This is a genomic window from Streptomyces buecherae, assembly GCF_014295035.1.
Taxonomy (GTDB): domain Bacteria; phylum Actinomycetota; class Actinomycetes; order Streptomycetales; family Streptomycetaceae; genus Streptomyces; species Streptomyces youssoufiensis.
In genome coordinates, this window is record NZ_CP060404.1 from 6,084,953 (window position 1) to 6,200,295 (window position 115,343).

Genomic DNA, 115,343 nt, shown 5'->3' on the forward strand with positions numbered 1-115,343 from the left:
CGGGGACAAGGTTCTCATCGACGACCTGTCCTTCACCCTGCCGCGCAACGGCATCGTCGGCGTCATCGGCCCGAACGGCGCGGGCAAGACCACCCTGTTCAAGATGATCCAGGGGCTGGAGACCGCGGACTCCGGCACGATCAAGGTCGGCGACACCGTCAAGATCTCCTACGTCGACCAGAACCGCTCCAACATCGACCCGAAGAAGACGCTGTGGGCCGTCGTCTCCGACGAGCTGGACTACATCAACGTCGGTCAGGTCGAGATGCCCTCGCGGGCGTACGTCAGCGCCTTCGGCTTCAAGGGCCCGGACCAGCAGAAGCCCGCCGGCGTGCTCTCCGGTGGTGAGCGCAACCGCCTCAACCTGGCGCTCACCCTCAAGCAGGGCGGCAACCTGCTCCTCCTCGACGAGCCGACCAACGACCTCGACGTCGAGACGCTGTCCTCGCTGGAGAACGCGCTCCTCGAGTTCCCCGGTTGCGCCGTGGTCGTCTCCCACGACCGCTGGTTCCTCGACCGCGTCGCCACCCACATCCTGGCGTACGAGGGCGAGTCGAAGTGGTTCTGGTTCGAGGGCAACTTCGAGTCGTACGAGAAGAACAAGGTCGAGCGGCTCGGCGCGGACGCGGCCCGGCCCCATCGCGCCACGTACAAGAAGCTGACCAGGGGCTGAGCTGCGATGGCACGGCACAAGTACGCGTGCGCGCTGCGCTGGTCGGACATGGACGCCTTCGGGCACGTCAACAACGTGGTCTTCCTCCGCTATCTGGAGGAGGCGCGCGTTGACCTGATGTGGCGGCTGGCGGCCGAGGCCGAGGGTGACGCGTTCTCGGGTGGCTCCGTGGTGGCCCGACACGAGATCGACTACCGCAGGCCACTCGTGCACCGGCACGAGCCGGTGCTCGTCGAGACCTGGGTGACGAAGATCGGCGCCGCGTCGCTGACCCTCTCGTACGAGGTCAAGGACGAGGAAACCGTGTACGTGCGAGCCTCCACCGTCGTCGTTCCGTACGACCTGGACGCCGGTCGCCCCCGGCGGCTCACGCCGGTGGAGGAGCGGTTCCTCACGGCGTACCTGGAGGAGGCGCCGGCCAAGGGCAGGCGCAAGCGCGACGACGAGTCGGAGGAGGCCGTCGCCGCATGACGGCGCCAGCGCTGCACTTCGCCGACGCCAGGGAGGCGGCCGACCTCGCCGCCTTCCTGGCCCGGTTGATCCACTACGACCGGGCCGCGGCCGTGCGGCTCCAGGCGAGCGTGCACAGTGCCGGCCCGCGGCCGGGCGGGGTGCTCGCGGTCTTCGGCCGCCCGGCCTCGTTCGAAGTGCTGGCCATCCGTACGGCGCTGCTGGCACCGCCCCCGCCAGCGGCTCAGCCCGTGCCAGCGGCGGCGGCGGACACCTCCGCAGAGGACGCCGGCGCCGCCGAGGCGAGCGCCGGAGACGGCGTGGCCGGTGTGCCGTGGGAGTTGGACGTCACGGTCTCGGCCGGGCAGTTCGCCGACGCGGTGGACGCGGCCCGACAGAGCGCCGGGCCCGTCATGGACGAGGCCGGCTCGGGCCGGGCCGCGCCCGGTGCGGGCGGGCCGCGCGGGCTGACCGTCGTGGTGCCGCAGCCGGTCACCGGTCCGCCGTGGGCCGGTGTGCTGCCGCCGCGTGGCGGCTGGCAGCGCGTGGCCGGGTTGCCCGACGCGCGGGCGGTGCGCGGGGCGGTGGCGGCGGCGGTCGCGGAGTTCCGGGCCCGGGACGAGGCGCTGGCACCCGAGCTACGCACACGCGCGGAGCGCGACCGGATCGGCCGTGAGATCTGGTCCCGCACCCTGGGCGAGACGGAACTGCCGTTGCGGGCCGCGCACGCGGCGCAGGCCCTGGGCTTCCTGCGTCCCACCCACCCCAGCGGTGGCGCGGCGACGGCCGCGCACCCGGGGTCGCCCACACCGCCCACCGCCGCGCTCGGCACCGGAACGGCCCGGCCGCCCGAGCCCGAGGTGGCAACGGTCGGCTCGCCGACCACGGCGGTAGCCGAAAGCCCGGCATCCGCGCTGGGCGCGGCGACCGCGCCGGTACCCCCGGCCGCGACGCCGGTGGCGCCCTCCGCCGCGCACGGCGCGGGGCAGGCCGGGGTGGCGCCGGGGGCGACGGAGCCACCGCTGGTGCTGTTCGCCGCCCGCGGGTGGTTGCGGCTGCGGACGCCGTACGGGTCCATAGCCGTGCGCACGGCGGGTCCTCCCGGCCTCTCGGTCACCCCGGCGTAACGGGCTCGCCCCCGCCGCACGGCCGCTGACCGCGCGCGATGGTGGGGGAGCGGTGCCAGGCCGGGGGCCGAGCACGCACGGCTGGGGTGCGCCCGCGTGGAGAGTGGTCGGGGTGCCGTGACACCGGTGGCCCGAGGGGGCCGGGGCGCCGTCGTGTGCCGGGGGTAGGAGTGCGCCGTGTGAGCGGCGATGCCGTGCGACAGCGGTGGGACGAACGAGAGGGCGGGTGTGGTGGACGGCGACCGGGTGACGGAGTTCGACCTGGAGTTGGGCGGGGGCCGCAGGCTGCGGGTGTATGACACGGGTGGCCCGGGTGACGATGACCGGCTCGCGCTGTTCTGGCACCACGGCACGCCGAACATCGGCGCCCCGCCCCGTCCCCTCCTGCCGGCCGCGGCCCGACTCGGGCTGCGCTGGGTGTCGTACGACCGCCCCGGGTACGGCGGCTCGACGCCGCGGCCGGGCCGGAACGTGGCGTCCGCGGCCGACGATGCCGCTGCCGTGGCCGACGCGTTGGGCATCGACCGGTTCGCGGTGCTGGGCCACTCCGGCGGTGGCCCGCATGCCCTGGCCTGTGGCGCGCGGCTGCCGGAGCGGGTGGTGGGCGTCGTCAGCGTGGCGGGGTTGGCGCCGCTCGACGCCGCGGGGCTCGACTGGTTCGCCGGCATGACGGAGTCGGGCGCGGCGTCGCTGCGCGCGGCCGTCGCGGGCCGGGCGGCGAAGGAGCGGTACGAGGCGAGCGCCGCGTACGACCCGGAGATGTTCGTTCCGGCCGATCACGCCGCCCTGGCCGGAGAGTGGGCGTGGTTCGAGGACATCGTGGGCCCGGCGGTGGCGGCGGGGCCGGGCGGGCTCATAGCCGACGACCTGGCCTACGTCGCCCCCTGGGGCTTCGACCCCGCGCGGGTCGTCGCGCCGACGCTGGTCCTGCACGGCGGCCTCGACCGCATCGTGCCCAGCTCACACGCCAGGTGGCTGGCCCACCAGATCCCCGCGGCCGAGCTGCGCCTGCGGGAAGGCGACGGGCACATCTCGGTTCTGAGCGGTGCCGAGGCCGCGTTGCGCTGGCTCGCGGAGCGCGCTACCTCCCGCTGACCCGAGCCCGTACGGCGTCTGGCGACCCGCAGCCCGTACGCCCCGGTTGACCCCGCTGCCCCGGTTGACCCGCGCCCGTACCACCGTGGGCCGACCCGCAGCCCGTACGCCTCGGTTGCCCCTGCACCCCGGCTGTCCCTGCTGCCCCGCCCGTACCACCGTCGGCCGACCCGCTGTCCGTACGGTCGCACCCGGTCAGGCGGCAATGGGCGGGCCGGGCGGGGCGGGGGCTTCCCGGCCGCGCCCCACCACGGGTGCCGCCGGGGCAGGTGGCTACGGCTGTGCGCCGCCCGCCTTGCCCGGGCCGCTCTGGTGGTCCTGGTCGCCCTGGCTGCTCTCGCCGTCCTCGCTGCCCTCGGCAGCCCCGCCGTTCTGGGGGGCGTCGGGGGGCGGGGAGTGGTCGGGCCAGACGGCTATGTGGTCGGGTTCGAGTTCGAGGAGGACGCGGTGTTCCATGCCGAGCGACTGCGTGTAGTCGGCCGGGAGTTGCAGCCGGCCGGCGCGGTCGAGCATCGCGTACTCGCGTGCCACCAGGGACTCCTGGCCCGTCTCGGCGTCCACCTCGGTGCGGCGCAGCACCTCCGAGGAAGTGCGGCCGTCGCGGATGGCGACCGTTCGGCGGACCTCGCTGGCCACGGTCTGGTCGTGCGTCACGATCACGATGGTGGTGCCGAGTTCGGCGTTGGCCGTGCGGAAGGCGGCGAAGATCTCCTCGCCGGTGGCCGAGTCCAGCTCGCCGGTCGGCTCGTCGGCCAGGAGTACGGAGGGGGTGTTGGCGAGCGCCACGGCGATGGCGGCGCGCTGCTGCTCGCCGCCGGACATCTGCTGCGGGCGCTTGTCCCGGCAGTGGTCGATCCGCAGCATCCGGAGCAGGTCGTCGGCGTGCTTCAGGCGCGCCGCGCGCTGCCGGCCGCGGCCCCGCAACTGCATGGGGAGGAGCACGTTCTGGATGGTGGTCAGGTACGGGAGCAGGTTGCGGGCCGTCTGCTGCCAGACGAAGCCGACGATGTCGCGGCGGTAGCGCAGCCGGGCCTTCGCGTCCATGTTCAGCAGGTCGCTGCCGGCCACCGAGGCCGCGCCGGCCGTGGGCACGTCCAGGCCGGCCAGGATGTTCATCAGCGTGGACTTGCCGCTACCGGACGCGCCCACCAGGGCCATCAACTCACCCTCGGAAACCAGCAGGTCGAGCCCCTGGAGCGCCTGCACCTCGACGCCGTCGGTGGAGAAGACGCGGACCAGCCGGTCGCAGGTGATCAGCGCGTCGTGGCCGAAGGCGGGGCGGTCGCGGTGCGAGGTGGCCCGGCGTTCCAGCTCGGCCAGCGACGGCACGGCCGGCCGGCGCCCGGCGCCTCCACCCGCAGCGCCGCCGCCCGCAGCGCCTCCAGCCGCCGCACCCCCGCCCGTGGCGGGCCCGTCCGCGACCGCCGTGTCTCCGGCCGCCCGGTCTGCCGCCGTGGCGGCGTCCGCCGCGGCCCTCCGCGTACCGCGCCCGCGCGTGCCGCCGTCGCCGTCGTGTCCGCCCGTGCCTGCCGCCGTCTTCGTCATCGGCTCTCTCCCGCCCTCAGCTCGGTGTTCTCCTTGCGGCGCCCGCTCCACCACGCCTGCGCCAGCACCACCACCAGCGTCAGCAGCACCACGCCCACCGCGGGAACCACCAGCGACAGTGCGTCGGCGTGCAGGCGTACGGTGCCGAGTTCGTCGAAGCCGGCGCGGGCGGACAGCGCCAGCCGCGTCAGATCGAGGCCGGGCGCCAGTAGCCGGATCGTGCCGTATCCGACGAGCACGCCGCCGCACGCGGCGAGCAGGGCCTGCGGCAGCGCCTCCAGGACGAGCAGCCGCCGGCCCTGGCGCCGGGTGAGCCCCATCGTGCGGAGCCGGGCCAGCAGCGCCGTGCGCTCCGGCGTGGCCTGGAGCAGCGAGAGGAGCACGGCCAGCGCCGCGTACCCGGCGCCCGCCGCCACCGCCGCCGCGTACAACCGCTCCGTACCGTCCTGGAGCGGTGAGTCGGCCAGCGCCGCGTACTCCTCGGCCCGCGCCTTCACGCGGACCGAGCCCTCGCCCCGCGCGGACGCCTTCCCGGCGTCGTCACCCTGCTGCGGCGTGAGGCCGGCCGCGCGGGCCGCGGCGTCCGCGCCCCGGTCGGCGCCCGACGCGCCGGTGCCCACCGCCGCGCGCACCGCGGCCATGTCGATGCCCGAGCCGTGCGAGCCGGAACCGGCCATGAGCATGGCGGTCGGGTACGGGCGGGCCAGCCGGTCCGCGTCGATCAGCAGGTACTCGCTGGTCTGCGTCGCCGGAGTGCCCTCGTGCACGGCGGCCACCTCGACCGTGATGTCGCCGCCGAGCGGGCGCAGCTTCTGCGGCCCGGTGCCCAGCCGCTTGGCGACCCCGGGCGAGGCGATGGCCGGCACCACGGCGCCCCGGTCCTCGCGCAGTGCCTTCGCCGGCACCTGTTCCATGCCCGCGTGGCGGGCCAGCCTGTTGTACGCGGCCGGGTCGATGGCCACCAGGGCGACCTGGTCGCCGTCGTCGTTGAGCCACAGGTCGTACTCGATGTGCGCGGGCACCACCTGTCGCACGCCCGACACCTCGCGCAACGCGGCGGCCAGGTTCTTCGGCAGCCCCTTGCTGTCGTCCACCCGCGCGTCGGCCCCGACCGCCAGGATCGAGGCGCGCTCGCGCGCGTCGTCGACGCCGGCGAGTACCGAGCCGCCGAACGACGCGGTGGACAGCGCGATGATCAGCGCCAGGAGCGGCAGCGCCCCGGTCGCCTGCGCGCGGCCGGCCCTGGCCAGCGCCAGGAAGCCGAGCACACCACGGCGCCGGGTCGCCGGGCGGGCGGCGAGCCGCAGCGGCAGCGGGTACAGCCGCACGAGCAGCAGCGCGGCGATCGCCCCGACGAGCACGGGCGCCGCGCTGACCAGCGCGTCCACATCGCCACCCGCCGTGCCGCGCTGGCGCAGGGCCGCCACCGCGCCCACCGCCAGGACCAGCGCGGTGAGTTCGGCGACCACGCGGCGGCGCGACGGCTTGGCCCGTACCACGTCGGTGCGCTCCATGCTGGTCAGCGTCCGGCGGTGGGCCGCGACCGCCCGCGCGGGCAGCGCGCAGCAGGCCAGCGCGGCCACCGCGGCGGCGGCCAGCAGCGCCGGCACCAGCCGCGCCTCCCGTACGAGCACGACGGCCAGGGTGAACCCGAGAGCCGCCGCGGGAAGCGCGACCACCGAGGTCTCGGCCAGCAGCCGGCGGCCGACGCCGACGAGCGAGCCGCCACGGGAGCGCAGCAGGGTCAGTTCGGCGCGGCGCCTGGCGGCGGCCAGGCCGCCGGCCATCAGCAACACGATCGCGGCGACGGTGCCCACGCCGAACGCGGCGACGGCCACCACCGGCGCCACCGCCTTCCGCATGTCGCCGAACTCGCCGACGATGGTGTCCACTTCGGTGCTGATCGCGGCGGTGGGCCCGATCGCCTCGCGCATCGCGACCAGCGTCGGCCCGTTCTCGAGCGCGGCGACCTGCTCGCGCAGGCGGGTCACGTCGCGTCCGGTGAGGTGGCTCGGGTCGTTGGCCAGCCGCCAGAAGGTCTGCGGGGTGCCGGTCGCGGAGAGCAGGGAAGGCCCGGCGTCGGGGGCCAGGAGCAGCGCCCCCACCCAGAAGCGCTTGGGCGTGTCGCCCGCCACCTTCTCCGTCGCGAGGCCGGGGGAGCGCAGCAGCGGCTCGATGGACCAGTACGTCTTCTGTGGGGCGCGCGGGTCGAGGACGCCCACGATCCGCGCGGAGAGCGCGGTGGTGCCCACCGCGTCGAGGTGGACGCGCGAACCGATCCGCAGGCCCAGCGCCTTCGCGGTCTCCCGGGTGACCGCCGCCTCGACCTCCAGCCGGTCGGCCACTCCGGCGCCCTCCGAGCCGCCGTCGTCGGTGGCGGGGCCCGTGCCGCGCGGCAGCCGACCCTCGCGCACGCGGCTGTGCTCGGCCAGGCCCGACTGGGCCGTCAGCGTCAGCTTGGGCGGCAGGCCGTCCGGGCGCGGCAGCCACGCGTCGCTGGCCACCAGCGCCTCGGGGGTGCGCACCCCGTACGCGGACTGCGCGGGGTCGTACCGCACCAGGTCGGGCAGGCGCTCACGCACCTCGCGGTACTGCTCGCCGAGCGGCCCCGGGGCCAGCGCGGCGGCCCGCTCGCGCTGCGGTCGCTGGGCGCCCGGCGGACCCGAGGTGACCTGGTAGGCGCTGCGGTCCGGCGAGGCCGCGCTGATCTGGTCGCGGATGGCGTGCGACTCGTACGCGTCGACCCCGCGCGGGAACGCGGCGGCCAGGAACGAGGTCAGCAGCACCAGTACGCCCAGCGCGAGGGCGGCGCCGGGCGCGGCGCGCAGCCGCAGCCTGACCCAGTTGGTCACGACCGGGGCGCGGCGGCCGGTGGTCGAACCGTCGCGGGCCGTTGACCGGTCGGGCCGGTCGGACCGGTCTTGCGCCGCCTCGTCGGCGGTCGGCCCGTCCTGTGTGGGCCGCTCGGGCCCCTCGTGGTCTGCTGTGGACGCGGGCATGGCCTACTCACCTCCCCGGTGGCGGAGTGTGGCGACCGGGTCGCCGCGTCGTAGCGCCACCGCCGCGACGATCAGTACGGGCACGGCGGCGACCGCCGCGAGCACCCCGCCGACCTGCCACAACGGCAGTTCGACCAGGACCTCGGGCACCGGCTGCGCCGCCTCGCCGGTCAACACGATGAGCGGCACCACCGCCCGGGTCAGCACCGTGCCGAGGGCGAGGCCCACGGCCAGCGCCAGGCTGATGAGCAGCGCCTGTTCCGCCGCGACCATGCGGGCGAGCTGGCGCCGTGGGGCGCCGAGGGCGCGCAGGACGCCGAACTCGGCGCCGCGTTCGCGTAGCGAGCCGGCCATGCTGACGGCGAAGCCGACCGCGGCGAGCGCCGCCGCGACCAGGGCCGCGGCGGCGAGCCCGGCCTGCGGGCCCGCGCCGAACGGGTCGTCGTGCAGTTCGTCCGCGATCTCCGAGCGGGCGATGACCTGCGCCGGGTCGGTGTCGGGCCGCTGCCGCAGCGCGGCCACGACCTGCTCGCCCTTGCCCGGCGCCGGCCGCAGCCACCACTCGCTGGGCGGCAGGGCGGCCGAGTCGCGGGCGGCGAGCGCCTGGTTGACGGCCCGGAAGTCGACGAGCAGCGCGCCACCGTCCGAAGTGGAACCGCCGGTGGCCGCCGCGTCGGCCGCCCCCTGGTCGCCGCCCGCCGCCGTGGCCACGCCGCTGGTGCGCTCGGCCGCGGCGCCCGTGGTGGGCAGCGCGCGCACGGCGGCGACGACGCGCACCGGCAACGTCTCGCCGGCGACGGGCACGCTGACCGTCGAACCCACCTTGGCGCCGCTGGAGTCAAGGAAGCGGTCGGTGGCCACGGCCGTCAACGGGCCGGGCTGCCGAGGCCAGGGGGCGGCGAAGGCGAAGGTGCTGGTGGGGCGCGAGGGGATGAGGTCGTCGCCGATGTGGTGGCCCGTGTCGTAGCCGGCGGTCAGCGGCCGGTCCGCCGTGTGCCGGGGGCGCTCCGCCCGCGGCCTGGCCCGGACGTTGCCCGGCACTTCCTCCGCGAACGTGGCCGTCGCCCGCCAGTTGAAGCCGTCCGGCACCGGCACCGCCTGGGCCGCGCCGTCGGCGCCGACCGCCCGCAGGCCGCTCACCTCGAAGGCGTGCCGCTCCGCGCGGGCCGACTGGAGCAGTTCCAGCTTGATCGACGTCAGCCGCAGCGGCCCGGCGGGCTTGCCACCCGGCGCGCCCGCGGTCCGCGCGATGTCGGCGACCAGGGTGCGGGCCTTGTTGTCGACGGGCAGTTGGCCGATCCGCAGCGGATACGGGACGCCGAAGCGGTCCTCGATGGTCACGGTGACGGCGGCCGAAGCCCTGCTGGGCGAGACGCCGCCCGGTGCGCCGGGCGCGCCGAGCCGGGCCGTCAGGCGCAGTTCGTCGGGCGTGCCGGGCAGCGCGATCCCGGGGCGTTCGACGGCCTCGCGCGGCGCGACGGTGTCCAACACGGCCCGCGCGTCCCGGTCGGCCAGGTCGTCGCGCATCAACAGCGAACCCCTGGCGTGCCGCGCGTCGAGCGCGAGCAGCGAGGCGCCGCGCCCGCCGGAGAGCCCGAACCGCACGCGGGCGGCGGGCGCCGCGGCATCCACCCCCGGCACCGACGCGTACGCGCCGCCCTGCCCGAGCTGGGGGATGCGGCTGGACAGGACGCGCACGTCGGTGCCGGCCGCGAAGTCCGCCTGGTCGTCCTGCGAGCGCTCCCAGGAGGCGCCCTGGCCGACCGCGAACATGCCCATGGCCACGGCCAGTACGAGCAGCAACACCGGCCCCGCGCCGCGCAGCGGGCGGCGGGCGAGCTGCCAACCGGCGAGCGCGGTGGGCAGGCCGCGCCCGCGCGCCGCGCGCCGCTCGGCGATCCTGGCGACCGGCGGCAGCAGCCGCAGCGTGAGCACCGTGCCGGCGAGCAGCGCCAGCGCGGGAGCCGCGACCAGCACCGGGTCCACGCCGAGCGCGCCGCCGTCACCGCTGAGCACGCCACCGCCGTCGCCGGACTGCTGGTCGAGCTGCCAGTACGCGACGCCCGCGATGACCAGCAGGCCCACGTCCGCGCCGGCGCGCAGCGGCGCCGGCAGCGCGTTGGCCCGCGCGCGCACCACGGACGGGCCGCTGCGCGCCCGGGCCCCGAGCAGCGCGGGCGCCACCACGGCCGCGGCGCACCCCAGCGCCACGGCGCCGCCGATGACGCAGGTCTGCCAGGTCAGCCCGGTGTCCAGGTCGAGGCCGATGCGCGCCAACGGGCCGTAGGCGGCGATGAGTTCCATCAGCGGCCCGGCGAGCAGCGGTGCCGCCACCGCCGCGGGCCCGGCCAGCAGCAGCGCCTCGACGGCCGCGAGCCGCGCGATCCGGGGCCCGGAGGCGCCACGGGCCAGCAGCAACTCCGTCTCGCCGGCCCGCTCCGTGCTGAGCAGCCGGGCCACGAGCAGCAGCGCGTACCCGGCGAGCAACACCAGTTGCAGCGTCACGATCAGCAGCGTCGAACGGGCTCCGAGCAGCGAGCGGTCGGCCTGGTCGAGCACGGTCGGCAAACCCGTGCTCACCTCCGCGCCGCCGAGCGCCGGGTCCTTCGCGAGCGCGGCCCGCCCCCGCTCGGCCGCCGACCGCAGCCCGTCCACGTCGTCCGCGCTCACCCCGGAGAAGTCCGCCGCCGCCAGCCAGGCCATCCCGGCCTGGGCGACGCGCCCGTCCCGGAAAGCCGCGTCGTCGGTCAGCAGCGGTCCGTACGTGGTGAACGCCAGCGTCCGCACGCCGCTGCCGCCCAGGTCGTCCAACTGCCAGTACGGGTCGGTGCGGTCCTTGGGCCGGTACAGGCCGGTGACCCGGATTTGCACGGGCGGCCCCGACAGCCGGTCGGTGAGGGTCAGCCGAGCGCCGACGCGCAGCCCGAGGCGGGCCGCCGCGGTCTCCGGGAGCGCGATGGGCAGCGCCGCCGCGCCCTTGCCGTGCTTGTCGCCCTCGCCGTCCTTGTCGTGCGCACCGCTCTTGCCGCTCCTGCCGGGTTCCTGGGGCGCGCCGCTCGGCCAGGCGCCGGTGGTCAGCGTGACGCGGGTGCGGTCGATCGCGGCGAACAGCGTCAGGTCCGGTTCGCCCTGCCGGGCCGCGGCGGACTGGAGTTCGCGGGGCAGCGCGTACGGGCCCGAGTGGGCCATCGAACGCAGCGTTACCGGCAGCCCGTCGAAGGTCCGCTCGGCACCGCGCCGCACGGCTCGCTCGGCCGCCGCACGCTCCGACTCCGGCAGGTCCGTGGCCACCCGCAGCGCGGCCGGCGCGGCGCTGCGCTCGCGCAGCGCGTGCCGCAACCCCGCGTCGCCGATGGCCGCGCTGAACGCGCCGAGCGTGGCCAGCACCGCGGTGGTCAGCAGCACCGTCAACAGGGCCGCCGACAACAGCAATCGGTGCGCACGGACACGCAGGAACACAAAGCCCGCCACTGACCCCCCCGCGCTGCTCCCCGCCCACCGGACCCGTCGCCAGCCAGCGACGGCGCGCGGTCACGGAGGTGACGGCGGCGTGTCGACTCGGCGGCGTGCCTGGATGTTGTCAGAGAAAGATGCGGTCTGAAAGCGGTTGCGGTCTGGGCTTGATCCGATTGTGACCGACATGCGATACCCAGTGTCCGCTATGCGATACGCAGGGTATGCGGGTCATCGCCGCCGTCGTCCGGAATGGCTGGTTCCTGGGTCGTCGAGGCCCGGCCGCCGGCCGCCGTCGGGCCCGCCGCCGGTTCGGGGCGCCGGGGGCTGCGCGTACCGGCGGCCCGGCCGTGCGTACTGGCCGCTCAGCCCGGGGTGTTGACCATCGAAGCGGCGGCGTACGTCAGGTACTTCCACAACTGCTGCTCGTGCTCGGGCGCGAGGTCCAGCTCGTCGACGGCGTCCCGCATGTGCCGCAGCCAGGCGTCGTGCGCGGCCTGGTCCACCGTGAACGGCGCGTGCCGCATCCGCAGCCGGGGGTGGCCGCGCTGGTCGCTGTACGTACGGGGGCCGCCCCAGTACTGCATCAGGAAGAGCACCAGGCGCTCCTCGGCCGGGCCGAGGTCCTCCTCCGGGTACATCGGCCGCAGCAACGGGTCCTCCGCGACGCCCTGGTAGAAGCGGTGCACCAGGCGCCGGAAGGTCTCCTCGCCGCCGACCTGCTCGTAGAAGGTCTGCTCCTGCAGCGTGCCGCGCGGAATCTCATTCACTCCTCCATGGTCGCAGATGCCGCGACGGAGGCCGGAAGTCGTAGGACCACCCCGGGCCGCCCCGGGCCACCATGCCGCCCGCCGCCGCGCGACCCGCCACGGGGCGGCCGGCGGGCCACGGGGCAACGGGGGTTGGCGACGCGAACGGGCCCGCCCCGGGATGGGGCGGGCCCGTCAGCGACCGGATGTCGCCGAGGCGGGGCCGGTCAGCCCCTGCGAAGGGTGATCGTCGTCCACGCGCCGACGTGCACCCGGTCGCCCTCCTGGAGGGGGACCGGCACGTACGGCTGGATCGGCTCGTCACCGCCGTTGATCGTCGTGCCGTTGGTCGAGTCCTGGTCCACGACCGCCCAGCCGCCGTGCGGCTGCGGCACCAGCACCGCGTGCTGGTGCGAGACGCCCGGGTCCTCCGGCGGGCGCGACAGGTCGATGTCGGGCGCCTCGCCCGTGCTGTGCCTGCGGCGACCGATGGTGATCTGGTTACCGGAGAGCGGCAACTGCTGCTCGGGCGAGTACGCGGGCAGGTTGAGCCCGGCGGCCTCGGGGCCGCTGCGCGTCATCATCGCCATGAAGTACTCGCGGTCCGGCGCGACGACGGCGACCCAGTTGTCCGACCCGGCCTGCCCGCCACCGGGAGGACCCTGCTGGTACGCGCCGTCGGGCCGGTAGCCACCGTCCTGCTGCTGCCCGTGCTGCGGCTGGCCCTGCTGCTGCGGCGGCTGGCCGTGCTGCTGCTGGCCGTGCTGCGCCTGCCCGTGCTGCGGCTGCCCCTGGTGGGGCGGCGCGGACGGCGGCTGGCCGGGGAACGCCGACTGCCCGTGCTGCGGCGGGGCCGCGCCCGGGAACCCGTCGTCACCCGGGAAGGGCGACCGGCCACCGGGGCCCTGGCCGGGCGCGTCCGGGAACGGACGGGGCGCGGCGGGCGCCGGAGCGCCGTGCGGCGGCGCGGCGGCCGACGCCTCCGGGGCGCTCGGCGGCGGGAGCATCCAGTCGTCGTCGCCCCCGAAGCCCTGACCGCTCGGCGGGCCCCCGGGCCGCTGCTCGCCCTGGCCGCCACCCTGCGGGCCACCGGCGTGCGGCGGCAGCGGGGACGGGTGCGACGGCTCCGGCGGCCGGTTCTGCTGCTGGTGGCCGCCCCGGTAGTCCTGGCCCGGCTGCGGCGGACCCTGCGGACCAGGCGGCTGGGAGGCGTCCGACCCGTGCGGGTGCGCGGGCTGGCCGTGCGGCGGGCCCTGGGGCGGCTGTCCCTGCGACGGGGGCGGCGGGAAGCCGCCCTGGCCGGACGCCGGGGCCGGGCTGTAGGGCGTGTACGAGGTGGCCGACTGGGTGATGAAGTTGTAGCGGCACTCCTCGCAGAACGGCGCCTGCGCCTCGCGCGGCGTACGGCACTGCGGGCACAGCTCCGACGGGAAGCCGGACTCGGGCTGCCCACCGGGGTAGCCGTACCCACCGGGAGCACCGTGACCACCCGGCCCACCGTGACCACCCGGCGCGCCAGGGCCACCGGGGCCACCAGGGCCGCCGGGCGGGCTGAACGGGCCACCGGAGCCCCCGGGGCCACCAGGTCCACCGGGGCCGTCGAACCCACCGGGTCCGCCGGGCCGACCGGGGCCGTCGAAGCCGCGCGGGCCGCCGGGGCCGCCCTGACCGTCGTAGCCACCGGGACCACCGGGACCGCCAGGCCCGTCGGGGCCGGGGCCGAAGCCGCCGGGTCCACCGGGGCCGGCCGGGCCGCCGGGGCCGAAGCCACCGGGGCCGCCCTGGTTGTCGAAACCGCCGGGGCCCGGGCCGTGGCCGGGAGGCCCGGGAGGTCCGGGCGGGCCAGCAGGGCCACCGGGACCGGGGGGACCGCCCTGGCCGTCGAAGCCGCGGCCCTGCCCCGGACCGCCGGGACCGTCGTACCCGCCCGGGCCGCCGGGCCCTGGCGGACCCTGGTGGCCGGGCGGCGGTGGCGGGTTGGGCGGGCCCATCATCCCGGGCGGCGGCGGAGGCGGGGGAACGGCGCCGGCGGGTGCTGCCGACATGCGGTGCCCGCACACCTCGCAGTAGTCCTCGGCCGACGACTGATGGCCGTTTGGGCAAGTCGGCATGTCGGTGATTCCCCCTCGTGTGCCGTTTCTTGGCGTTGGTGCTGTTTGCTGCTATTTGATGCTGTTCGCTACGGGTGTTGCTGGTGCTGCTGTGCACTACGGGTACTGCTGGTGTCGCTGGTGGAGCTGGTGGTCGGACGGGGCCGTGGCGGCCCGTCGTGACCCGCTGTGTGGCGGGCGACCCGGCCGGTCGCCCGGCCGCGCACCCGCGTTATTTCTTTACGCGAACGGTCTTCGTGGAGCGCGTTTCGAGGGTCATCTCATCCGCGTCCGCGACCTTCGCTTTCAGTCGCACAGTACCTGTCACCGCGTCCACGACGTCCACCACCTTCGAAAGCAGTTTCGCCGTTTCGGCGTTCCCCGAGGCGGCGGCGAGCTGCACCGCGCGGCCCAGTTTCGCGGTCGCTCCGTCCCAGTCGCCCGACTTGCGCGCGTCGAGCCCCTGCTGGATCACCTGGGCCAGCTCCGCCTGCCCCGTGTAGTGCGCGACCTGCGGGTTCATGGAGGTCGACGCCGCCAGATCGGCCGTCCACACGGCGCGTACGAGCCCTTGCGCCAGCGGTCGTGGCGGGGTGCCGTCCGGGCTCGGCAGCACCAGCGTCACCCGCGCGGCCAGCATTTCCCGACCCACCTCGGCCGCCGGCACCCGCACCGCCACGTGGTAGTCGCGCGACTCGTCGCCCCAGGAGCCGGTGGGGTAGTCGCCGAAGCGCGGCCCGGCGTCGGCGCGGCGGTGGGTGAGGTCCTCGACGGTGGGGGCGACCTGTTTCACGAATGTGACGTCCGTGCCCTGGGGAGTCCAGATACGCAGCGCGACATACGCGACTTCCTTCCCCATAGCGGACTCCATCACGCGCTGGAAGTCCTCGGCCAGTTCGGACGGGTTCGCCACGATATCGGCGGTGCCGAGGAGGGCCGAGGCGATCGCTGTGACCTCTTTCACCTCCCAGTCGGTGCCGACGCCGCGCGCGTCACAGGTGAAGCGCCCCGCGCAGGCGTCCAGGCTCGCGCGCAACGCCTCGGGGCTCTCGTGCTCGTTGCGGCCGTCGGTGAGCAGGATGCCGTGCCGTATCGCCGCGTCCTGGGTACGCAGCAACCGGTCCGCGAGCCGCAGCCACTCGCCGATCGCGGTGCCGCCACCCGCGCGCAGCGCGCGCAGGGCGTCCTTGGCCGCCGCGCGGGTGGCCGCGTCGGCGCGGGCGAGCCTGCCGCCGCCGGGGTAGACCTCGGCCGCCTTGTGGGTGCCGGCGATCACGGTGAAGGCCACGCCGTCGCGCAGCGTGTCGATCGCCGCGGCCGTCGCCTCCCGCGCGTGCCGCAACTTGGTGGGCGGGTAGTCCATCGAGCCGGAGCAGTCGACCATGACGGCCACGGCGGCGCTCGGCCCCCGCTGCCGCGCCGCGGCGTCGCGCGGGCCGACGGAGACGAGCGGCAGACGGCCGGTGGTGCCGCCGCCGGTGGCGGTGACGGTGACGATCGCGCTGACGTCGCGTCCGCCCTCGGGGAGGAACTCGTTCTGGTACACCTCGACCGAGAACCGTGGCACGTTCGACTTGGAGAAGTTGGCCATCTGTTCCGCTCCTTGACGTCCCTCAACGCTCCGCGTGGACTCATCGGCACATGGGCGGACGGGGGACGCGCTCGCCGACGGCTCCCTGACGGCCCGCCCGTACCCCGGTGATCCCCCGTGGCGCCACGGGAGCCCCCTCGCCCCCGTGACCTCGTGCTCTTCGGCGGCGGCCCGCTCGACCCGGCCGCCGCCTCTCCTCGCACCCCGCCGCCGCCCCGTGGAGCGTCGGCGGGCCCCGCTCTCCTCCCGCCGCCGGCGCCCCCGGCGCCGCCCCGTCGTCAGGCCGATCCTGCCCCTTCCGGCGGGAGCGGGAACGGGACCACCGCCACCGTTACGTTGTCGTGGCCCCCGCCCTCCAGCGCGTGACCGACCAACTTCCGCGCGCTGTCCATCGGTCGGACCCGGGCGTCCGGTGGCACGGCCGCCGCCATCTCGGGCGCGGACTCGGCGTAGTTCCACAGCCCGTCCGTGCAGACCACCACCACGCCCGGCCGGTCGGGTTTGAACGCGGCGGTGTGCGGCTCGATCTCGTACGCGTCCGCCCCCAGCCAGCCCGTGATGGCGTGCGCCCGCTCGTCCGCGTACGCCTCCTGCTCCGACAACAGGCCGGCCGCGACCATCTGCGCGGCCCACGAGTCGTCCTCGGTGAGCCGGGCGGCGGGCGTGGCGCGGTCGTCCGGAACCCAGTACGCGCGGCTGTCGCCGATCCAGCCGACGGTCAGGATGCCCGAGGCGACGACGGCGCTGACGATCGTGCAGGCCGGCGCGTTCTCGTGGCGATGCGGGTCGCGGTGGGCCGGGCGGGCCTCCTCGGCCAGCGCGTTGACCGCCTCGGCCGCGGCGATGATCGCCTCGTGCATGGCCTGTTGCGGATGCGTTCCCCGTGGCAGCGCGGTCAGCAGCCGCTCGCCGGCCACCCGGGCCGCGGCGGCCGACGCGTCGTCAGGGCGGGTGGCGGAGGAGACGCCGTCGCAGACGACGGCGACCACGGCGGGCGAACCATCCGGCAACTCCGCCTCCGAGAGGGCGAAGGCGTCCTCGTTGCGGTGGTGTCGCAGCCCGCGGTCGCTTGCCGCGGCGACGAACGCCAACTCCTCTTCCATGTGATCCCGTTCCCGAGGCTGAGCGTGCCCGCAGTTCTCGCAGTATCCGTCGTCATCGATGGCGCCGGCCCGACACTCGGCGCACCGGCGCGGCTCCGGCCGCGGCGCCCCGCCCCCCGGCGCGCCCCCCGCGGGCGCCGCCCCGCCGCCGGGCTGTGTTGGTTGCGCCGGTTGTACCGGTTCGGCCGGTGTGGCGTCGGGGGCCGGGGGCTGGCCGGCCGGCGCCCGGTCGGGGCGCGGCTCGTGGTCGTCGGCCGGGCCGGCGCCGGAGCAGATCACCAGGGTGGGCTCGTCGATGTCGGCCAGCGGGTCGAGGGCGGCCGACTCCCGTGGGTCGGGCGGCGCCGCCCCCGCGTCCGCCGTGGCCCAGGGCGCCGGGGCGGCGCTCCCGTACGCCGGGGCGGCGGCTCGCGGTGCCGCCGCCTGGCCCGGGGCGGGTTCGGCGCCCGCGATGGGCCGCACCGTCGGGGTCAGCGCGGGGAACGCGGGCCCGACCGTCCCGTCTCCGCCCGCCACCCCGGCGCCCGCGTCCGCCGGGCCGGCCTGCGGCACCGGCCACGGCGCGGCCCCGCCCGACTGCTGCGGGATCGGCGCCCCGGCCGTGGGGGCGCCCGCCGCGTCCCGGCGCGCCGCGCCGGCCTCCGCCGCGCCCGGCTGCGGTCCGACATCGGACTGCGGCGCGGAACCCGGCTCCGGTACGAAGTCGGACTGTGGTGCGAAACCGGGCTGCGGCGCGGACCCGGGCCGCGGCGCGAAGTCGGGCTGGGGCATGCCGCCCGCCGCGCGGGGTGCCGGCGGTACGGCGGTGTCGGCGTACGGGAAGCGGGCGGCGGCCCGCGCGTCCCACGCTCCGGGAACGGCGCCCGGCGCACCCGCGACGGGCGCCGCCGGGCCGACGTGTGGCGCGTAGCCGGGGGCGAAGCCGAGCGCGGGCTCGGCGGCGGGACCGGCGGCGCCCGCGTCCGCGCCGCGCGCGGGGGCGTCGGCGGGGCCGTGGCCCCGGCCGTCGCCCGCGCCGGCCGGCGCTGGGTGAGCCCCGCGCGCGCCAGGCGCCGCCGCTCTCGCGGCGTTGACACTGGTGCCACACGCGCCGCAGAAGTTGTCCTCCGCGTCAAGCGGCTCCGCACAGCTCGGGCAGGTTGACAGCCGAGGCTTCTGCGACATCGATCACACCCACGTCCTGGGGCGGAGCCGGTTGGCCCGCTCCACCCATTCGATCCTTTCCTCGCCCCGCTGCGCGAGCCGGGCGAGTACCCGATACGAGCGTTCCAGACCGAAGCGCAGCCCGCGCTCGTCCAGGCGGCTGCCGAGCAACACGGGTCGGGCTCCCGTCGCCGCTTCGGGTCCGGCGGCCTGGGGGATTCCGCTGCCGCTGGAGAGTACCCAGTCCAACGCGCTGCCGAGCACCTCGGTGTGCAGTCGCTCGCGCCTTACCGGGTCAAGTCCGAACTCCGCAAGGCGTTCCACCTGATCGGCCGCGGCCGTCAGTTCGGCGAGTCGCTCGGCGGGGGTGGCCCCGCCCGCCGCCTGCGCGCCCGGCCGCAGCCGCGCCCGTACGGCCGCCACGCGGGCCGCCGTGTAGTGGATGGACGCCTCGGGCACGGACTCCAGGGCCGCCACGGCGCCGGCCCGGTCGCCCGTCGTGAACCGCACCCGGGTCAGCCCGAACGCGGCACTCACGAAGCTCGGGTCGGTCGCCCACACGAGGTGGTAGTAGGCGGCGGCGTTGTCGAGCTGGCCGAGCGCCTCGGCGCACACGCCGAGCGCCAGCTTGGGCACGGTCTCGCCGGGGAAGGCGTCGTAGACCGCGTCGAAGGAGACCGCGGCCGTCACCCGGTCGCCGCTGGCCAGCGCGTGCAACCCGCGATACCAGACGACGCGCCAGTCGTCCGGGCGCACCGCCTCCAACGCTTCGATGAGCTGCCCGGCCGCCTGGTCGTCGCCGAGCGCCAACTCGGCCCGCACGCGGCGCAGCCGCAGCTCCGTCGAGTCCGCGGGGGCGGCGGCCAGGGCGGCGCTCAGCTCGGCCGGTGCCGCGGCGAGCAGCCCGGCCAGGAAGCCCGCGTTGGGATCGTCCGGATCGACGCGCGGCACCGGCAGCGCCAGCGCGGCGGCCCGTACGTCCAACGGCCGGACGGCTCCGCCGCCGGAGGCGGCCACAGCGGCGACCGCGTTCGGCTCGCCGCCGCCCGGCGCCTCGCCCGACCCGGTCGCGCTGGTCGCGCCGGCCGCCACGCCGCTCGCGGGTCCCGCCACCGCGCCCGCCGCACCCGACTCGGCCGTCCCCGAAAGCGGTACCCGTCCCCGGAGGTGCGTGGGTTGACTCGGCACGCCGGGCAGGCTGGGCAGGCCGCCCGGCTCCGGCGCGCCGCCGCCCGCCGGCGCGCCCGCGACGGCGGCCGGCCCACCCGCGACGGCGGGCGAGGCGGCGGCGGAACCAGCGGCGGCGGGGCCGGCGGTGGTCGGGCCCGGTGGCGCGAGGGGCGTGCGCGAGGCCGCCGCGACCAGCCGCGCACGCCGCCCGCGCCCGGCGCCGAGCCGCGCGCCGAGCCCGTCGGGCTCCGTGCCGTCGGCGAACACCTGGGTGTCCACGACCCGCGTCTCCGCCCCGAACAGCGTGGACAGCGCCGGCCGAGGCCGGCCCGACCGGAGGGCGACGACCTCCCGCAGCACGCCCGTGAGCTGGTCGGCCATCTCCTGCGCGGAGGCGAACCGGCGCTCCGGGTCCGGGTCGGTGGCCCGCGTCAGGAGCCGGTAGAAGGACTCGTAGCGGCGGAAGACCTCGATGTGCCCGGGGTCGGGGAAGCTGTCCGCGAAGACCGTGGTGTAGCCCTGGAAGTCGAAGGTGAGCACGGCCAGCGTGCGGGCCACCGTGTACAGGTCGGAGGCGACCGACGGGCCGCGCTCGGCGACCTCGGGCGCCTGGTAGCCGACGGTGCCGTAGATGGCGCTGTCCTCGTCGCCCATCCGCCGCACCGCGCCCATGTCGATCAGCTTGAGCTGGTCCCCCTGCTGGATCGCGTTGTCGATCTTGAAGTCGCAGTACAGCAGGTTGCGGCTGTGCAGGTGCCCGAGCGCCTCCAGCGCCTCGATGCCGTACGCGCACGCCCGCTCCACCGGCAGCGGATCGCGCCGCCCGTCGGGCCCCCGCCGCTCGTTGGCCAGTTGCTTGAGCGACTTGCCGCCCACGTACTCCATGACGATGTAGCCGTCGAGGCTGCCGGTCCGCTGGTCGAGGTGCTCGACGAAGTTGTAGATCCGCACGATGTTGGCGTGCTCGATCTCGGCGAGGAACCGCCGCTCGGCCAGCGCCACCGCGAGCGCGTCCTCGTCGCCGGTGTCCAGGAGGCCCTTGAGCACCACCCAGCGGTCGGCCACCGCCCGGTCCACGGCCAGGTAGATCCAGCCCAGTCCGCCGTGCGCGAGGCAGCCCACCACCTCGTACTGCCCGTGCACCACGTCGCCGCGGCGCAACTTGGGCACGAAGGAGTACGGGTGTCCGCACTTGGTGCAGAAGCCCTCGGTACGGCCCCGCCGCGCGCCGCGCGCCCGCCCCACCGGGGCGCCGCACTCCGAGCGGCTGCAGAACCGCTTCCGCTCGGGCACCTCGGGGTGGGCCAGCACGGCCGTGTGCGGGTCGGGGCGCGGCACCTGTGGCACGCTCACCAGGCCCGCGCCCAGCCGGCCGCGGCCCGAGGAGGACGCCGGCCCCGAGGACGCCGCACCCGAGGACGTCACCACCGAGACCGAGCGGCCCGACGCGTGCCCCGTCGTCCGGGACAGCCGGCCCGAGACCGAGCGGCGCGAACCCGTGGACCCTCCCGAGGCCGAGCGCGCGGAGTGCGTGGGCACCGAGGAGCCCGTCGCGGAGCCCGCGCTGCTCGAGCGGCCCGAACCGCCCGCCCGCCCCTCGGCGGCCACGCCCGTCGGCGGCGCGGTCAACAGTCCGCTGGGGGAGACCACCGGGGCCAGGCCGCACGTGTCGCAGTACAGCTCACCGCCGCCCATGTCCTCGTAGGCGCCCGAGCAGTCCGGGCGCTGGCAGTCGTCGGCGCTCACCCGCGCCCCCCAGGACCCGCTCGCCCCGGCCCACCGACCTCCGACTCCGGGGCGAGCCCGGCCGGCGGGTGGGGCGGCAGCGTCTCGGCCACCGCCCGCTGGTAGCGCAGCACGGCCTGCTCCGCGGCGCGCAGGTCACACGGCGCGCTCCACAGCAGCCGCCTGGCCGCGTCGTACCGCTCGACCAGCAGCGGGTCCTCGGCCAGGCCGTGCCGGACGACCTTCGCCCGGTACGCGTCGAGCCGGCCGCGCAGCTCCGCGCGGACCGCCAGCGGCGCGGTCACGGCCGTCAACGACTCGCGGGCCCGCAGCAGTTCGTCGTCCGCCCGCTGCTCCAGGCTCTCCAGGAGCGGCGAGAGGCGGTGCCACTGGGAGCGCCTGCGGTACTCGGCGGCCAGCGCCAACTGCTCGTGCAGCGCCGTGGACGGCCCGCTGACGGCGGGCACGTCGGACGCGGCGATCTTCGCCAGCACCTCACCGCGCGCCTGCCGGGCCTCGGTCAGCGTACGGTCCGCGCGCGAGAGCAGGTCGCGCAGCAGCATCAGCCGCCGCTCCGCGTCCTGCCGCACGGTCAGCACCGCCTCGATCTCGCGCCGCACGTCCTCCAGGGCGCGCGCCGCCCGGTCGTAGCGCTCGGTGTCGGGCCGGCCGCCGCCGGGCGCCGAACTCGGCGAGGCGCCGGACCAGAAGGCCAGCGGGTCGCGGATGACCTCCGCGCGCAGCGCGGTCAGCTCGGCGGTGATCTCCTCCAGGTCGTCCCCCGACGGGTGCTCGCCCGGCCGCACGCCCACCGAGTGCGCCAGCGAACGCGTGCGCTGTAACTCGGCGGCCAGCATGTCGATCCGGGCGGGCAGCGCCGACCAGACGGCGTCCGCGGTGACCACCACGTCCAACGCCCGCGCGTACCCGCTGTTCATGCGCTCGACCAGGGCCTCCAGGGAGAACCGCTCGCTGAGCCGGGGCGAGGGCGCCAACGCGTCGCCGGGCACGGTGACGTGCTCGCCGCGCAGCAGGTCGGTCAGCTCCGCGAGCTCGGCCTGACCCGGCCAGCGGCGCCGGGCCCGCACCTCGCGGGCCTTGGCGCAGGCCGCGGCGTACGCGTCGTAGTACGTCCACAGCTGGGAGATCGTCTGCTCGGCGGCGGCCCAGCGCACCTTGGTGGTGCCGGCGAGGTCGGCGCCCTCCAGGAGCCTGCGTCCGGCGTGGTCCTGCAACGCCAGCAGCGACGTCTCGATCGCCTCGTGCTCGGCGCCGAGGCGCGCGAGCGCGCGGTCCACCTCCTCCCGGTCCATGACCGGGAGCTGGGGCATCCCCGACGAGCTGGGAGCGGGTCCCGAGGCCGCCATCGATCACCTCTCCTGTGCGTGCGGTCAGTCCTTGTAGGCGGGCTTGGGCGGCGCCTTGATCCCCGGCAGGTCGTCCTGGAGCCATGCGCGGTACGCCCGCATCCAGGGGCTGTCCGCCCCGCCCCTGCGGTAATCCTCCAGCACCTTGTTCACCCGGCGCACCAGGTCGGTGTCGTCGCTGTGCATCGCCACACCGTACGGCTCCCGCGTGACCGGCTCGCCGACCAGCTTCACCGACGGGTCCTGCGCCGCCTGACCGGCGGCGAGCGCGCTGTCCGTGAACACCGCGTCGACCTCGCCGAGTTGGAGCCTCACCAGGCAGTCGAGCTGGTTGGGCACGGTGACCTTGGCGGCGCCGAGCGACCGCACGCCCCGCCGCTCGTCGTCGAGCCGCTGCTCGCCCGTCGAACCCTTGGCCGTGCACACCCGCTTGCCGCGCAACGTCGGCCCGTAGGAGGTGATGGGCGAGTCGCGGGGCACCAGGAGCTGCTGCCCGGCCTGGAAGTACGCGGTGGAGAACGCGACCTTGTCCTCGCCCGTGATGCGGTCACAGTTGATCGTCATGGTCCGTACGACGATGTCCACCTTGCGCTCGTGCAGCGCCGGGACGCGCTGGTTGGTGGGGATGGTACGGAAGATCACCGCGTCGCGGTCACCGAATATCTCCTCCGCGATGGCCCGCACCAGTTCGATGTCGAAGCCGGTGAGGTCGCCGGTGGCGGGGTCGCGGTACCCCCAGCGGTAGCTGTTCTGGTCCACGCCGGCGATCAGCTTCCCGGACGCGCGGGCCTTGATCCGGCGCACCGCGGGCCCGGAGTCGGGGGAGGGGCGCAGGCTGGCCTCCGGCCGCTCGCAGCTCTCGTGCGTGGCGCCCTCCGCGTCCCGCGCCGGGGCCGCGGCCCGCCGCTCGGGGGCCGGCCGGCTCCGCTCGCCCGGGCCGTCGAGGGCGGCCGGTGCCAGCAGCGCGGCCACCGCCGCCAGGGCGCAGCCCACCGCCGACAGCGCCACCGCGCGCCGCCGCCCCGGCGGGCATCGGCCCGCCGCGCCCTTCCCGCGTGTCGCCGTCCTCATCCTCGCGTCCCCTTCACCGGTACTCCGAGAGCCTGCGTCCCACGCCGAGCACCGTGCTCACGGCACCGACCAGCGCCAGCACCCCGGCGCCGACGGGCAGCTCGGCCACCAGGTCGCGCCCGTCGTCCGCGGCCCGCTCGAACTCCCGCTGCTCGTGCGCTATCGCCCGGGTCAGCGCGGCGTCCACCTGCTCGAAGGACTCACCGGTGCTGCCGCGCGGGCCGGTGACCATCTCCAACGCCGCGTCGTACGCACCCTCCTCGTTGGCCCGCCTGGCCCTCTCGTGTCGGTGCTGCCACTCGCGCGCCGCGCGGATCGCCTCGCCGACCGGCCCGCGCCCCGACGCGTCGTTGGCCAGCCGCTGGGCCCGGCCCAGCAGCCCGCCGGCCTCGGCGTCGGGGGCGTCCGTGGCCGGCGCCGTGCCGAGCAGCGCCCGCATGCGCTCGTCGTAGCCGACCTCGTAGGCGTCCTGGCCCTTCTCCGGGGGCGACTCGCGGACCACCGCGCCCCGCGCCACCAGCACCAGGTTCTCGTTGCCCCGCGCCTGGAGCACGGCTATGCGCGCCTCGCCCAGCACCCGCAGCGACCGCGCGCCGTGCCGGTCGGACTCGCCGAGCCCGGAGCGGACCACCGCGTGTCCCACCGCCAGCCACACCAGCGCCGCCGCGGTCGCAACCGTCGCCGCCAACAGGCCCAGGTTGAAGACCCGGTTGGTCCGCCGGTACGTGCGGTGCTGCGCCCAGGCCAGGGCGGCCAGCGCCAGCACGCCCGCGCCGAACGCCACCCAGGGCCAGGCCCGCGCCTCCGCGTAGTCGGCCGTGAGCTGGTCGCTCTGCGTGCGGTACAACTCGGCGGCCGCTGGCAGGAGTTGGGTGCTCATGAGCGTGTTCGCGTGCCGCAGGTAGGCGCCGCCGAGCGGCAGGCCCTGCCGGTTGTTGGCGCGCGCGGACTCCACCAGGCCGGTGTAGCGGGGAAGATCGCGCACGAGGCGGTCGATCTGCGCGCGGGCCGCGCCCGAACCCCCGCTGGACGCGGCGGCCTTGACCAGCAGCTTGGAAGCGTGCGCGAGGTCCCGGTCGAAGTCCTCGCGCAGGGCGGGCGGCTCGGACCCCTCGACGAGGAAGGCGCTGGCGGCGGTGGCGTCGGCGGCGGCCAGCGAGCGGTAGATCTCGGCGGCGTCGGAACTCAGCGGCTGGCTGCGCCCGGTGACGGCGTCGGCCGCGTCGCCGCGCTCGTCGACCTGCCAGGCGGCGAGCGCGCCGAACAGCACCACGAGGGCGGCCAGCACGGCCCCGATCGCCCGCAGTCGGCCTGGCTCGGTCACCGCCGCCGCGCGCAGGGTGTCCAGGCCCTCGCGCCAGGCCGGGCGGCGGGCGGCGGGCTCGGCGGGCGGCGCCGGTGTGGGCGGCGTCGGTCGGGCGGGGGAGGCGGTCGGCCGCTCGGGAGCGGTCGTTGGCGCGATACCGCCGGTCGGCGGGTGTGACACGAGACCTCCCCCTGGTTCGCTGGCGGTGGGCCCGAGCCCGGTGGACCGGGACGGTCGGCACCTGTCGGAAGCAGTATGGCGGCAAGCACTGACAACCACACCGGACATGGGCGAATCGTGCGCCGGGGGCCCGGACTGGCCGCCGCGGCCCGGCCGTTCCCCCCTCGCGCTCCCGCCTCCCAACACGCCCGTCGGCGCCGTTCGGTTCCCGCGCGGGCCCGGCCACCTGGTCCGCGCCGGCGCCTTTCGGGGAGGGGCTGGTCGCGGCGCCGGCAGCGCGGCATGGCACCCTGGGCGGCTCATGCTGCGGCACCCGGACCACGGCATGGTGAACGGCACCCCCGCGGGGCCGGAACGCGAGAGAGCGAGAGAAAAGCCGAAAGGAACGCGTATGCGCGTTTTCCAGCCACCTTCCGACTTCGGGCCCGGCACCCTTTTTGTCCGAGAACGGGTTCCGCCGGACACGGCCTCCTGGCTCCGCCTCCTCGCCCACTTCGGCCTGCCGCTGATCATCGCGGGCGCCATCGCGGAGCAGGTCGGACCCTGGGTCGCGCTGCCCGGCCTCGTCGTCCTCGGCCTGCTCTCCTTCCCGCCCGGACTGCGGGTGCTGCGGGAGGTACGCGACGACTACCTGGCGCCGGACGCCGTCGGCCTCGACGAGCGCGGCGTCATCGCCCGCTCCGCGGGCCGCACCACCTTCCGGGTGCCGTGGAGCCGCGTGCGGCGGCTGGACGCCGGCGCCGGGCGGGAGGCGGGCTGGCTGCGCCTGTGGGTCATCGACGACGCGATCGAGGGGGTCGACCGGCTGCCGAGGCGGCGGCACACCAGCGAGGGCGCGGCCCTGCTCGCCCGCTTCGGCCCCGGCATGGACCGGGAAGCCCTGCTGGTCGCCGTGGAGCGGCACGCCCCGGAGGGCATCCGGGTCCGCCTCTGAGCCGGTCGCCGGTCGCGGGTCGCGGGTCCGGCTCTGGGCGCGGCGCGCCACGGCGCCCGGCGGGCGCCCGCCCGCCGGGGCCCGCTCACCAGTGGCCGCCCATCCGGCCGGGCCGGCCCGCCAGGTGGATCCGAGCCCGGGCGTGCGAAGGCCCGGGCTCGCGGCGCGCGCCGGAGGTCCGGCGTGCCGTGGCCCGGGCCGATGGGTGGCTAGCGGCGGGGCGCCCCGTGCTGGCCGGGGACGAAGCGCCGGGGCGGCCTGGTCAACGTGATCTGGCGGACCAGTTGGTGGAAGCAGGTCAGCGCGGCGATCGCGGGCAGCGCGGCGACGGCGACGCCGCCCACCGTCCGTGGCGCGTGCGCCACGGCCAGCGCCACCGAGAACGCGCTGAACAGCACCACGATCAGCCACGCGTGCGGGGCCCGCTGGTAGTGCACCGCGTGTCGGATGATCGACAGCGAGGCGGCCAGCCAGGGCCCGTAGATGAGCACCGGCCACCAGGTCGTCAGGTGGTGCGCCACGTTCGGCGCCACCACCTGGCGCAGCGGCTCGTGCGCGCACATCCCGCCGAGCACGCTGACCAGCGCCACGATGACCGCGACGAGCACCGCGATCAGGCAGCTCAGCACCTCGGCCCGGGTCACCGTCCGCTCGGGCCGGGTACGCAGCGCCTTGCGCAGCCGGCGGAAGCGGCGGCGGCGGTGCGTGGTCGGCGGCTGGGGCAGCCGCGGCGCGGGGATGGCCCCGGTCGTCGTGAGCGGATCGAGGTGCTCGGTCTGGGCCGACTCCCGCAGGAGCTGGGTCAGTTCGGCCTCGGAGTCCCAGTGCCCGCCGAGCACGGCGAGGTCGGGGGCGGTGAGCGTTTCGGGCGTGGCCGTGAAGGTGTCGTAGGTGGTGAACCCGGTGGCCGGCTCGCGCCCGACGGGCGTCGAGTCGTACGCCGAGAGGCCGGTGCCGAAGGTCGACGTGAAGCCGAGCCCGGACTCGTGGCCCGGGCCGAAGTCGGGGTGCGGGAAGGTTTCGGGGCCACGCCCGCCGTAGCCGCCGTAGTCGTAGCGCTCATGCATGGCGGTCCAGGGGCAGCGGCGGGCGCTGGTCCGCGAACGGGGTCTCAAAGCGGCTGGCCGGCGCGCGGGCCGACTCGGCTCCGCCGGACGCGCGCAGCGCGTCACAGCGCCGGGCGAAGTCCGTCTCGATGCCCTTGATGGTCGCGGCCAGGTCGGTCAACTCGGCTTGGCAGTAGCGGAGTTGAACGCATTCGGCGCCGCGTTGCAGATGGGCGTGCGTGAAGCCTCGGGGGCTGCCTGGTGGCGTGGCCGTGAGAACCCAGTCCCCCATGCGATGAGACTCCGTGAGGGGCGCGGCCGGGACTGTCGGACCGGGAAGCGCGGTGGATGAAGTCACGTCCGGTTAACGACGGGATGGCCTGCTGGGGGGTGCTCCAAATGAGGGACAATAGATGGGAAGTTACTACTCGCGGCCTCTTGTTATGCAAAACGGACTAGCCGGATAAGCCGGGTGGCGAGCGGGTTCGCCGACCCGTCACGGCCGGCCCGCCACGGCCGGGCGCGCGGGCCCGCGCGGAGGCCGAGGCACGCGCCCGCGGGCGTGCGCCACCCGCGACCGCGTCGCCCACCGGGTGGTGCGACGAGCGGGGCGCTCCGGGCATCTGCCCCGAGCGCCCCACCCGACCCGTTCCGCACCGCTCCACCACGGCCCCGGCACGGCACGACCCGCCAAGGCCGCCCCGCACCACCGCGCGGGGCCCGCCACGGCGGGCCACGCCGCCTACCCCGGGTACTCCGCGCGCAGCCGCTCGTACAGCGCGGGCGCCGCCGCGATGTGATCCAGACCCAGCAGCGCGGCGCCCAGCACCGGCGGCGCCTGCACCACGCGGGCCAGGGCCTTCGGCGCGCGCTCGGCCAGCAGCTCGCGCACGCCGTCGTCCAGCAGCCGGTGCCGGGCCGCCAACACCCCGCCGCCGAGCACCACCGGCGCCTCCTCGCCCAGCAGATCGAGCTTGGACAGCGCGACCGTGGCCATGGTGACCACCTCGTCCGCCTGCCGGTCCACGATCGCCCGCGCGACCGCGTCCCCCGCGTCGGCCACCGCGAACAGCACCGGCGTCAGCTCGTAACGTCGACCGCGCTCCACGTCCCCCAGGTGTAGCGCGCTGATCAGCTCCAGCATGTCGGTGAGCCCGAAGTGCGCGGGCAGCGCGTCGGCGAGCGCCGTGCGCTCCCCCCGCCCGTCCCACGACCGCGCCGCCCACCACAGGGCCTCGTCCGCGAGGTGGCCACCGCCGCCCCAGTCGCCGGAGATCCGGCCGATCGCGGGGAAACGCGCGGTGCGCCCGCCGGGGGCCAGCCCCGCGCAGTTGATGCCCGCGCCGCACACGACGGCCACGCCGGCCGGCTCCCCCCCGTCCGGCAGCCCGGAGCGCAACAGCGCGAAGGTGTCGTTGGTGACCGTGACGGTACGCCCCCAACCCCGCGCCGCTATGGCCTCGGTCAGCCGCTCCTCCTCGATCGGCAGGTCGCAGTTGGCCAGGCACGCCGAGACGTGCTCGGCCAGCACGCCCGGCGCCTCGCCGAGCCCCGCGTCGGCCGCCGCCCGCGCGACGATGCCGGCCAGGCCCGCGATGGCACGCTCGATGCCCACCATCGGCGGCTGGAAACCCCCGCCACGGGCCGAGCCGAGCACCGATCCGTCCGCGCCGAGCAGCGCCACGTCGGTCTTGCTGTTGCCCGCGTCGACGGCGAGCACAGAACCCGTCAGGCCCACGCCAGGTGCTCCCGGTTGTGTGCGATGAGCGCGTCCGTGAGCTGGTCCGCGTACTCGATCTGGCCGATCAACGGGTGCGCGAGCAGCGCCTCGAACACCGCGCGCCGCCCCGCCTTCTCGCCCGCGTCGGCGCCCAGCAGCGCGGCCCGCAACGCGAGGTCCTCGTACGCCGTGACGTGCGAGGTCAGCCCCGCGTACAGCGGCTCAAGCGGCGCCACCGGCAGCGGCGTGGCACCGCCGGCGCCCACCGCGGCCGGCACCTCGATCACCGCGTCGTCCGGCAGGAACGGCAGCGTCCCCTTATTGAAGGTGTTCACGACCTGCACGTCGCCGGTGTCGCCGAGCAGCGAGGAGGTCAGCGACACGGCCGCCTCCGAGTAGAAGGCGCCACCACGCTTGCTGAGCAGCTCCGGCTTCTCGTCGAGCGCCGGGTCCCCGTACAGGCCCAGCAGCTCCTTCTCGATGGCCGCGACCTCGGCCGCCCGCGACGGCTTCGACTTCAGTTCGCGCACCACCGCGTCGTGCTCGTAGAAGTAGCGCAGGTAGTACGAGGGGACCACGCCGAGCCGGTCCACGAGGGTGCGCGGCATGTGCAGGTCGGCCGCGATCGCCTCGCCGTGCTCGGCGATCAGCCGGGGCAGCACGTTCTCACCCTCCGGGCCGCCGATGCGCACGCCCCGCTCCCAGGTGAGGTGGTTGAGGCCCACGTGGTCCAGGTAGACCTGCTCGGGGGCGACGTCGAGGAGCTTGGCGAACTTGCGCTGGAAGCCGATCGCCACGTTGCACAGGCCCACCGCGCGGTGGCCCGCCGTCAGCAGGGCGCGCGTGACGATGCCCACCGGGTTGGTGAAGTCCACGATCCACGCGTCCGGGTTGCGCCGGCGTACGCGCTCCGCGATGTCCAGCACCACCGGCACCGTACGCAGCGCCTTGGCCAGGCCACCGGCGCCGGTCGTCTCCTGCCCGACGCAACCGCACTCCAGCGGCCACGTCTCGTCCTGGTTGCGGGCGGCCTGGCCGCCGACGCGCAGTTGCAGCAGCACCGCGGACGCGCCGTCCACGCCCGCGTCCAGGTCCGAGGTCCACGAGACCCTGCCGGGGTGACCCTGCTTCGCGAAGATCCGCTGCGCCAGGCCGCCGATCAACTCCAACCGGTCGGCCGCCGGGTCGATGAGAACCAGTTCCTCCAGCGGCAGCGCGTCGCGCAACCGGGCAAATCCGTCGATGAGTTCGGGGGTGTAGGTCGAACCCCCGCCGACCACTGCGAGCTTCATAGCCAATTAGCCCTTTACTCCGGTGAGAGTGACGCCTTCGACGAAGGCCTTCTGTGCGAAGAAGAAAACGATGATGACCGGCGCCATGACGAGCAGCGTCGCTGCCATGGTCAGGTTCCAGTTGACGCTGTGCGCGCTCTTGAACGACTCAAGACCGTAACTCAGCGTCCAGGCTCCGGGATTCTGTGCCGCATAGATCTGCGGGCCGAAATAGTCGTTCCAGCAGTAGAAGAACTGGAACAGGGCGATCGCCGCGATGCCCGGCTTGGCCATCGGCACGACGATCGTCAGCAGCGTACGGATCTCCCCACAGCCGTCCACGCGGGCCGACTCCAGGTATTCCTTCGGGATCGTCAACAGGAACTGACGCAACAGGAAGATCGAGTACGCGTCGCCGAACGCCATCGGGATGATCAGCGGCCACAGCGAACCGGAGAGCCCGAACTGCTGCGCCCACACCAGGTACATCGGGATCACGATGACCTGCGGCGGCAGCATCATCGTGGAGATGACCAGGATCATGGCGCCGCGCCGACCACGGAAGCGGAACTTCGCCAGCGCGTACGCCACCGGAATGGACGAACAGACCGTGAACAGCGTGCCCAGACCCGCGTACAGCAGCGAATTGCGCCACCAGGTCAGAAAGCCCGGCGTGTTGAACACGTCCGCGTAGTTCGACCAGCGCCACTCGTGCGGCCACAGGTCACCGCTCATCGCCTGGCTGTCGCTCATCACCGAGGTGAGGAAGACGAAGACGAACGGCAACACGAAGAACAGCGCGGCGGCCAGCGCACCGGTGTGCACGGCTATCCAGTGCAGTACGGACTTGCGGCGCGCGCGGGCCGCCGCCTGCGCGGGCGTCGGCGTGGGCCGGGAGGCGCGCGTGGCGCGCGGGGGAAGTGCGGTGGTGGTCATGGATCAGTCCTCCGCCGTCAGCAGCCCGGCGCGCTTGCGCATCAGCAGGGTGGTCACGGCCATGGCGATGGCGAACAACACGAGGGAGAGCACGCATGCCGCGCCGGTGTTGAAGTTCTGGAAGCCCAGCGAATAGACGAGCTGCGGCACGGTGAGCGTGGAATGGTCCGGATAACCCGGCTGAATCGTCGTGCCGGGACCGACACTCACACCCGACGCGAGCTTTCCGGCCACCAGGGCCTGCGTGTAGTACTGCATGGTCTGCACGGTCCCGGTGACCACCGCGAACATCACGATGGGCAGAATCGAGGGCCAGGTGATGTAGCGGAACTTCGCGAAGGAACCCGCGCCGTCCAACTCCGCCGCCTCGTACTGTTCCTTGGGCACGTCCAGCAGCGCGGCCATGAAGATGACCATCAGGTCACCGATGCCCCACAGTGAGAGCATCACCAGCGACGGCTTGGCCCAGTTCGCGTCGTTGAACCAGTTCGGCGCGTCGATGCCCACCGCGCCGAGCATCTCGTTCACCGGCCCGGTGCCCGGGTTGAGCAGGAAGACGAACGCCACGGTCGCGGCCACCGGCGGCGCGAGGTACGGCAGGTAGAACGCCGTCCGGAAGAAGCCGACACCCGTCTTCAACTTCGTGATCAGCAACCCGATGCCGATACCGAAGACGACGCGCAGCGCCACCATCACCACGACCAGCCACAGCGTGTTCCACAGCGCGGGGCCGAACAGCGGCATCTGATCGAACACGTACTTCCAGTTCCGCCAGCCCACGAACGTGGCCGGCTCGATCTGGTTGTAGTGCATGAACGAGAAGTAGACGGTGGCGACCAGCGGATAACCGAAGAAGACGGTGAAGCCGATCAGCCACGGAGAGAGGAACCCGAGGGTGCGCAACCGGTCCCGCTGGTGCTTGCGGCGCAACGCCGCGGCGTTGTCCGACCCGCCGGACGGGACGGCCTCCACTGCTTTACGTGTTCTTGCCATGGTGGGCCCCGTCAATTCTGCGCTTGGAGAGTGTCGGCGTCTATCTGGTCATCGAGTTTTCGCAGCCCCTTGTCGAAATCGTCGATCTTTCCCGACTCCGCGTCGTAGGCGAAGTCCTGGAGCGCGAGCACGTACTGCCCACCGTTGATGGACGGCGGCAGCGCGACGCTGTCCGGGTGCTGGGCTATGCCGAGGAACGTGCGGAACGTCGGATCGGCGTCGAGCTTCGGCGAGGCGAGCGCCGCCTTCGTGGACGGCACGTTGTGGATCGCGTTGGCGAACGCCACCACCTGATCGGTGTCCGCGGTCAGGAAACGCACCAACTCCCACGCGGCGTTCTGGTGCTTGCTGCTGTGCGCGATCCCCGCGACGGTCCCCGTCAGATAGCCGCGACCGTACGTGTCGGCCTGGTCATCGGGGACCGGCATCGGCGCGGTGCCCCACTCGAAGTCGGCCTTCGCGTCGTTCAACATCAGGCCGCGCCATTCGCCGTCCATGTGCATGGCGAGCTTCCCGGTGAGGAACGCGTTCTGGGACGACATCTCGTCACCGAACGTCGTACGGAACTTCTCCAGCGCCCCGTACCCGCCCAGCGCCTTGATCAGGTCCCGCTGCGTGGTGAAGAAGTCCTTCGCGGCCGGCTCGTCCGCCAACCGGGCCTTACCGTCCTCGTCGAAGTAACGCGGACCCCACTGCGCGAACATCCGGTCCGGGCTGTTCTGGTAGAGCCGGAAATTGGGCATGAAACCGAGCTGCTGATAACCGTCGCCCTTGCGCTGCGTCAGCTTCACCGCGGTGCGCTTCAGCTCCGACATCGTGCGCGGCGGGCGCTCGATGCCCGCCTTCTTGAAGGCGTCCTTGTTGTAGTACATGCCGAACGCGTCGGCCAACAGCGGCAACGCGCACTGCTCGCCCTCGAACTGCGTGTAGTCCAACAACGTCTTCGGGAAGACCTTGTTCTTGTTCAGCCCCGTCTTCTTCATGAACGGGTCGAGATCGACCCACATCCCCGACGAGCAGTACTGGCCCACGTTGTTGGTGGTGAACGAGGACACCACATCGGGGGCATTGCCACCGCCGGCGCGCAGCGCCTGGTTCATGGTGACGTCGGTGACGTTGCCGGTGGCCTTCACCTTGATGTTCGGATGCAGTTCCTCGAACCGGTCAATGCTGTCATTGATGGCCTTGACTTCGTTCTTCTCGGCCCAGCCGTGCCAGAACTTCAGGGTCACGGGCTTGGTCGGGTCGTCGTTCGCGCTACCGGTGCTGGGATTGGCACACCCCGCCAGCAGTAGCCCGGTGGTGGCGAGCACGGCGGCGAGGACGGCCGGAGCGCGGTGCGTACGCGTTCGCGGCATGGCGGACTTCCTTAGCGGCGGGGAAAGGGATACGGGTGGTACGGGCGGTGCGGAGGGGCGAGCGGAGCGGCAGGGAATCGCGGGACTCGGCGGAGCCGGGGACTTCAGGAGCCAGAAGAGCTACGAGAACTGTTCGGAGCCACGGGAGCGAGGAACCGAGCGAGCTTCGGGAGGCCGGGGAACCGGCGGGGTCACGGGGCTAAGAGTCGTACGAGAGACATGGCGGCACACCGGGGTTGTGAGACGGCGCTGGGAAAGCGGCGCGGTGGGCAGACGGGGGAGGTCAGGAGACGAGGAGCGGGGGAGGGCGGTGGCGGAAGGGGCGGCGGTGCTGGTCGCGAGGGTGGCGGTGTGGTCAGCCGGTATCGAAGACGGTGTCACGGGCGTCGGCCAGCGCGGTGCGCAGCGCGCCGATCAGGATGGGGCTGCCGTCGAGCGCGCTCAGCCGCAACTGCGGCCGGGGCAGGGCGAGTCCGGTCAACTCCTCCTGGACCAGGGAGAGCAACCGCTCCCCGCCCGCCTGCGCGACCTCGCCGGAGAGCACGACCAACTCCGGGTCCACGACGGCGATCACCGAGGCGATGCCGGTGGCGAGCCGGTGGGCCAACTCGGCGAGAACCGCGTCGCCCGCGCCCGGGGTCGCCAGCGCCTCGGCCAGCGCCGCCGGCGCGTCCCGGGCCGAGATGCCGTGCGCCTCGGCCAGTGCGAGGACGGCGGGCGACGAGGCCAGGCGCTGGAACCCGCCGCCGGCGTCCGGTCGGGCGAAGGTCTCGGCCTCGCGGGCGAGCGGGGCGCCGGGCAACGGCATGTAGCCGATCTCGCCCGCGCCGCCGGTGGCGCCGCGCAGCAGCGCCCCGTCCAGCACGATCGCGGCGCCCACGCCCTCGTCGGCCCAGACCAGCACGAAGTTGTCGAAGTCCTGCGCGGTACCCCGGTCGTGCTCGGCCAGCGCGACCAGGTTCACGTCGTTCTCGATGACCACCGGGGTGCCCAGCGCGGCGGTGAGGTCCTCCCGCACCGTACGGGACTGCCACCCGGGCAGATGCGGCGCGTACCGCAGGGCGCCGGTGCGCGGGTCGAGCGCGCCGGGGGTGCCGATGACCGTACGGTGCAGCGCGTCGCGACCGAGCCCGGCCGCCCGCAGCGCGCCGTCCACGGCCTCGACGACCACGGTGGCCGTGCGGTCGCGCACGCCGTCAGCCATCGCGTCGGCCGGCAGGCGGTGTTCGCCGACGACCGTACCGGCCAGGTCGGCGACGACCGCGGTGACGCCGAGCGGGTCGACCGACAGCGCCGCGACGTGGGCGATGGTCGCGTTGATCTCGTAGAGCTGGGCGTTGGGGCCGGGGCGTCCGGTGGCGGTGCCGGTGGCGCGCACCAGGCCCGCCGCCGCGAGCCGGCTGAGCAACTGCGACGCGGTGGGCTTCGACAGGCCGGTCAGCTCGCCGAGCTGGGTGCGGGTGAGCGGCCCGTGCGCCACCAGGAGGTCCAGGGCCGCCCGGTCGTTCATGGCCCGCAACACGCGTGGCGTTCCTGGCGTACCGACCATGGCTGACCACCGCCCTTCGCTGCTCAGATGACGGGCCCCGTTGCCGCGCCATCTATTAGGAAAGTTTCCTAACGGTGAACAGGAAGGTAGGCGCCCATCCGCGCCTCGTCAATGGTTCGATCCGAACGTCCGTCCACGCCTGCCCAAAGCGTTATCGACGGCCCGCCCCCGAAGCACCTCGCGCAACGCCGAACCGCGCCGCGCCCGGACAGGCGCGGTGCGGCTCGGTGTGGGGGGAGTGGGTGGGGCGAGGTGAGTGAGGTGGGGTGAGTTGGGGTGGCCTTGGGGCGGGCGTGACGGTGTGGGTCTGGGGCGCGGGGGGCGAGTGGTGGTGGGTGGGTGGCGTTGGGTGGGCGCGGCCAGGGTGCGGAGGTGGGGCGGGCCGTGGGCGTGCCGAAGCTGGGGGGTACGGGGCGGGGGTGGCGGGGGAGGGGCTGGTTACTTCTGGAGGTTCGGGGGCGGTGGCGGTATCGGCGACGCCGCGAGGGACTGCGGCGAGGTCGGGCTGGCCAGGGCGGAGGGCGCGGAGACGCCGGCCGTCGGGTCGGGGGCCGGCGCGGCGCCCTCGCCGACCGGCGGCGGGCCGCCCACGATGCGTATGCCCTCCGCGTCCAGCGCCCGCTTGATCCGCCAACGCAACTCCCGCTCCACGCTCAGCGCCTTGCCCGGCATGGTCTTCGCGGAGACCCGGATCACCATCGAGTCCAGGTACACCGCGTCCAGGCCGAGCACCGCCACCGGCTCCCACAGCGCCTCGTCCCACGGCTGCGAGGTCCCCATCTCCTCGCCCGCGCGGAGGATGACCTTCTTCGCCTTCTCCAGGTCCTCGTCGTACCGAACCTGCACATCGACGCCCGCCGTGGACCAACCCTGACTGAGGTTGCCGATCCGCTTGACCTCGCCGTTGCGTACGTACCAGATCTCGCCGTCATCGCCGCGCAGCTTCGTCACGCGCAACCCGACCTCGATCACCTCGCCGGAGGCCACTCCCGCGTCAATCGAGTCGCCCACGCCGTACTGGTCCTCAAGGATCATGAAGACGCCGGAGAGGAAGTCGGTGACCAGGTTCCGGGCGCCGAAGCCGATGGCCACGCCCGCGACGCCCGCACTCGCGAGCAGCGGCGCGAGGTTGATCTCCAGGGCGGAGAGGATCATCAGCGCCGCCGTACCGAGGATCATGAACGAGGCGACGCTGCGCAACACCGAGCCGATCGCCTCGGACCGCTGCCTGCGCCGCTCCGCGTTGACCAGCAACCCGCCGAGCGCCGTGCCGTCCACGGCCTGCGCCGTGCGGTTCATCCGGGAGATCAACCGCGTGATCGACCGGCGAATCACCGAGCGCAGCACGAACGCGATGATCACGATCAGCAGGATGCGCAGGCCCAGACCCAGCCAGTCGGACCAGTTGTCCCCGAGCCAGCTCGCGGCGCTCTCCGCGGCCTCTTGCGTCTCGTCGAGCGCCGTGGCGCGTGGCGTGGCGTCAGCGGACGGAGCGGCGGACCGGAGCACGGCAAGTAACCCTTCTGTGGGGATATGCCTGGCAAAAGCGCCTCGGCAGACCCTCCACACTAACGGGGCACGCCAGGTGTCTCGTTGTGATGTTCGAACGACAACCGACGACAACTACGAGCAGCGCGGGGATGAACAAGAAGATGAACAGGCTGTGGTTGAAAACACTCTTGGTCCGTTACCTGGTGGTGGTGGCGCTCTCACCAGGGCTGCGTAGACACTAAGGGGAGATCGTCCCGGCGCGAGCCACGCGCCGCCGGCGTACAGGGAGGCACCCGTGCCGCATGTTCTGGTCCTCAACGCGTCGTACGAGCCACTCGGCGTCGTACCGCTCCGCCGCGCGCTCGTACTCATCCTCAATGACAAGGCTGTCAGCCTTGAGGAGTCAGGCGCCCTGATGCACAGCGCGACCCGCGTGATACCCGCACCGAGCGTCGTCCGCTTGAAGCGGTTCGTGCGGGTCCCCTTTCGGGCCCCCGTTCCGCTGACCCGCCGCGCCCTGTTCGCCAGGGACGGCGGTCGCTGCGCCTACTGCGGTGGCGTCGCAACCAGCGTCGACCACGTCATCCCGCGCAGTCGGGGCGGCCAGCACGCCTGGGAGAACGTGGTCGCGGCGTGTCGCCGCTGCAATCACGTCAAGGCCGACCGCCACGTGGCGGAACTCGGCTGGCGCCTGCGCCACCAACCCGCCCCACCGTCCGGCCTGGCCTGGCGCATCATCGGCACCGGGCATAGGGACCCGCGTTGGCTGCCATACCTGCAGCCGTACGGCGCGGAAGACGCGATGGCTCGGATCGACGGCGTATCCGCCTGAGAACCGGGCCATCGTCGTGTGTACGCGGCGCCGCGCACCACGTGCGCGGCGCGCCTCACGCCTCCGGCCGGGTGTGTTCGGGGCGGGTGTGGGTTCGGCCGGGTGCGGTTCGGGCTAGGTGCGGCTCTGGGCGGGTGCGGTTTCGGTAGGGGGCGTGGGTTCGGTCGGGTGCGGTTCGGGGCGGGTGTGGGTTCGGCCGGGTGTGGTTCGGGGTGGGTGTGTCTCTGGGCGGGTGCGGTTTCGGTAGGGGGCGTGGTTTCGGTCGGGTGCGGTTCGGGGCGGGTGTGGGTTCGGCCGGGTGCGGCTCGGGTTCCGGGGCGGTTTCGGCCGGGTGCGGTCCGCCGGTGGGGGGTGGGCCGCCGGGAGAAGTGGCCTTCCTGGGGGGCTCCCCCCCGCCCCCACCCCTCCCCCCTCCACCCCGCCCCCGGCACCCCCGCAATCGCCCACCACTTGGCCGGCGCCGTGCCTCGCGTGGTTACGGCGTGACCGCGTGGGCCCGTACCGACCACAGCGAGTACCCGAAGCGGGTCGCGCGCTCGTCGCCCTGGACCCGTACGAAGCGGGTGTTGGGCGCGTCCAGGTGGATCGTCTCCCGGCCGCCCGCACCGTCCTGGACCGTCGCCGCCGTGCGCCAGGTGCGGCCGTCGGACGAGACCTGTATCCGGTACCGGGCCGCGTGCGCGTCCTGCCAGTGCAGGTCGACGCGGCCGAGCCGGGTCGGGCGGTCCAGCTCCAGTTGAAGCCAGGCGTGCTCGGTGGCGGGCGATGACCAGCGCGTGGTCGGGTCGCCGTCGATCACGGCCGAGGCCGGGAACTCCGCCGTCTCGTTGGCCGACGAGGTGGCGCGCGCCGTCCGGGCCAGGTCCGGACCGGCGGTGCGCCGGTGGGCTCGTACGGTCAGCGTGACCTCCTCCGAACCGAAGCGGATCGGCAGCCGGTAGGCCCCGGGCTTGGTGCCCGCCGGCACGGCTATCTCGACCTCGGCGGTCGCCGTGCCGCCCCTCGGGGCCGTGACCTGGGACGGTGCCGTGACACGCAGCCCGTGACCGGCGCGCACCGTGAGGTTGCCACTGACGTCGCCGGGGCGACGACCCACCACCGAGACCTTCACCCGCGTCGGCCGGCCGCCTATCTCCGCGTCCGTCTCCGCCTGGGACAGGCGCAACTCGGCCGCCGGGGCGTCGGCGAACCAGGGCGTGACCTCCTGCACGGCCGGCGGTCGCACGCCCGCGTCCCAGCGCAGCCGCACCGCGTCGGCCCGCACTCCCTTGCCCGCCGCCTGGGTCCACCCGCTGGCCGACAGTTCGCCGATTCGCCGCCAGCCGTGCCCGGGCACGCGGGCCTCCACCTGGCCTATCGAGCGGGCGGTCCGGCCCGAGTCCCCGGGGGCGGGCCCCTCGGTGAGCACCGTCACGGCGCTGAGCGGGCGCCGCTCACCGAAGGTGATGGTGAGGGGTTCCGCTCGCTGGGCCTCGCCCGCGGGGTCGCCGGGGGCCCCGGCTGCGGGCGGCGCCGGGGGCCGGAACGCCGTCGTCGGGTCGCCGTCGGCGGCTCGCTCCGCGCCCGCGTCGGGCGACAGCTTCCGCGCCCGCTCCTTGCCGCCCACGGCGTCGAGCCCCCACCAGGCGTCCGATTCGGTGACCGCACGGGTGAGGAACTCCGGCAGGACGCCCTTGCCGACCGTGACCGGGCTGGCCGCGATCCGGGCCCGCCACGTGCGCAGTTCGCGCTGGGCCCGCCAGGCCGCCGCGCCGTCGCCGCCGGCCTGCGCGGTGAGGGCCGCGACGGCCTGCTCGCCGGCCGCACCGAACCGGCCCAGCTGCTCCAACCACGGCGCGGCCTCGCCGTCGAACGTGCCGGCCAGGAGCTTGGGCGCCGTGCGCAGCGTGTGGAACTCGGCGCGCAGCCGCTCGGCCGCCCGCGCGAACCGCTCCTCAGCGGCCCGGTCCGATGTCTCGGCGGCCCGCGCGGCGCGCGGGTGACCGCCGCCTTGGGCGGCTTCCCGCGCCGCCCAGAACTCGTCGAGCAGCGGGCGCAGGTACGCCGATTCGGGCACGGTCCGCGAGCGGTCGCGCCCCCAGCCGCCGAGGCGCGAGGAGGCGTCGTTGCCGGCGAAGGCGTTCAGGGCGGCGCGGGTGCGCGGATCGCCGCCCGCGAGGTCGTCGATCGCCGCCCGCCACGAGTCGCTTGGCCGGTACCCCTGTGGGTTCCAGGCGAAGTCGGCGGTGGTGAACAGGGGGATGCGGGAGGCAGTCGGCTGCTTCATCGCGTTGGCGAGCAGCGCCGACGAGCCGCTGGCCACGGCCGGGTCGCGGCCGGAGTAGGGGCCGAGGAAGAGGCGGTCCTGCGCGTAGTCGTTGATCGGGTAGTTGTCCATCGTGACCAGCGGATGGTCGAAGGCGGTGCGGGCCTCGGCCATCTCCTGGCCCGTGATCGTCCTGGGCACCACGCCCACCCCCGTCCAGGCCACCTCCACCTGCGGGGCCAGGGCGTCGGCGAGCGCCTCGCGGAACTCGGTCGCGCCCTTCTGGTAGTACTCGGTCGGCAGCAGCGACAGGGCCTCGGCGCCCGGGTGCCGACTGGCGAGGTGCGCGGCCAGCACGTTGGCCACCGTCGCCTGCGCCTGCGCGGCGGCCTCGGGGCCCGAGCCGAAGGCGTCCGCGTCGGCGTCGCAGTGCCACTCGCTGTAGCTCACGTCCTGGAACTGGAGCTGGAAGGAGCGCACGCCCAGCGCCCACATCGCGTCCACCTTGCGCTCCAGCGCCCGCAGGTCCTCGTTGGAGGAGAAGCACATGGCCTGCCCGGGGGAGAGTGCCCAGCCGAGCGTGACGTGGTTGCGCCGGGCACGGTCGGCCAGCTCCCGGAACTCGGCGCGCTGCCTCGCGGGGTACGGGTCGCGCCAGCGTGCCTGGCGGAAGGTGTCGTCCCCCGGCGCGTACAGATAGCGGTTCTGCTTCGTGCGGCCCAGGAAGTCGAGTTGGGCCAGGCGCTGGCGGTGCGACCACGGCGTCCCGAAGAACCCCTCGGTGATGCCGCGGGTGCGCGTGGCGGGCCAGTCGCGCACGCTCACGCCGGGCAGCGTGCGCGGCGCGCCGGGCTTCTCGGCGCGGTCGGCGGCGAGCTGACGCAGTGTCTGCGCGGCGTGGAAGAGGCCGTCGGGGCCGACTCCGGACAGGGCAAGGGTCGCGCGGCCCCGCACCAGCCCGGTCGCGAGCCGGTAGCCGCCGCTGGGCAGGTCGCCCCTGGCCGAGGCGCGCAGCGCCCGCAGCGCGTCGTCCGCGCTCGGGCCTCCGGCGTGGACGACCAGGCCGTCGGCGGGCAGCCGGTCGCCGGGGGCCGCGTCGGTCACCGTGCGGGCGCCGGCGGCACGCAGCACCGAGCGCAGCACGCCCAGCGCGTGCGGGTCCGCGTCGGCGGGGGCGACCAGCGTCACGGCGGTGGAGACCGGGACGGGCGGGCCCGCGGCGCGCATGGACTGGGGGCGCGGCCACACCGGGGGCAGCCCGTCGGTGGAGGTCTGGGACTCCGCGGCCTTGGGCACCTCCGACCGTCCCGGCGCGGGGGCGGCGACGGCGCTCGGCGCGGGGCCGAGCAGTCCCCCGATGATGGCGGCGGCCATGGCGATCGCCCCCGCGGCGCCCGTGGCCCGTGTCGCCCGCGCCCTGTTCCCCCGGAGCCGCACAGCCCCTCCTTAACTCTTCCAGCGCCTTGCGTCGTCCACGGCGGGAGCCGTGGGACGTGGCGGATACAGCGAATTGTGGTCGATGCGGGGAAGACGTGACGAGGGCTGTGGATAACTGTTGTCGGATAAACGGATAACGCGAATGGGGGTGTGGATGACGAGTCATCGCGCCCGCCCCAACGCGCTACGGTCGTGTCCTCGCTGCCCCGTACGCAGGCCCCGCCCCCAGATCCCGAGTGCGGCCCCGAACCCGCCCTGTGCCGTGCCCGCTGGCGGTTCCGTCGACCCTGTCGCCGTACGCGGCGCGCCCCCGGAGTCGACGGCGTCCGTGGCCGCGCGGGCGGGCGGGAGTGGGCGGGCGGGAGTGGGCTGAGCGGTGGCCGCACGGGCGGGCGCGGAGTGGCGTGTGGGCGCCGTGAGTTGATCGACTCGCCGAGCCCACCACTCGGCTGGTCGAGGTGTCAACGGCGGTGACTGAAGTGCCGCGATTGCCGGTTATCGGGGTGCTCCGATGGAGGATCGGCGGCGCGGATTACTCCGTAAATCCGTCGTCACAGTGCGCTGCTCGGGCCACATCTCGCTGTGAACGGCCGTGGGGAGCGAGGAATCGCCTGCCGGGGCGAGAATGTGACCTGGACCACGTTAGAGGGTGAGATGCGTCTGACCCGGCCCGCAATGGGTAGGGCTCGCCGTGTCTCACTGCCCACCGACATCAGGAGGCCCGTGTGGCCGCGCCCGTGCACATCTTCCCGCACACCCTCTCCAAACAGACGGAGCTGTCCCAGCCCGATCTCTACGAGGGCGTGTCCGACCCCGAGTCGGCGCTGGACGGCTCCGGTGCCTGCGGGTTCGAGCAGCCCCTGACCAGCGAACCGCCACTGTCCGACGCCGCGCCGCTGACCAGCGAGCCGCCGCTGGGCGCCGAGCGTCCGCTCACCAGCGAGCCCACGGCCGCCGCCTACCCCGTCGAGCGCGTCGACATGGGGCCGGCACCCGCGGCCTGCTGACCCGCCGCCGCCCGATGATCACAGCGCGCGCGGGAGAACGGGGGCCGGGTGCGCCGCGGGCACGGTGACCCGCCCGACGCGTGAACCAGCGCCGGCACCGAGACCCGGCCGCTGCAACCCGAGCACCGAGAACGAGCACGGACGACCCCAACCTCCGCGCGCGCCCCACCGGGCCCCGACCTGCGCGCCACACAGGGCTCCGACCCGCGCGCCGTACCGGGCCCCGATCTCAGCCTCCCTCGCACGCCGCACGCCGCACCACATCGCCCCGCGTCCACTCGCCGGCGGCGCACCCACCCGCGCCGCCCCCCTCGCACGCGTCACCCCGTGCCGCCCCCGCCCCCGCGTCACGCCGCCTCGCCTCCCGTCGCGCCAACGCCGCGGCGACCCGGCCCGGGCCGCCCGGGCCGGCTATCCCGTGCGAGTCCGGGCGGGAGTTACGTACCCCGGGCGCGCGGTGCCGGGACCCGTTGGGTAAATTGCTGCTGTGAGCACTAAGGCCAAGAAGAACGCCCTGCGCGCCGGTACGATCACCGCCGGGCTGACGTTGATGCTGCTGATGTCGTCCCCCGCGTTCGCGCTCACCCGCGACGACGGTGACGACCCGGGTCCGGGTCTGAGCGTCATGGAGACGCTCGGCCTCTACGTCGCCGCTCCCATCGTGTCGTTCCTCGTGATCGCGGGCCTCGTGATGATCGGCAGCAAGAGCGACAAGCAGACCACGAGCTGAAGCCCCGCTCCACCGCCAGGCGCTCGCGGCGCACGCCGTGAGCGCCTTTGGTGTGCCCGGGCGCCGGGACCGTATCCGCTAGCGCGCGCCGGACCGCCGCCGGGTCGCACACGTACGGCCCCCGACGCACCACACCACCGCGAGCCGCGGGCCGTGCCCGGCCAGTCGTCGGCCGGGTGGGGGAGGCGTTGGCCCCGGGCGAGCGCGGTGGGCTCCCCGTGGGGCCGGGCTGGGTAGCTTTTCCCCATGGCGGACTGGGATGTCAGAAAGCTCCGCGTGTTGCGCACCCTCGATGAGCTGGGCACGGTCACCGCGACGGCCCAGGCCCTGCGCATGACGCCGTCGGCGGTCTCGCAGCAGCTTTCGGGGTTGGCCAAGCAGTTGGACGTGCCGCTCCTTGAGGCGCACGGGCGGCGGGTGCGGCTGACGGACGCCGCCCGGCTCGTACTGCGACACACCGAGGAGGTATTCGCCCAGTTGGAACGGGCGGAGGCGGAGTTGGCCGGGTATCGGCGCGGGGAGAGCGGGCGGGTTCGGGTCGGCGCGTTCAGCACCGCCATCCCCGCCCTCGTGGTGCCCGCCGCCCAGCAACTGCGCCGCCGCCACCCCGCACTTGAGGTACGGGTGCACCAGGCCGAGGCGGCGGAGGCGTACGAACTGCTCGCTCGCGGGACCGTCGACCTGGCCCTGTCGCTGGCCGCGCACGCGCCGCCGGCGCGGGACCCGAAGTTCACGCGCGTGCCCCTGCTCGCCGACCCGCTGGACGTCGCGCTGCCCGCCCGGCACCCGCTGGCCGCCGCGCCCGACCTGCGCCTCGCGGACCTGGCGGGGGAGGGGTGGATCTACGGCAGCAGCGGGCCCTGGTCGGAGATCACCACCGTCGCGTGCCAGGCGGCCGGATTCGTACCCGAGCAGGCGCACGCCGCCGCCGACTGGCCCTCGATCCTCGCCCTGGTCGCCGCCGGGATGGGCGTCGCGCTGGTGCCGAGGATGGCCATGGCCGCGGAGTACGGCAGCGCTGACCCGGCGGTCGCCGTGCGGGTGCTGCGCGCCGACCGGCCCTGCCGGCACGTCGTGGCCGCCGTACGCAAGGGAGCCGAGGGGGCGCCGGGGCTTGCCCGGGTGCTGGACGCGCTGCACGCCGTGGCCGCTGCGCGGCCCGGTCGGCCGACGGCGAAACGCATCGAACCCATTCCGGGCGTGGCCCGCGCGGGCACGGACAAGAACGTTCAGCTCAACTGAAAAGTCCGGTCAGAAACTTTCGATGGACCGGCGAGGTCACGACTGCCACGCTCGGGAAGCGGATGAACACACCGCGCCCCCCCGCAGTCCGTTTGCCGCTGCTCACCCGCCGTCTGTTGTGCGTGTTCGTCCCTCCGCTCGGCGCGGGCGCCCGGTGACGGATCGCCCCAACGGCACGTCGCCCCCTGCCCGGCCACCGCGAGCCCGCCGATTCACCCACCCGCCGCGACAGGCGAACCGCCCCCCGCCGGGCGAACCACCCCCGCCATCGCCGAGCCTCGCCACGCCCACCAGGCGAACTCCTCCACCCGGGCCAGCGAACCCCGCCACCCTCGCCAGGCGAACCCACCCGGCGACCCCGCTCACGAAAGGCCACCCATGCCCACCAGCTCCGACGCGCGCCCCGACCCGACCCCCGCCACCTCCACCGCGCCGCCGCCCCCGCCACCCGCCACGGGCCCCGAATCCGCCGCCGGCCCTATAGCGGACACCGGAACCAGTCCCGAAACCGCCACCGCCACCGGAACAGGATCGGAAACCGCCACCGACGCCCGCCCCTACCGCGGCGGCGACCCGTACGCCGACTACCGAGGCGGCGAGTTCCCGTTCACCGCGCTCGTGGACCTCGCCGACCGGCGGCTGGGCGGCGGGGTCGTCGCCGCCAACGACGAGTTCTTCGCGGAGCGGGAGAACCTGCTGCTGCCCGGGCCCGCGGTGTTCGACCCGCGGGAGTTCGGCCACAAGGGCAAGGTGATGGACGGCTGGGAGACCCGGCGCCGCAGGGGCGCCGACGCCGATCACCCCTTCCCGGCCGCCGGGGACCACGACTGGGCGCTGATCCGGCTCGGCGCGCCCGGCGTCGTCCACGGAGTGATCGTGGACACCGCCCACTTCCGGGGGAACTATCCGCAGCGCGTCAGCGTCGAGGCCGCGGCCGTCCCGGTCACGCCGGGCACGCGGGACCTGCTCTCGGACGCGGTGCGCTGGGAGCCGCTCGTGCCGCCCACGCCCGTACGGGGTCATGCCGCCAACGGCTTCGCCGTCGACGCGGAGCGGCGCTTCACCCACCTGCGCCTGTGCCAGTACCCCGATGGTGGGATCGCCCGGCTGCGGGTGCACGGCACGGTGGTGCCCGACCCCGAGTGGCTGGGCCTGCTCGGCACCTTCGACCTGGCGTCGGTGGTGCACGGCGGGGTGGTCGAGGACGCGTCCGACCGCTTCTACTCGCCCCCCACCAACATCATCCGGCCCGACCTGGCCCGCCAGATGGACGACGGCTGGGAGACCCGCCGGCGCCGGGAGCGGGACGGCCACGACTGGGTGCGGTTCCGGCTCGCCGGGCACGGCGAGATCCGCGCCCTGGAGATCGACACCGCCTACCTCAAGGGCAACGCGGCGGGCTGGGCCGCGGTGTACGGCTGCGACGCCACGGCCGCCGACCCGGCCGACGCGGCGTCCTGGTATGAGATCCTGCCGCGCACCGCCCTGCGACCCGACTCCCCGCACCGCTTCCGCCTCGCGGCCCCCGCCCCCGCCACCCACGTGCGCCTCGACGTCTTTCCGGACGGCGGCATCGCCCGGCTGCGCGCCCACGGCACCCTGACCGCCACCGGCCAGGCACGCCTCGTGGAGCGGTACGCGGCACTCACCGACTGACCCGGTCGCCCCACGCGTCACGGAGGCGCGGCGGAGGGTGACGGCTTGGTGTTTACGGGCGCTTTAACCTACGTTGTCGTAACCTACGGAACCGTAGGTCGGACACGTCCCCAGTAGTCCGTTACTCCCCGTCCCCAGGAGTCTCCGCTGTGACCACCGCTATAACTCGTCGTACGGGAAAGGCCGCATGGAGCGACAGCCAGTTGTTGTACGCGCTCGAAGAGGTAGTCGAGACCGAACTCAACCGGCACCTGCGCGTCGCCAAGGAATGGATGCCCCACGAGTACGTGCCGTGGAGCGACGGCCGTAACTTCGACGGCGTGATGGGCGGCGAGGCGTGGGCCCCCGACCAGTCCAAGGTCAGCTCGGTCGGCCGGGTGGCGCTGGTGGTCAACCTCCTCACCGAGGACAACCTGCCCAGCTACCACCACGAGATCGCCACCCTCTTCGGCCGCGACGGCGCCTGGGGCACCTGGGTGCACCGGTGGACCGCCGAAGAGGGCCGGCACGGCATCGTGATGCGCGACTACCTGCTCACCTCGCGCGCCGTGGACCCGGTCGAACTCGAACGCTTCCGCATGTCGCACATGTCGGAGGGGTTCCAGTCCGACAACGCGCACAGCATGCTGCACTCGATCGCGTACGTCGCCTTCCAGGAACTCGCCACCCGCATCTCGCACCGCAACACCGGTCACCACTCGGGCGACCCGGTGTGCGACCGGATGCTGGCGCGCATCGCCACCGACGAGAACCTGCACATGGTCTTCTACCGCAACCTGCTCTCGGCGGCCTTCGAGATGGCCCCCGACCAGACCATGTGCGCCGTGCGCGACGTGGTGGTGGCCTTCCGGATGCCGGGCCACGGCATCCCCGGCTTCGAGCGGGCGGCGGCCCAGATGGCCATCGGCGGCATCTACAACCTGCGCATCCACCACGACGACGTGCTCCAGCCCGTGCTGCGCTACCTCAAGGTGCTGGAGATCTCCGGGCTCGGCCCGGACGGCCTCGCGGCGCAGGAGGAACTGGGCATGTACATGGGCGGGCTCGACGAGCAGGCGACCCGCTTCGACGAGCGACGCGAAGCGCTGCTCGCCCGCCGGGCCGCCCGGGGCCGCTAGGCCATTTCGTGTCGATCAGACGGTTGTTGGTCCGGGTGTGCCGTTGAGTGACGCGCAGTGGGCGCGGATCGAGACGTTGCTCCCGGACCGGACGCCGAAGCGGGGCGGGCGCTGGCGTGATCATCGTGAGGTGATCGACGCGATCGCCTTCACGTTCCAGACCGGTACTCAGTGGCGCGCCTGCCGGAGAGGTACGGCAACTGGCGGGGCGTCTACAACCGCCCGCGAACGGCAGCTCGTCCAGGAACAACACGGCGGGCGGACCTTCGAGGGCGTCGCGACCCGAGTCGCCCAGCGCGTCCGCGCGCTGGCCGCCGGTATCCGGCACAACAACAAGATCGGCGCACCAGTCACCCGGGTACTGCACCAGTCACTCGGGTACTGATCGCCTACGACCACCGACTCAGGTGTAGGCCGCCGTGTCGCGCACCTCACCGAACCGAGGAAAGATCTTTTCCACGGTGAAGTCGTGCTCGTCAGCAGCGAAGCCGGACATCGCGTCGGCGACGAACTCCAACTCGTAGCCGTGGTCGCTTGCGGCCCGCGCAGTGGACTCGACCCCCATGGTGGTAACCAGCCCGGCGAGTACCAGCGTGTCCACGCCCCGATCGCGCAACTGGTCGTGCAGGTCGGTGCCATGGAACGCACCGACGGTGCGCTTGACGACCACGACATCGCTGGGCTGGACCAGATCGACAGCGAAGCCGCTGCCTGGCGGCTGCTCGGTGGTGTTCGGCCGCTCCACCCGAACCAGCACCACCGGGCGATCGCTCGCCCTGAACACCTCAGCCAACCGCCGGCAGCGCGTCAGTACCTCTTCGCCGGAGTGCGGAGCGAGGGGTAGGGCGATGATGCGTGGCATCAGGTCGATGAGGATCAGCGCGGAGGTCACGGAGACGATGGTAGGCCAGGGTTCGTGGCCGCATCCTTCAGCTGTACCAACTGGTGAGCACTTCAGACTCATTCGTCCAGGCGCCTTTCCGGTGACGCCCCACAGGGATGGGCTTCCTAGTGGGGCCGCGCCTCTCCGGGCGACGCACCACGGCCAGAAACCCGGTTTCCCGGCCCCGCCCTGAACGTGATGAAGCCCCGTTGCCCTGGAGGCGCGGGCCCTCCCGTCCGCGTCGAGTTCGGCACACTGGCACGGGTCCCATCCGGCGCTGCGTGAGCCGCCGGTCCCGGTCGCCACGCTCCGAAAGGTGCTCGATGTACTCACCCCGCGCATCAGCCAACGACGCACCCGGACCAACAACCGTCTGATCCACACGACATGGCCTAGCCCCCACCGGGCGAGGCCACACGAGCCCACCCAGCACGCGATCGGCCCCCGTCCCCCACCAGGGAGGACGGGGGCCGACCCCTGTCAACCGACGACCACGGCTCGCCTCAGCCCACCGCTCCCGCGACTCGCCGTGATCCCACCGCTGCCGCGGCTGACTCAGCCCACCGCTGCCACGACTGCGCTATGCCGCCGCTGCCGCGACTGCGTTGTGCCGCCGCTGTCGCGACTGCGTTGTGCCGCCGCTGTCGCGGCAGCGCTACGCCGCCGCTGCCGCGTCGGCGTCGGCCCGCTGCGCCCGCAGCGCCCGCTCCACGCCCGAGCGGTTCTCCGTCACCACGCGGCGCAGCGCCGCGCTCGGCTCGGCGCTGGCCAGCCACGCGTCCGTGGCGTCCAGCGTGGTCTGCGAGATCTGCAACGAGGGATAGAGGCCCACCGCGATCTGCTGGGCGATCTCGTGGCTGCGGTCCTCCCAGACGCCCTTGACCGCCGCGAAGTACTTCTCCGCGTACGGCGCGATCAGCTCGCGCTGGTCGGCCTGGACGAAGCCGTTGATGGCCGCCTCCTGCATGGCGTTCGGCAGCGCGTCCGACTCCACGACCGCCGCCCACACCTCCGCCTTGGCCTCCGGCGTCGGGCGCGCCGCGCGGGCGCTGGCCGCGTGCTGCTCGCCGGCCGAGGTCTTGTCCCGCTCCAACTCGGCGTCGATCGCCGCGTCGTCGGCGCGGCCGGTGGCGGCCAGCCGCAGCAGCAGCGACCAGCGCAGGTCGGTGTCCACGGCCAGGCCCTCGATGGTCTGGCTGCCGTCGAGCAGCGCGGCCAGCAGGTCCAGGTGCTCGTCGGTGCGGGCGGTCGCGGCGAACGCGCGGGCCCACGCCAACTGGTGGTCGCTGCCGGGCGCGGCGGCCCGCAGGTGCTCCAGCGCCGCCTCGCCCCACTTCGCCAGCCCGGTCTCGCGCCAGGCGGGGGCCGCGTACGCGTCCAGGGCCAGCTTCACCTGGCGGTGCAGCGACTGCACGACGCCGATGTCGGACTCCTTGCCGATGCCGGAGAGCACCAGCTCCAGGTAGTCGCGGGTGGCCAGCTCGCCGTCGCGGGTCATGTCCCACGCCGAGGCCCAGCACAGCGCGCGCGGCAGCGACTCGGCGAAGTCGCCCAGGTGCTGGGTGACCTGGCGCAACGAATCCTCGTCCAGGCGCACCTTCGCGTACGACAGGTCGTCGTCGTTGAGCAGCACCACGGCGGGGCGCGGCTTGCCGACCAACTGCGGGACCGGCGTCAGCTCGCCGTCCACGTCCAGCTCGATCCGCCCCCAGTCCTCGCCGTCGGGGACGCCGGCGCCGCGCACCAGCTTGCCGTTCGCGTCCAGGTCGTAGGCGCCGATCGCGATCCGGTGCGGGCGCAGCGTCGGCTCGCCCTTGGCGCCGGTGGGCAGCGCGGGGGCCTCCTGGCGGACGGCGAAGGAGGTGATGATCCCGTCCGCGTCGGTCTCGATCTCCGGGCGCAGGATGTTGATGCCGGCCGTCTCCAGCCACAGCTTCGACCATGTCTTCAGGTCGCGCCCGCTGGTCTCCTCAAGGGCGCCCAGCAGGTCGCTCAGCCGCGTGTTGCCGTACGCGTGGCGCTTGAAGTACGCCTGCACGCCACGGAAGAACTCGTCCTGCCCGACATAGGCCACGAGCTGCTTGAGGACGCTGGCGCCCTTGGCGTACGTGATGCCGTCGAAGTTGACCAGCACGTCGTCCAGGTCGTTGATCTCGGCCATGATCGGGTGCGTGGACGGCAACTGGTCCTGGCGGTAGGCCCAGGTCTTCATCTGGTTGGCGAACGTGGTCCACGAGTGCGGCCACTTCGAGCCCGGGGCGTACGCCTGGCAGGCGGCCTCGGCGTAGGTGGCGAACGACTCGTTCAGCCACAGGTCGTTCCACCACTCCATGGTGACCAGGTCGCCGAACCACATGTGGGCCAGCTCGTGCAGGATCGTGGCGGCCCGTACCTCGTACGCCGCGTCGGTCACCTTGGACCGGAAGACGTACTGGTCGCGAATGGTGACCGCGCCCGCGTTCTCCATCGCGCCGGCGTTGAACTCCGGCACGAAGAGCTGGTCGTACTTGGCGAACGGGTACGCGTAGTCGAACTTCTCCTCGAACCAGTCGAAGCCCTGCCGGGTGACCTCGAAGATCGCGTCCGCGTCCAGGTACTCGGCCAGCGAGGGGCGGCAGTAGATGCCCAGCGGCACCGAGCGCCCGTCCTTCTCGTACGTGCTGTGCACGCTGTGGTACGGGCCGACGATCAGCGCCGTGATGTAGCTGGAGATGCGCGGCGTGGGCTCGAAGGTCCAGGTGCGGTCCTTCGGCTCGGGCGTCGGCGAGTTGGAGATGACCGTCCAGCCCTCCGGGGCCACCACGGTGAACTGGAACGTCGCCTTCAGGTCCGGCTGCTCGAAGGACGCGAAGACCCGGCGCGCGTCCGGCACCTCGAACTGGGTGTACAGGTACGCCTGCTGGTCCACCGGGTCGACGAACCGGTGCAGCCCCTCGCCGGTGTTGGTGTACGCGCAGTCGGCCACCACGCGCAGCTCGTTGCGGCCCGCGCGCAGGTCCGGGAGGGCGATCCGGGAGTCGGCGAAGACCTCGGCCGCGTCCAGCGCCGTGCCGTTCAGCACCACCTCGTGCACCGCGGGCGCGACCAGGTCGATGAACGAGGAAGCGCCACCCTCGGCGCTGTCGAACCGGACCGTGGTCACCGAGCGGTACGTGCCGCCTTCCTGCGCGCCGGAGAGATCGAGCTCGATCTCGTACGCGTCGACGGTGAGCAGGCGCGCCCGCTCCTGCGCCTCTTCGCGGGTCAGATTCGTGCCAGGCACCTGGGCATCTCCTAACTTTTCGACGTACGTGAGCCGTAGTGACCAGCCATCCTTCCACGCCGCGCGGGGCGGCCCCGCTGAATATCCCGGTCGCCCCGTGGCCGGTCCCGACACGGCGCGGCGGGGCGAGCCGATGGCGTCGGCTCGCCCCGCCGGGTGTGGGGCCGGCCCCGCCGGGCCGCCGCCTGTCGGGCGACGGTCCGGGGGGCCGGCCGCGTACTACCGCGTACCGCTACGTACTACGGAATGACCTTGGCGATCTGCACGCTGCCGCCGCCGGTGCTGGTGCCGGCCTGGTTGACCAGCGACAGCTCACCGAAGAACGTGCGGCCCTCCGGAGCCGGGCCCGCGACCACGACATCGGCCGTGACCTGCGTCGACTGCCCGTTGGCGAGGGTGATCCGCTTGCCGCCGTCGGCCTTCAGCTCGCCGAGCGACGGGGCGAAGAACAGGTCCCGGTAGTCGTAGGCGGTGCTGCCGGCGGGCACCGCGTAGCCGGCCACCTCGATGGTGTAGACGCCGGCCTTGGGGGAGCGCAGCGACACCTTCTCGTCCGAGCCGGACGACGTGGACTCGCCCACCACCTGGCCGTTGAAGACGACGGCCAGGTCGAGGTCGGCCTTGCCGTCGGCCGCGCCGCCGATCGCCACGTCCAGGCGCGAGGCGCCCTCGGCGACCGTGACCTGGCTGGTGTGCGTCTCGCCCTGCTTGATCGTGGGCCGCTCGGTGCGGGCGGAGCCCAGCGGGCCGCCCTGGAGCTTGCCGTCGATCGGGCCGAACCCGTTGCTGACCTTCCACTCCACCGGAGTGGCCTGGCCGACCTTCGCCTCCGCGAGGGTCTGCGTCTCGGGCGAGAAGGTGCTGCCCAGCGCGTTCACGGTGAGCTGGTACGGGTTGTCCAGGACCGGCGAGGTACGCCGCGACTCGACCTCGATCTCCCACACGCCCGGGATCGGGTTCGGGTAGGCGCGGCGGTCGGGCCGGCAGGTGTTGGCCGGGTTGTCGTAGTTCGGGTAGCAGGCGATCGACGAGGTCGAGTCGACCGGCACGCCGTACGGGTTGATCGCGACGAACCGGGTCTGGCTCTTGTCGCGCAGCCCGCCGAGCGCCACCTCAAGCGTCTTGGCGCCCTTGGGCACGTTCACGAAGTACGAGGTCGGCGCGTTGCGCTGGACCGAACCCGACTCCTTGACCGCGTACGACGGGCCCGCCAGCGGCTTCGCCACCACGACGGTGTTCAGGATCTGGTGGTCGACGCCCTCGGTGCGACGGTCGTTGACCTCCAGGATGGCGCTGTGCACGCCGGCCGCGCCGGGCCTGGCCACCACCTTGACGGTGACCGGCTTGTTCAGCGGCAGCGACACCGTGCCGCTGCCCGCGAGGCGGAACGCGCCGCTGTTGTTGCGCCACTTCAGGGTGTGCCGCACGGCGCGGTCCGGGCCCGTGGTGCGGGTGATGGTCACGTCGTACGTCCTGGACTGGCCGGCCTTCAGGCCGCCCTCACGGTCGTAGACGCCGGTGCCGAAGCCCGGGGTCTTCAGGTAGTCCGACAGCGCGGTCTTCACCGGCGCCTTGACCGTGTACGCGTGCCCGTGCGCGCCCCGCCGGATCGACTTCCAGGCGTCCACGATGTCCATCCGGCCGGCGCCCTGCTCGTACGCCTGCACGCCGGGGATCTTGTGCGCGGTGCTGGTCAGCGCGGTGCGCAGGGTGGCCGGGGTCAGCTCGATGCCCCGCTGCTTGGCCGCCGAGAGCAGCAGCGCGGACGCGCCGGCCGCCTGCGGAGAGGCCATCGAGGTGCCCTGCAGCATGCTGTAGCCGACCGGCAGCTCGTAGCCGGCCTCCTTGACCGGCGAGCCGGGTATCCAGGTCTGCGTGGTGTTGATCGACGCGCCCGGGGCGACCAGGGTCGGCGTGAAGCCGCCGTCCTCACGCGGGCCGCGCGAGGAGAAGGGGAAGAGGTTGTACTTCCGCTTGACCTGCGAGCCGTAGTTGGCGGCCCAGGTCTCCTTCGAGACGCCGGCGCCCACGCTGATCACCTTGTTGGCCAGCGACGGGTCGCCGATGGTGTTGGCGCCGGGGCCGCTGTTGCCCGCGGAGATGACGAGCTGCACGCCGTAGGTGTCGATGAGCCGGGTGTACAGCTCCGAGCGCGCGTTGTTGCCGTCGTTCAGCGGCGGCAGGCCGCCGATCGACATGTTGACGATGTCCACGCCGCGCTGGGTGACGAGGTCGATCATGCCCTCGGTCAGCGCCACGTTGGTGCAGCCGCCGCTCCAACTGCACGCCCGCGAGGAGACGATCTTGGCGCCGGGGGCGGCGCCGTTCATCTTCCCGCCGAAGAGCTTGTTGGCCGCCGTGATGCCCGCCACGTGCGTGCCGTGCTCGGACTCGATGATGCCCACATTGACGAAGTCGGCCTTCTTGCCGACGTTGGAGCCGCCCAGCGGGTCGAGCGGCACGCCCTTGCGGATCTCCACGACGAACGGGGAGCGCTCGGCGACCGGCGTCTTCGGGTCGTCCGTGCCGAAGTAGCCGACCTGGAACCCGTCCCGGTAGGGCTTCATCGGCGTGTCGTCGGTGAAGTCGCCGTTGTCGTTCAGGTCGACGCGGACGGTGCCCTTCGCCGCGTCGTACAGCAGCGCCCAGGAGTCGGTGGTGTCACCGTCGCGGTTGACGTCGCCGTGGTAGTCGCTGCCGTCCGGGCCACCGTCGGTGATCTTCTCCTGGAAGCGGCTGACCTGGTACGCGCCCGCCGGGGCGGTGTAGGTACGGCCCTGGTAGGAGAAGGACGGGCCCGAGACGTTGGTGGTCATCGGACGCCAGGTGCCGTCGTTGTCGGTGATCGGGTCGGTCGCCGTCACCCAGTCCACGATCTTGCGCTCACCGGTGGTGGTCTTCTGCAGCGCGGGGTGCGCGAGGTCCACGCCGGAGTCGATCACGCCGATCGTCACGCCACGGCCGTCGGCCCGCGGGTTCTGCTGCACGAAGTCCACGGCGCCCGTCTCGTGCGCCGGCTGGTACGGGTTCCTGGCCGGCGTGTTCCGGCCCGGCGCCGGGTACGAACCGGACTTCGCGGACGCGCCGCCGCGCACCGCGTCCGCTCCGGGCGTCGGGTCCGGGAGCCTGATCTCGTGCTTGAGGTCGATGCCGTGGACGTCGGCCATTCGCTTGGCGGCCCCGATGGCCTGGTCGGCCCGGGCGATCGGCACGGTGGCGCGGACGTAGCCGAGCTTGTCGTAGGTGCGGCCGACGGACGCGCCCTTGACGGCGTCCAGCGTGTCGGCGACGCGGTCGGTCGAGCCGGGCTGGGCCGCCACCATCATCGTGATCGTCTTGTCGCCCTCGGCCTTGGCCTCGGCGAGCAGCTTGGCGTCGGCCGCGCCGAGCTTGTCCCCCGCGGGCTTGGCCGGCTTGGCGGAGGCGGGCGGGGCGCCACCGGGGGTGGGCTCGTCCGCGAGGACGGGCGCCACGCCGGTCGCGGACAACGCCGCCACCAGACCCGCGGCGAGCACGACCCGGGCCGTGCGTCTTTTGCGTCGGGATATGTCTTCAGGTGATCGGGACATGGGCATCCTTGTTCGGAATACGGAGCCAATAGACCGTTCACCCTTGTGTAAGGACGCGTTGTTTGGGGAGTGCTGCCCGAGCCAGAGATGCCGATTGGCATATTCCCGCCAACGCGCAATGAGCGGCGAAGCGTACGCAATGCCACGAAGCGGACGTGGGCGCCGATGTGGTTGCGGATGCGGGCGCCGACGTGGGTGCGGGGTGTGGGGTGTGCGGTGTGGGTTGCGGGTGCGGTCGAGCGTGCGGGCGTGGGGCGGGGCCCGTGGACGCGCTTGGTTGGCGCGCGGGCGGGAACGCGGGCGCGCTCCCCGGCCCTGTCGGGAGGGCGGGGAGCGCGGGGTCGCGGGGGTGGGGCCCGCTGGGCGACGGGTGGGCGCGTGGGCGGCGGGGCGGGCGTGGGGCGGCGTGAGCGCTCAGTGCCCTGCCGGTCGCGCGTACGCCGGCGGTCCGTCGCGGGGTGGAGGGTGGCGCTCCGGGCGCCTACTGGTCGTCGCCCGCTCCTTGGGGGCGTACGCGTCCCGGCGTACGTGCGCTGCTCACGTACGGACGCCTCGCGCGGCAACCTCGCTCGGCGCGCTGATCGGGCCCGGGAGCCGCCATGCGGCGGGCGATCACTGACCGCTCGCTGACCGATCGCCGGCCGATCGCCGGGCGGTCGGCAAGCGTCAGCTCGCGGTCGCCCGAGGTCAACACTCGGTCGCTCGGCCTCAGGTTCCGGTCGCACGGCGGCAACCCCGGTCATGCGGTGGCAGCCGCGCTCACCGGGCGCCCGGAGGTCGCGCCGGCGTCTGCCTGTCTCCGGTGCGCCGGCTGCCAGGGTGGGCTGGCCGTCACACCCGGAGGTGGTCCACCGGCTGGCGGGTATGCGCCTCGATGTCCTCCGCGGCGTTGTGGAGCAACTGGTGGCTGAGGTCGGAGAAGGCCCGGGCGGCGGCCAGTTCGTCGCCGATCGCGGGGACGTTGGCATCGGTCACCTTGCAGGTAGCGCTGCCGTAGCCCACCAGCGAACCGCTGTTCTCCCCGCGCAGCCTGGCCTCCGCGGTCACCTCGCGGCCGACCTCGGTGATGGTGATCTCGGTGGTCCACTTCTTCGTGCCAGTCACGGGAGGCTCCTCACACACAGCGCGTCGCTTTACCCCCTATCTCCCCATGCTGGCACCGCTCCCGGACCCCCGCACGCGGGGCCGCGAACCCCGCCGGACGCCCCCGCGCCACCCGCGCCCGGAGCCCCCGGCTTCGCCCCGCCCGTCACCGACCTCCGTCCTGCCCGGGGCCGCCGCCCCGCCCGCCGGCGGGTCAGCCGGCGCCCGCCTCGCTGGCCCGTGACTCCGGCCCGTCCCCCGGTCCGGTGAACGGGCGGTGACCGGCATGACTCCCGTGGGCGAGCGGTCCGTGGCCGGCGCAGGGAGGGGTGATCCACGTGCGGAGATGGGCGTCGCACGTTGCCGTCGCGTTCACGCACAGGCCACCCCCGCTGCCAACGATCCAACGTGACGGCGGTGACCGGTCCCCACACCGGCCAGCCCGTCGCCCGTACGTCCGCACCGCACGAACCGCACCGCAGGTCCGCACCGCTTCCGCGCATCGAATCGGGGAGAGCGCGCATGTCCCGTATCGCCCGGTCCCGTATCCGCTCCGCCGCCGGCGCCGCCACCTCGGCGGTCGCCGCGGTCAACCGCCGCACCCTGCTGACCGCGGCCGGGGGCACCGGCGCCGCCGTCGGGCTCGGCCTCGCCTTCGGGCCGCACTCCGGGTCCGCCACCGCCTCCCCGTCCCCGGCGCCGCCCGCCCCGGGCGTCGAGCACCGCGCCGCCCCCGCGCCCGCCGCCCCGACGCGACCCTCGGCCGCGGGCACCACGCTGCACAGCGTCGCCACCCCGCGCGGCACCGGCGCCTACCGGCGGCTGGGCGACGGACCCGGCTGGGCCCGCACGGTGCGCGGCGAGTTGGCCGCCGCCAAGGCCGGGCGCGCCGACCGGCGCACCACGCTCGCCTCCTTCGTCCAACTCACCGACCTGCACCTGACCGACGTGCAGCACCCGCTGCGGTACGAGTTCCTGCGCGCGGGCCGGGTCAACGCCTGGCGCCCGCACGAGGCGCTGACCGTCGTCGGCGCCGTCTCGCTCGTCGAGCGGGTCAACGCGCTGCGGCACGGCCCGGTGACCGGCGCCCCGCTGTCCTTCGCGATGACCACCGGCGACAACACCGACAACAACGCGAAGGTCGAGCTGGACTGGTTCCTGACCGCCATGAGCGGCGGCCGGATCACCCCCAACACCGGTGACCCGCGCCGCTACGAGGGCGTCCAGGACAGCGGACTGCGCGAGTTCTGGCACCCGGACAGCGCGCTGCGCGACGCCGACAAGAAGCTCGGCTTCCCCCGCGTCGACGGCTTCCTGCGGGCCGCGCTGCGCGACGTCAACAGCCCCGGGCTGCGCATGCCGTGGTACTCCACCATCGGCAACCACGACGACCTCAACGGCGGCTCCTACGCCTTCGGTGGCAGCTTCCTCGCCGACTTCGCCACCGGGCGACGCAAGATCCAACTCATCCCCGCCGCCGACGCGAAGAAGCTCGCCGAGGCCGAGAAGGCGGGCGCCGACCCCACCGGCAAGCGGATGCGGGAACTGCTGCGCACGCACGCGAAGGGGTTGCGCACCGTCACCCCCGACGAGCGGCGCGCGCCCTTCACGCCCCGCGAGTACCTGGCCGCCCACCTCGACCCGCGGCACGCCGGCGCCGGCCCGGTCGGCCACGGCTACACCCGCGCCAACCTGGAGGCGGGCACCCTCTACTACACGTTCCGCATCTCCGCCGGCGTCATCGGAGTCAGCCTGGACTCCACCGACCCGGGCGGCCACTACACCGGCTCCGTCGGCACCGCCCAACTGCGCTGGCTGGAGCGGACCCTGAAGGCGCACCGCGACGAGCACGTCATCGTCTTCAGCCACCACTACAGCCGCAGCATGAAGAACATGAACCGCGACCCGGCCCGGCCGAAGGAGGCCCGGCACAGCGGCGCGGAGCTGGTGGCCCTCTTCCAGCGCCACCCGCAGGTGGTCGCCTGGATCAACGGGCACAGCCACAAGAACGAGATCACCCCGCGCAAGACGTTCTGGGAGATCACCACCGCGTCCCACGTCGACTTCCCCCAACTGGCCCGCGTCATCGAACTGGTGGACAACCGGGACGGCACCCTGTCGCTGTTCACCACCCTCATCGAGTCCGCCGCCCCGTACCGCGCGGACCACACCGACCTCTCCCAGACCGGCCTGGCCGCCCTCTACCGCGAGCTGTCCTTCAACGCCCCGGGCCGCAGCACCGCGCTCGCCGGCGACCCGCACGACCGCAACACCGAACTGCTGCTGCGCAAGCGGTAGGTGGAGCACCGCGCCGGGGCGGGCGAGCCGGTGGCGCCCCGGCGGGGCGCGCGGGCCGTGTGATCCGGCGCACGGCGCCGACCAGTTGATCAACCCGCCCAGCTCGCCCGACGTCATGTCCTCACGACAGCGAGAACACGAGTCGGGCGACGCGCGGTGACGCGCGGAGAAGAGGGTGATCGCGGATGCGGGCACGAGCGATACGGACCGTCGTGGTGGGAGCGACCGCGGTCGCCGCGCTGGGGGCCGCCGTGCTGACGGCGCCCGTCGCGGGCGCGACCGACGGCAGCCGAGGCGACGCGGCGCGGGACACCGGGCACGCGGCGACGCGGGCCGCGCTTGAGGCCCAGGTCGACGAGGCCGGCGTGCCCGGGGCGCTGGCGCAGGCGCGCGACGGGCGCGGGGTGTGGAACGGCGACGCGGGCGTGGCGAACCTGCGGACGGGCAAGCCGCGCGGCGAGCACGACCGGTACCGGATCGCCAGCATCACCAAGACGTTCACGGCCACCGTGCTCCTCCAGTTGCAGGCCGAGGGCAAGGTCGACCTGGACGCGTCGGTCGACACCTACCTGCCGGGTGTCGTGCGCGGCAACGGCCACGACGGCCGCGCGATCACGGTCCGCCAACTCCTCAACCACACCAGCGGGATCTTCAACTACACCGCCGACCCGGACTTCGGCGAGACCTACCTGGGCGTGGGCTTCCTCAAGCACCGCTACGACACGCTGACGCCGCGCGAGGCCATCGCCATCGCCATGCGCCACCAGCCCGACTTCGAGCCCGGGGCCGGCTGGAACTACTCCAACACCAACTACATGCTGGCCGGCCTGATCATCGAGAAGGTGACCGGCACCCCGTACGCCACGCAGGTCAGGCAGCGCATCATCAAGCCGCTGGGGTTGCGCTCCACCACCCTGCCCGGCACCAGGGCGGGCATCCCGGGGCCGCACGGGCGCGGGTACAGCAAGTTCCCCGACGACCCGCGGGGCAAGATCCACGACACCACCCTGCTCAACCCCTCCTGGGGCTGGGCGGCCGGCGAGGCCATCTCCACCTCCGCCGACCTCAACCGCTTCTACGCCGCCCTCCTCCAGGGCAGGCTGCTGCCCCGCGCCGCGCTGGCCGAGATGAAGACCACGGTGCCGGTCGGTGACGACGTGCCGCTGCGGTACGGGCTCGGCGTGGCCGAGCTGCGCCTGTCCTGCGACACCACGGTCTGGGGCCACGACGGCGGCATCCCCGGCTCGTCCTCGTACGCCTTCTCCAGCGAGGACGCCCGCCACCAGATCGCGCTGAACCTCAACGCCGACTGGACGGGCCAGGGCATGGCCGTGGTCGACGCGGAGTTCTGCGCCACCACCGACGCCGCCGCCACCGACGCCGCTACCGAAGGCGCCACCCGCGCCGACGCCGCGCGCGGGGCCACCCCGAGGGGGAGCGAGCACCCGGTACGCACCGTCGAGCGGGGCCGGCACGGCAGCCTGGCACCGCGGGTCAACGCGGCAGGATGACGACGGAGGCGGCGGGCTCGCGGTCGACGGACGCCATCAGCGCGGTCCGCACGATCGCGGCCTGCCGCTCCAGGCCGCCCCGCAACCGCCGCGCGGTGACCTGGATGGCCGTGATGCCAAGGCCCGCCAGGTGCTCGCGGCGGCACGCGTCGCGCGGCCAGGGCGCGCGCCCGTCCGCCTGCGGCTCGCGCGCCACCAGCTCGACGGCCACGGCCTGCCGCGGCCAGTAGGCGTCGACGCCGGCCAGGTACGCGCCACCGGGCAGGCACAGCCCCACGTTCCACAGCGGCTCCGGCAGGCGGTACTCGCGCACCATCCGGTAGAGCAGCCCCTCGGCGACCGCGCGGCCCTCGGCCATCAGGCCCTCGATCGCGCCCGCCACCTGCGGCTGGTCCAGCAGGCGGGCCAAGGCCAACTCCCGTACCAGGGCGCCCGCCTCGCAGTGTTTGCCGCGCACCGCCTCCACCAGCACCGCGCGGACCTCGTCGGCGCTGCGCAGGCTGCCGACGAGGTCCGCGAGCGCGCGCGGCACCGGGGCCACCGGCAGGCCGGCGACGTGTTGCGGGCGGGGGAGCGCGGCCGTGCGCAGCAGGTGGACGAAGGCCGTCGAGCGCGGTCGCCACGCGTGGTCCACCAGGACGTCGATGCGGTCGAGGCCGGCCAGCGGCGGCAGCGTGGTGAACCCGTGCAGCGCGAGCGCCGCCGCCCCGGTCACCACGGCCGGCGGGCGCGGCCCCGGCCCCGCGCCCGGTGGCGCCGCGTACAGCAGCGCGGCCTCCGCCCGCTCCTCGCCGCTGGGTCGGCCCGGATGCAACAGGTAGACGCCCGGCAGGAGTTGTTGCCAGGGGCCGCCGGCCCGGCCGCGCTCGGCGACCAGGGCCGCCGGCACCCCGTGCTCCCGCAACTGGCGCTCCGTCAGGACGCGGCGCTGGGTGGCGGACAGGTGGCCGAGGGGGCGAGGCGCGGCGGAGTCGCGCGGGGCGGTGAAGTCAGCAGTCATGCCCCGCAGGTTCCCGCGCCCACGGCGGCGGGTCAGCGCCGTGACAGAACTGACGGAGAATTGGTACAACACTGCACCAAAGCGCAAAAGTTCGAGCATCGCTGACATATTCGGGCGGGCGCGGCGGGGGACGCCGTACGAACCTCGTCCGCCGCGCCGCGCGACGCCGGCCCGCCAGCCGCCACAGGCCACAGGCCACAGGCCGCGCCCGCCGCCCGTCACCCGCCATAGCGACCCTCCGCCACGGCGACGACCCGCCACGGCGACCACCCACCACACGCCACGGGGCCGGCCGGGGAAGGATCCCCGGCCGGCCCCGACCGACCAGCGGCGGCACGCCGCGCGCGGCTACGGCACTTGCGCTACCCGCGCCACCCGCGCCACCCGTGCCGCGCTCAGGCGGCGTCGCAGGACTGGGCGCGCACCGCGCGCGCCAGGTCGTCGCGGCCCTCGGCGACCAGCCGGCGCAGGGCCGGGGCGGCGTCCGGGTGCTCGGTCAGCCAGCCCTCGACGGCGTCCAGCGTGGCCTGATCGCCCTGCTGGATCGGGAACAGGCCCGTCACGATGGACATGCCGATCTCGATGGACCGCTCCTGCCACACCCGCTCCAGGGCCGCCAGGTACCGGGGCGCGAACGGGGCGAGCAGCGCGCGCTGGTGCGACTGCCCGAAGCCCGCGATGGTGGCCTCCACCAGCGCGTTGGACAGCTCGTCGCGCTCCACGACCGACGTCCATGCCGCGGCCTTGACCTCGGCCGACGGGCGCGCGGTCAGGCAGCGCACCTGGTGCCGCTTGCCGGACGCGGTGTCGTCGCGGGCCAGCTCGGCGTCGATGCGCTCCGCGTCGGCGGCGCCGTGCGCGGCGAGCTGGGCCAGGAACGTCCAGCGCAGCTCCTGGTCCACGTCCAGGCCGTCGATCTTCGCGTTGCCGGCGAGCAGGCCGTCCAGAAGTTGGAGGTCGGCCTCGGCGGAGGCGGCGCCGGCGAAGAAGCGGGCCCAGGCCAGTTGGTGGCCGCTGCCCGGCTCCGCCTGCCGCAGCTCGCGCAGTGCGCCCTGGGCCAGCGCCTGCCCGGCGGACTCGCGCGAGGCGGGCGCCGTGTAGTGGGCCAGCGCCGAGCCGGCCCACGACTGCACCATCTGCAACACGCCGATGTCGGTCTCGGTGCCGGCGAACGCCTCGACCAGGGCGAGGAAGTCGCGGGCCGGCATGAGCGCGTCCCGGGTCAGGTTCCACAGCGCGGACCAGCACAGGGCGCGCGCCATGGGGTCGGTCAGCTCGCCGAGGTGCCCGCGCAGGGTGGCGAGCGACCCCTCGTCGAAGCGAATCTTGCAGTACGTCAGGTCCTCGTCGTTGACCAGGATCAGGTCGGGCCGCTCCAGGCCGGCCAGCTCGCCGACGACGGTGCGCGGGCCCGCCACGTCCACCTCGGCCCGCGCGTACCGGGTCAGGGCGCCGTCCGCGCGCCGGTAGAGGCCGACGGCCACGCGGTGCGGGCGCAGCGTCGGGTGCGCGTCGGCGGCCTCCTGGCCCACGGCCAGCTCGGTGATCGTGCCGTGGGCGTCGTAGGTGGCCTGCGGGGTGAGCGCGTTGACGCCGGTGGTCTGGAGCCAGGCCGCGGACCAGGCGGCCATGTCCCGGCCCGAGGTCTCGTGCAGCACCGAGAGCAGGTCGCCCAGGGTGGTGTTGCCGTAGGCGTGGCGCTTGAAGTAGCGGCGGGCGCCCTCGAGGAACGCCTCCTCGCCGACGTAGGCGACCAGTTGCTTGAGCACCGAGGCGCCCTTGGCGTACGTGATGCCGTCGAAGTTGAGCTTGGCGTCCTCCAGGTCCCGGATGTCGGCGGTGACCGGGTGCGTGGAGGAGAGCTGGTCGGCCCGGTAGGCCCAGCTCTTGCGGCGGTTGGCGAAGGTGATCCAGCCGTCGGTGAAGCGGGTGGCGCCGACCAGCGCGTAGGCGCCCATGAAGTCGGCGAAGGACTCCTTGAGCCACAGGTCGTCCCACCACTCCATGGTGACCAGGTCGCCGAACCACATGTGGGCCATCTCGTGCAGCAGGGTGTTGCTGCGGGCCTCGTACGACGCCTGGGTGACCTTGCCGCGGAAGATGTACTCCTCGCGGAAGGTGACGCAGCCCGGGTTCTCCATCGCGCCGATGTTGTACTCGGGCACGAACGCCTGGTCGTACTTGCCGAACGGGTACGGGAAGTCGAACCGCTCGTGGAAGAAGTCGAGCCCCTGCTTGGTGACGGTGAAGATGTCGTCCGCGTCGAAGTGCCTGGCCAGGCCCTTGCGGCAGAGCGCGCCCAGCGGGATCTCCAGCGTGCTGCCGTCGGGCAGGGCGCGGCTGTAGTGATCGCGCTCGTAGTGGTACGGGCCGGCGACGACGGCGGTGATGTACGTGGAGATCGGCTTGGTCGGTACGAAGCGGGTGTGCGTGCCGCCGCCTTCGGCCGGCGTGCTCTCGCCGTCCCGGTCGCCGTTGCTGAGCACCGTCCATCCCTCGGGCGCGGTCACCGCGAAGGTGAAGGGGGCCTTCAGGTCCGGCTGCTCGAAGTTGGCGAAGACCCGGCGCGAGTCGGCCGGCTCGAAGTGCGTGTAGAGGTAGACCTCGCCGTCCTCGGGGTCCACGAAGCGGTGCAGGCCCTGCCCGGTCTTGCTGTACGCGCAGCGCGCGTCCACGGTCAGCGTGTTCTCGGCTGCCAGGCCGGTCAGCGCGATCCGGGAGCCGTCGTAGACCTCGGCCACGTCCAGCGCGCGCCCGTTCAGGGTGAGGGAGGTGATCGAGGGAGCGAGCAGGTCCGCGAAGGAGTCGGCGCCCTCGGTGGCGCAGCGGAACCGGATGGTGGTGACCGAGCGGAAGGTGCGCGGCCCGTCGCCCTCGTGGGCTCCGACAGCGCTGCGCACGTCGAGCGCGATGTCGTACGCGTCCACGGTGAGCAGGTCGGCCCGGATACGGGCCTCTTCACGGGTCAGGTTCTCACCGGGCACGACGGGACTCCCTCGTCTTCGTCTCATGTGTAGGTCAGCAGGAATCATTTCATGCGTGATGCACAGAGGTGATAAAGGGAGGGAATGGAAGCTGGTGACGCCCGGGGGGCGCGCCGCGGCGGTGCCGTGGACGGGTGCGGCGGGACCCGTGGGACGTGTGGGAGGGTCGGGCACGACAGGGCCCCCACGCGCGTCGATCGCGTGGGGGCCCTGCCTTTTTCCGCCCGCCTACGTGAAGGGTGAGAAGACGATCACGTCAGCAGGAGGTCGGGGGCGGCCGGTGCGCGTCAGCCGGCGGCGTGCCGCCCGCGCTTCCGCCTCGGCCGCGGCTCAGGGGGCGAGCAGCAGGTTGCCGGCCCGCTCGGTGGCGGAGCGGTAGCGCTTGGCCACGTCCTGCCAGTTGACGACCTGCCACATCGCCTCGATGAAGTCCACCTTCTGGTTCTTGTACTGCAGGTAGAAGGCGTGCTCCCAGGCGTCGAAGACCAGGATGGGCACCGAGCCCTGGCCGACGTTGCCCTGGTGGTCGTAGACCTGCTCGACCACGAGCCGGCCGCTGACCGGCTCGTACGCCAGCACGCCCCAGCCCGAACCCTGGGTGGTGGCCGCCGCCTTGGTCAGGTGGGCCTTGAACTTCGCGAAGGAGCCGAAGGACTCGGTGATGGCGTCGGCCAGGTCGCCCACGCCGTCCTTGTCCAGCGGCTCGCCGCCGCCCTCACCGGTCATGTTGTGCCAGTAGATGCTGTGCAGGATGTGCCCGGACAAGTGGAAGGCCAGGTTCTTCTCCAGGCCGTTGATCGCGCCCCACTGGTCCTTGTCCCGCGCCTCCGCGAGCTGCTCCACGGTGTCGTTGGCGCCCTTGACGTAGGCGGCGTGGTGCTTGTCGTGGTGCAGCTCGATGATCTCGGGGCTGATCACCGGTGCCAGCGCCGCGTAGTCGTACGGAAGTTCAGGAAGTGTGTAGATGGCCATGCCGAGCCCTCCGACTGCTTATTGCAATTAACTTGCAGGTGCACGCTACCAGCAAGACCATTTCACGCCACGGACCGGCGTTGACCTGGTCCAAAAGACGGAGGCGGGGTGGTCCCCCGGTCTGAGGGGCCGTCCCGCCTCCGGCGTACGCCACCACCTCGTCAGGCGGGGCCGCGCACAACGCGCCGGCGCCGTCCGGGCCCGCTTCGAGCGGGCCCGGACGGCGCCGGGATGGATCAGTCGAAAGAGTGCCGCGCTAGCTGTTCGGCGCGTCCTTGGGCGCCTCGGTGGTGCCGTCGCCGGAGCCGCCGGAGCCGCCGGAGCTGCCGGAGCTGCCGGAGCTGCCGGTGGTGCCGACGGGGTCGTTGTGGTCGGCCTTGGCGGCGGCCACCACGGCGGCGGCGTTCACGCCCCCGGCCTGGCCGGCCGCGCGCTGCCGGACGTAGCCGATGATGGCGAAGACCACCGCGAGCCCGGCGGTGAAGAAGAGCTGCGTCCGGGTGTCGTCCTCGCGGAGCATCAGCAGCAGCACGCCGACCGTGCCGATCAGCGCCACCCAGGTCAGGTACGGGAAGAGCCACATGCGCACGATGAGCTTGTCCGGCGCCTCGCGCTCCAACTGGCGCCGCATGCGCAGTTGGGCCGCGGCGATGAAGCCCCACACCACGAGCACGGCCGCGCCGACCATGTTCAGCAGCCACTTGAAGATCGTCTCGGGCCACCAGTAGTTGAACAGCACCGCCAGGAAGCCGAACGCGGCCGAGGCGACCACCGCGCGGCGCGGCACCCGGTTGCTGACCGTCTTCAGGAAGCGCGGCCCCTGGTCGCGCGCGACCAGCGAGAACGCCATGCGCGAGGCGCCGTAGATGTTGGCGTTCATCGCCGAGAGCAGCGCGATCAGCACGATGACGTTCATCGTGTCGCCGGCCGCCGGGATGTCGATGTGGTTCAGCACCGCCACGTACGGGCCGTCGTTGACCACCGCCATGTCGTCCCACGGGATGAGCGTGACGATGACCAGCATCGAGCCGACGTAGAAGAGGCCGATCCGCCACATCGCAGTGCGCACGGCCTTGGCGACGCCCTTGCGGGGGTGCTCGGACTCGGCGGCGGCGATGGTGACCGTCTCCAGGCCACCGAAGGCGAACACCGAGGCCAGCAGGCCGACGACCAGGCCGTCCACGCCGTTGGGCAGGAAGCCGCCGTCGCCGGTGAGGTTGTCGGTGCCCGGCGCGTCGGTGCCGGGCAGCGCGCCCATGATGGCCAGGACGCCGAGGATCAGGAAGGCGGCGATCGCGGCGACCTTGAGGGCGGCGAACCAGAACTCGAACTCGCCGAAGTTGCTCACCGCCGCCAGGTTGGTGCCGGTGAACACCACCATGAACAGGGCGACCCACATCCAGGACTCGGTGTCCGGGAACCAGCCCACCATGATGTCGGCGGCGCCGATGGCCTCCGCGGCCACCGCCACGCACAGCAGCATCCAGAACATCCAGCCGGCGGTGAACCCGGCCCAGGGGCCGAGCGAGCGCTCGGCGTGCACCGAGAACGAGCCGGACGCCGGATTGGCCGCGGCCATCTCGCCCAGCATCCGCATGACCAGCATCACCAGCAGGCCCGAGGCGGCGTACGCCAGGACGATGGCCGGCCCCGCCGCGCGGATGCCGGCACCGGAGCCCACGAACAGGCCCGCACCGATGACGCCACCCAGCGCGATCATCGACAGATGTCGCTGCTTGAGACCGTGGCCAAGATTGACACTGTCGGTCGCGGCGGCTTCGTTGCCGTCCGTTACCTCTTTGGTTGGCTCGCGCTCCGATGCGGGGAACGCGGGGGTCCGCTTCATGGTGATAAAGGTCCAGTCCGTGAGAGCCCTGACGTGCGCATGAAGCTGCCAGTGTGGGGCCGGTGTCCGCTCAGGACAACAGTTCGGACAGCCCTGTCCGATATGCAGACGGCATCGTTACGTTGCGTGCCCGACCGATCGTCAGGTTGGCGGCACTTCGGCCGCTTCGCGCCGCTTGACCACTTCTCGTACACCCGCGACGGCCAGCACGGCGGCGGTCGCGCCGGCCGACCACAGCAACTGCGGGCGGGCGCCGTCGTCGGTCAGCATGAGCACCAGGACGCCGGCCATCGCGACCAGAGCCGCCCACGTCAGCCACGGGAAGGCCCACATGCGCAGCGGCAGCGCGGCCACCGTGGCCGGGTCCATCCGCGAGCGCAGCCGAAGCTGCGACGCGGCGATCAGCGCCCAGACGAAGAGCAGCACCGCGCCGACGGCGTTCAGCAGGTACTGAAAGATGGAATCCGGCCACTTCAGGTTGAGCAGCACCGAGACGAAGCCGAAGGCCACCGACGCGAACACCGCCCGCCGCGGCACGCCGCCGGACCCCACCCGCAGCAGCGCCCGCGGCGCCTCGCCGCGCTCCGCGAGGGAGAAGATCATCCGCGAGGAGCCGTAGAGGTTGGCGTTGAGCGCCGACAGCAGCGCCACGAACACCACGACGTTCATGACCTGCCCGGCCGCCGGCACGCCGACGTGGTCGAGCACCGCCACGTACGGGCTCTTGCCGGGGGCCATGTCCGTCCACGGCAGCACGGTCACGATGACCAGCATCGAGCCGATGTAGAAGAAGACGATGCGCCACACCGCGCTGCGCACCGCCCGGCCCACCGCGCGCGCCGGATCGTCCGACTCGGCCGCCGCGATCGTCACCACCTCGAGGCCGCCGAAGGCGAAGACCACCGCGAGCACGCCGGAGACCACGCCGCCCCACCCCTCGGGCAGGAACCCGCCCTGCCCGGTCAGGTTGGTCAGGCCCACCGCGTCGGTGTCCGGCAGCACCCCGAGGATCGCCAGCAGCCCGAGCGCCAGGAACAGCACGATCGCGCCCACCTTGAGGGCGGCGAACCAGAACTCGAACTCCCCGAAGTTGCGCACCGCCGCCAGGTTGGCGGCCGTGAAGACCACCATGAACAGCAGCACCCACGCCCACTGCGGCACCTCCGGCACCCAGCCGTGCGCGATGCCCGCCGCACCCGTCGCCTCCACCGCCAACACGACGACCAGCAGGAACCAGTACAGCCACCCCACCGAGAAGCCGGCCCAGCGGCCGAGGGCGCGCTCGGCGTGCACCGAGAAGGCGCCCGAGGCGGGCATCGCCGCCGACATCTCGCCCAGCATCCGCATCACCAGCATGGCGAGCGCGCCGGCGAGCAGATAGGAGAGCACGATGCCAGGGCCCGCCACCGCGATGCCCGCGCCCGAGCCGACGAACAGGCCCGCGCCGATCACCCCGCCGAGCCCGAGCATCGTCATGTGGCGCTGCTTGAGCCCACCGGCCAGCGGTTCTTCCGTACCGGCCGCGCCGGACGTGGGTGTGTCGTGCATCGCGCTCGTACTCTCGTATTGGTGGGAGCCCACAGTCTCGCCGTCGCATGCGAGGAACCGCAAAACGATCCATCCGCCGCCCGCCGCTTCGTGACGAGCATCACGCGACCAGCCGAAACGGCGAACGCGCAGCGTGCCGCCGGGCCGCGGGCCGAGTGTCGTATCCGCCAGGAGTCGGCCCGCGGCTTTGTACCGGGTACACGGTGGGCGGGCGGTAGGGGCTGCGTTAACGTCGCAGTGTCTTTGCCGTTCTTACCGTTCTTATCGTTCCTACTGTTCTCGCTGTCACTACAGGCTTCACCTGTGTCCGGCACTCTTCTTCGGGGAGAAACGTTGAGCACTGTTTCCACCGCCGCCCGGCCCGGCTCGGTCCTGGCCGACCTGCTGCACGCCTCGTCCGACGGCCGCGCCCGCGTCCGGGACGCCGCCCTGGTCGTCGGCGGCGCCGCGCTGACCGGCGTCGCCGCGCAGATAGCCGTCCCCGTGCCGGGCTCGCCGGTGCCGGTCACCGGCCAGACCTTCGCCGCGCTGCTCGTCGGCGCGTCCCTCGGCGCGGGCCGCGGCCTGCTGTCGCTGCTGGTGTACGCCCTGGTCGGGATGGCCGGCATGCCGTGGTTCGCGGAGGGCGAGTCGGGCGCCGCCGCTCCCTCCTTCGGCTACGTCATCGGCATGATGCTCGCGGCCACCGCGGTCGGCGCGCTGGCCCGGCGCGGCGGCGACCGGGGCATGGTCCGCACGGTGGGCACCATGGCCGTCGGCTCCGCGATCATCTACGCCGTCGGCGTGCCCTACCTGGCGCTGGCCACGAACATGTCGCTGACCGACGCGGTCGCCGCCGGCCTCACCCCGTTCCTGCTCGGCGACGCGCTCAAGGTGGCCCTGGCCATGGGCCTGCTCCCCGCCGCCTGGCGACTCCTGGACCGCCGCTCCTGACCTCCGCGCCCGGCCCGCCCCCCGGGACCGGGCCAGGACCACACGCCAGCGCCCCACCAGCCCAGTCGGGCGGGTGGGGCGCTGGCGTGTCAGGGGGCCGCCGCCGGGCGACCCGGCCCGGTCAGGCGCGCTGCTCGGGCACCTCGGGAGCCTTGGCCGCCTCCGGCGCGTCGGCCGGCCCGGCCGCCGCCGCGAGCGCGGCGCGCCCCCGCCTGCGGTCCAGGACCAGGCTGGTGACCAGCACCAACGCGCCCACCACGAGCGAGAGCACCATCATCTCGCGGCCCTCGTCGTCGTAGAGCATGTAGCCGAGGATGAAGATGATCAGCGCGATCGTCGCGTACGTCAGGTACGGGTAGAGCCACATCCGCACCGTGTGCCGCTCGGGCATCTCGCGCTCGATGATCGGGCGCATCCGCAGCTGCGAGAAGCAGATCACCAACCACACGAACAGGGCCACCGCGCCGGAGGAGTTCAGCAGGAACTCGAAGACCGTGTCCGGCGAGGTGTAGTTGAAGATCACGGCGACGAAGCCGAAGGCCACCGAGGACCAGATCGCGGCGGCCGGCACGCCCCGCTTGTTCACCCGTGCGAACGACGCGGGCGCGTCGCCGCGCTGGCCGAGCGAGAAGGCCATCCGGGAGGCCGTGTACAGGCCCGAGTTCAGGCAGGACAGCACGGCCGTCACCACGATCACGTCCATGATCGTCCCGGCGTGGGCGATGCCGATCTCGTTCAGCGCGGCGACGTAGGGGCCGTCGTCGAGGAGGGCCTGCGAGTTCCACGGCAGCAGCATCACCACGAGCAGGATCGAGCCCAGGTAGAAGATGCCGATCCGCCAGATCACGCTGTTGGTCGCCCGGCTGACCATCTTCGCCGGCTCCGCGGACTCGCCCGCGGCCAGCGTGACGATCTCGCTGCCCATGAAGGAGAAGACGACCAGGAGCATGCCGGAGAGGATGGTGCCGGGGCCGTTGGGCAGGAAGCCGCCGTCGCCGGTCAGGTGCGAGGTGCCCACCGCCTCGGTGTCCGGCAGCACGCCGAAGACCGCGAGCCCGGCGATGACGATGAACGCGGCGATCGCCACGACCTTGATCCCGGCGAACCAGAACTCGAACTCGCCGTACGAGCCGACCGAGGCCAGGTTCGTCGCGGTCAGCACGACCATCACGAGCAGCGCCCACGCCCACTGCGGGATCGGGGACACCCACTCGGTGAGGATCGCCGCCGCCGCGGTCGCCTCCACGGCGAGCACCACGACCCAGAAGAACCAGTACAGCCAGCCGATCGTGAACCCGGCCCAGCGCCCGAGCGCCCGGTCCGCGTAGGCCGAGAACGACCCCGAGGTCGGATCGGCCGCCGCCATCTCGCCGAGCATCCGCATCACGAGGACGACCAGCAGGCCGGCGATGGCGTAGGAGATCAGGATGCCGGGGCCGGCCTTGGCGATGCCGGCCCCGGAGCCCACGAACAGGCCGGCGCCGATCACGCCGCCAATGGCGATCATCGACAGGTGGCGGTTCTTCAGGCCGGCCTTGAGGCCATCGCCGGACGCGTCGCCGGGTGTCCCGGGTGCGTCCTTGGCCCCGTCGACCCTGACGGGGGGCGGCTGCGTACTCATGCACGATCCTTAGCTTTGGTGGTGCGCTGTGCGGCTCCGGCATTCAAACTCAGGGTGAAGCCGAGCGGAAGAAGCGATTCCAAATCGTTGCGCGCGGAAATTCGGTGTTCAGGACCCGTCCGCGCCTACCCGCCGCCGCTCGTGCCACACTCAGCACATGCGCGTGTACCTCGGCTCCGACCATGCCGGCTATGAACTCAAGAACCACCTCGTGGAGTGGCTCACCGCCAGCGGCCACGAGCCCGTCGACTGCGGCCCGCACATCTACGACGCCCAGGACGACTACCCGCCGTTCTGCCTGCGCGCCGCCGAGCGCACCGTCGCCGACGAGGGCAGCCTCGGCATCGTGATCGGCGGCTCCGGCAACGGCGAGCAGATCGCCGCGAACAAGGTCAAGGGCGCGCGCGCCGCGCTGGCCTGGAGCGAGGAGACCGCCCGCCTCGGCCGCGAGCACAACAACGCCAACGTGCTCAGCGTCGGCGCCCGGATGCACACCCTGGACGAGGCCACCAGCTTCGTCGCGGCCTTCCTGGACACGCCGTACTCGGGCGAGGAGCGGCACACCCGCCGCATCGACATGCTCTCGTCGTACGAGCTGACCGGCACCCTGCCCGCCATCCCGGCCCACCACCCGCAGCCCTGACGCGCGGCGGGTCGTAGCGCCCCGCGCCCGGCCCGGCGACGCACCGCCCCGTCCGGCCGGCCGCGGGGCGCGCCCACCCAACCCGATCCGTGGGGCCCCGCACCCGGCCCCCGACCAAGCGCGGCCCGGGCCGGACGGCGAAGCGCCGCCACGGCCCGCGGCAGCCGGAGGAACCCAGCCGTGCCTGAGGGGCATACGATCCACCGCCTCGCGGCGGACTACCGGGAGCGCTTCGCCGACCGACCGGTGCGGGCGAGCAGCCCGCAGGGCAAGTTCGCCGACGGCGCCGCGCTCGTCGACGGCCAGCCGCTGACCGCCGCCGACGCGCACGGCAAGCACCTCTTCCTCGGCTTCGCCGCCGCCGGCTGGGTCCACATCCACCTCGGCCTCTTCGGCAAGCTCACCTTCGGCCCGGCCCCCGCGCCGCCGCCCACCGACACCGTGCGGCTGCGCCTGGCCAACCCCGACGCGTACGCGGACCTGCGGGGGCCGACCACCTGCGCGCTGATCACCGACGAGGAGAAGCAGGCCATACACGAGCGCCTCGGGCCCGACCCGCTGCGGGCGCGCGGGCCGGCCGACCGGCCGGTGGCGGCGGACCCGAGCGGGGACGGGGAGGTCGCCTGGCGGCGGATCTCCCGCAGCCGGTCCACGGTCGCCGCGCTGCTGATGGACCAGAAGGTCATCGCCGGGGTGGGCAACGTCTACCGGGCCGAGGTGCTCTTCCGGCACGGCATCGACCCGTACCGCGCCGGCCGCGATCTGACGCGGACACAATGGGACGCCATCTGGGCCGACTTGGTCGCCCTCATGCGCGAAGGCGTCCGGAACAACCGCATCGACACGGTGCGGCCCGAACACCTCCCCGAGGCCATGGGGCGTCCGCCGCGCGTGGACGACCACGGGGGAGAGGTGTACGTGTACCGCAGGGCCAGGCAGTCCTGCCACATCTGTGGCGGCGAGATCCGCACCGCCGAACTCGCCGCCCGCAACCTCTTCTGGTGCCCGGGGTGCCAGCCCCGCTAGCTTCCGGTGCCCGGGTGCCAGCCCCGGTAGCGCCCGCCGGGCCCGACGCGCCGCGGCACTCCCCGCGTCGCGTGCCGCCCGCGCGCGGGGGCGCGGCGCACCGGGCGGGGTCGGTGCGGTACTCGACCCGCGTACCGCCCGCGCGCGGGCGCGCGACCCCGTGGGCCCGGCGGTGATCTTCGCGACGTACCCGCACAGGCGATCGCATTTCGCTTAAGATTCCCTTCTCGGCCAGCGGCCCGAGGCGCGCCTTCGGTGGCCGCGCCGGGGGGCGACCATGCGAAGCGTCGGATGCGGCGTCGGAGTCGGAGAAACGTGCGGAGCATGGTGGAGGGTGGATAAGGTCCCGATGCGATGAAGACCGGAGGTGTGGAGTCCGCGACGGCCCGGATGCGCAAGGCGCTCCACCGGGCACGCACCAACGTGCGCAAGGCCGGTGTGGACTACTTCCGCGGCGACGGCTCCGACTGGCTGGCCCTGGCCGTGCTGCTCGCGGCCGTGCCGGCCATCGCGGCCAGCACCATCGCCCAACCCGACTGGTGTGACCCCTCCGTGCTGGTCCTGCCGATCGTCGCCGGCGGACTGCTGCTGCGCCCGGCCAGCCTGCTCGCGCTGTACGCGGCCTCGGCCACCGCGCTGATCATCGAGGCCGCGGTCCTTGAACCATACGTCGGCGGCGAGGACCGGATGACCCCCGGCACCATCCTGGTCGTCGCGGCGGTGGGCTTCTTCGGGCTGGTGATCGCCCAGTTCCGCAGCCGGGTCGGGGTGCCCTGGCGCGGCGGCGGGACCATGCTCTTCGACCTGCGCGAACGCATCCGGGTGCAGAGCAAGCTGCCGACGCTGCCGCGCGGTTGGCACCGCGAGATGTCGCTGCGCCCGGCCGGCGGCCAGTCCTTCTCGGGCGACTTCGTCGTCGCGGCCCGCACGAACGGCGGGCGCAGCCTCGAAGTGGTGCTCACCGACGTCTCCGGCAAGGGCATGGACGCGGCGTCGCGGGCGCTGTTGCTGTCCGGCGCGTTCGGCGGGCTGCTCGGCTCGCTGCCGCCGCACGGCTTCCTGCCCGCCGCCAACGGCTACCTGCTGCGGCAGGACTGGGACGAGGGCTTCGCCACCTCCATCCACCTGGTGCTCGACCTGGACAGCGGGGACTACGAGTTGTACTCGGCCGGCCATCCGCCCGCGCTGCAACTGAACGCGGGCTCCGGGCGCTGGGACGAGATGGCGGCCGAGGGCCCGCTGCTCGGCGTGTACGACGGGGCGACGTTCGACCCGATCAAGGGCAGCCTGCGCCCGGGCGACGTGCTCATGCTGTTCACCGACGGCCTGGTGGAGACCTCCGAGCGGGACATCGGCGACGGCATCGACCGGCTGACCGGCGAGGCGGACCGCTACGTGGCGAGCGGCTTCCAGGGCGCGGCCTGGCACCTGATCGAGTCGGTGGCCAAGGACGTCAACGACGACCGGGCGCTGCTGCTGATCTGCCGCGAGTAGCCGAGCCACGAGTAGCCGAGCCAGGAGGCGCCGGTGGGCGGCGAGGGGCTGGTGAACGACGAGGGCTGTTGAACGACGAGGGGCCGGGCGCGTGCGGTACGCGCCCGGCCCCTCCTACCGGTTCGGCCGGCGCCGTTCAGCCGGGGTCGGTGCCCTTGCCGCCGCCGACACCGCCGGCACCGCCCGAGCCGCCGGCCCCGTTGCCCTGGAGCGCGGCCTGCCTGGGCTGCCCGGGCTGCTCCGTGTCTCGGCCGCCCGGGAGGAAGCGGGCCAGCCAGTGGGAGCTGCCGGCCGCCAGCGGGCTGAGCACCGCGAGGATCAGGACGTAACCGGCGATGAACGGGGACAGCCGCTCGTCGAGCCCCGCGCCCGCCGCCATGGTGGCCAGGATCAGCGCGAACTCGCCACGGGCCAGCAGCGCGGTGGCGATGTTGGCCGCGGGGCCGGCGCCGAAGTCGTAGAGGCGGGCGGCCACAAGCCCGGCGAACACGTTCATCACGATCGTCAGCGTCACCGCGATCAGCACCGGGACCAGCACCGTCGGCAGGTCGCCGGGGTCGATGGACAGGCCGAAGGCGAAGAAGAAGATCGCGCCGAACGCGTCCCGCAGCGGGTGCACCAGCTTCCGGATGCGGTTGCCGGAGGTGGTGCTGCCCAGCATGAGGCCGACCATGAACGCGCCGATCGCGTCCGCGACCCCGAACCACTCGGAGACGCCCGCCACGAAGACGGCCGCGCCCAGGAAGGAGATCACCAGCAACTCGTTGTCGCGGGTGGAGATCAGCTTGTCGATGACGCCGATGCCCCAGCGGGCGATCGCCGCGAGCAGCAGCAGGAAGCCGAACGCCTTGCCGGCGTCGCCCGCCGCGGCCGACATGCTGTCCGCGCCGGAGATCACCGGCTGGAGGGCCGCCAGGTACAGGGCCAGGAAGATGTCCTCGACGACGATGATGCCGAGGATGGGTTTGGTCTCCGGGTTGCCGAGCCGCCCGAGGTCCACCAGCACCTTGGTGACGATCGCCGACGAGGAGATGCCCAGCACCCCGGCCAGGACCAGCGCCTCGGACGTGCCCCAGCCCACCAGGAAGCCGAAGGCGAGGCCGGCGCCCACGTTGAGGGCGAGGTACGAGCCGCCCGCGAGCGCCATCTTGCGCCCGCCGGTCTTGAGGTCGTCCATGTGGAACTCGAGGCCGAGGTAGAACAGCAGCAGTACGAGGCCGAGCGCGGAGAGCATCTCCAGCTCGTGCGGGTCGTCGACCAGGACGAAGCCCGGCGTGTTCGGCCCGAGCAGGATGCCGGCCAGGATGAACAGGGGAATGGTGGGCAGCCCGATCCGCGCGCCCAGGCGGGCGAGCACGGCGGCGGCGAGAAACGCCCCGCCCATGGCGATGAGGGTGTCCGCGTGTCCGATGGCTCCTCCAGAGGTTGGCCCGACGGTGAGGTCAAGGGGGAGTCAAGAAGTCGTATGTAATTAGTTTACCAAACGACTTTCCGACGCCCGGGCCGACCCGGAAGGCTCCCCTCCACAACGCGCGCCCGGCAGGCGTGCGCCGTGGACGGAAGCCATCCGGGAGCCCAGCACCCGCACCGGCCATCGGGTTTTCCCCACCATGCATCCGCCAGCAACCGCCATGGTCGCGACGCGCCTTCACTCCGTACGTTCGAGGTGCTGAAAGACCACGTGAGGCGCAGACCGACGGCGCCCACGCCAGCACACCGACGGCGCTCCACCGCGCCACGACCAGCGAAGGACGGAACAGGCGATGGGGCTGCGGAACAGGCGTCGCACCAAGCGGACCGAGGGGCACGCCACACCCGGCCCGGCCGGCACCGACCACCCCGCGGGCGAGCCGTACGGCCCCGGGTCCGGCGGCCCGTACGCCGCGCCGGAGCGGCCCCGGGGCGCGACCGCGGCCGACGCGCCGCCGCCGTACCCGCCCGGCGCGCCGGGCGGCGAGTGGGCCATCGAACTGCGCGGCGTGCGCCGGCAGTACGGGCGCGGCTCGGGCGCCGTGCACGCCCTGCGCGGCATCGACCTCGCCCTGCCCCGTGGCAGCTTCACCGCCGTCATGGGCCCCTCCGGCTCGGGCAAGTCCACCTTCCTGCAGTGCGCCGCCGGACTCGACCGGCCCACCGCCGGCTCCGTGCGGCTCGGCGGCACCGAGATCACCGGGATGAACGAGAACAAGCTCACAGCCCTGCGCCGCAGCCGCCTCGGCTTCGTCTTCCAGGCGTTCAACCTGCTGCCCTCGCTGACCGTCGAGCACAACGTGCTGCTCCCCATGCGACTCGCGGGCCGCCGCCCGGACCGCGAGGCCGCCGCCCGGGTGCTCGCCCAGGTCGGCCTGGAGGCGCACGCGAGGCGCCGCCCGGGCCAGCTCTCCGGCGGCCAGCAGCAGCGCGTGGCCATCGCCCGCGCCCTGGTCACCCAGCCCGACGTGGTCTTCGCCGACGAGCCCACCGGCGCCCTGGACACCGGCACCGCCGCCGAGGTGCTCACCCTGCTCCGGCAGGCCGTGGACACCCTGTCGGCCACCGTCGTCATGGTCACCCACGACCCGACCGCCGCCAGCTACGCCGACCGGGTGCTGTTCCTGGCCGACGGCGCCATCACCGACCGGCTCGCCCGTCCCACCGCCGACCAGGTCGCCGCGCGCATGACCGCCCTCACCGCCCGCACCCGCCCCGCCGCGCACCACCCGATGGCGGGTGCGGCGGCATGACCAGACGCTCCCTGACCAACGGCCTGGCCCGCGCGGCCGTCCGCTTCAAGCCCGCCGCGTTCGCCGGCACCTTCGTGGCGCTGATGATGGCCGCGTTCATCGTCTCCGCCTGCGGCATCCTGCTGGAGAGCGGCGTACGCGCCTCCGCGCCGCCCCAGCGCTACGCCGACGTGCCCGTGGTCGCCGCGGCCGACCAGCACGCGCGCCTCACCGACGGGGGTGGCGACGACGGCGACGACGGCAGCGAGCTGCTGCCCGACGCGGCCCGCCTCGACGCCGCCCTCGTCAGCGAGATCGCCGCTGCCCCCGGCGTCGCCACCGCCATCCCCGACGTCAGCTACCCCCTGCGCACCAGCACGGGCGCCGTCACCGCCCACGGCTGGGGCTCCACCGCCTTCACCGGCAACAAGCTCGCCCAAGGCGCCGCGCCCCGCACCGCGCACCAGGTCGTGCTCGACCAGGCCACCGCCCGCGCCCAGCGCGCCACCGTCGGCGACCAGGTCACCCTCACCGCCGCCGACGGCGCGCACCGCTTCGAGGTCTCCGGCATCGCCGAGCCCGCGGCCCGCGCAGCGCTCCGGGCACCCACCGCCTGGTTCACCGACCAGCGGGCCGTCGCACTCTCCGGGCACCCCGGCAAGATCGACGCGGTGGCCGTGCTCGCCGCGCCCGGCACCGCCACCGGCGACCTCGCCGACCAGGTCAGGCGCGCCGTGGAGGGCAAGGCGAAGGTGCACACCGGCGACGGCCGTGGCGGCGTGGAGGAGCCCGGCGTCGCCGAGGCCAAGGAACTCCTGACCGGACTCGGCGGCAGTTTCGGCGGCGTCGCCACCATGGTCGCCGTCTTCACCGCGGCCGGCACGGTCGCCCTCTGCGTCGGCCAGCGCTCCCGCGAGTTCGCCCTGCTGCGCGCCATCGGCGCCACCCCGCGCCAACTCCGCCGCTCCATCGCCACCGAGGCCCTGCTGATCGCGCCGATCGCCGGCGCCGTCGGCTGCCTGCCGGGCATCGCCCTGGCCCACTGGTGGTTCGACCAACTCCAGGACAAGGGCGCCATCCCCGAGGCCGTGCGCCTGCACGTCTCCTGGATCCCGCTGGTCAGCGCGGTCGGCGCGGGCGTGCTCGCCGCGGTGCTCGCCGGGCTGCTGGCCGCCCGCCGCCCAGCCAGGACCAAGCCCGGCCAGGCCCTGAGCGAGGCCGCCGTGGAACGTTTCAGGCCCGGCGTCATCCGTACGGTGCTCGGCGTCGGCGCCCTGGTCGGCGGCATCGTGCTGGCCCGCGTCGCGGCGGGGGAGAGCGGCGACGACGCGGCCAACCTCGCGCTCGGCGTGGTGATGCTCTTCATGCTCTCCGTCAGCCTGCTCGGCCCGATCATCGCCCGGCTCTGCGCCTGGCTGATCGGCCTGCCGCTGCGCGCCGGCGGGGCCCCCGCCGGTCTGGCCGCCGCCAACACCCGGGCCAACTCGCGCCGACTGGCCTCCGCCATCACCCCGATCGTGCTGGCCATGGCCTTCTCCTCGACCCTGGTGTTCCTGCACACCAGCGAGGACCACGCCCGCGACGACCAGCGCCGCGCGGGCATCGTCGCCGACCACATCGTCACCGACCCCGACGGCCTGCCCGCCGACACCGCCGCCCGCGCCGCCCGCACCCCGGGCGTGCGGACCGCCGTCGGCCTGCTGCGCGCCGGCGTGCTCGTCCCGACCGGCTCCGGCGAGACCCGCATGCTCACCAGCGCCGCGGCCCAGGGCGTCTCCGGCACCGGCGACGCGCTGCGCACCGTCCAGGACCTGGACGTACGCGCCGGCGACCAGTCCGCCATCGGCCGCCCCGACACCGTCGCCGTGGACGCGCTGCTCGCCGACTCGGCCGACGCCGAGGTCGGCGACCGGCTCCAGATCGTGCTGCCCGACGGCTCGACGGCAAAGCCCAAAATCGTCGCCGTCTACGGCCGCGGCCTCGGCGTCGCCCAGCTCACCCTGCCCCGCGCCGCGCTCGCCCCCCACGTGACCGCCGCCTTCGACACCGACGTCTTCGTCCAGCGGACCCCGGGCGGCGACCCGGACCGGGTCGCCGCCGCGCTGGCCCCGCTCGGCACCGTCACCGACCGCGACGGGTACGCCGAGGCACAGGACAAGGACCGCGAGATCAACGTCTGGGCCAACACGACCATGGCCGCCGTACTCGGCGGATTCGCCGCCGTGGCCGCCGCCAACACCCTGGTCATGACCGTCCTCGACCGCCGCCGCGAGCTGAGCACGCTCCGCCTGATCGGCTCCACGAGGCGCCAGGTGCTCGGCATGATCCGCTGGGAGGCGCTGCTCGTGGGCGTCGCGGGCGTCGCCATCGGCACCGCCATCGCGCTGATCACGCTGAACCCGATGACACGCGGCATCACCGGCACCAGCCCGTACATCCCCCCGGGCCTGTACGCGGCGTTCGCCGGCGCGGCGCTCCTCATCGGCCTGCTGTCCAGCACGCTCCCGGCCCGGCTCGCGCTGCGCCGGACGAGCATGGTCGGCGCGGGCGAGAAGCAGTGACGACCGGCTCCGGCGCTCGACCGACAGGTGTGACCGGCGAGAGTGGGTACCCGAACCGCCGCCACAGGTCACAGGTCACAGGTCACAGAGTGAGGACACGAGATGTCGGTGCTGACACTGGAGGAAGTCGAGGCGCTCGCCCGCGAGGCGCACGCGGGCCAGACGGACAAGGCCGGCATCCCGTACGTGGAGCACCTGGCCGCCGTCGCGCACGGGGTCCGCGAGCGCGGCGGCGACGACGAACAGATCGCGGCGGCCTGGCTGCACGACGCCATCGAGGACGACGTCCTGTCCCGCGACTGGCTGGCCACCGCCCCGCTGACGCCGCACACCAAGGAGCTGGTCGACGCGATGACCAAGCGCCCTGGCGAGCCCCTTGAGGCGTACGCGGCCCGGCTGCGGGCCACCCCGGGCGCCGTGCTCATCAAGGCGGCCGACGTCGCCCACAACGCGGACCCGGCCCGACTGGCCCGGCTCGACCCGGCGACCCGGGAGCGGCTGAGCGCGAAGTACGCCCGCACCCGGCAACTCCTCGGCCTGCCGGACACGGAGGACCGGCCGGCGGCCGAGGGCTGACCGGGCCGCGCGCCCGGGCCCACCCCGCCCGGGCGCGCGACCCACCGCCGGGCGCCCCCTGGACACCGCGTCGCTTCAGCCACCCGCGCGCGGTGGCCGCCGACGGGTCTCGGCCGGGTCGGCGCGGAACGCCCACGCCATCGTCGGTTCCATCGCAAAGCGGAACCCCCGTCGCACCGGGGGCGTGCACAACGCCGTGACCACCAGCGCGGCCACCGCCGTCACCACCACCTCACCCAGCGGCTCCCGCAGCCACGGATGAACCTCCGGCCACCCGCCGACAGCGCGCCCCTGGCGAGGAAGCCGCGCGGCAGACCGCCGTACAACGTGCCGCCGCCCAGTGCCGTGCACCGCGTCCTACGCCGCGGCACCCAGGCGAGGAAGTAGACCGCCAACACCCGTCGAGCACCCGAACAGACCGGGCGTCAGCACCGGCCCGGTTCACGGAGCGTCGCCCAACTCCTGGACGCTGTCGCTGTGGTTGAGCCAGGCCGGCCGCACCCGCGGGGCCGCCCAGGAGGCCAAGCCGAGCGCGCAGCCGAAGACGGGCACCGCGACCAGCCGCACCCAGGCGCGTCGCACCCGGTGGAACTGGTCGGCCCGCCGGTGCGGCCCGAGGCCCAGGGAACGGCAGCGGGCCGGGACGCGGGCGCGCGGGTCGGCGGGAGGGGGACCGGAGCTGGTCGCCCGGGTACGCGGTGGGGTGGTCACTCACGGGCGGACCCGCACCCCGTCGGGGCCGGCGGACCGCGCTCGCACTGCGGGGAGGTGGGGGGAAGCGGTGTCGAACATCTGCGGCACCATAGTGGCCACCCCAGGAATGGGTAAAACTTTGCTCGGCATTTCCGCTGCGCATTGTTCACCCGCGTACCATCCCCGCCCTGCCCGGGCGGGGCGCCAACCGAGCGCGCGTGGAGGCCCTCTCCGGCCCGGCATGGACAGGGCAACTCGCGCTGGAGCACGTGGCATTGGCCCTCTTGGTGAGGGATGTCCGACGCTGGCGAAAGAGGCGGGAATTTCGCCGCTTTGTTGGTGATTTGTCCGCAGGTCCGGGGTGCGTCGAAGATATGCAGAATTCCCGTTAGCAATGTTGTTGTAAGGGGCACCAGGGTAGGAGATCCGGCCGAATTTATGCGGTGTCTATCGGACACCCGATGCCCGCCGGACCGCCCGGTACGCCCGAAAACCGGGCCTGCCATCACTCCCGGAGGCGATTCGGGCCCCCGGACCGGAGCCCGGAAAGGCCGTCCGAGCAGCATGCGCGGTTGGCCAATGATTCGTCACCTGGCTCCAACCATCACTCACTTGGTGGCACGATGGTTCAGGTGGGGGTGTGCGGGGCCGTGCTCCTCCCCGGGCCGGAGAGACGTGTTGCGACCGAGGGCGAGGGATCAGTCGTGGTTATTTCCCTGTCTGTTGTGCTGCTGGTTGGCATAATTTTGGCGTTTATCTTCAGGGCTGGGAAGATCAAGGCAGGGCCCATGCTCGTCGCCATGCTCTTCGGCTTCCTCCTCGCCTCGACCGATGCCTCCCCGGACATCCAGGAGTTCCTGGACAACGTGGCCGAGGGCATCAGCGACATCGAGTTCTAGCCGGGCGTCCCGCGTCCGCCGTGTGCGCCCGCGAGGGCGTGACGCGGCGGAGCGCGCGGCCGGCTCGGCGTACGTCACCGGCGTGCGCCACGGCGCGAGCGGGCCGCCCCCGCGTCCGGTGCTGGTCCGCGCACGCGGACCGGCCGGCCGGGGAGTGTCGGAGTACGGGGGAGTCTCCCCACGTCGCGCTCCCGGCACAAGGGGCAGCACACGGGCAACTGGCCCGCCCGTCTCTCCGGTGTCCCGATTCCTCGGTTTCGCGCCCGCCGGGCCGCGTCGTCACCTCGCGCACCGGGCCATCCCTCCCGTGGGCCCGCCGCTCCGCGAGCCGTGTCACGCCACGTCGCCGCGGCCGAGTCCCCCGCCCCACGCGGCCCAAACGCGGCGGAGCGCCAGCGAACCCGGCGCGGACACCGTCGCCCCCTCGTGACCGGTCGCCTGGACTGCGGCGGCCCGCATGACGCGCACGGCCCTCCGCCCGGCCGGAGGGCCCGCGCGGTGAGCGCGACGCCAACGGCCCGGCGGCGGAGGATCCGCACGCCGGGCCGTTGGGCAGGCAGTGGAGCGGGCGACGGGAATCGAACCCGCGTAGCCAGTTTGGAAGACTGGGGCTCTACCATTGAGCTACGCCCGCGCGCCACCGGTGAGGTGGGGTGATCGCCGCGGCGACCGCCGAAAACACCGGCCCGTACGAGCCCTCGCGGGCCCGGCCGTGGCACGAGGTGCATCGTAGCGGGTCAGCCCCGCCCCGCGCACACTTCGCCTGATCGCGGGAATAAGTGGCAGCCGACAGTCCGATCGGCATGTACCCTACGTGTCGCACCGGCGGGGTGTGGCGCAGCTTGGTAGCGCGTCCGCTTTGGGAGCGGAAGGTCGTCGGTTCGAATCCGGCCACCCCGACCAGCATCACCTCGAACGCCGCCCAGGCCACGGTCCGGGCGGCGTGTCGTTCGTACGGCGCAGCCCGTCGGCGCCGATTCGCCCGCCTCGCCGCGGGTCCGACCGGGGGTCGGGCGGTGGCTGTGAACGGGCATGATCCCGTTAGGGGGCTGCTCTCGCTTGCGGTTACTATGCAAGCTGCGCGCCTGTGTCTGTGATGACGGGAATGGGCCCGCCCCTGGTATCCCCTGGTAATACGGCGGGCGCTTCGCCAAGGGGCGCGATCCGCAGCGTCGCCGCGCCAACCACACGTCGCAGCACGCGCAGGCACGCACATGAAGAGCCACACTCAGAAGAACCCGAAGACCCCAAGAAGTCAGCCCCAAGGAGACCGAACCGTGAAGAGCGCCGTGGAGACCCTGAACCCGACTCGGGTTCGGCTCACTGTCGAGGTGCCCTTCGAGGAGCTCAAGCCCAGCCTCGACGCGGCGTACAAGAAGATCAACCAGCAGGTCACGGTGGCGGGCTTCCGCAAGGGCAAGATCCCGGCCCGGGTCATCGACCAGCGGTTCGGCCGTGGCGCCGTGCTGGAGGAGGCCGTCAACGACGCGCTCCCGAAGTTCTACACCGAGGCGGTCAACGAGGGTGAGCTGAACGTCCTCGGCCAGCCCGAGGTGGACATCACCGAGCTGAAGGACGGCGAGCTGCTGGCCTTCACCGCCGAGGTGGACGTCCGCCCCGAGGTCGAGATCCCGGACTACTCCGGCATCGAGGTCACCGTCGACGCGGTCGAGGTCTCCGACGAGGACGTCGACAAGTCGGTCGAGCAGCTCCGCGACCGCTTCGCCACCACCTCCGTGGTCGACCGCCCCGCCGCCGAGGGCGACACCCTCACGATCGACCTTGAGGCCAGGGTCGACGGCGAGGTGCTGGAGGACGGCGTCGCCTCGGGCGTCTCGTACACCATCGGCTCCGGCCAGCTCCTCGACGGCATCGACGAGGCCGTCACCGGCGTCTCCGCCGGCGGCACCGCCACCTTCACCTCCGAGCTCAAGGGCGGCTCCGCCGAGGGCAAGGAGGCCGAGGTCAAGGTCGAGGTCACCGAGGTCAAGTCCCGCGAACTGCCCGCGCTGGACGACGAGTTCGCGCAGCTCGCGAGCGAGTTCGACACGCTGGAGGAGCTGCGCGCCGACAGCCGCAAGCGCCTTGAGCAGATGAAGAAGTACGAGCAGGCCACCCAGGCCCAGGAGAAGGTGCTCGACGCCCTCCTGGAGCTGGCCGAGATCCCGATCCCGGAGAAGCTCCTCCAGGACGAGATCGAGACCCGCAAGCACAACCTGGTCAACCACCAGCTCGGCCAGATGGGCCTCGACCTCAAGAAGTACCTGGAGATCCAGGGCAAGACCGAGGAAGAGTTCGACGCGGAGACCAAGGAGCAGGCGGAGAAGGGCATCAAGACCCAGTTCCTCCTGGACGAGCTGGTCAGCAAGGAGGAGCTGCAGGTCGGCCAGGAAGAGCTGACCGAGCACCTGATGCGCCGCGCGCAGTCCTCCGGCATGAGCCCCGACCAGTTCGCGCAGGCCGTGGTCGAGGGTGGCCAGGTGCCGATGCTCGTCGGCGAGGTCGCCCGTGGTAAGGCCCTCGCGGTCGTGGTCGAGGCCGCCAAGGTCACCGACAGCAACGGCGAGGTCGTCGACCTGGAAGACGAGGACGACACCGACGAGACCGCCGAGACCGTCGAGGCCGGTGGCGAGGAGGCGGCCGAGGGCGCCGACGCGCCGGAGGCCAAGGCCGACGCCAAGGCCGACGAGAAGGCCGAGGAGAAGACCGAGGGCTGAGCCCCGGCCTGATCCCCGGCGAGGGACACCACGGCACGGGTCCGGACGCACACGCGTCCGGACCCGTGTCCGTCCCCGCCCGCGCGGGCCGGCCCGCGATCGACACACCGGGTCCCCCGGCGCACACCCGTACGACCGCCTCCGAGCGGGGCCACGGGCGGGTGCCGGAAGCCGGCCGGGCGGGGCTGTGCGGCCGTCCGCCGGCCCGTCGGGGCCCGTTCGCCTTTCCCGGCCGGCGCGCGGGCCGACCGGCGCTCCACCGGGCGCACAGCGCCCCGTAGCCTGCGCTCACAGCGAACAGTTCCGGATGCGGGATGGCGTTGTCCGACCTGCGCGTTAGGGTCCGTAGATACGAGGGCAGGGGTGGCGCCACGGAAAGCCCCGGAGGGTGTGGGGCGGGCTCCATGCGCCGCTTGATCCCTGTCCGCACGAAGACGCTGAGACGGCTCGCGGCCGTCGAATCAACGAGCAGGTGGATACGTGACGAATCTGATGCCTTCCGCCGCCGGCGAGCCGACCGTCGGCGGCGGCCTCGGCGACCAGGTCTACAACCGGTTGCTCGGGGAGCGGATCATCTTCCTCGGCCAGCCGGTCGACGACGACATCGCCAACAAGATCACCGCGCAGCTGCTCCTGCTCGCCGCGGACCCTGACAAGGACATCAACCTCTACATCAACAGCCCGGGCGGCTCCATCTCGGCGGGCATGGCGATCTACGACACCATGCAGTTCATCCCGAACGACGTGGTCACCATCGCCATGGGCCTCGCCGCTTCGATGGGCCAGTTCCTGCTCAGCGCGGGCACCCCGGGCAAGCGGTTCGCGCTGCCGAACGCCGAGATCCTGATCCACCAGCCCTCCGCCGGCCTGGCGGGTTCGGCCTCCGACATCAAGATCCACGCCGAGCGGCTGCTGCACACGAAGAAGCGGATGGCGGAGCTGACCGCCTTCCACACCGGCCAGACCGTCGAGCAGATCACCCGCGACTCCGACCGCGACCGCTGGTTCTCCGCCGAGGAGGCCAAGGAGTACGGCCTGATCGACGACGTCATGGCCTCCGCCGCGAGCGTTCCGGGCGGCGGCGGCACCGGGGCCTGAGCGGCACCCGAGCTTCCCCTTCCAGCCCACCGAACGCCATCAGGATGGTGAACACGCAGATGAACATCAACGCCGGTAGCGGTCTGTACCAGGGCCCGGCCGCCGAGTCCCGGTACGTCGTCCCGCGCTTCGTGGAGCGCACCTCGCAGGGCGTGCGCGAGTACGACCCGTACGCCAAGCTCTTCGAAGAGCGGGTCATCTTCCTCGGCGTCCAGATCGACGACGCCTCCGCCAACGACGTCATGGCGCAGCTGCTGTGCCTGGAGTCGATGGACCCCGACCGCGACATCTCGATCTACATCAACTCGCCCGGCGGCTCGTTCACCGCGCTGACGGCTATCTACGACACGATGCAGTTCGTCAAGCCCGACATCCAGACGGTGTGCATGGGACAGGCGGCGTCCGCCGCGGCCGTGCTGCTCGCGGCCGGCACGCCCGGCAAGCGGATGGCGCTGCCCAACGCCCGCATCCTGATCCACCAGCCGTACAGCGAGACCGGCCGCGGCCAGGTCTCCGACCTGGAGATCGCGGCCAACGAGATCCTGCGGATGCGCTCGCAGCTCGAGGAGATGCTGGCCAAGCACTCCACGACGCCGATCGAGAAGATCCGCGACGACATCGAGCGCGACAAGATCCTCACCGCTGACGAGTCGCTGGCGTACGGTCTGGTGGACCAGATCGTCTCGACCCGCAAGAGTTCCGTTTCGGTTTGATCCCGCCGCGTCGGGAGCGGTCCCTCTTGGCGTGCACTCGATGCCGTGTGGATCGAGTCGCGCCAAGGGGGGCCCGCACGGGGGCCCCGGCAAGGTACCGTCGATAGGCAAGCACCCGGGTCTGCGCAAGCGTTGCAGATCCCAGGCGAAGGGGAAGCACCTCGTGGCACGCATCGGTGACGGCGGCGACCTGCTCAAGTGCTCGTTCTGTGGGAAGAGCCAGAAGCAGGTGAAGAAGCTCATCGCAGGCCCCGGTGTGTACATCTGCGACGAGTGCATCGATCTCTGCAACGAGATCATCGAGGAGGAGCTCGCGGAGACCTCCGAGGTCCGCTGGGAGGAACTTCCCAAGCCGCGCGAGATCTACGAGTTCCTCGAGGGCTACGTCGTCGGCCAGGAGGCCGCGAAGAAGGCGCTCTCGGTGGCCGTCTACAACCACTACAAGCGCGTTCAGGCGGGCGAGGCGGCCAGCAGCCGCGACGACGGCATCGAGCTGTCGAAGTCCAACATCCTGCTGCTCGGCCCGACCGGCTCCGGCAAGACGCTGCTGGCGCAGACGCTGGCCCGGATGCTCAACGTGCCGTTCGCCATCGCCGACGCCACCGCCCTCACCGAGGCGGGGTACGTGGGCGAGGACGTCGAGAACATCCTGCTCAAGCTGATCCAGGCCGCTGACTACGACGTCAAGAAGGCCGAGACCGGGATCATCTACATCGACGAGATCGACAAGGTCGCCCGCAAGAGCGAGAACCCGTCGATCACCCGCGACGTCAGCGGCGAGGGCGTGCAGCAGGCGCTGCTGAAGATCCTGGAGGGCACCACGGCCTCCGTCCCGCCGCAGGGTGGACGCAAGCACCCGCACCAGGAGTTCATCCAGATCGACACGACGAACGTGCTGTTCATCGTGGGTGGCGCGTTCGCCGGCCTGGAGAAGATCATCGAGTCCCGGGCGGGCGCCAAGGGCATCGGCTTCGGGGCCACCATCCGCTCCAAGCGCGAGATCGAGGCCAGCGACCAGTTCCAGGAGGTCATGCCGGAGGACCTGGTGAAGTTCGGGATGATCCCCGAGTTCATCGGCCGCCTCCCCGTCATCACCTCGGTGCACAACCTCGACCGCGAGGCGCTGCTCCAGATCCTGGTCGAGCCGCGCAACGCGCTCGTCAAGCAGTACCAGCGGCTGTTCGAACTCGACGGCGTGGAGCTGGAGTTCGACCGCCCGGCCCTGGAGGCCATCGCCGACCAGGCCATCCTGCGCGGCACCGGCGCCCGTGGCCTGCGCGCCATCATGGAGGAGGTCCTCCAGTCGGTGATGTACGAGGTGCCGTCCCGCAAGGACGTGGCCCGCGTCGTCATCACCGAGGAGGTCGTCCACTCGCACGTGAACCCGACCCTGGTGCCGCGCGAGCCGCGCATCGTCGGCAAGGACGAGCGGCACGAGAAGAGCGCGTAGCGCGCGCTGTTCACTCAGCGACGCGCGAGGGGCGCCCGGCCAACTGGCTGGGCGCCCCTCGCGCGTGACGGCATGTCAGGTGGGAGGTCGGTGCCTCACTTCGGCGCGCGGGCGTCCTTGTAGACCTGGGCGGTGACGTCGGCGACGGCGCTGAGGTCGGCGGCGCCGGGGTTGGTGACGAGGGCCGGATCGCCGTAGATGACGGAGCCGAGCGTGCTGGAGTCGCCCCAGGCGCACGTCTGGATCGGCACCGAGTTCGACTTGACCACCTGACACTTGACGACGACGCCGTCGAGGCCGGCCGGGGTGAACTCCTGTGGAGTCCCCTGCGGCTCGGCGCTCCCGCTCGTGCGCATCTTCTGGAAGTACCAGTCGACGCTGCCCTCCGGGTCGGTGGACGTGCCGTACGCGCCGACGAGCGTGAGCCTCTTGGCGTTTCCCTGGTGGTACTCCGCCGAGACCGACCCTTCGGTGGTGAAGCCCGTCGGCTCCTCGCCGTCCCGGCCGGTGCTGTTCTTCGGTTCGCCCTTGCGCTGGAAGTCGCCCGCGACCGTCAGCGGCGTCGTCAGCTTGTACTGCTGGGCGGGCTCGGTCACCGGCGGCTGCTCTTCATCGGTGCCACCCGTGCCACCCGTCCCGCCCGAACCCTGCTGGCCGCCGGTGTCGCCGACGACGGTGTCCTTCTTCTTGTCCTTGGCCGAATCGCCGTCGCTGTCGCCCCCGTTGAACAACAGCACCCCGCCGACGACCGCCGCGCAGGCCACGACCGCGCCCACGACGATGCCGACCGTCTTGTTCCCGCTGCCCCCACCCCGCGGCGGCATCGGCGGGCCCGGCTGCTGGTACGGGCCCACCTGCCCGTACGGCCCTGGCTGCTGCTGCGGGTAGCCGTAGCCCTGCGGGGGCTGGCCGTACGGGCCGGGCGGGGGTGGCTGCTGCGGGTAGCCGTAGCCCGGGTCGCCAGCCGCGCCGCCCTGGCCGTAGGGCCCCGGCTGTGGGGGCTGCTGGGGCTGCTGTCCGTAGGGGCCGGGCTGGTGGTAGCTCATGGGTTCCCTCGTTCTGCTGCGTACGGTGTCGCGGCTGGTAGGAGCGGTGGCTGGGCACGGCGTGGGAGGGGCCGGGGCCGCGCGGGAGGGCGGGCCTCGGCTGCCGTGGTGCCGACGGGATCGCGCGGAACCCGCTGACGTGAGCCGGTCAGCCGGCCTCGACGCGGGCGTCCGAGCGGACCTCGGCGGCGAGCCCCGCCGCCTCGTTCAGCGTCATACCGGCGCCGGTGACCAGGGCCGCCGGGTCCGCCATGACCGTCACGCCGACGGTGCTCTCGTCACCCCAGACGCAGGCGGGGGCCGTGATGGCTCCCTTGGGAGAGGTGAATTTCAGCTCCTGGCACTTGAGCACGTCGCCGTCGAAGCCGTCCGGGGAGAACTTCTGCGGGCTGCCGACCGTTTCGGCCGTGCCGTCCTCGACGAGTGCCTTGGTGATGACGGCGAGCGCGAGGTCCGCCGCCCGGTTCGGGTCGGTCACCTTCCCCCACACGCCGCTGAACTGGAGCTTCTTCTGGCCGGGCGTCTGGTAGTTGGCCGAGACCGGGTGCGCGTCCTCGACCACCGGCATCTCCTTGAGCTGCGCCTTGCCCGCGGGGGTCAGGTTGCTCTCGTCCTTGCCCTCGCCGACGCGCTGGTAGTCGCCCGCCACGGTCTGCGGCGTGCTCAGCTCGTACGCGGTGTCCTCGTTGTCGGCGAAGAGCAGGTAGCCGCCGACCGCGGCGGCCACCACCGCGAGGGCCGCGCCGATGGCCAGCCCCGTCTTCCGGCGCCCACCCCCGCCGTTCCCACCCGGGGTCGGCGGCCCGTACGGAGCGGGCTGCGGCTGCATCGGCTGCACCGGCTGCATCGACTGCGTGGCCTGCATCGGCTGCTGCGGGAAGGCGGGCTGTGGCTGGGCGTACGGGCCCTGCGCGTACGGCGCGCCCGGCTGCGTGTACGGGTTCGGGTTCGGCTGGGGCTGGGGCTGCTGGGGGGCCGAATGGCCGTAGCCGCCCTGGCCGTAGCCGCCGCCCTGGGCGTACGGGTTCGGCTGCTGCTGGGGCGCGGGGTGGCCGTAGCCGCCGGGCTGCGCGGGTGGGGCCGGCTGGGCCTGCGGGCCCAGGGCGGCGGGGTAGCCGTAACCCGGCTGGCCCGCGTACGGGTTGGGCGCCTGCGGCTGGCCACCAGCGTTGCCGTACGGCCCGGGTTGCTCGCCGTAGGGGCCTGACTGCGGCTGGTGGTGGCTCATAGGGCGTCTCCCCGGTGTGTCGAAGGCCACGCGCGACAGTCGCGCCTCACTCAGCATCCTCCCGGACGCCGTGAGGCGCCCTCACCCCGGGGCGCGCAACGGGTTCGTAACAGCCTGCGGTGGGACCGTAGAATCGGCTCGTGACCGACAACACTCAGCGCCCGCACGACGGGCACAACAGCCCCGCCCCCGAACTGCCGACCCAGTACGCGCCGGCCGACGTAGAGGGGAAGCTGTACGAGCGCTGGGTAGAGCGTGGCTACTTCGAGGCGGACGCGGCGAGCGAGAAGCCGCCGTTCACGGTCGTCATCCCGCCGCCCAACGTCACCGGCAGCCTGCACCTGGGCCACGCCTTCGAGCACACGCTGATCGACGCCGCCACCCGCCGCAAGCGGATGCAGGGCTTCGAGACGCTGTGGCAGCCCGGCATGGACCACGCCGGCATCGCGACGCAGAACGTCGTGGAGCGCGAGCTGGCCAAGGACGGCAAGTCGCGGCACGACCTGGGGCGCGAGGCGTTCATCGAGCGCGTCTGGCAGTGGAAGGACGAGTCCGGCGGGCAGATCTCCGGCCAGATGCGCCGCCTCGGCGACGGCGTGGCCTGGTCGCGCGAGCGCTTCACGATGGACGAGGGGCTCTCCCGCGCCGTCCAGACGATCTTCAAGAAGCTCTACGACGACGAGCTGGTCTACCGCGCCGAGCGCATCATCAACTGGTGCCCGCGCTGCCTGACGGCCATCTCCGACATCGAGGTGGAGTACCAGGAGGACGACGGCGAGCTGGTCTCCATCCGGTACGGCGAGGGCGAGGCGTCCGTCGTGGTGGCCACCACCCGCGCCGAGACGATGCTCGGTGACACCGCCGTCGCCGTCCACCCGGACGACGAGCGCTACCGCCACCTGGTCGGCACCGAGATCGAGCTGCCGCTGACCGGCCGCCGCATCCCCGTCGTCGCCGACGCGCACGTCGACCCGGAGTTCGGCACCGGCGCGGTCAAGGTCACCCCGGCCCACGACCCGAACGACTTCGAGATCGGCCAGCGGCACGGCCTGCCCATGCCCGCCGTCCTGGACGAGCGCGGCGTGATCACCGCGCACGGCCCGTTCCAGGGGCTCGACCGCTTCGAGGCCCGCAGCGCCATCGTCGGCGCGCTGCGCGCCGAGGGCCGTGTCGTCGCCGAGAAGCGCCCGTACAAGCACTCGGTCGGGCACTGCTCGCGCTGCAAGACCACCATCGAGCCCAGGCTCTCGATGCAGTGGTGGGTCAAGGTCGGCCCGCTGGCCAAGCCCGCCGGCGACGCGGTGCGCGACGGCCGGGTCGCGATCCACCCGGAGGAGATGACCAAGCGGTACTTCGACTGGGTGGACAACCTGCACGACTGGTGCATCTCGCGCCAGCTCTGGTGGGGCCACCGCATCCCGGTCTGGTACGGGCCGAACGGCGAGATGGTCTGCGTCGGGCCGGACGAGGAGCCGCCGACGGGCGAGGGCTGGCACCAGGAGACCGACGTCCTGGACACCTGGTTCTCCTCCGGCCTGTGGCCGTTCTCCACGCTCGGCTGGCCGGAGCGGACCGAGAGCGTCGAGAAGTTCTACCCGAACTCCATCCTGGTCACCGGCTACGACATCCTGTTCTTCTGGGTCGTGCGGATGATGATGTTCGGCATGTACGCGATGGACGGCACGCCGCCGTTCCAGACGATCGTGCTGCACGGCATGGTCCGCGACCAGTTCGGCAAGAAGATGTCCAAGTCCTTCGGCAACGCGGTCAACCCGCTGGACTGGATGGACACCTACGGCTCCGACGCCGTCCGCTTCACCCTGGCCCGTGGCGCCAACCCCGGCACCGACGTGCCGATCGGCGAGGACTGGGTGCAGGGCTCGCGCAACTTCGCCAACAAGATCTGGAACGCGACGCGCTTCGCGCTGATGAACGGCGCCACGGTCGACGGCCCGCTGCCGGCCCCCGAGGAGCTGTCGGCGGCCGACCGGTGGATCCTCTCCCGGCTGAACACGGTCGTCGCCGAGGTGGACGCGTACTACGACGACTACCAGTTCGCCAAGCTCTCGGACGCGCTGTTCCACTTCGCGTGGGACGAGGTCTTCGACTGGTACGTGGAGCTGTCCAAGACCACCTTCCAGGCCGGCGGTCCGGCCGCCGACGTCTCGCGGCGGGTGCTCGGTGAGGTCCTGGACGTGACGTTGCGGCTGCTGCACCCGATCGTCCCGTTCGTCACGGAGACCCTGTGGACCGCGCTGACCGGCGGCGAGTCCCTCGTCGTCGCGCAGTGGCCGGCCGACGGCGGGTTCCGGGACGCGGCGGCCGAGCGGGAGATCGCGGTGGTCCAGGAGCTGGTCACCGAGGTCCGCAGGTTCCGCGCCGACCAGGGTCTCCAGCCGGGCCAGAAGGTGCCGGCCCGGCTCGACCTGACGGGCACCGCGCTCGCCCCGCACGAGGCGGCGATCCGCTCGCTGCTGCGGCTCCAGCCCGAGGGCGAGGGCTTCACGGCGACCGCGTCGCTGCCGGTCGTGGGCGCCACGGTGGCGCTCGACCTGTCCGGCACCATCGACGTGGCGGCCGAGCGCAAGCGGCTGGCCAAGGACCTGGCCGCGGCGGAGAAGGAGAAGGCGCAGGCGACCGGGAAGCTCGGCAACGAGGCGTTCCTCGGCAAGGCGCCGGAGCCGGTGGTCGACAAGATCCGCAAGCGGCTCGCCACGGCCGAGGAGGACATCGTCCGCATCACGGCCCAGCTCGCGGCGCTGCCCGAGGCGTAACCGCCCGGCCGGCCGAACGGCGCGAGCACGGGCAACCCGTACGAGGGGTCCCGCACCGAACACGGTGCGGGGCCCCTCGCGCGTGCGGCGACGTGCTTCGGCGGCGGGGCCCGGCTCGCGACGGGGGCCGGGCCCGGCCGCGCTCGGCCCCCGGCCCGCACGTGGGTGGCCCGGCGCGCGCCCGGTGTCCGACCCGCCTCGTAGACTGGCGCCGTGAGTGAGCGCCCCCCGAGTGACGAATCCGAGCCCGACGGGCTCGACGCCTTCGACGAGATCATTGAGGCCGAGACCGAGCGCGACCCCGACCTCGCCGTGATCGAGGCGGGCAGTCGCACCCTGCGTGCCCAGGCCGGCCCGCCCCAGGACGACGGCGTGCCGTCCCGACCCCAGGATCCCGAGCTGGACCGCGCGCTGCGCGAGGTCGAGACGGAGCTGGCCAGCCGCTGGGGTGAGACCAAGCTCGACCCGTCGGTGCAGCGCATCAAGGCGATCCTGGACATCCTCGGCGAGCCGCAGCGCGCGTACCCGGCGATCCACATCACCGGCACCAACGGCAAGACCAGCACGGCCCGGATGATCGAGGCCCTGCTCGGCGCCTTCGAGCTGCGCACCGGTCGGTACACCAGCCCCCACGTGCAGTCGATCACCGAGCGGATCAGCCTGGACGGCGCCCCGATCTCCGCCGAGCGGTTCATCGAGACGTACCGGGACATCCAGCCGTACGTGGAGATGACCGACGCCCAGCAGGAGTTCCGGCTCTCCTTCTTCGAGGTGCTGACGGCGATGGCGTACGCGGCGTTCGCCGACGCGCCGGTCGACGTCGCGGTGGTCGAGGTCGGCATGGGCGGCACCTGGGACGCGACCAACGTCATCGACGCGGCGGTCGCCGTCGTCACCCCGATCTCGCTGGACCACACGGACCGGCTCGGCAGCACGCACGAGGCGATCGCCACCGAGAAGGCGGGGATCATCAAGGCCCGGGAGGGGGCCGACGGCGCCGCAGGGGCGACGGTGGTCCTCGCCCAACAGCCGGTGGAGGCCGCGTCGGTGCTGCTCAAGCGGGCCGTCGAGGTGGATGCCACGGTGGCCAGGGAGGGCATGGAGTTCGGCGTGCTGAACCGGGAGGTCGCGGTCGGGGGCCAGCTCCTGACGCTGCGCGGCCTCGGCGGCGAGTACCCGGACCTCTTCCTCCCGCTGCACGGCGCGCACATGGCGCACAACGCGGCCGTGGCGCTCGCCGCCGTCGAGGCGTTCTTCGGCATCGGCTCGCAGCACGCCAGGACGCTCGACCTGGACACGGTGCGGGCGGCGTTCGCGGGCGTCAGCTCGCCCGGCCGGCTTGAGGTGGTGCGTCGCAGCCCGACCGTGGTGCTGGACGCGGCGCACAACCCGGGGGGCGCGCGGGCCGCGGCCGAGGCGGTCACCGAGGCGTTCGCCTTCAGCCGGCTGATCGGCGTGGTCGCGTGCAGCACGGGCAAGGACGTGCGCGGCCTCCTGGAGGCGTTCGAGCCGCTGTTCACCGAGATCGTGGTGACGCGGTACGCGCACGACCGGGCGCTCGACGTGGACGAACTGGCGGCCGTCGCCGTCGAGGTCTTCGGCCCCGACCGGGTGCAGGTCGAGCCGCGCCTGGACGAGGCGATCGACGTCGCCGTCACGCTCGCCGAGGAGGAGGGCGAGTTCTCCAGTGCCGGCGTGCTGATCACCGGCTCCGTCATCACCGTGGGCGAGGCCCGGCTGCTGCTCGGAAGGGAGTAAGAGCATGCGAACGCTGCGCACCCTGTGTGCGTCCACCCTGATCTGTGAGTTCTTCGTCATCGGCTTCGCGGGCCTGGTCGCCATGAAGCTCTCCGACCTGTCCATGGGCACGGTGTGGACGGTCAGTGGCATCGCCATGGGTCTGTGCGTGCTGCTGTCCGGGATGCTGCGCTGGCCGTGGGCGCTCCAGGTCGGCTGGGTGTTGCAGATCGGGCTGGTGCTGAGCGGCTTCGTGGTGCCGGTGATGTTCTTCCTGGGCCTGGCGTTCGCCGGCCTGTGGTGGGCGTCCATCCACTACGGGCGGCACATCGACGAGGCCAAGGCGCGCTTCGCGGCGATGGACGAGGCCGCCCGCGAGCTGGCCGAGGCGCGCGCCGCGGCCGGCGGGACCGGGAACGTCGACGAGGCCGGCGGCGCCGACGCGGCCGACGATGCCCGTGAGGCCCGTGAGGTCAGCGAGCCCGGTGCGGCCGGCGGGGCCACGGCGCCGCGGCAGCGGGCGGCGGCGGACGCGGACGCGACGCGCCCGGCGTCCGACCCCGCGTAGCGTCGGGGCGCGTCGCGCGTGGCCCGGCCGGCCGCGCGCGGCGCGTCGGCGTTGGATCATGGCCGGGCCCGGTGCGGGCCCAGGGCGCGCCCCCTGTAGCCTCGGGCCCACCAACCCCCGTTCACACTGCCAAGGAGCCGCGATCATGAGCCAGCGCACCCTCGTCCTTCTCAAGCCCGACGCGGTCAGGCGCGGTCTGGTGGGCGAGATCCTGGGCCGCGTCGAGAACAAGGCCGGGTGGCGGATCGCCGCGCTGGAGCTGCGGACCCTGGAGCGCGAGGTGTTGGAGCAGCACTACGCCGAGCACGTGGGCAAGCCGTTCTACGAGCCGCTCATGGAGTTCATGACCTCCGGGCCGGCCGTGGCCCTGGTGGTCGAGGGCGAGCGGGTGATCGAGGGCGTGCGCACGCTGGCCGGCCCGACCGACCCGATCGCCGCCACCCCCGGCAGCATCCGGGGCGACTTCGGCACCATCGTGCGCGAGAACCTCATTCACGCCTCCGACTCCGAGGAGTCGGCCGAACGGGAGATGAAGATTTTCTTTCCCGGTCTCGCCTGACGAGACGTCGGATATCCGTCGGGTCTCTTCGCCCGACCCACATGGGTGAGCCCGGTTGCCCAGGGGGCGATCGTATTTTTCCGGTTGTCCCCTGGCATATGCCCATCGTTTGAGGGAACGCATCGCCGCGACACGACGTCTCCATAAGTAGAGGACGGACCCGTGTTCCGCCGACAATGGCGGTGACTCCCTCGCGCTGTACCGCGGCGAGCGAGACTACGATGGAACCTTCCGCGCCTCGTAAGCGCACACATCACGCCTACCTCAAGCAAGCATTCGCTCAAGTTGGGAAGGCCAGACGCATCCTCATGGGGAACAAGATGTCGTTCATCGGCCGTGACATGGCTGTCGACCTCGGGACCGCCAACACGCTGGTTTACGTCAGAGGCCGCGGGATCGTCCTCAACGAGCCTTCTGTTGTCGCGATCAACACCAACACCGGTGGGATTCTCGCGGTGGGCGCGGAAGCGAAGAAGATGATCGGCCGTACGCCGGGGAACATCGTCGCCGTGCGGCCCCTGAAGGATGGCGTTATCGCCGACTTCGAGATCACTGAGCGGATGCTCCGCTATTTCATTCTTAAGATCCACAAGCGCCGTTATCTGGCCCGGCCGCGCGTCGTGGTCTGCGTGCCGAGCGGAATCACCGGAGTCGAGCGGCGCGCCGTCATCGAGGCGTCCACCCAGGCCGGGGCGCGCCAGGTGCACATCATCGAGGAGCCGATGGCGGCGGCGATCGGCTCCGGCCTCCCGGTGCACGAGGCCACCGGCAACATGGTCGTGGACATCGGCGGCGGCACCACCGAGGTCGCCGTCATCTCGCTGGGCGGAATCGTCACGGCGCAGTCCATCCGGGTGGCCGGCGACGAGCTGGACAACGCGATCATCCAGCACATCAAGAAGGAGTACAGCCTGCTCCTCGGCGAGCGCACCGCCGAGAGCATCAAGATCACCATCGGTTCGGCGTACGAGTCCGACCAGGAGGAGCACACCGAGATCCGTGGTCGTGACCTGGTCAGCGGGTTGCCCAAGACGGTCGTCATCTCCGCGACCGAGGTGCGCAAGGCCATCGAGGAGCCGGTCAACTCGATCGTCGACGCCGTCAAGACCACCCTCGACAAGTGCCCGCCCGAGCTGTCCGGCGACGTCATGGACCGCGGCATCGTGCTCACCGGCGGCGGCGCGCTGCTGCGCGGGCTCGACGAGCGGCTGCGCCGCGAGACCGGGATGCCCATCCACATCGCCGAGGACCCGCTGGACTCGGTGGCCCTCGGCTCGGGCAAGTGCGTCGAGGAGTTCGAGGCCCTCCAGCAGGTCCTCGACTCGCAGCCGCGACGCTGAACCAACGGTTGGGTGAACGCGTTCCGCCGCGCGGGTAGCCGCGTCCCGGCGCGGCGGAACCCCCGCATAATGGGTCGCACAAGCCCGTGGGTCGCACAAGCCCAGCCCCCCAGCACACGCCTCGTATCACCGCACCACCGCACCACCGCACCGCCCATCACCGGTACCTCGCGCCCCGCGTCATCCGTACGCCGGAGACCCGCGCGGTACGTACCAGGACCACTCCAGCTCATGACGCGGTCCGTACGGACAGCGTTCGCACTGAGGTAGGACGCCCCGACCGGCCGCCGACCCGAAACCGGCCGGTCCGACGAGGAAGGCACGGCCGCCGTACGTGAGGGACACCCGAGAGAGCCGGCTGCTACTAGTGCTGCTGGTCGCCATCGCGTTCGCACTGATCACTGTGGATATCCGCGGTGGCGAGGACTCCCCGCTCGACCGACCGCGCACGGCGGCCCAGACGGTCTTCGGCCCGGTCGAGGACACCGTGGCCACCGCCGTCGACCCGGTCGGCAACGCGATCGCCGCCATACGGGACTCCGACGAGCGACACGATCGCATCAGCACACTGGAGCGTGAGAACGCCGCACTGAAGCACAGACTCGGCAGTGACGACCGCAACCGCGCCCGCGTCGCCGAGCTCGACAAGATGCTCAAGACCGCCGGCCGAGGCCAGTACGGCATCAAGGGCGCCGAGGTCATCGCGATAGGGGCGGCCCAGGGCTTCTCCTGGACCGTCACCATCGACGCGGGCAGCAACGACGGCATCGCCCGCGACATGACCGTCATCAACGGCGACGGCCTGGTCGGCCGGATCACCACGGTCGGCCCGTCCACGTCCACCGTGCTGCTCGCCAACGACCCCGACTTCACCGTCGGCACCCGGTTGGAGAAGAGCGGCGAGATCGGCTTCGCGAACGGCCAGGGCGACCGGTCGTTGCGCGTGCAACTCCTCAACGGCAAGGCCAAGGTGAAGAAGGGCGATCGCATGGTCACCTTCGGCTCCCGCGCCGACCGCCCGTTCGTGCCCGGCGTCCCGGTCGGCGAGGTGGTCCGGATCGACCCCTCGCGCGGCGATCTCACCCGCACGGTCCAGGTCCGCCCGTACGTCGGCTTCACCAAGCTCGACATCGTCGGCATCGTGGTCAAGCCGCCGCGCACCAACCCGCGCGACGAGGTGCTGCCGCCCAAGCCCGCCAAGAAGCCGACGCCCAAGGTCACCGTCACCGTCACTCCCAGCGCGAACGCAACGCCCGGAGGCGTAGCCCAGTGAAACGCATCGTCCTCTCGGCCTTCCTGGTGGTCGTCGCCCTGATCATCCAGGTCACCGTGTTGGCCCGACTCCAGTTGCCGGGCGCCGTGCCCGACCTGCTGCTCCTGGTCGTCCTCGGGCTCGCCCTCGGCTACGGGCACACCGCGGGCGCCCTCATCGGCTTCGGCGCCGGCCTCCTGGTCGACTTCGCCCCGCCGGCCGACCACGCCGCTGGGCGGTACGCGCTCGTGCTGTGCGTCATCGGCTACCTGGCCGGGCTCGCCAAGCCGGAGAAGGGCCAACCCCGCTCGGCCACCGGGCCGATGCTCGTGGTCGTCGGCGCGGCGATCGGTGCCACGCTGCTGTACGCGGCCGTCGGCGCGCTCGTCGGCGACGACGCGGCCCGCCATGTCGGACTCGGCAAGCTGCTGTTCACCGCCGCCCTCTACGACCTGCTGCTCGCGCCGTTCGTCGTACCGCTGGTGATGGCGATGGCCCGGCGCACCGAGAGCCACCCGCTCAGCGACGGCGGCGGCCCTTCGTCCGGCGGCACCGGGGATCGGTCGCTGAGCTGGCTCTCGCCGGGTTCCGGCGCGGGCGGCGGCTCCGGCGGCTGGGGCAAGGCGGCCCGTTCCGGCAAGCCGGCCCGTATCGGCAAGACCATCCGGCTCGGCAAGTCGGCGCGGATCGCCAGCCCGCGCAGCGACCTGCTGGCCAAGCCCGGCAAGGGCAAGCTCGCGCGCATCAAGGGGGTCAAGCGACTGTGATGCGGCAAGCGTCCGTGCGGGCCGCGCAGGCGGGCCCGCACGAGGACCCGTACCGGCCGCGGGGCCCGAAGCGCGGGGAGTGCGCGGGAGGCGCGGAGAGCGCGGAGAGCGCTGAGAGCGCGGAGAGCGTGGAGAGGGGGACACGATGAGCAACATCCCGGAGACCGGGCGGACCACCCGGGTCACCATCCGCCTGGTGGCCATTCAGATCCTGGTCTTCTCGCTGCTGCTGACGCTCGGCGGACGGCTGTGGTACCTCCAGATCCGCAACGGCGACGAGTACAGCAACCAGGCCAGCAACAACCACGTACAGCAGGTGGTCGAGCCCGCCGTGCGCGGCTCCATCCTGGACGCCAGGGGCGTGCCGCTGGCCGACAACCAGACCCGCCTGGTGGTCTCCGCCAGCCGCACCGAGCTGATGAAGATGGCCGACGACGGCCAGGCCGTGCTCACCCGGCTGGCCGAGGTGCTGGACATGGAGACCAAGGACGTCACCGACAAGGTGCGGCTGTGCGACTCCAAGACCCCGCAGCCCTGCTGGAACGGCTCCCCGTACCAGCCCATCCCGATCACCGACGAGGCCACCACCCAGCAGGCCCTGCAGATCCGCGAGCGGGCCGAGGACTTCCCCGGCATCAGCGCCGAGCCCACCGCCGTGCGCCGCTACGCCGCGCCGGGTGACGCCAACACCGCGCAGGTGCTCGGCTACCTCTCGCCGGTCACCGACGAGGAGATCAAGAAGGCCGAGGACAGCGAGTCGCCGCTGCTGCGCGCCGACCAGATCGGCCGCTCGGGCCTGGAGCGCACCTACGACAGCCAGTTGCGCGGCAAGGCCGGGGTCACCCGGTACGAGGTGGACAACCTCGGTCGCGTCATCGGCAAGGCCAAGAGCGACCGGGCCGTGCCCGGCGCCAACGTCGTCACGAGCATCGACGCCCGCGTGCAGGCCATAGCGGAGAAGGAGCTCGACGCGGCGATGAAGGCCGCCCGCAAGGAGCACGACCGCAACACCAACCAGAACTACAAGGCGGACGCGGGCGCCGTGGTGGTCATGGAGTCCAAGACGGGCCGCATCGTGTCCATGGCCTCCAATCCGACGTACGACCCCAACGCCTGGGTCGGCGGCATCTCCGGCAAGGACTACCAGCGCCTGACCGGCAAGGACTCCAACTACCCGCTGCTCAACCGGGCCATCCAGGGCCAGGCGGCGCCCGGCTCGATCTTCAAGGTGATCTCGGCGACCGCGGCGGTCAACGCGGGCTACGACTTCGACGACAAGTACAACTGCAGCAGCGCCTTCAACATCGGCGGCCAGGTCTTCAAGAACTTCGAGTCCAAGGGCTACGGGCCGATCGACATCGGCCGCGCCCTGGAGGTCTCCTGCGACACGGTCTTCTACGACCTGGCGTACAAGCAGTGGCAGAAGGACGGCGGGAACAAGCCGAAGGACAAGCCGGCCGACTACTTCTACAAGACGGCGCACCAGTTCGGGCTGGGCAAGGAGACCGGCATCGACCTGCCCAACGAGGTCGCGGGCCGGGTGCCGGACCGGAAGTGGAAGAAGGACTACTACGAGGCCAACAAGGACGCGTGGTGCAAGCAGGCGAAGTCCAAGAAGCGGGACTACGTCACCCAGATCGCCCGCGAGAACTGCGCCGAGGGCATGAAGATGCGCGCCGGTGACAACGTCAACTACTCCATCGGGCAGGGCGACACGCTCGTCACGCCGATACAGATGGCGACGATCTACAGCGCGATCAGCAACGGCGGCACGCTCTACGACCCCAGCGTCGGCAAGGCCGTGGTCAGCCCCGACGGCAAGCACGTCAAGGAGATCAAGCCGACCACGCACGGCAAGCTGCCGATGCGCGGCGACACCCGCGACAAGATCGACAAGGCGCTGGCCGGCGTGGTCACCAACGGCTCGGCCGCCTGGAAGTTCGGCGGCTGGCCGCAGGACAAGATCCCGATGCACGCCAAGACCGGCACCGCCGAGGTGCACGGCAAGCAGACGACGTCGTGGTTCGCCTCGTACACCAAGGACTACACGATCGTCATGACGATCTCCCAGGGCGGCACCGGCTCCGGCGCCTCCGGGCCGGCCGTGCGCAACATCTACAGCGCGCTGTACGGCGTGGACGCCAAGGGCGGCATCGACCGCAAGAAGGCACTGCTGCCCTCGCCGCAGAGCAAGCTGCCCACGATCGAGAAGGACGGCACGATCGAGGCGCCGCAGATCAAGCCGCCGAAGAAGGCCGAGCCGGTCGAGACGGCGCCGGTGCTGGCGGCGGGTGAACTGGACCCGCTCGGCCAGCGGCCGATCGCCACGCTGGACGCGGGCGAGAGCCCCGTCTCCGCGCCGACCGCCCTCACTCCGCCGCTCGCGGCGACCGGGAGGCGGGGCCAGTGAGTGCTTCCGACGGTTTCTCCGTCCGCCGCTTCAGCCCGGAACCGGGCGCCTGGGGCAAGCTGACGGCGCGGGACTCGATCGTGCGGCGGCTGGACTGGACGCTGATGATCTCGGCGCTCGCGCTGTCCGCGATGGGCGCCGTGCTGGTCTACTCGGCCACCCGTAACCGCACCGAGCTGACCGGCGGCGACCAGTACTCGTTCCTCTTCCGGCACACCCTCAACACCAGCATCGGCCTGGCCCTGATGGTCGTCACCATCTGGCTCGGCCACCGCACCCTGCGCGGCGCGGTGCCGGTGCTGTACGTGCTGTCGGTGGTCCTGGTGCTCGCGGTGCTCTCGCCGCTGGGCTCGACGGTCAACGGCGCGCACTCCTGGATCCAGCTCCCGGGCGGCTTCTCGCTCCAGCCGTCGGAGTTCACCAAGGTCACCATCATCCTGGGCATGGCGATGCTGCTGGCCGCCAAGGTGGACGCGGGCGACCGGGAGTACCCCGACCACCGCACCGTGCTCCAGTCGCTGGCCATCGCGGCCGTGCCGATCGCGATCGTGCTGCTGATGCCGGACCTCGGCTCGGTGATGGTGATGGCCGTCATCGTGCTGGCGGTGCTGCTGGCCTCCGGCGCCTCCAACCGCTGGATCGCCGGCATCCTCGGCACCGGGTTGCTGGGCATCGTGCTGATCTGGCAGCTCAACATCCTGGACCAGTACCAGATCGACCGGTTCGCCGCGTTCGCCAACCCGGCGCTCGACCCGGCCGGCGTCGGCTACAACACCAACCAGGCCCGCATCGCCATCGGCTCCGGCCAACTGACCGGCTCCGGCCTGTTCAAGGGCAGCCAGACCACCGGCCAGTTCGTCCCCGAGCAGCAGACCGACTTCGTCTTCACGGTGGCTGGCGAGGAACTCGGCTTCCTCGGCGGCGGGCTCATCATCCTGCTCGTGGGCGTCGTGCTCTGGCGCGCCTGCCGCATCGCGCGTGGCGCCCCCGAGCTGTACGGCACGGTCGTCGCGGCCGGCATCATCGCCTGGTTCGCGTTCCAGTCCTTCGAGAACATCGGCATGACGCTCGGCATCATGCCGGTCACCGGCCTGCCGCTGCCCTTCGTCTCGTACGGCGGCACGTCGATGTTCGCCGCGTGGATAGCGATCGGCCTGTTGCAGTCGATCAAGATGCAGCGGCCGATATCGGCCTAGCGGCCGGCCCGCCGCGCGGGCCCGTCGCACCGTCAGCCGCCCCGGCGGCCGTCCCCCGTGGACGGCCGCCGGGGCGGTGGCACGTTGGGGGGCGCCGAGCCGCGAGCCGACCTAGCGGTACGGCGGGGGAGCGGCCGGGGCCGGGTCAGTGCGGCGGCGTGGGGCGGACCGCGAGGACGGCGAGGTCGTCGGCGCTGTCGGCGCCGAGGCCGATGAGGAGTTCGTCGCAGAAGACCTCGAGCGGCTCGCGGGCCAGGGCCGCGGTGTGCCGGCGCAGCCTGGTCATGGAGTGGTCGAGGGGTTCGTCGCGGCGCTCGATGAGGCCGTCGGTGTAGAGCAACAGGGTCGAGTGGGCCGGGAGTTCGCTCCATGCCTCGGTGCGGGCCACGTCCGGGTCCATGCCCAGGAGCAGGCCCGCGCCCTCTTCGAGGAAGCGGGTCTCGCCCTCCGCGGTGGTCAGCAGCGGCGGCACGTGCCCGGCGGAGGAGTAGCGCAGCTCCCAGGGGCCGCCGGGTGGGCCCTTGACGAGGCCGTAGAGGCAGGTGGCGGTGGGCTCGTGGGAGAGGCTGTGGTTGGCCAGGTCCAGGCGGCGCAGGACCACCTGCGGGGGCTCCTCGCGGTCGATGGCGATGCCCCGCAGCATGCTGCGGAGCTGGCTCATCGTGATGGCCGCGTCGAGGTTGTGCCCGGTGACGTCGCCGATGACGACGGCCGTCCCGCCGGAGACGCGGAAGCTGTCGTACCAGTCGCCGCCGACCTGCGCCGTGGTGGAGGAGGCGACGTAGCGGGCGGCCAACTGGAGGTGCTCGACCTCCGGCAGCCTGGGCAGCAGGGAGCGCTGGAGGCGTTCGGCGACGTTCCGGGTGTCCTGGTAGAGCCGGGCGTTGTCCACGCCCAGGGTGAGGGTGCGCACCACGTCGTCGACGAGCGAGAGCACGCCCTTGGTGAAGGGCCGGTCGGGATCGGTGCGGGCCAGCGTCAGCGCCCCGAAGACCTCCCGGCGCGAGCGGAGCGGGGCCACCACGGCGCTGGAGGCCCCCAGCCGCTCGAACAGCTCCCGGTACTGGGCGTCCAACGGGCTGTCGGCTAGACCCGGCGGGAGCGCCTCGGTGAGCAGCAGCGGGCCCGCGCCGCGCAGCACGCGGGCCAGCGGGCCGCGCTCGACGTCGGACAGCGGCGGGAGGCTGCCCTCGTACGCCCGCGGCGTTCGCCCCGGGGGCGGATCGCGGTGGACGACGCAGACCCGGTCCACCCCGGCGTGCTGGCCCAGCAGGTCGACCACGCACCAGTCGGCCAGTTGCCGCGTCACGATGCGGCCCGCCTCCTGCAGACCCTCGCGCAGGTTCGCGGTGTTGCCCAGCGCGCTGCTCAGGCCGGCCAGCAGGGTGAACCGCTCCAGGTCGGACAGCTCGGTGACGGGCTCGGCCGGCCGGGCCTCGGGTCGCGGCGCGGCCGGGGCGGGCGGCCCGCCCGCCTCCGGCGGCGGCGAGGGCAGGCCGCGGGCGGAGGGCTCGCTCGGACTGTCGACAGGCGCGGTCGCCCGGGGGGCCAGTTGGGCGACGAACACGGTGCTGCCGTCGGCCATCTCCTGGGTCTGGATGATCAGCCGGATGGGGACGAGGTGTCCGTCGTGGTGCAGCGCCGGGAGCGGCACCGAGCGGCCCAGGATGTGCGCCTGCCCGGTGAGCAGCAGCGAGGTGAACGCGGCCACGTGGCGCTGGCGCAGGTGCTCGGGCATGAGGGCGGTGAGCCTGCGGCCGATGAGGTCGTCCGCGGACCAGCCGAGCATGTCGGCGGCCGGCCCGTTGGCCGCGATGATGTGGTTGCTCTCGTCGGCGGCGATGGTCGGCACCCTGCTCGACTGGAGGAGGCCGGCGTCCCACGGCACCATCTCGGACGGGCTGAAGCCCGGCCCGTGCGGGACCAGCGTCCACGCGGTGGGCGGCTCGCCGGCGAGCTGGTCGGCGATCTGGTCCAGCAGCCACTGCTGGAAGGCGCGCCGGCGCGGCAGGGCCGGCAGCGTCAGCAGGCGCTCCGCGCGCGCCGCCTCCTCGGCCAGGTCGAGTACCCGGCGCAGGGTCGCCACCGCGGGGCCGGCGTCCGCCGGCACGGTCAGGGGCAGCGAGTGGACGTCGGTCAGCGGCGGGTGTCGCTCCAGGGCGGCGGTGACGCAGGCGCTGACGACGTTGTTCATGTCGTGCGCGACGGCCAGCTCCTCGGGCGGCACGCCGAGGTCGGTCCCGGCGGAGGCCGCGAGGTAGAGCTCGCGCAGCAGCGCGTGCCGGTGCCGCTCGGAGGCCGCGTACAGCGTCCGGGGCAGGTCCACGAGCATCACGGTCTCGCGGGCCGCCACGGGCGGCGGGGCGGTGGGCCGCCACCCGAAGGGCGGCGACGGCGAAGCGTCGGTCCGCAGCTCGAACCAGACCGTCTTGTGGTCGTCCCCGATCTCCACCCCGTGCCGACAGGTGAGCTGCTCGACCACGGCCAGGCCCTGTCCCGTACCGGCGTACGGAGGGCAGGCCCGGGGAGCTAAGCCACGGCCCGGCCGCTGGTCGCTGACCCGCACGCACACCCGGCTGCCCACGGCCCGCACCGACACCTCGATCTCGGTGGCCGCGTGCACCACCGCGTTGGTCACCAGCTCGCTGACCAGGAGCACGGCGGTGTCGACCAACGGCGCGTACGTGCCGTCCAGGGCGCCGCGCACGAAGCGCCGGGCCGTCGCGACGGACTCCGGCCGCTGCGGGAAGCGCCGAACGTGAGCCTGCGGCGGTGCTGGCTTGCCCATGCGTCCACCCTGCCCCACGGCGCGCGTCCCCGCAGTGCGCCCGGCCGCCGCGCTCCGCTGTCGGAAGGACACCGGCGGCATGAGGGGTGGGCGGGCGCTGGATGGATGGGTGGGTGTCGGTGGGTGGGCGGCGCGGTCTACGCGTCCGCCGGCGGCCGGTCGGCGGTGGCGCGGTCGGGGGCGGGGCGGTCGCGGGGGCGCACCAGGAGGTCGCCGAGCGCGGTGCGGCGGTGCCGCACCGCGCGACCGGCGCGGACCGTGGTGATCAGGCCGGCGCCGCGCAGCGCGGCGGCGTGCTCGGACGTGGTGGCGTCGCTCAGGCCGAGGCGGCGGGCCAGTTGGCCGGTGGTGTGGGCCTCGGCGAGCACCAGCAGGGCCTCGTACCGGGCCCGGCCGAGCACCGCGGACAGCGCCCCGGCGCGGTCGCCGGCCGTGGCGGGCGACGGGGGCACGCCGGGGCCGGCCGGGTACGTCACGTACACCGGCTGGCCCGGCAGGTCGGCGACGAGCGGGGCGCCCGACCAGTGGAAGGTCGGCAGCAGCGTCAGGCCGCGGCCGGCCGGGCGCACGTCCGCGTCCCGGTGCGCGGCCAGCTCCCACACGTCCGCGCGGAGCGCGGAGTCGGGCACGGCGGCGCACAGCGCGGCGCCGACGCCCGCCTCGGCCGCCGTCACGGCGTACCGGGTGAACTCCGCCCGGTGCAGGTCCTGCACCAGGGACCAGGCCGGCCGCAGGACCGCCTCGAACGCCGCGTGCTGCGCCTGGCGCAGCACCCGCCAGGCGTCGGGGTCGCCGCGGCGCAGGTCGCGCACCCAGGGCGGGGGCGGCGCGGGATGGGTGGCGTACACGCGGGCCAACTCCGCGCGCACCACGGCCTCGGGGGTGGCGCGCGGGGCGGCGAGGCCCTCGCGCAGGTCGTCGGCGAACACGTCGAGGAAGCTGGGCGCGCGGGCGGCCGGGACCAGGTCGCGCAGCGGGCGGACGGCGTCCGGCAGGCGGTGCAGCAGCCGCTGCCGCCAGGGCCCGTACCGCAGCGCGTCGCCGGGCTGGCACAGCGTCAGCAGCGCGGTGTTCAGCTCCTGGAGCGGGGCGGGGCGCGGCGCGAACCGCACCCGGGCCAGGTCGGCGGCCGTGAGGTGGACCCGGATCACTACTTCCCCCAAGGGCCGCGCGCCAGCTTTTCGGCCAGCGCCGCAACGATCGCCCGCGCCGCCGGCCCGCCACCAGTATTCCGGGCGTGCCGCCGCGTGGCGGCGGGGGTTCGCGCGAGATGCGCGGCGATCGAGCACGGAAGGGTGCGACAGACCATGGCGGACAGGGACAGGGACAGGGACAGGGACAGGGACACGCACGGGGTGAAGGCCGGGACCGGGGCCGGGCGCGGCGGTGCGGGGCGTGCGGGGGTCGCGGGGCGTACGGGGCCCGGGGGCGGCGTCGGCCGGCGGGCGGTCGCCGCGGCCGTGCTCGGCGGCGCGGTGGCGCTCACCGGCCGGGGCCCGGCGTGGGCCGCGCCGCGCCCGGGTTCCCCGGTGGGTGCCGGCGCGGCGGGTGGCCTCCGGCTGCGGCTGCCGGCGCCGAGCGGCCCGTACCGGATCGGGGCCAGCGTGCTGCACCTCGTCGACCGGGAACGCCCCGATCCGTGGCTCGGCGCCGGCAGCGTACGGCAGGTGATGGCGACGGTATGGTACCCGGCCGGCGACGTGCGCGGCCGGCCGCGGCTGCCGCACATGACGCCGCGGGCCGCCGGATCGTTCGCGTCCTGGGCGCCCCGGACGCACCCGCAGGTGCCGCCGACGGGCGTGGACTGGGCCGCCACCGCGACCCACGCCTACCTGGGCGCGCCCGTGCTGGCCGGGCGGCGGCGGCCGGTGCTGCTCTACAGCCCGGGCGGCGGCGACCCGCGCACCCTGGGCACCTGCGTCGCCGAGGAGTTGGCCAGCCACGGCTTCGTCGTGGTCACCGTCGACCACCCGGGCGACGCCAGCGAGGTCGAGCTGCCGGACGGCACGCTGCGCGAGACGGTCTTCGTCGGCGATCCGCGCGCCGACCCGAAGCTGTTCCGGACCGTGATCGAGACCCGGCTCGCCGACGTCCGGCTCGTCCTGGACCACCTGGTCAGCCTGGCTGGCTTGGCTGGCCTGGACGGCCTGGTCAACCGGGTCGCCGGCCGACGCCGTGACCAGCCGGGCCGCGCCCTGCCCCGTGGCCTCGCGCGCGCCCTGGACCCGCACCGGGTGGGCGTCTACGGGCACTCGGCGGGCGGCACCACGGCGGCGCAGGCCCTGTACGACGACCGCCGTATCGCGGCGGCGGCCAACCTGGAGGGGTACCTGAGCCACCCGGGAACGCCGACCGGCCGTCCCGGCCCGCTCTTCCCCGTCGCCCGCGACGGGGTGGACCGGCCGCTGCTCCTGCTGGGCACGGACGGGTTCCGGGACGCGGAGTTCGACCGCACCTGGTCGGCGGCGGTGGCCCGCTCACACGGCCACGCCACCTGGCGGCAGATCGCCGGCGCCACGCACGCGACCCTCACCGACTACGCGGCCCTGGCGCCCCAACTCCAGGCCGCCGGCCTGATCACCGCCGAGGCCCGCGCCGGCCTGGTCGGCACCATCGACCCGGCGCGCTCGGTGCCGCTGCTGCGCCACCTCGTCCGCACCTTCTTCACCCGCCACCTCGGCAGGCCGTGACCTCGGCACGCTCTGACCTCGGCACGCTTCGACGGTGCCGCGCGCGACTCCGCCCGAGCCCGGCCGGGCGCGACCCCAACCGCCCGAGGCCGGCCGGGGCGGGGTCGCGCCTGGCGGCGGGGCGGCGGCACGCGGCGCCCACGCGGTCGGCCACCACGCCGCGCGGGGTGTGACCGAGCCCGTCGAACCGCTCGCCGCGCGCACCGCCCGGGCGTACATTGCGGCCATGTCACGCACCGTACGAGAAATCGAACGGAAGTACGAGGCGGCGCCCGGCGGAGCGCCACTCGACCTCGCCGCGCTGTCCGCCCTCGCCGAACTGCCCGGCGTCGACTCCGTCGTGGACGACGGCGTCACCGCGCTCGACGCCACCTACTACGACACCGCCGACCAGCGGCTCGCGGCGGACGGAGTGACGCTGCGCCGCCGCACCGGTGGTTCCGACGAGGGCTGGCACCTCAAGCTCCCCGTACGCCCCAAGGGCGCCCCGCGCACGAGCGACGGCGGCGACGTGGTGCGGGACGAGATCAGAGCCCCGCTCGGCGACGCGGTACCGCCCGAACTCGCCGCCCTGACCCGTTCCCGCACCCTGGACGCCCCGCTGCGCCCGCTGGTCGAACTGCGCACCCGGCGCACCGTCTGGCGCCTGGTCGACGCGGCCGGCGAGCCGCTCGCGGAGATCAGCGCCGACGAGGTCAGCGCGCGCCGCGCGGGCTCGGCCGGCGCGCCCGTCCGCTGGAGGGAGGTCGAGGCCGAACTGGGCGCGGGCGGCGACCCCGCGCTGCTCGACGCGGTCGAGCGCCACCTGGCCACCCTGGGCCTGCGGCCCGCCGGATCGACCTCCAAGCTGGCCCGCGCCCTGGCGGAGACGGCCGCGTCGCACGTCGAGTCCGTGCCGGCCACGGAGGCGCGCCGGGAGGAGCGCCGCGCCGCGCACGGTGACGGCGACGACACACGGAAGAAGCCGAAGGAGTCGAAGAAAGCGAAGAAACAGAAGAAATCCCGGCCGCCGAAGAAGGCCCGCCGGCGCGAGGGCGCGGACGCCCTGCTCGGCGGCGGGGACCCGACCGCCGAGCTGACCGCCGGCGACGTGGTGCTGGACGCGGTGCGCCGGCAGGTCGCGGCGATCGTCGCGCTCGACCCGGCCGCCCGGCGCGAGGTCCCCGACGCCGTGCACCGGATGCGGGTCGCCACGCGCCGCCTGCGCAGCGTCCTGCGCTCCTACCGCAAGGTCCTTGACCGGGAGGTCGCCGACCCGGTGGGCGCCGAACTGAAGTGGCTGGCCGGCGAGTTGGGCGTGGACCGGGACCGCGAGGTGCTGGCCGAGCGGCTGACGGCCGCGCTCGACGCGGTCCCCGAGGAACAGCGGCTCGGCCCGGTGCGCGCCCGGCTGACCATCTGGGCCCGGGCCGAGCACGCCGACGCCCGCCAGCGGCTCATCGCGGCACTCGACGGCCCGCGCTACCTGGACCTGCTCACCACGCTCGACGCGCTGCGCGCCGACCCGCCGCGAACCCGCGAGGGAGCGCCGCCGCTGCTGCGCCCGGCCGCGGCGAAGCCGCCGCACAAGGTGGTCCGCGCCGCCGTACTGGCCGAGACGGACCGGCTCACCCGCCACGTGGACGCCGCCCTCGCGCTGCCCCCGGGGCCCGAGCGCGACGACGCGCTGCACGCGGCGCGCAAGGCCGCCAAGCGCGCCCGGTACGCGGCCGAGGCCGCCGAGCTGGGCCTCGGCAAGGGGGCCCGGGAGCTGGCCGGCCGGCTCCAGGGCGTGCAGCAGCTCCTCGGCGACCACCAGGACAGCGTGCGGGCCCGCGAGACGCTGCGGGCCATCGCGGTGCGGGCGCACGCGGCGGGCGAGAGCACGTTCACGCTCGGGCTGCTGTACGGCCGCGAGGAGGCCGCCGCGGCGGCCCGCGAGCGCGAACTGCCATCCGTGTGGGCCGCCGTCCTGGACCCGCCACCGCGCCGACTGCTGTGACCGACCCCGCCCGGGCACGCCCACGCCCGTCCCGGGAAGCCCTCCGGGACGGGCGGCGGGCGGGAAGGTCCCGCCGGGCGGGTTAGGCTTGAGGGTCACCCGTCCCTCGCCGTCGGCGGTGGGGCGTGTCCTCCGTCAGCTCACGAAGGTTCCCGGGTATGTCTGCCGAATCGGTCTTCCCGCAGCTCGAAGCTCTGCTCCCGCATGTGCAGAAGCCGATCCAGTACGTGGGTGGAGAGCTGAACTCCACCGTGAAGAAGTGGGACGAGTGTGACGTCCGCTGGGCGCTCATGTATCCCGACGCGTACGAGGTCGGCCTGCCCAACCAGGGCGTCATGATCCTCTACGAGGTGCTCAACGAGCGCGAGGGCGTGCTCGCCGAGCGCACCTACAGCGTCTGGCCCGACCTCGAGGAGCTGATGCGCGAGCACGACGTGCCGCAGTTCACCGTGGACAGCCACCGGCCGGTCAGCGCGTTCGACGTCTTCGGCCTGAGCTTCTCCACCGAGCTGGGCTACACCAACATGCTCACCGCACTCGACCTCGCGGGCATCCCGCTGGAGGCCGCGCGGCGCACCGAGGACCACCCCGTCGTCGTCGCCGGTGGGCACGCGGCGTTCAACCCGGAGCCGATCGCCGACTTCATCGACTGCGCGGTCATCGGCGACGGCGAGCAGGCCGTCCTGGAGATCACCGAGATCGTCCGCGGCTGGAAGGCCGAGGGCCGCCCCGGGGGCCGCGAGGAGCTGCTGCTGCGCCTCGCCAGGACCGGCGGGGTCTACGTGCCCGGCTTCTACGACGTCGAGTACCTGCCCGACGGGCGCATCGGCCGCGTCGTGCCCAACCGGTCCGGCGTGCCGTGGCGGGTCTCCAAGCACACGGTCATGGACCTGGACGAGTGGCCCTACCCCAAGCAGCCGCTGGTCCCGCTCGCCGAGACGGTGCACGAGCGGATGTCGGTCGAGATCTTCCGCGGCTGCACCCGCGGCTGCCGGTTCTGCCAGGCGGGCATGATCACCCGCCCGGTGCGCGAGCGCAGCATCACCGGCATCGGCGAGATGGTGGAGAAGGGACTGAAGGCCACCGGCTTCGAGGAGGTCGGCCTCCTGTCGCTGTCCTCGGCCGACCACACCGAGATCGGCGACATCGCCAAGGGCCTCGCCGACCGGTACGAAGAGGACAAGATCGGCCTGTCGCTGCCCTCGACCCGGGTGGACGCGTTCAACATCGACCTGGCCAACGAGCTGACCCGCAACGGCCGCCGCTCGGGTCTGACCTTCGCGCCCGAGGGCGGCTCGGAGCGCATCCGCAAGGTCATCAACAAGATGGTCTCGGAGGAGGATCTGATCCGCACCGTCGCCACGGCGTACGGCAACGGCTGGCGGCAGGTGAAGCTGTACTTCATGTGCGGGCTGCCCACCGAGACCGACGAGGACGTGCTCCAGATCGGCGACATGGCGGTCAACGTGATCGCCAAGGGCCGCGAGGTCTCCAGGTCCAACGACATCCGCTGCACCGTCTCCATCGGCGGCTTCGTGCCCAAGCCGCACACGCCCTTCCAGTGGGCGCCGCAGCTCTCCGTCGAGGAGACCGACGCGCGCCTGGAGAAGCTGCGCGACAAGATCCGCGGCGACAAGAAGTACGGCCGCTCCATCGGTTTCCGCTACCACGACGGCAAGCCCGGCATCGTCGAGGGCCTGCTCTCGCGCGGCGACCGGCGGGTGGGCGCGGTCATCCGCGCGGTGTACGAGGACGGTGGCCGGTTCGACGGCTGGCGCGAGCACTTCTCGTACGAGCGCTGGATGCGCTGCGCCGAGAAGACGCTGCCGGACTTCGGCGTGGACGTGGACTGGTACACCACGCGCGAGCGCACCTACGAGGAGGTGCTGCCCTGGGACCACCTGGACTCCGGCCTGGACAAGGACTGGCTCTGGGAGGACTGGCAGGACGCGCTCGACGAGACCGAGGTCGAGGACTGCCGCTGGACCCCGTGCTTCGACTGCGGCGTGTGTCCTCAGATGGACACCAGCATTCAGATCGGCCCCACGGGCAAGAAGCTGCTGCCGCTGACCGTCGTCGGGGGCGGCGGCAACTAGGCCACACAGGCCGGTCAGCCCCGCGCCGCCCGGCCCCACAGCCCCGTCCACTCCGAGGTCAGTCGGGGTGGACGGGGCTGTGGTGTGCGCTCGCGCGGCCCGGGTAGGCTCCCGCACCGGGCTACGGGGAGGGCCGGTGCATGAAGCCGCTGGAGGCGGGTGATCCGCGGTCGGTGGGTGGTTACGAACTGCTCGGGCGGCTCGACGGCGGCGGCATGGGCGTGGTCTTCCTCGGCCGGGCCGCCACCGGATACATCGCCGCCCTCAAGGTGGCGCGCGCCGAGTTAGCCGACGACCCGGAGTTCCGGCGCCGCTTCGCCCGCGAGGTGGAGGCCGCCCGCCGGGTCGACGCCCGCTTCACGGCCGCCGTCCTGGACGCCGACCCGCACGCGCCCCGGCCCTGGCTGGCCACCGAGTACATCGCCGGCGTCCCGATCAACGCGGCCGTCGCCGACCGCGGGCCGCTGCCGGAGGACGCGCTGCGCGCCCTGCTGGCCGGGACCGCCCGGGCCCTTGAGGCCATCCACGCCGTCGGCCTCACCCACCGGGACCTCAAGCCGTCGAACGTCCTGCTCGCCGACGACGGCCCCCGCGTCATCGACTTCGGCATCGTCCGCTCCACCGAGCACACCCAGATCACCCGGACCGGCGAACTCTCGGGCAGCCCCGGCTACATGGCGCCCGAACAGTTACGCGGCGACGCCGTCGGGCCGCACACCGACGTGTACGCGCTGGGCGCGACCCTCGTCTACGCGGCCACCGGCCGCGGCCCGTACGGCGAGGGCGACGTGTTCGCGATGGTCTACCGGACCGTGGAGCAGGACCCGGACCTGTCCGGCGTGCCCGTCGCGCTGCGGCCGACGCTCGCCCGCTGCCTGGCCAAGAACCCGGCCGAGCGGCCCACGGTGGCCCACTTGCGCGCGGAGTTCGCCGTGCCCGACACGGTGCGCGAACGCCGCTGGCTGCCATCCGACATCAGCGCCACCCTCGCGCCCCCGCCGCCCGCCGCCCGACCCGCGCCGCCGGGCGCGGCCCCGCCCGTGGGACCCGCCGCCCCGCCGCCGGCCGCCACGCCCGGGTTCGGCCCGGCCGCCTACGGGCCGCTGCCCCCGCCGCCGATACCCCCGGCCCCGTCAGCGGCCCAGCCGGCGGCCGTGCCCGCCGCGCGTCGTACCGCCTCCCGGCGGGCCCTGCTGGTGGCGGTCGCGGGCGGCGGCGCCACGGTGGCCGTCGGCGGGGCGCTCACCCTCTGGCGCGGCCTCGGCGGCGACGCCGACGACGGGGCGAAGGGCCACCGGCCGACGCGCGACCCCAGCGGCGCCGGGGCCGGAGACCGAACGAGCGAGCACCCGACGCCGAGCGAGCCGGCCGGCCACGACGAGGCGTCGACCGGGCCGAGCACGCGGGCCCCGCACGGGAGCGGGGACGGGCGACTGCCCGAGATCATCGCCGGCACCGCGTTCGGCGCGAAGCCCACGATGGCCGCGCCGACCGGAGCCCCGCCGCACGGGCTCGTGGTCGAGATGCTGATCGAGGGCAGCGGACGCGCCGCGGACAAGGGCAGCAGCGTCTCCGCCCACTACGTCATGCAGGTCTGGGGCGAGAGCCGGATCGTCGACTCCTCCCACGCGCGCGGCCGACCCGACACCTTCTTCATCGGCACCGGCCAGGTGATCAAGGGCTGGGACGAGGCGCTGGTCGGCAAGCAGGCCGGCAGCCGCGTCCAACTCGCGGTGCCACCGGAGAAGGCGTACGGCGCCAAGGGCCTGCCGTCGGAGGGGATCAAGGGCACGGACACGCTGCTGTTCGTGGTGGACCTGATGAGCGTCCCGGCCACCCGCGACGACCGCTGACCCGCGAGGCCCGCCTCCGGTGTCGGGGCAGGTCGGAGCGGGGCCCGAGGCGGTCCGCCGGCCCCCGGGGAGCACTCGGGGCGCGGGCGACGCGTACCCTAGGGAGAAGGTCCGTGCGCCGACCACCGCTGTGCGGCGGGGCGCTGGACCGGACGACACGGGCAGGCGACAGCCGGTGCGGCCCCCACTGCGCGCGGGCTGACGACCTGGCCGGCCCTACGCAAGGAGACGTCACCCTGGGCAAGCGACAGCCCGAAGGCCCACCGCCCGCTCCCGCGGTGCAGCGCATCCGACTGCGCTACACCAAGCGCGGTCGCCTCCGGTTCACCAGCCACCGTGATTTCCAGCGCGCCTTCGAGCGGGCCCTGCGCCGCGCCGAGGTGCCCATGGCGTACTCGGCGGGCTTCACCCCGCACCCCAAGGTGTCGTACGCCAACGCCGCGCCCACGGGCACCGGCAGCGAGGCCGAGTACCTGGAGATCCAGCTCGCCGAGCGACGCGACCCGGAACAGCTCCGGACGCTGCTCAACACCTCGCTCCCGGACGGCCTCGATGTCACCGACGCGGTGGAGGCCACCACGTCGGGACTGGCCGACCGGCTCCAGGCGTCCGTGTGGGAGCTGCGGCTCGACGGGGTGGAACACGCCGCGGCCGAGCACGCCGTCGCGGCCTTCCTCGCGGCGGAGACCGTGGAGGTGCAACGGCGCACGAAAAACGGGTTGCGCAGCTTCGACGCCCGTGGAGCGGTCGTCGGACTGGAAGCGCTCCCAGGTCAGGCCGATAGGCCGGGCAATGGTGGCTGTGCGATACTGCGCCTGGTTGTTCGGCATGTGACACCTGCCGTGCGACCCGACGACGTCCTGTCCGGTCTCCGCGCTACGGCCGACCTGGCGCCGCCGGTCCCCGCTGCGGTGACCAGGCTGGCGCAGGGGCTGCTCGATGAGGAGTCCGACACGGTGACCGATCCGCTCGCACCCGACCGCGAGGCAGTCCAGGCCGCCCCACCCACGGCGCCGGAATGACCGCCGTACCGGGGGCAACGCCCGCTCGCGGGGGAGCGCCGGAGGGTCCCGGCTAGGGATGGTCGTCGACGCGCCGCCGCTTCACGGGCATCCGCCCGGCCGCGGCAGGCGCACTGACCAGGAGACTTTCGCCGGTGCCCAGAACGGGACCCGGCGAGCGAGACAACAGCTCCCGTGCGGCGCCCGCGCCCCGGATGGCGGTACCGCGCACATCACGCGGTGCCGCGGCCGGAATCAGGCGCGGCGCCCGGGAGCGTGACGGGAGAACCGCCCGCATGCTCGAACCAATTGAGCCCCACGAATCCACGCAGGCCCAGCAGGTGGCCGAATCGGCCGACCGGCCCGGCGCCGAGGGCCCGCTGGGGGACAGCCCCAGCGGCACCCTGCCGCCGCGCCGCCGGCGCCGCGCCGCCTCCCGGCCCGCCGGCCCGCCGGTCGCGAAGGCCGACACCGCCGCGCTGAGCGGCGACGACGCGGCGTCCACGGAGCTGGCGTCGGCCGCCCCGGCCGCCGCCTCCGTAGCCGCCGTCGCGGCCTCCGGCGCCGCCGACGAGCCGCGCGCCACCGCCGCCGACACCCTTGCCTCCGACACCGGTGAGGCCGGCGACACGGAGGCCGCCCCGCGCGGCCGTACCCGCCGCCGGGCCACCCGCAAGGCCACCGCCCCGGCCGGCGCGCCCGCCGCCACCGAGGCCGCCGCCCAGCCCGAGCCGGTCGCCGCTGCCGCCCCCGTCGCGACCGCTGCCGACGCCGACGAGGCCGCTGCCGGCGCCGACGAGGCCGCCGCCGAGGAGTCCGCGCCGCGCGCCCGCAGCCGTCGCCGCGCGACCCGTAAGGCCACCGCCCCGGCCGGCGCCCCGCAGCGCGCCGCCGACGAGGCGCCCGCGGACGAGGAAGAGGAGGAGCCGGTGGCCGAGCAGGCCCCGGCCGCCGCCCTCGCCCAGCCCGAGCCCGCCGCCGCTGCCGCCGCCGCGACCACTGCCGACGCCGGCGCCGACGAGGCCGCCGCCGAGGAGTCCGCGCCGCGCGCCCGCAGCCGCCGCCGCGCGACCCGTAAGGCCACCGCCCCGGCCGGCCCCGCGCGGGGCGTCGAGACGCCCGCCGCCGAGGTGGCCGCCGACCACGCCGCCGCCCCGGAGCCGGCTGCCGAAGCCGTGTCCGAGACCTCCACCGAAGCCGGCGCCGAGCCGGCGGCGGAGGCCGAGCCGGCGCCGAGGTCGCGCACCCGGCGCCGCGCCGTGCGCAGGACGGCCACCGCCGAGCCGCAGGAGACGGCCGCCGACGAGCGGGAGGCCGCGGCGGAGCCCGCGCCCGCGACGCGGCGCACCCGCCAGCGGGCCGCCAGCGAGCCGGCCGCGCCCGCCGCGAGCGCCCCGGAGGCCGCGGCCGAGCCGCGGGCCGCCGAGACCACCAACACCACCCCGACCCAGGAGCCGGTGCGGGGGCGGCGGCGTGCCGTGCGCCCGCCGACCGCCGTCTTCCAGGCGCCGGTCTTCGCCGAGCCGATGTTCCAGACCCCGGAGACCGCGGCGGCAGCCGCCGCGGCTGCCGG

General features: G+C 73.6%; 76 protein-coding genes, 2 tRNA genes and 2 pseudogenes (2 of these 80 running past the window's edge). 42 read left to right on the top strand and 38 right to left on the bottom strand.

What is annotated here, in order from left to right; translation table 11 throughout:
• The 4 genes from ettA to H7H31_RS24120 all read left to right on the top strand — a co-directional run.
• Positions 1 to 673 carry the 3' end of an energy-dependent translational throttle protein EttA gene (ettA, locus tag H7H31_RS24105; protein WP_176161649.1) on the top strand. The gene continues 992 nt to the left of window position 1, outside the view, so the window shows 673 of its 1,665 coding nt (coding positions 993-1,665); the start codon falls outside the window, past its left edge; it ends in the stop codon at positions 671 to 673.
• Positions 674 to 679: 6 nt separating this feature from the next.
• A complete protein-coding gene (locus H7H31_RS24110; protein WP_187061917.1) occupies positions 680 to 1,144 on the top strand; it encodes an acyl-CoA thioesterase in 465 nt (154 codons plus the stop codon).
• The gene (locus H7H31_RS24115) at positions 1,141 to 2,250 is read left to right on the top strand and encodes a hypothetical protein (protein ID WP_187061918.1); all 1,110 of its coding nucleotides are present in this window, start codon (positions 1,141 to 1,143) and stop codon (positions 2,248 to 2,250) included. Before H7H31_RS24110 ends, H7H31_RS24115 begins: the two co-directional genes overlap by 4 nt.
• 228 nt (positions 2,251 to 2,478) lie before the next feature.
• A complete protein-coding gene (locus tag H7H31_RS24120) occupies positions 2,479 to 3,345 on the top strand; it encodes an alpha/beta fold hydrolase (RefSeq protein ID WP_232110053.1) in 867 nt (288 codons plus the stop codon).
• Positions 3,346 to 3,618: 273 nt separating this feature from the next.
• On the opposite strand, the gene H7H31_RS24125 is transcribed toward H7H31_RS24120, so the two are convergent.
• The 11 genes from H7H31_RS24125 to H7H31_RS24175 form a co-directional block, all read right to left on the bottom strand.
• A complete protein-coding gene (locus H7H31_RS24125) occupies positions 3,619 to 4,674 on the bottom strand; it encodes an ABC transporter ATP-binding protein (RefSeq protein WP_232110054.1) in 1,056 nt (351 codons plus the stop codon).
• A 212-nt stretch (positions 4,675 to 4,886) separates the two neighbouring features.
• Positions 4,887 to 7,889, bottom strand: a complete 3,003-nt coding sequence (locus H7H31_RS24130; RefSeq protein ID WP_232110055.1) for an FtsX-like permease family protein — start codon at positions 7,887 to 7,889, stop codon at positions 4,887 to 4,889.
• A gap of 3 nt (positions 7,890 to 7,892) precedes the next feature.
• Positions 7,893 to 11,360 carry an ABC transporter permease gene (locus H7H31_RS24135; protein WP_187061556.1) on the bottom strand — a complete coding sequence of 1,156 codons (3,468 nt, stop codon included), beginning with the start codon at positions 11,358 to 11,360 and terminating at the stop codon, positions 7,893 to 7,895.
• 347 nt (positions 11,361 to 11,707) lie between these two features.
• The gene (locus H7H31_RS24140; RefSeq protein ID WP_176161644.1) at positions 11,708 to 12,112 is read right to left on the bottom strand and encodes a globin; all 405 of its coding nucleotides are present in this window, start codon (positions 12,110 to 12,112) and stop codon (positions 11,708 to 11,710) included.
• A gap of 206 nt (positions 12,113 to 12,318) precedes the next feature.
• The gene (locus tag H7H31_RS24145; protein WP_187118081.1) at positions 12,319 to 14,202 is read right to left on the bottom strand and encodes an FHA domain-containing protein; all 1,884 of its coding nucleotides are present in this window, start codon (positions 14,200 to 14,202) and stop codon (positions 12,319 to 12,321) included.
• Between the two features lie 211 nt (positions 14,203 to 14,413).
• Complete coding sequence (locus H7H31_RS24150; protein ID WP_187060709.1) at positions 14,414 to 15,772, bottom strand: vWA domain-containing protein; 1,359 nt, start codon at positions 15,770 to 15,772, stop codon at positions 14,414 to 14,416.
• Positions 15,773 to 16,050: 278 nt separating this feature from the next.
• A complete protein-coding gene (locus H7H31_RS24155; protein WP_187060711.1) occupies positions 16,051 to 17,463 on the bottom strand; it encodes a PP2C family protein-serine/threonine phosphatase in 1,413 nt (470 codons plus the stop codon).
• Between the two features lie 579 nt (positions 17,464 to 18,042).
• Positions 18,043 to 20,883 carry a serine/threonine-protein kinase gene (locus H7H31_RS24160; protein ID WP_187060710.1) on the bottom strand — a complete coding sequence of 947 codons (2,841 nt, stop codon included), beginning with the start codon at positions 20,881 to 20,883 and terminating at the stop codon, positions 18,043 to 18,045.
• Between the two features lie 47 nt (positions 20,884 to 20,930).
• Entirely contained in the window at positions 20,931 to 22,280 is a 1,350-nt protein-coding gene (locus tag H7H31_RS24165) for a coiled-coil domain-containing protein (protein ID WP_187118082.1), read from the bottom strand.
• A gap of 24 nt (positions 22,281 to 22,304) precedes the next feature.
• Positions 22,305 to 23,351 carry a glutamate ABC transporter substrate-binding protein gene (locus H7H31_RS24170; RefSeq protein WP_187060019.1) on the bottom strand — a complete coding sequence of 349 codons (1,047 nt, stop codon included), beginning with the start codon at positions 23,349 to 23,351 and terminating at the stop codon, positions 22,305 to 22,307.
• 13 nt (positions 23,352 to 23,364) lie between these two features.
• On the bottom strand, positions 23,365 to 24,837 hold the full coding sequence (locus tag H7H31_RS24175; RefSeq protein ID WP_232110056.1) for a hypothetical protein: 1,473 nt from the start codon (positions 24,835 to 24,837) through the stop codon (positions 23,365 to 23,367).
• Positions 24,838 to 25,228: 391 nt separating this feature from the next.
• Here H7H31_RS24175 and H7H31_RS24180 point away from each other — a divergent pair, with 391 nt between their 5' ends.
• Complete coding sequence (locus H7H31_RS24180) at positions 25,229 to 25,771, top strand: hypothetical protein (protein ID WP_187061479.1); 543 nt, start codon at positions 25,229 to 25,231, stop codon at positions 25,769 to 25,771.
• Between the two features lie 209 nt (positions 25,772 to 25,980).
• Here the strand turns inward: H7H31_RS24180 and H7H31_RS24185 are convergent, their stop codons facing one another.
• From H7H31_RS24185 to H7H31_RS24225, 9 genes are all read right to left on the bottom strand, one after another.
• Positions 25,981 to 26,838, bottom strand: coding sequence for a hypothetical protein (locus H7H31_RS24185; RefSeq protein WP_187061480.1), 858 nt, complete (start codon positions 26,836 to 26,838; stop codon positions 25,981 to 25,983).
• Positions 26,831 to 27,109 (bottom strand): hypothetical protein, encoded by a 279-nt coding sequence (locus tag H7H31_RS24190; protein ID WP_187061481.1) that lies wholly within the window; start codon positions 27,107 to 27,109, stop codon positions 26,831 to 26,833. Before H7H31_RS24190 ends, H7H31_RS24185 begins: the two co-directional genes overlap by 8 nt.
• Positions 27,110 to 27,559: 450 nt before the next feature.
• Positions 27,560 to 28,555, bottom strand: coding sequence for an N-acetylglucosamine kinase (locus H7H31_RS24195; protein WP_187061482.1), 996 nt, complete (start codon positions 28,553 to 28,555; stop codon positions 27,560 to 27,562).
• Positions 28,546 to 29,829 carry a 6-phospho-beta-glucosidase gene (locus H7H31_RS24200; RefSeq protein WP_187061483.1) on the bottom strand — a complete coding sequence of 428 codons (1,284 nt, stop codon included), beginning with the start codon at positions 29,827 to 29,829 and terminating at the stop codon, positions 28,546 to 28,548. The genes H7H31_RS24195 and H7H31_RS24200 overlap by 10 nt, the downstream gene beginning before the upstream one ends.
• A 6-nt stretch (positions 29,830 to 29,835) precedes the next feature.
• A complete protein-coding gene (locus tag H7H31_RS24205; RefSeq protein WP_187061484.1) occupies positions 29,836 to 30,744 on the bottom strand; it encodes a carbohydrate ABC transporter permease in 909 nt (302 codons plus the stop codon).
• Between the two features lie 3 nt (positions 30,745 to 30,747).
• Positions 30,748 to 31,737, bottom strand: coding sequence for a carbohydrate ABC transporter permease (locus H7H31_RS24210; RefSeq protein ID WP_187061485.1), 990 nt, complete (start codon positions 31,735 to 31,737; stop codon positions 30,748 to 30,750).
• Positions 31,738 to 31,748: 11 nt separating this feature from the next.
• Entirely contained in the window at positions 31,749 to 33,095 is a 1,347-nt protein-coding gene (locus tag H7H31_RS24215; RefSeq protein ID WP_187061486.1) for an ABC transporter substrate-binding protein, read from the bottom strand.
• 355 nt (positions 33,096 to 33,450) lie between these two features.
• The gene (locus H7H31_RS24220) at positions 33,451 to 34,605 is read right to left on the bottom strand and encodes an ROK family transcriptional regulator (protein WP_187061487.1); all 1,155 of its coding nucleotides are present in this window, start codon (positions 34,603 to 34,605) and stop codon (positions 33,451 to 33,453) included.
• 477 nt (positions 34,606 to 35,082) lie between these two features.
• Positions 35,083 to 36,153, bottom strand: a complete 1,071-nt coding sequence (locus H7H31_RS24225) for a mechanosensitive ion channel family protein (RefSeq protein WP_187059693.1) — start codon at positions 36,151 to 36,153, stop codon at positions 35,083 to 35,085.
• A 277-nt stretch (positions 36,154 to 36,430) separates the two neighbouring features.
• Here H7H31_RS24225 and H7H31_RS24230 point away from each other — a divergent pair, with 277 nt between their 5' ends.
• Positions 36,431 to 36,967 (top strand): HNH endonuclease, encoded by a 537-nt coding sequence (locus tag H7H31_RS24230; protein ID WP_176161630.1) that lies wholly within the window; start codon positions 36,431 to 36,433, stop codon positions 36,965 to 36,967.
• Between the two features lie 475 nt (positions 36,968 to 37,442).
• Here H7H31_RS24230 and H7H31_RS24235 read toward each other — a convergent pair whose 3' ends face one another.
• Complete coding sequence (locus H7H31_RS24235) at positions 37,443 to 40,586, bottom strand: beta-N-acetylglucosaminidase domain-containing protein (RefSeq protein WP_187059958.1); 3,144 nt, start codon at positions 40,584 to 40,586, stop codon at positions 37,443 to 37,445.
• A 788-nt stretch (positions 40,587 to 41,374) separates the two neighbouring features.
• On the opposite strand from H7H31_RS24235, the gene H7H31_RS24240 reads away from it, so the two are divergent.
• The 6 genes and pseudogenes from H7H31_RS24240 to H7H31_RS35185 all read left to right on the top strand — a co-directional run.
• Positions 41,375 to 41,656 carry a hypothetical protein gene (locus tag H7H31_RS24240; protein ID WP_372454635.1) on the top strand — a complete coding sequence of 94 codons (282 nt, stop codon included), beginning with the start codon at positions 41,375 to 41,377 and terminating at the stop codon, positions 41,654 to 41,656.
• A gap of 487 nt (positions 41,657 to 42,143) precedes the next feature.
• On the top strand, positions 42,144 to 42,386 hold the full coding sequence (locus H7H31_RS24245) for a hypothetical protein (RefSeq protein WP_187059818.1): 243 nt from the start codon (positions 42,144 to 42,146) through the stop codon (positions 42,384 to 42,386).
• A gap of 246 nt (positions 42,387 to 42,632) precedes the next feature.
• Positions 42,633 to 43,628, top strand: a complete 996-nt coding sequence (locus H7H31_RS24250) for a LysR family transcriptional regulator (protein ID WP_187059819.1) — start codon at positions 42,633 to 42,635, stop codon at positions 43,626 to 43,628.
• Between the two features lie 378 nt (positions 43,629 to 44,006).
• Positions 44,007 to 45,284 (top strand): allantoicase, encoded by a 1,278-nt coding sequence (gene alc, locus H7H31_RS24255; RefSeq protein WP_187118083.1) that lies wholly within the window; start codon positions 44,007 to 44,009, stop codon positions 45,282 to 45,284.
• 149 nt (positions 45,285 to 45,433) lie between these two features.
• A complete protein-coding gene (locus H7H31_RS24260) occupies positions 45,434 to 46,402 on the top strand; it encodes an acyl-ACP desaturase (RefSeq protein WP_176161625.1) in 969 nt (322 codons plus the stop codon).
• 37 nt (positions 46,403 to 46,439) lie between these two features.
• A pseudogene (locus H7H31_RS35185) lies at positions 46,440 to 46,583 on the top strand (transposase); the annotation flags it as partial.
• A gap of 222 nt (positions 46,584 to 46,805) precedes the next feature.
• Here the strand turns inward: H7H31_RS35185 and H7H31_RS24270 are convergent.
• The 4 genes from H7H31_RS24270 to H7H31_RS24285 form a co-directional block, all read right to left on the bottom strand.
• Positions 46,806 to 47,294, bottom strand: coding sequence for an isochorismatase family protein (locus H7H31_RS24270; RefSeq protein ID WP_232110057.1), 489 nt, complete (start codon positions 47,292 to 47,294; stop codon positions 46,806 to 46,808).
• 646 nt (positions 47,295 to 47,940) lie between these two features.
• On the bottom strand, positions 47,941 to 50,547 hold the full coding sequence (gene pepN, locus H7H31_RS24275) for an aminopeptidase N (protein WP_187061532.1): 2,607 nt from the start codon (positions 50,545 to 50,547) through the stop codon (positions 47,941 to 47,943).
• A gap of 239 nt (positions 50,548 to 50,786) precedes the next feature.
• A complete protein-coding gene (locus H7H31_RS24280; RefSeq protein WP_187061533.1) occupies positions 50,787 to 54,116 on the bottom strand; it encodes a S8 family serine peptidase in 3,330 nt (1,109 codons plus the stop codon).
• Between the two features lie 831 nt (positions 54,117 to 54,947).
• Positions 54,948 to 55,220 (bottom strand): DUF1876 domain-containing protein, encoded by a 273-nt coding sequence (locus H7H31_RS24285; RefSeq protein WP_187059520.1) that lies wholly within the window; start codon positions 55,218 to 55,220, stop codon positions 54,948 to 54,950.
• Between the two features lie 501 nt (positions 55,221 to 55,721).
• Here H7H31_RS24285 and H7H31_RS24290 point away from each other — a divergent pair.
• Complete coding sequence (locus H7H31_RS24290) at positions 55,722 to 57,497, top strand: TIGR03767 family metallophosphoesterase (RefSeq protein WP_187118084.1); 1,776 nt, start codon at positions 55,722 to 55,724, stop codon at positions 57,495 to 57,497.
• A gap of 185 nt (positions 57,498 to 57,682) precedes the next feature.
• Complete coding sequence (locus H7H31_RS24295) at positions 57,683 to 59,008, top strand: serine hydrolase domain-containing protein (RefSeq protein ID WP_187064210.1); 1,326 nt, start codon at positions 57,683 to 57,685, stop codon at positions 59,006 to 59,008.
• On the opposite strand, the gene H7H31_RS24300 is transcribed toward H7H31_RS24295, so the two are convergent.
• The 5 genes from H7H31_RS24300 to H7H31_RS24320 form a co-directional block, all read right to left on the bottom strand.
• Complete coding sequence (locus H7H31_RS24300) at positions 58,992 to 60,008, bottom strand: hypothetical protein (RefSeq protein WP_187064211.1); 1,017 nt, start codon at positions 60,006 to 60,008, stop codon at positions 58,992 to 58,994. The genes H7H31_RS24295 and H7H31_RS24300 overlap by 17 nt on opposite strands.
• Before the next feature lie 395 nt (positions 60,009 to 60,403).
• Complete coding sequence (gene pepN, locus H7H31_RS24305) at positions 60,404 to 62,992, bottom strand: aminopeptidase N (protein WP_187064212.1); 2,589 nt, start codon at positions 62,990 to 62,992, stop codon at positions 60,404 to 60,406.
• 330 nt (positions 62,993 to 63,322) lie between these two features.
• Complete coding sequence (locus H7H31_RS24310; protein ID WP_187064213.1) at positions 63,323 to 63,964, bottom strand: superoxide dismutase; 642 nt, start codon at positions 63,962 to 63,964, stop codon at positions 63,323 to 63,325.
• A gap of 256 nt (positions 63,965 to 64,220) precedes the next feature.
• Positions 64,221 to 65,810, bottom strand: a complete 1,590-nt coding sequence (locus tag H7H31_RS24315; protein ID WP_187064214.1) for an amino acid permease — start codon at positions 65,808 to 65,810, stop codon at positions 64,221 to 64,223.
• A gap of 141 nt (positions 65,811 to 65,951) precedes the next feature.
• Complete coding sequence (locus H7H31_RS24320) at positions 65,952 to 67,358, bottom strand: amino acid permease (protein WP_187064215.1); 1,407 nt, start codon at positions 67,356 to 67,358, stop codon at positions 65,952 to 65,954.
• Between the two features lie 333 nt (positions 67,359 to 67,691).
• On the opposite strand from H7H31_RS24320, the gene H7H31_RS24325 reads away from it, so the two are divergent.
• Positions 67,692 to 68,291 (top strand): biotin transporter BioY, encoded by a 600-nt coding sequence (locus tag H7H31_RS24325; protein WP_187064216.1) that lies wholly within the window; start codon positions 67,692 to 67,694, stop codon positions 68,289 to 68,291.
• 121 nt (positions 68,292 to 68,412) lie between these two features.
• On the opposite strand, the gene H7H31_RS24330 is transcribed toward H7H31_RS24325, so the two are convergent.
• Positions 68,413 to 69,912 (bottom strand): amino acid permease, encoded by a 1,500-nt coding sequence (locus H7H31_RS24330; RefSeq protein WP_187064217.1) that lies wholly within the window; start codon positions 69,910 to 69,912, stop codon positions 68,413 to 68,415.
• Between the two features lie 157 nt (positions 69,913 to 70,069).
• Between H7H31_RS24330 and H7H31_RS24335 the strand changes: the two genes are divergently transcribed.
• The 3 genes from H7H31_RS24335 to H7H31_RS24345 all read left to right on the top strand — a co-directional run bounded on the left by H7H31_RS24335 (position 70,070) and on the right by H7H31_RS24345 (position 73,075).
• Entirely contained in the window at positions 70,070 to 70,555 is a 486-nt protein-coding gene (locus tag H7H31_RS24335; protein ID WP_176161612.1) for a ribose-5-phosphate isomerase, read from the top strand.
• Positions 70,556 to 70,735: 180 nt separating this feature from the next.
• On the top strand, positions 70,736 to 71,581 hold the full coding sequence (locus H7H31_RS24340; protein ID WP_187064218.1) for an Fpg/Nei family DNA glycosylase: 846 nt from the start codon (positions 70,736 to 70,738) through the stop codon (positions 71,579 to 71,581).
• A gap of 354 nt (positions 71,582 to 71,935) precedes the next feature.
• Entirely contained in the window at positions 71,936 to 73,075 is a 1,140-nt protein-coding gene (locus H7H31_RS24345; protein ID WP_187064219.1) for a PP2C family protein-serine/threonine phosphatase, read from the top strand.
• A 136-nt stretch (positions 73,076 to 73,211) separates the two neighbouring features.
• On the opposite strand, the gene H7H31_RS24350 is transcribed toward H7H31_RS24345, so the two are convergent.
• A complete protein-coding gene (locus H7H31_RS24350; protein WP_187064220.1) occupies positions 73,212 to 74,459 on the bottom strand; it encodes a cation:proton antiporter in 1,248 nt (415 codons plus the stop codon).
• A 379-nt stretch (positions 74,460 to 74,838) separates the two neighbouring features.
• Here H7H31_RS24350 and H7H31_RS24355 point away from each other — a divergent pair, with 379 nt between their 5' ends.
• The 3 genes from H7H31_RS24355 (at position 74,839) to H7H31_RS24365 (ending at position 78,914) form a co-directional block, all read left to right on the top strand.
• Positions 74,839 to 75,798, top strand: coding sequence for an ABC transporter ATP-binding protein (locus H7H31_RS24355; RefSeq protein ID WP_232110058.1), 960 nt, complete (start codon positions 74,839 to 74,841; stop codon positions 75,796 to 75,798).
• A complete protein-coding gene (locus tag H7H31_RS24360) occupies positions 75,795 to 78,338 on the top strand; it encodes an ABC transporter permease (RefSeq protein WP_187064221.1) in 2,544 nt (847 codons plus the stop codon). The genes H7H31_RS24355 and H7H31_RS24360 overlap by 4 nt, the downstream gene beginning before the upstream one ends.
• 102 nt (positions 78,339 to 78,440) lie before the next feature.
• A complete protein-coding gene (locus tag H7H31_RS24365; RefSeq protein WP_187064222.1) occupies positions 78,441 to 78,914 on the top strand; it encodes an HD domain-containing protein in 474 nt (157 codons plus the stop codon).
• Positions 78,915 to 79,355: 441 nt separating this feature from the next.
• Here H7H31_RS24365 and H7H31_RS24370 read toward each other — a convergent pair whose 3' ends face one another.
• Positions 79,356 to 79,625, bottom strand: a complete 270-nt coding sequence (locus H7H31_RS24370; RefSeq protein ID WP_187064223.1) for a hypothetical protein — start codon at positions 79,623 to 79,625, stop codon at positions 79,356 to 79,358.
• Between the two features lie 686 nt (positions 79,626 to 80,311).
• On the opposite strand from H7H31_RS24370, the gene H7H31_RS24375 reads away from it, so the two are divergent.
• Positions 80,312 to 80,506, top strand: a complete 195-nt coding sequence (locus H7H31_RS24375; protein ID WP_176166046.1) for a hypothetical protein — start codon at positions 80,312 to 80,314, stop codon at positions 80,504 to 80,506.
• A gap of 560 nt (positions 80,507 to 81,066) precedes the next feature.
• On the opposite strand, the gene H7H31_RS24380 is transcribed toward H7H31_RS24375, so the two are convergent.
• Positions 81,067 to 81,140 (bottom strand) — tRNA-Gly (locus tag H7H31_RS24380).
• 192 nt (positions 81,141 to 81,332) lie between these two features.
• Between H7H31_RS24380 and H7H31_RS24385 the strand changes: the two genes are divergently transcribed.
• The 5 genes from H7H31_RS24385 to clpX all read left to right on the top strand — a co-directional run bounded on the left by H7H31_RS24385 (position 81,333) and on the right by clpX (position 86,484).
• Positions 81,333 to 81,409, top strand: a tRNA-Pro gene (locus H7H31_RS24385).
• A 374-nt stretch (positions 81,410 to 81,783) separates the two neighbouring features.
• Positions 81,784 to 83,223 (top strand): trigger factor, encoded by a 1,440-nt coding sequence (gene tig, locus H7H31_RS24390; RefSeq protein WP_187064224.1) that lies wholly within the window; start codon positions 81,784 to 81,786, stop codon positions 83,221 to 83,223.
• A gap of 480 nt (positions 83,224 to 83,703) precedes the next feature.
• Positions 83,704 to 84,321 carry an ATP-dependent Clp protease proteolytic subunit gene (locus H7H31_RS24395; RefSeq protein ID WP_269475461.1) on the top strand — a complete coding sequence of 206 codons (618 nt, stop codon included), beginning with the start codon at positions 83,704 to 83,706 and terminating at the stop codon, positions 84,319 to 84,321.
• A 47-nt stretch (positions 84,322 to 84,368) separates the two neighbouring features.
• Positions 84,369 to 85,034 (top strand): ATP-dependent Clp protease proteolytic subunit, encoded by a 666-nt coding sequence (locus tag H7H31_RS24400; RefSeq protein ID WP_372454601.1) that lies wholly within the window; start codon positions 84,369 to 84,371, stop codon positions 85,032 to 85,034.
• Between the two features lie 163 nt (positions 85,035 to 85,197).
• Positions 85,198 to 86,484 carry an ATP-dependent Clp protease ATP-binding subunit ClpX gene (gene clpX / locus H7H31_RS24405; protein ID WP_176161603.1) on the top strand — a complete coding sequence of 429 codons (1,287 nt, stop codon included), beginning with the start codon at positions 85,198 to 85,200 and terminating at the stop codon, positions 86,482 to 86,484.
• 95 nt (positions 86,485 to 86,579) lie between these two features.
• Here clpX and H7H31_RS24410 read toward each other — a convergent pair whose 3' ends face one another.
• Both H7H31_RS24410 and H7H31_RS24415 read right to left on the bottom strand, forming a co-directional pair.
• On the bottom strand, positions 86,580 to 87,530 hold the full coding sequence (locus tag H7H31_RS24410) for a hypothetical protein (protein ID WP_187118085.1): 951 nt from the start codon (positions 87,528 to 87,530) through the stop codon (positions 86,580 to 86,582).
• Between the two features lie 148 nt (positions 87,531 to 87,678).
• A complete protein-coding gene (locus H7H31_RS24415; RefSeq protein ID WP_187118086.1) occupies positions 87,679 to 88,758 on the bottom strand; it encodes a hypothetical protein in 1,080 nt (359 codons plus the stop codon).
• A 140-nt stretch (positions 88,759 to 88,898) separates the two neighbouring features.
• Between H7H31_RS24415 and H7H31_RS24420 the strand changes: the two genes are divergently transcribed.
• From H7H31_RS24420 to rodA, 9 genes and pseudogenes are all read left to right on the top strand, one after another.
• The gene (locus H7H31_RS24420) at positions 88,899 to 91,532 is read left to right on the top strand and encodes a valine--tRNA ligase (RefSeq protein WP_187062422.1); all 2,634 of its coding nucleotides are present in this window, start codon (positions 88,899 to 88,901) and stop codon (positions 91,530 to 91,532) included.
• Between the two features lie 213 nt (positions 91,533 to 91,745).
• Positions 91,746 to 93,290, top strand: coding sequence for a bifunctional tetrahydrofolate synthase/dihydrofolate synthase (gene folC / locus H7H31_RS24425; RefSeq protein WP_187062423.1), 1,545 nt, complete (start codon positions 91,746 to 91,748; stop codon positions 93,288 to 93,290).
• 13 nt (positions 93,291 to 93,303) lie between these two features.
• A pseudogene (locus H7H31_RS24430) lies at positions 93,304 to 93,666 on the top strand (DUF4233 domain-containing protein); the annotation flags it as partial.
• Positions 93,667 to 93,982: 316 nt separating this feature from the next.
• On the top strand, positions 93,983 to 94,396 hold the full coding sequence (ndk, locus tag H7H31_RS24435) for a nucleoside-diphosphate kinase (protein WP_187062424.1): 414 nt from the start codon (positions 93,983 to 93,985) through the stop codon (positions 94,394 to 94,396).
• A 320-nt stretch (positions 94,397 to 94,716) separates the two neighbouring features.
• Entirely contained in the window at positions 94,717 to 95,736 is a 1,020-nt protein-coding gene (locus H7H31_RS24440) for a rod shape-determining protein (RefSeq protein WP_176166043.1), read from the top strand.
• A gap of 334 nt (positions 95,737 to 96,070) precedes the next feature.
• Positions 96,071 to 97,009, top strand: coding sequence for a rod shape-determining protein MreC (gene mreC / locus H7H31_RS24445; RefSeq protein ID WP_187062425.1), 939 nt, complete (start codon positions 96,071 to 96,073; stop codon positions 97,007 to 97,009).
• Entirely contained in the window at positions 97,006 to 97,755 is a 750-nt protein-coding gene (gene mreD / locus H7H31_RS24450; RefSeq protein ID WP_187062426.1) for a rod shape-determining protein MreD, read from the top strand. The genes mreC and mreD overlap by 4 nt, the downstream gene beginning before the upstream one ends.
• Positions 97,756 to 97,900: 145 nt before the next feature.
• Entirely contained in the window at positions 97,901 to 100,165 is a 2,265-nt protein-coding gene (gene mrdA, locus H7H31_RS24455; RefSeq protein ID WP_187062427.1) for a penicillin-binding protein 2, read from the top strand.
• Positions 100,162 to 101,361 (top strand): rod shape-determining protein RodA, encoded by a 1,200-nt coding sequence (gene rodA / locus H7H31_RS24460; RefSeq protein WP_187062428.1) that lies wholly within the window; start codon positions 100,162 to 100,164, stop codon positions 101,359 to 101,361. The genes mrdA and rodA overlap by 4 nt, the downstream gene beginning before the upstream one ends.
• A 145-nt stretch (positions 101,362 to 101,506) precedes the next feature.
• Here rodA and H7H31_RS24465 read toward each other — a convergent pair whose 3' ends face one another.
• Both H7H31_RS24465 and H7H31_RS24470 read right to left on the bottom strand, forming a co-directional pair.
• The gene (locus H7H31_RS24465; protein ID WP_187062429.1) at positions 101,507 to 104,149 is read right to left on the bottom strand and encodes a SpoIIE family protein phosphatase; all 2,643 of its coding nucleotides are present in this window, start codon (positions 104,147 to 104,149) and stop codon (positions 101,507 to 101,509) included.
• A 137-nt stretch (positions 104,150 to 104,286) separates the two neighbouring features.
• The gene (locus H7H31_RS24470) at positions 104,287 to 105,312 is read right to left on the bottom strand and encodes a winged helix-turn-helix domain-containing protein (RefSeq protein ID WP_254391343.1); all 1,026 of its coding nucleotides are present in this window, start codon (positions 105,310 to 105,312) and stop codon (positions 104,287 to 104,289) included.
• Between the two features lie 144 nt (positions 105,313 to 105,456).
• On the opposite strand from H7H31_RS24470, the gene H7H31_RS24475 reads away from it, so the two are divergent.
• The 6 genes from H7H31_RS24475 to H7H31_RS24500 form a co-directional block, all read left to right on the top strand.
• Entirely contained in the window at positions 105,457 to 106,839 is a 1,383-nt protein-coding gene (locus H7H31_RS24475; RefSeq protein ID WP_187060905.1) for an alpha/beta hydrolase family protein, read from the top strand.
• 226 nt (positions 106,840 to 107,065) lie between these two features.
• A complete protein-coding gene (locus tag H7H31_RS24480) occupies positions 107,066 to 108,820 on the top strand; it encodes a CYTH and CHAD domain-containing protein (protein ID WP_187060906.1) in 1,755 nt (584 codons plus the stop codon).
• 158 nt (positions 108,821 to 108,978) lie between these two features.
• Entirely contained in the window at positions 108,979 to 110,916 is a 1,938-nt protein-coding gene (locus tag H7H31_RS24485; protein ID WP_187060907.1) for a TIGR03960 family B12-binding radical SAM protein, read from the top strand.
• A 140-nt stretch (positions 110,917 to 111,056) separates the two neighbouring features.
• On the top strand, positions 111,057 to 112,769 hold the full coding sequence (locus tag H7H31_RS24490; protein WP_187118087.1) for a protein kinase domain-containing protein: 1,713 nt from the start codon (positions 111,057 to 111,059) through the stop codon (positions 112,767 to 112,769).
• Positions 112,770 to 113,047: 278 nt separating this feature from the next.
• Positions 113,048 to 113,791: a TIGR03936 family radical SAM-associated protein gene (locus H7H31_RS24495; RefSeq protein WP_187061772.1), complete on the top strand. Its 744-nt coding sequence runs from the start codon at positions 113,048 to 113,050 to the stop codon at positions 113,789 to 113,791.
• Positions 113,792 to 114,066: 275 nt separating this feature from the next.
• On the top strand, positions 114,067 to 115,343 hold the start of the coding sequence (locus H7H31_RS24500) for a ribonuclease E/G (RefSeq protein ID WP_187061770.1). It continues 3,112 nt past the right edge of the window; 1,277 of the gene's 4,389 nt are visible here — the first part of the coding sequence; its start codon is at positions 114,067 to 114,069; the stop codon falls past the right edge of the window.

Excerpts from the sequence above, each read along its gene's own strand:
- H7H31_RS24160 (WP_187060710.1), bottom strand. The coding sequence starts at position 20,883 with ATGGGCGGCGGTGAGCTGTACTGCGACACGTGCGGCCTGGCCCCGGTG.
- ndk (WP_187062424.1), top strand. The coding sequence starts at position 93,983 with ATGAGCCAGCGCACCCTCGTCCTTCTCAAGCCCGACGCGGTCAGGCGC.
- H7H31_RS24315 (WP_187064214.1), bottom strand. The coding sequence starts at position 65,810 with ATGAAGCGGACCCCCGCGTTCCCCGCATCGGAGCGCGAGCCAACCAAA.
- H7H31_RS24185 (WP_187061480.1), bottom strand. The coding sequence starts at position 26,838 with ATGCATGAGCGCTACGACTACGGCGGCTACGGCGGGCGTGGCCCCGAA.
- H7H31_RS24335 (WP_176161612.1), top strand. The coding sequence starts at position 70,070 with ATGCGCGTGTACCTCGGCTCCGACCATGCCGGCTATGAACTCAAGAAC.
- alc (WP_187118083.1), top strand. The coding sequence starts at position 44,007 with ATGCCCACCAGCTCCGACGCGCGCCCCGACCCGACCCCCGCCACCTCC.
- H7H31_RS24440 (WP_176166043.1), top strand. The coding sequence starts at position 94,717 with ATGTCGTTCATCGGCCGTGACATGGCTGTCGACCTCGGGACCGCCAAC.
- H7H31_RS24465 (WP_187062429.1), bottom strand. The coding sequence starts at position 104,149 with ATGGGCAAGCCAGCACCGCCGCAGGCTCACGTTCGGCGCTTCCCGCAG.
- H7H31_RS24485 (WP_187060907.1), top strand. The coding sequence starts at position 108,979 with ATGTCTGCCGAATCGGTCTTCCCGCAGCTCGAAGCTCTGCTCCCGCAT.
- H7H31_RS24205 (WP_187061484.1), bottom strand. The coding sequence starts at position 30,744 with ATGACCACCACCGCACTTCCCCCGCGCGCCACGCGCGCCTCCCGGCCC.
- H7H31_RS24215 (WP_187061486.1), bottom strand. The coding sequence starts at position 33,095 with ATGCCGCGAACGCGTACGCACCGCGCTCCGGCCGTCCTCGCCGCCGTG.
- H7H31_RS24480 (WP_187060906.1), top strand. The coding sequence starts at position 107,066 with ATGTCACGCACCGTACGAGAAATCGAACGGAAGTACGAGGCGGCGCCC.
- mrdA (WP_187062427.1), top strand. The coding sequence starts at position 97,901 with ATGAGCAACATCCCGGAGACCGGGCGGACCACCCGGGTCACCATCCGC.
- H7H31_RS24150 (WP_187060709.1), bottom strand. The coding sequence starts at position 15,772 with ATGGCCAACTTCTCCAAGTCGAACGTGCCACGGTTCTCGGTCGAGGTG.
- H7H31_RS24235 (WP_187059958.1), bottom strand. The coding sequence starts at position 40,586 with ATGGCCGCCGCCATCATCGGGGGACTGCTCGGCCCCGCGCCGAGCGCC.
- H7H31_RS24165 (WP_187118082.1), bottom strand. The coding sequence starts at position 22,280 with ATGGCGGCCTCGGGACCCGCTCCCAGCTCGTCGGGGATGCCCCAGCTC.
- H7H31_RS24280 (WP_187061533.1), bottom strand. The coding sequence starts at position 54,116 with ATGTCCCGATCACCTGAAGACATATCCCGACGCAAAAGACGCACGGCC.
- H7H31_RS24210 (WP_187061485.1), bottom strand. The coding sequence starts at position 31,737 with ATGGCAAGAACACGTAAAGCAGTGGAGGCCGTCCCGTCCGGCGGGTCG.
- H7H31_RS24250 (WP_187059819.1), top strand. The coding sequence starts at position 42,633 with ATGGCGGACTGGGATGTCAGAAAGCTCCGCGTGTTGCGCACCCTCGAT.
- H7H31_RS24310 (WP_187064213.1), bottom strand. The coding sequence starts at position 63,964 with ATGGCCATCTACACACTTCCTGAACTTCCGTACGACTACGCGGCGCTG.
- H7H31_RS24365 (WP_187064222.1), top strand. The coding sequence starts at position 78,441 with ATGTCGGTGCTGACACTGGAGGAAGTCGAGGCGCTCGCCCGCGAGGCG.
- H7H31_RS24290 (WP_187118084.1), top strand. The coding sequence starts at position 55,722 with ATGTCCCGTATCGCCCGGTCCCGTATCCGCTCCGCCGCCGGCGCCGCC.
- H7H31_RS24130 (WP_232110055.1), bottom strand. The coding sequence starts at position 7,889 with ATGCCCGCGTCCACAGCAGACCACGAGGGGCCCGAGCGGCCCACACAG.
- H7H31_RS24490 (WP_187118087.1), top strand. The coding sequence starts at position 111,057 with ATGAAGCCGCTGGAGGCGGGTGATCCGCGGTCGGTGGGTGGTTACGAA.
- H7H31_RS24300 (WP_187064211.1), bottom strand. The coding sequence starts at position 60,008 with ATGACTGCTGACTTCACCGCCCCGCGCGACTCCGCCGCGCCTCGCCCC.
- H7H31_RS24200 (WP_187061483.1), bottom strand. The coding sequence starts at position 29,829 with ATGAAGCTCGCAGTGGTCGGCGGGGGTTCGACCTACACCCCCGAACTC.
- H7H31_RS24350 (WP_187064220.1), bottom strand. The coding sequence starts at position 74,459 with ATGGGCGGGGCGTTTCTCGCCGCCGCCGTGCTCGCCCGCCTGGGCGCG.
- H7H31_RS24115 (WP_187061918.1), top strand. The coding sequence starts at position 1,141 with ATGACGGCGCCAGCGCTGCACTTCGCCGACGCCAGGGAGGCGGCCGAC.
- H7H31_RS24295 (WP_187064210.1), top strand. The coding sequence starts at position 57,683 with ATGCGGGCACGAGCGATACGGACCGTCGTGGTGGGAGCGACCGCGGTC.
- H7H31_RS24180 (WP_187061479.1), top strand. The coding sequence starts at position 25,229 with ATGCGCGTTTTCCAGCCACCTTCCGACTTCGGGCCCGGCACCCTTTTT.
- H7H31_RS24110 (WP_187061917.1), top strand. The coding sequence starts at position 680 with ATGGCACGGCACAAGTACGCGTGCGCGCTGCGCTGGTCGGACATGGAC.
- H7H31_RS24170 (WP_187060019.1), bottom strand. The coding sequence starts at position 23,351 with ATGAGGACGGCGACACGCGGGAAGGGCGCGGCGGGCCGATGCCCGCCG.
- H7H31_RS24345 (WP_187064219.1), top strand. The coding sequence starts at position 71,936 with ATGAAGACCGGAGGTGTGGAGTCCGCGACGGCCCGGATGCGCAAGGCG.
- H7H31_RS24410 (WP_187118085.1), bottom strand. The coding sequence starts at position 87,530 with ATGAGCTACCACCAGCCCGGCCCCTACGGACAGCAGCCCCAGCAGCCC.
- H7H31_RS24415 (WP_187118086.1), bottom strand. The coding sequence starts at position 88,758 with ATGAGCCACCACCAGCCGCAGTCAGGCCCCTACGGCGAGCAACCCGGG.
- H7H31_RS24475 (WP_187060905.1), top strand. The coding sequence starts at position 105,457 with ATGGCGGACAGGGACAGGGACAGGGACAGGGACAGGGACACGCACGGG.
- H7H31_RS24220 (WP_187061487.1), bottom strand. The coding sequence starts at position 34,605 with ATGAACGACCGGGCGGCCCTGGACCTCCTGGTGGCGCACGGGCCGCTC.
- H7H31_RS24320 (WP_187064215.1), bottom strand. The coding sequence starts at position 67,358 with ATGCACGACACACCCACGTCCGGCGCGGCCGGTACGGAAGAACCGCTG.
- H7H31_RS24355 (WP_232110058.1), top strand. The coding sequence starts at position 74,839 with ATGGGGCTGCGGAACAGGCGTCGCACCAAGCGGACCGAGGGGCACGCC.
- H7H31_RS24330 (WP_187064217.1), bottom strand. The coding sequence starts at position 69,912 with ATGAGTACGCAGCCGCCCCCCGTCAGGGTCGACGGGGCCAAGGACGCA.
- H7H31_RS24190 (WP_187061481.1), bottom strand. The coding sequence starts at position 27,109 with ATGGGGGACTGGGTTCTCACGGCCACGCCACCAGGCAGCCCCCGAGGC.
- H7H31_RS24360 (WP_187064221.1), top strand. The coding sequence starts at position 75,795 with ATGACCAGACGCTCCCTGACCAACGGCCTGGCCCGCGCGGCCGTCCGC.
- H7H31_RS24145 (WP_187118081.1), bottom strand. The coding sequence starts at position 14,202 with ATGCCGACTTGCCCAAACGGCCATCAGTCGTCGGCCGAGGACTACTGC.